The 113,104-nt window shown below is 42.0% G+C and carries 99 protein-coding genes; 83 read left to right on the forward strand and 16 right to left on the reverse strand.

Translation table 11 applies throughout. The annotated features are described in order from the left end of the window. Nucleotides 1-57: 57 nt before the first annotated feature. Complete coding sequence (locus tag ACFVSH_RS01265; RefSeq protein ID WP_387704413.1) at nt 58-2,121, reverse strand: transglycosylase domain-containing protein; 2,064 nt, start codon at nt 2,119-2,121, stop codon at nt 58-60. Between the two features lie 207 nt (nt 2,122-2,328). Here ACFVSH_RS01265 and speE point away from each other — a divergent pair, with 207 nt between their 5' ends. From speE to argS, 4 genes are all read left to right on the forward strand, one after another. Then, nucleotides 2,329-3,156 (forward strand): spermidine synthase, encoded by an 828-nt coding sequence (speE, locus tag ACFVSH_RS01270; protein WP_192207283.1) that lies wholly within the window; start codon nt 2,329-2,331, stop codon nt 3,154-3,156. Nucleotides 3,157-3,170: 14 nt separating this feature from the next. Then, a complete protein-coding gene (speB, locus tag ACFVSH_RS01275) occupies nt 3,171-4,049 on the forward strand; it encodes an agmatinase (protein ID WP_192207282.1) in 879 nt (292 codons plus the stop codon). A 273-nt stretch (nt 4,050-4,322) separates the two neighbouring features. Further along, nucleotides 4,323-4,763 carry a YwiB family protein gene (locus tag ACFVSH_RS01280; protein WP_387704415.1) on the forward strand — a complete coding sequence of 147 codons (441 nt, stop codon included), beginning with the start codon at nt 4,323-4,325 and terminating at the stop codon, nt 4,761-4,763. A gap of 3 nt (nt 4,764-4,766) precedes the next feature. Further along, nucleotides 4,767-6,437 carry an arginine--tRNA ligase gene (gene argS / locus ACFVSH_RS01285; protein ID WP_387704417.1) on the forward strand — a complete coding sequence of 557 codons (1,671 nt, stop codon included), beginning with the start codon at nt 4,767-4,769 and terminating at the stop codon, nt 6,435-6,437. A 51-nt stretch (nt 6,438-6,488) separates the two neighbouring features. Here argS and uvsE read toward each other — a convergent pair whose 3' ends face one another. After that, on the reverse strand, nt 6,489-7,442 hold the full coding sequence (gene uvsE, locus ACFVSH_RS01290) for a UV DNA damage repair endonuclease UvsE (protein ID WP_387704419.1): 954 nt from the start codon (nt 7,440-7,442) through the stop codon (nt 6,489-6,491). Nucleotides 7,443-7,470: 28 nt separating this feature from the next. Further along, nucleotides 7,471-8,673 (reverse strand): cardiolipin synthase, encoded by a 1,203-nt coding sequence (cls, locus tag ACFVSH_RS01295; RefSeq protein ID WP_387601406.1) that lies wholly within the window; start codon nt 8,671-8,673, stop codon nt 7,471-7,473. Nucleotides 8,674-8,966: 293 nt separating this feature from the next. On the opposite strand from cls, the gene ACFVSH_RS01300 reads away from it, so the two are divergent. The 10 genes from ACFVSH_RS01300 to ACFVSH_RS01345 all read left to right on the forward strand — a co-directional run bounded on the left by ACFVSH_RS01300 (nt 8,967) and on the right by ACFVSH_RS01345 (nt 22,877). Continuing rightward, the gene (locus ACFVSH_RS01300; protein WP_387704481.1) at nt 8,967-11,096 is read left to right on the forward strand and encodes a (Fe-S)-binding protein; all 2,130 of its coding nucleotides are present in this window, start codon (nt 8,967-8,969) and stop codon (nt 11,094-11,096) included. 202 nt (nt 11,097-11,298) lie between these two features. Continuing rightward, nucleotides 11,299-12,489 (forward strand): acetyl-CoA C-acetyltransferase, encoded by a 1,191-nt coding sequence (locus ACFVSH_RS01305; RefSeq protein ID WP_387601404.1) that lies wholly within the window; start codon nt 11,299-11,301, stop codon nt 12,487-12,489. 31 nt (nt 12,490-12,520) lie between these two features. Beyond that, on the forward strand, nt 12,521-13,372 hold the full coding sequence (locus ACFVSH_RS01310; protein ID WP_260285881.1) for a 3-hydroxybutyryl-CoA dehydrogenase: 852 nt from the start codon (nt 12,521-12,523) through the stop codon (nt 13,370-13,372). Between the two features lie 35 nt (nt 13,373-13,407). Continuing rightward, nucleotides 13,408-14,544, forward strand: a complete 1,137-nt coding sequence (locus ACFVSH_RS01315; RefSeq protein WP_260285882.1) for an acyl-CoA dehydrogenase — start codon at nt 13,408-13,410, stop codon at nt 14,542-14,544. 26 nt (nt 14,545-14,570) lie between these two features. Next, nucleotides 14,571-15,710 carry an acyl-CoA dehydrogenase gene (locus ACFVSH_RS01320; protein ID WP_387601401.1) on the forward strand — a complete coding sequence of 380 codons (1,140 nt, stop codon included), beginning with the start codon at nt 14,571-14,573 and terminating at the stop codon, nt 15,708-15,710. A gap of 111 nt (nt 15,711-15,821) precedes the next feature. Then, complete coding sequence (locus ACFVSH_RS01325) at nt 15,822-16,454, forward strand: TetR/AcrR family transcriptional regulator (protein WP_387601399.1); 633 nt, start codon at nt 15,822-15,824, stop codon at nt 16,452-16,454. A 30-nt stretch (nt 16,455-16,484) separates the two neighbouring features. Next, nucleotides 16,485-19,751 (forward strand): fused isobutyryl-CoA mutase/GTPase IcmF, encoded by a 3,267-nt coding sequence (gene icmF, locus ACFVSH_RS01330; RefSeq protein WP_387704421.1) that lies wholly within the window; start codon nt 16,485-16,487, stop codon nt 19,749-19,751. A 137-nt stretch (nt 19,752-19,888) separates the two neighbouring features. Then, entirely contained in the window at nt 19,889-20,050 is a 162-nt protein-coding gene (locus ACFVSH_RS01335; RefSeq protein ID WP_387601393.1) for a hypothetical protein, read from the forward strand. 213 nt (nt 20,051-20,263) lie between these two features. Next, complete coding sequence (gene rpoE, locus ACFVSH_RS01340) at nt 20,264-20,857, forward strand: DNA-directed RNA polymerase subunit delta (protein WP_387704423.1); 594 nt, start codon at nt 20,264-20,266, stop codon at nt 20,855-20,857. 412 nt (nt 20,858-21,269) lie between these two features. Further along, nucleotides 21,270-22,877, forward strand: a complete 1,608-nt coding sequence (locus tag ACFVSH_RS01345) for a CTP synthase (protein ID WP_387704425.1) — start codon at nt 21,270-21,272, stop codon at nt 22,875-22,877. 52 nt (nt 22,878-22,929) lie between these two features. Here ACFVSH_RS01345 and ACFVSH_RS01350 read toward each other — a convergent pair whose 3' ends face one another. Then, a complete protein-coding gene (locus ACFVSH_RS01350; RefSeq protein WP_387704427.1) occupies nt 22,930-23,460 on the reverse strand; it encodes a DUF2529 domain-containing protein in 531 nt (176 codons plus the stop codon). 315 nt (nt 23,461-23,775) lie between these two features. Here ACFVSH_RS01350 and ACFVSH_RS01355 point away from each other — a divergent pair, with 315 nt between their 5' ends. The 45 genes from ACFVSH_RS01355 (at nt 23,776) to spoIID (ending at nt 66,442) form a co-directional block, all read left to right on the forward strand. Continuing rightward, on the forward strand, nt 23,776-24,147 hold the full coding sequence (locus ACFVSH_RS01355) for a response regulator (protein WP_034315860.1): 372 nt from the start codon (nt 23,776-23,778) through the stop codon (nt 24,145-24,147). Between the two features lie 248 nt (nt 24,148-24,395). Beyond that, nucleotides 24,396-25,253, forward strand: coding sequence for a class II fructose-bisphosphate aldolase (locus tag ACFVSH_RS01360; protein WP_260286901.1), 858 nt, complete (start codon nt 24,396-24,398; stop codon nt 25,251-25,253). Between the two features lie 189 nt (nt 25,254-25,442). Beyond that, nucleotides 25,443-26,093, forward strand: a complete 651-nt coding sequence (gene fsa, locus ACFVSH_RS01365) for a fructose-6-phosphate aldolase (protein WP_034315855.1) — start codon at nt 25,443-25,445, stop codon at nt 26,091-26,093. Nucleotides 26,094-26,301: 208 nt separating this feature from the next. Further along, a complete protein-coding gene (locus ACFVSH_RS01370; protein ID WP_387601383.1) occupies nt 26,302-27,585 on the forward strand; it encodes a UDP-N-acetylglucosamine 1-carboxyvinyltransferase in 1,284 nt (427 codons plus the stop codon). Between the two features lie 99 nt (nt 27,586-27,684). After that, nucleotides 27,685-28,647, forward strand: a complete 963-nt coding sequence (gene glpX, locus ACFVSH_RS01375) for a class II fructose-bisphosphatase (RefSeq protein WP_192207266.1) — start codon at nt 27,685-27,687, stop codon at nt 28,645-28,647. 319 nt (nt 28,648-28,966) lie between these two features. Beyond that, on the forward strand, nt 28,967-30,256 hold the full coding sequence (gene rho / locus ACFVSH_RS01380; protein WP_228467574.1) for a transcription termination factor Rho: 1,290 nt from the start codon (nt 28,967-28,969) through the stop codon (nt 30,254-30,256). A gap of 149 nt (nt 30,257-30,405) precedes the next feature. Then, nucleotides 30,406-30,606: a 50S ribosomal protein L31 gene (gene rpmE, locus ACFVSH_RS01385; protein WP_034315847.1), complete on the forward strand. Its 201-nt coding sequence runs from the start codon at nt 30,406-30,408 to the stop codon at nt 30,604-30,606. A 138-nt stretch (nt 30,607-30,744) separates the two neighbouring features. Then, nucleotides 30,745-31,350, forward strand: a complete 606-nt coding sequence (locus ACFVSH_RS01390) for a thymidine kinase (protein WP_034315845.1) — start codon at nt 30,745-30,747, stop codon at nt 31,348-31,350. 202 nt (nt 31,351-31,552) lie between these two features. Then, nucleotides 31,553-32,008: a hypothetical protein gene (locus tag ACFVSH_RS01395; RefSeq protein ID WP_387704429.1), complete on the forward strand. Its 456-nt coding sequence runs from the start codon at nt 31,553-31,555 to the stop codon at nt 32,006-32,008. Between the two features lie 159 nt (nt 32,009-32,167). After that, on the forward strand, nt 32,168-33,238 hold the full coding sequence (gene prfA / locus ACFVSH_RS01400) for a peptide chain release factor 1 (protein ID WP_387704431.1): 1,071 nt from the start codon (nt 32,168-32,170) through the stop codon (nt 33,236-33,238). Continuing rightward, nucleotides 33,231-34,100, forward strand: coding sequence for a peptide chain release factor N(5)-glutamine methyltransferase (gene prmC, locus ACFVSH_RS01405; protein WP_387704433.1), 870 nt, complete (start codon nt 33,231-33,233; stop codon nt 34,098-34,100). Before prfA ends, prmC begins: the two co-directional genes overlap by 8 nt. 150 nt (nt 34,101-34,250) lie before the next feature. Then, entirely contained in the window at nt 34,251-35,183 is a 933-nt protein-coding gene (spoIIR, locus tag ACFVSH_RS01410; RefSeq protein ID WP_387704435.1) for a stage II sporulation protein R, read from the forward strand. Between the two features lie 289 nt (nt 35,184-35,472). Continuing rightward, nucleotides 35,473-36,522, forward strand: a complete 1,050-nt coding sequence (locus tag ACFVSH_RS01415; RefSeq protein WP_387601367.1) for an L-threonylcarbamoyladenylate synthase — start codon at nt 35,473-35,475, stop codon at nt 36,520-36,522. Between the two features lie 74 nt (nt 36,523-36,596). Further along, nucleotides 36,597-37,163 (forward strand): manganese efflux pump MntP, encoded by a 567-nt coding sequence (locus ACFVSH_RS01420; protein ID WP_387601364.1) that lies wholly within the window; start codon nt 36,597-36,599, stop codon nt 37,161-37,163. Between the two features lie 144 nt (nt 37,164-37,307). Continuing rightward, entirely contained in the window at nt 37,308-37,751 is a 444-nt protein-coding gene (locus ACFVSH_RS01425; RefSeq protein WP_387601361.1) for a low molecular weight protein arginine phosphatase, read from the forward strand. 144 nt (nt 37,752-37,895) lie between these two features. After that, nucleotides 37,896-38,342 (forward strand): ribose 5-phosphate isomerase B, encoded by a 447-nt coding sequence (gene rpiB / locus ACFVSH_RS01430; RefSeq protein ID WP_387601358.1) that lies wholly within the window; start codon nt 37,896-37,898, stop codon nt 38,340-38,342. 70 nt (nt 38,343-38,412) lie between these two features. After that, nucleotides 38,413-39,006, forward strand: a complete 594-nt coding sequence (locus tag ACFVSH_RS01435; protein ID WP_387601355.1) for a TIGR01440 family protein — start codon at nt 38,413-38,415, stop codon at nt 39,004-39,006. A gap of 360 nt (nt 39,007-39,366) precedes the next feature. Then, a complete protein-coding gene (locus ACFVSH_RS01440; RefSeq protein WP_387601352.1) occupies nt 39,367-40,608 on the forward strand; it encodes a serine hydroxymethyltransferase in 1,242 nt (413 codons plus the stop codon). Nucleotides 40,609-40,842: 234 nt separating this feature from the next. Beyond that, complete coding sequence (upp, locus tag ACFVSH_RS01445) at nt 40,843-41,472, forward strand: uracil phosphoribosyltransferase (RefSeq protein ID WP_034315825.1); 630 nt, start codon at nt 40,843-40,845, stop codon at nt 41,470-41,472. Between the two features lie 23 nt (nt 41,473-41,495). Next, nucleotides 41,496-42,638, forward strand: a complete 1,143-nt coding sequence (wecB, locus tag ACFVSH_RS01450; protein WP_387704437.1) for a non-hydrolyzing UDP-N-acetylglucosamine 2-epimerase — start codon at nt 41,496-41,498, stop codon at nt 42,636-42,638. An 83-nt stretch (nt 42,639-42,721) separates the two neighbouring features. After that, the gene (locus ACFVSH_RS01455) at nt 42,722-44,950 is read left to right on the forward strand and encodes a S8 family serine peptidase (protein ID WP_387704439.1); all 2,229 of its coding nucleotides are present in this window, start codon (nt 42,722-42,724) and stop codon (nt 44,948-44,950) included. A gap of 285 nt (nt 44,951-45,235) precedes the next feature. Beyond that, the gene (locus tag ACFVSH_RS01460) at nt 45,236-45,604 is read left to right on the forward strand and encodes an ATP synthase subunit I (protein ID WP_192207254.1); all 369 of its coding nucleotides are present in this window, start codon (nt 45,236-45,238) and stop codon (nt 45,602-45,604) included. A gap of 22 nt (nt 45,605-45,626) precedes the next feature. After that, a complete protein-coding gene (gene atpB / locus ACFVSH_RS01465) occupies nt 45,627-46,343 on the forward strand; it encodes a F0F1 ATP synthase subunit A (protein ID WP_387601342.1) in 717 nt (238 codons plus the stop codon). Between the two features lie 72 nt (nt 46,344-46,415). Continuing rightward, nucleotides 46,416-46,640 carry a F0F1 ATP synthase subunit C gene (gene atpE / locus ACFVSH_RS01470; RefSeq protein WP_034315818.1) on the forward strand — a complete coding sequence of 75 codons (225 nt, stop codon included), beginning with the start codon at nt 46,416-46,418 and terminating at the stop codon, nt 46,638-46,640. 149 nt (nt 46,641-46,789) lie between these two features. Then, nucleotides 46,790-47,308 (forward strand): F0F1 ATP synthase subunit B, encoded by a 519-nt coding sequence (atpF, locus tag ACFVSH_RS01475; RefSeq protein ID WP_260286886.1) that lies wholly within the window; start codon nt 46,790-46,792, stop codon nt 47,306-47,308. Then, a complete protein-coding gene (locus ACFVSH_RS01480; RefSeq protein ID WP_192207251.1) occupies nt 47,305-47,841 on the forward strand; it encodes a F0F1 ATP synthase subunit delta in 537 nt (178 codons plus the stop codon). The genes atpF and ACFVSH_RS01480 overlap by 4 nt, the downstream gene beginning before the upstream one ends. 24 nt (nt 47,842-47,865) lie before the next feature. Beyond that, nucleotides 47,866-49,374, forward strand: a complete 1,509-nt coding sequence (gene atpA / locus ACFVSH_RS01485; protein ID WP_034315812.1) for a F0F1 ATP synthase subunit alpha — start codon at nt 47,866-47,868, stop codon at nt 49,372-49,374. Nucleotides 49,375-49,411: 37 nt separating this feature from the next. Further along, on the forward strand, nt 49,412-50,272 hold the full coding sequence (locus ACFVSH_RS01490; protein WP_192207250.1) for a F0F1 ATP synthase subunit gamma: 861 nt from the start codon (nt 49,412-49,414) through the stop codon (nt 50,270-50,272). A gap of 88 nt (nt 50,273-50,360) precedes the next feature. Beyond that, nucleotides 50,361-51,758 (forward strand): F0F1 ATP synthase subunit beta, encoded by a 1,398-nt coding sequence (gene atpD, locus ACFVSH_RS01495; RefSeq protein WP_192207249.1) that lies wholly within the window; start codon nt 50,361-50,363, stop codon nt 51,756-51,758. 25 nt (nt 51,759-51,783) lie between these two features. Continuing rightward, nucleotides 51,784-52,185, forward strand: a complete 402-nt coding sequence (locus ACFVSH_RS01500; RefSeq protein WP_034315803.1) for a F0F1 ATP synthase subunit epsilon — start codon at nt 51,784-51,786, stop codon at nt 52,183-52,185. A 341-nt stretch (nt 52,186-52,526) separates the two neighbouring features. Continuing rightward, on the forward strand, nt 52,527-52,901 hold the full coding sequence (locus tag ACFVSH_RS01505; RefSeq protein ID WP_076368347.1) for an NADH-quinone oxidoreductase subunit A: 375 nt from the start codon (nt 52,527-52,529) through the stop codon (nt 52,899-52,901). Between the two features lie 26 nt (nt 52,902-52,927). Then, nucleotides 52,928-53,404: a NuoB/complex I 20 kDa subunit family protein gene (locus tag ACFVSH_RS01510; protein WP_179086075.1), complete on the forward strand. Its 477-nt coding sequence runs from the start codon at nt 52,928-52,930 to the stop codon at nt 53,402-53,404. Beyond that, nucleotides 53,405-54,220 (forward strand): NADH-quinone oxidoreductase subunit C, encoded by an 816-nt coding sequence (locus ACFVSH_RS01515; RefSeq protein WP_387704441.1) that lies wholly within the window; start codon nt 53,405-53,407, stop codon nt 54,218-54,220. A gap of 5 nt (nt 54,221-54,225) precedes the next feature. Further along, a complete protein-coding gene (locus ACFVSH_RS01520; protein WP_192207247.1) occupies nt 54,226-55,323 on the forward strand; it encodes an NADH-quinone oxidoreductase subunit D in 1,098 nt (365 codons plus the stop codon). Continuing rightward, nucleotides 55,324-56,331 (forward strand): NADH-quinone oxidoreductase subunit NuoH, encoded by a 1,008-nt coding sequence (nuoH, locus tag ACFVSH_RS01525; RefSeq protein ID WP_387601328.1) that lies wholly within the window; start codon nt 55,324-55,326, stop codon nt 56,329-56,331. 33 nt (nt 56,332-56,364) lie between these two features. Then, nucleotides 56,365-56,784 (forward strand): NADH-quinone oxidoreductase subunit NuoI, encoded by a 420-nt coding sequence (nuoI, locus tag ACFVSH_RS01530; RefSeq protein ID WP_048685828.1) that lies wholly within the window; start codon nt 56,365-56,367, stop codon nt 56,782-56,784. Continuing rightward, complete coding sequence (locus tag ACFVSH_RS01535) at nt 56,781-57,299, forward strand: NADH-quinone oxidoreductase subunit J (protein WP_387601326.1); 519 nt, start codon at nt 56,781-56,783, stop codon at nt 57,297-57,299. Before nuoI ends, ACFVSH_RS01535 begins: the two co-directional genes overlap by 4 nt. Beyond that, on the forward strand, nt 57,296-57,610 hold the full coding sequence (nuoK, locus tag ACFVSH_RS01540) for an NADH-quinone oxidoreductase subunit NuoK (RefSeq protein ID WP_098371643.1): 315 nt from the start codon (nt 57,296-57,298) through the stop codon (nt 57,608-57,610). The genes ACFVSH_RS01535 and nuoK overlap by 4 nt, the downstream gene beginning before the upstream one ends. Nucleotides 57,611-57,644: 34 nt before the next feature. Then, nucleotides 57,645-59,516 (forward strand): NADH-quinone oxidoreductase subunit L, encoded by a 1,872-nt coding sequence (gene nuoL, locus ACFVSH_RS01545; RefSeq protein ID WP_387704443.1) that lies wholly within the window; start codon nt 57,645-57,647, stop codon nt 59,514-59,516. Further along, a complete protein-coding gene (locus ACFVSH_RS01550) occupies nt 59,513-61,036 on the forward strand; it encodes an NADH-quinone oxidoreductase subunit M (protein WP_387704445.1) in 1,524 nt (507 codons plus the stop codon). The genes nuoL and ACFVSH_RS01550 overlap by 4 nt, the downstream gene beginning before the upstream one ends. Nucleotides 61,037-61,039: 3 nt before the next feature. After that, nucleotides 61,040-62,566 (forward strand): NADH-quinone oxidoreductase subunit NuoN, encoded by a 1,527-nt coding sequence (gene nuoN / locus ACFVSH_RS01555; RefSeq protein ID WP_387601317.1) that lies wholly within the window; start codon nt 61,040-61,042, stop codon nt 62,564-62,566. A 149-nt stretch (nt 62,567-62,715) separates the two neighbouring features. Then, nucleotides 62,716-62,958 carry a DUF1146 family protein gene (locus tag ACFVSH_RS01560; protein WP_192207241.1) on the forward strand — a complete coding sequence of 81 codons (243 nt, stop codon included), beginning with the start codon at nt 62,716-62,718 and terminating at the stop codon, nt 62,956-62,958. 158 nt (nt 62,959-63,116) lie between these two features. Continuing rightward, entirely contained in the window at nt 63,117-63,866 is a 750-nt protein-coding gene (locus ACFVSH_RS01565; RefSeq protein ID WP_387601313.1) for a YwmB family TATA-box binding protein, read from the forward strand. A gap of 32 nt (nt 63,867-63,898) precedes the next feature. Further along, a complete protein-coding gene (murA, locus tag ACFVSH_RS01570; protein ID WP_260286858.1) occupies nt 63,899-65,200 on the forward strand; it encodes a UDP-N-acetylglucosamine 1-carboxyvinyltransferase in 1,302 nt (433 codons plus the stop codon). 204 nt (nt 65,201-65,404) lie between these two features. Further along, on the forward strand, nt 65,405-66,442 hold the full coding sequence (gene spoIID / locus ACFVSH_RS01575) for a stage II sporulation protein D (RefSeq protein WP_387704447.1): 1,038 nt from the start codon (nt 65,405-65,407) through the stop codon (nt 66,440-66,442). 20 nt (nt 66,443-66,462) lie between these two features. Here spoIID and ACFVSH_RS01580 read toward each other — a convergent pair whose 3' ends face one another. Next, a complete protein-coding gene (locus ACFVSH_RS01580; RefSeq protein ID WP_387601307.1) occupies nt 66,463-66,888 on the reverse strand; it encodes a VanZ family protein in 426 nt (141 codons plus the stop codon). Between the two features lie 152 nt (nt 66,889-67,040). On the opposite strand from ACFVSH_RS01580, the gene spoIIQ reads away from it, so the two are divergent. The 8 genes from spoIIQ (at nt 67,041) to ACFVSH_RS01620 (ending at nt 73,781) form a co-directional block, all read left to right on the forward strand. Next, nucleotides 67,041-67,979 (forward strand): stage II sporulation protein SpoIIQ, encoded by a 939-nt coding sequence (gene spoIIQ, locus ACFVSH_RS01585; RefSeq protein WP_387704449.1) that lies wholly within the window; start codon nt 67,041-67,043, stop codon nt 67,977-67,979. Between the two features lie 432 nt (nt 67,980-68,411). Next, nucleotides 68,412-68,684 carry a sporulation transcriptional regulator SpoIIID gene (gene spoIIID, locus ACFVSH_RS01590; protein ID WP_034315767.1) on the forward strand — a complete coding sequence of 91 codons (273 nt, stop codon included), beginning with the start codon at nt 68,412-68,414 and terminating at the stop codon, nt 68,682-68,684. 303 nt (nt 68,685-68,987) lie between these two features. Next, entirely contained in the window at nt 68,988-69,989 is a 1,002-nt protein-coding gene (gene mreB / locus ACFVSH_RS01595) for a rod shape-determining protein (protein WP_260286845.1), read from the forward strand. 278 nt (nt 69,990-70,267) lie between these two features. Next, nucleotides 70,268-71,107 carry a flagellar hook-basal body protein gene (locus ACFVSH_RS01600; RefSeq protein WP_387704451.1) on the forward strand — a complete coding sequence of 280 codons (840 nt, stop codon included), beginning with the start codon at nt 70,268-70,270 and terminating at the stop codon, nt 71,105-71,107. 53 nt (nt 71,108-71,160) lie between these two features. After that, the gene (locus tag ACFVSH_RS01605) at nt 71,161-72,003 is read left to right on the forward strand and encodes a flagellar hook-basal body protein (protein WP_387704453.1); all 843 of its coding nucleotides are present in this window, start codon (nt 71,161-71,163) and stop codon (nt 72,001-72,003) included. A 168-nt stretch (nt 72,004-72,171) separates the two neighbouring features. Next, nucleotides 72,172-72,426, forward strand: coding sequence for a DNA-directed RNA polymerase subunit beta (locus ACFVSH_RS01610; RefSeq protein ID WP_137016469.1), 255 nt, complete (start codon nt 72,172-72,174; stop codon nt 72,424-72,426). Nucleotides 72,427-72,553: 127 nt separating this feature from the next. Beyond that, nucleotides 72,554-72,982 carry a 3-hydroxyacyl-ACP dehydratase FabZ gene (gene fabZ, locus ACFVSH_RS01615; protein ID WP_034315755.1) on the forward strand — a complete coding sequence of 143 codons (429 nt, stop codon included), beginning with the start codon at nt 72,554-72,556 and terminating at the stop codon, nt 72,980-72,982. 517 nt (nt 72,983-73,499) lie between these two features. Continuing rightward, nucleotides 73,500-73,781 carry a hypothetical protein gene (locus tag ACFVSH_RS01620; RefSeq protein ID WP_387704454.1) on the forward strand — a complete coding sequence of 94 codons (282 nt, stop codon included), beginning with the start codon at nt 73,500-73,502 and terminating at the stop codon, nt 73,779-73,781. Between the two features lie 116 nt (nt 73,782-73,897). Here ACFVSH_RS01620 and ACFVSH_RS01625 read toward each other — a convergent pair whose 3' ends face one another. Beyond that, nucleotides 73,898-74,332: a YwpF family protein gene (locus ACFVSH_RS01625; RefSeq protein WP_192207234.1), complete on the reverse strand. Its 435-nt coding sequence runs from the start codon at nt 74,330-74,332 to the stop codon at nt 73,898-73,900. Nucleotides 74,333-74,692: 360 nt separating this feature from the next. Here ACFVSH_RS01625 and ssb point away from each other — a divergent pair, with 360 nt between their 5' ends. The 8 genes from ssb (at nt 74,693) to ACFVSH_RS01665 (ending at nt 85,821) form a co-directional block, all read left to right on the forward strand. Further along, nucleotides 74,693-75,055 (forward strand): single-stranded DNA-binding protein, encoded by a 363-nt coding sequence (gene ssb / locus ACFVSH_RS01630; protein ID WP_387601292.1) that lies wholly within the window; start codon nt 74,693-74,695, stop codon nt 75,053-75,055. A gap of 531 nt (nt 75,056-75,586) precedes the next feature. Continuing rightward, the gene (locus ACFVSH_RS01635; RefSeq protein ID WP_387601289.1) at nt 75,587-76,591 is read left to right on the forward strand and encodes an ABC transporter ATP-binding protein; all 1,005 of its coding nucleotides are present in this window, start codon (nt 75,587-75,589) and stop codon (nt 76,589-76,591) included. Next, nucleotides 76,572-77,540, forward strand: coding sequence for an ABC transporter ATP-binding protein (locus tag ACFVSH_RS01640; protein WP_387601287.1), 969 nt, complete (start codon nt 76,572-76,574; stop codon nt 77,538-77,540). Before ACFVSH_RS01635 ends, ACFVSH_RS01640 begins: the two co-directional genes overlap by 20 nt. A 42-nt stretch (nt 77,541-77,582) precedes the next feature. Next, nucleotides 77,583-79,199 carry an ABC transporter substrate-binding protein gene (locus ACFVSH_RS01645; RefSeq protein WP_387704455.1) on the forward strand — a complete coding sequence of 539 codons (1,617 nt, stop codon included), beginning with the start codon at nt 77,583-77,585 and terminating at the stop codon, nt 79,197-79,199. Nucleotides 79,200-79,313: 114 nt separating this feature from the next. After that, a complete protein-coding gene (locus tag ACFVSH_RS01650; RefSeq protein WP_387601282.1) occupies nt 79,314-80,318 on the forward strand; it encodes an ABC transporter permease in 1,005 nt (334 codons plus the stop codon). A 12-nt stretch (nt 80,319-80,330) separates the two neighbouring features. Further along, nucleotides 80,331-81,233, forward strand: coding sequence for an ABC transporter permease (locus ACFVSH_RS01655; protein WP_387704457.1), 903 nt, complete (start codon nt 80,331-80,333; stop codon nt 81,231-81,233). Nucleotides 81,234-81,440: 207 nt separating this feature from the next. After that, on the forward strand, nt 81,441-85,178 hold the full coding sequence (locus ACFVSH_RS01660) for a S8 family serine peptidase (RefSeq protein WP_387704459.1): 3,738 nt from the start codon (nt 81,441-81,443) through the stop codon (nt 85,176-85,178). A gap of 226 nt (nt 85,179-85,404) precedes the next feature. Continuing rightward, nucleotides 85,405-85,821, forward strand: a complete 417-nt coding sequence (locus ACFVSH_RS01665; RefSeq protein ID WP_387704461.1) for a hypothetical protein — start codon at nt 85,405-85,407, stop codon at nt 85,819-85,821. Nucleotides 85,822-85,929: 108 nt separating this feature from the next. Here the strand turns inward: ACFVSH_RS01665 and ACFVSH_RS01670 are convergent, their stop codons facing one another. Continuing rightward, nucleotides 85,930-87,375, reverse strand: coding sequence for an aminotransferase-like domain-containing protein (locus tag ACFVSH_RS01670; RefSeq protein WP_387704463.1), 1,446 nt, complete (start codon nt 87,373-87,375; stop codon nt 85,930-85,932). A gap of 124 nt (nt 87,376-87,499) precedes the next feature. Here ACFVSH_RS01670 and ACFVSH_RS01675 point away from each other — a divergent pair, with 124 nt between their 5' ends. Further along, nucleotides 87,500-88,108 (forward strand): LysE/ArgO family amino acid transporter, encoded by a 609-nt coding sequence (locus tag ACFVSH_RS01675; RefSeq protein ID WP_387601267.1) that lies wholly within the window; start codon nt 87,500-87,502, stop codon nt 88,106-88,108. 150 nt (nt 88,109-88,258) lie between these two features. Here the strand turns inward: ACFVSH_RS01675 and ACFVSH_RS01680 are convergent, their stop codons facing one another. The 3 genes from ACFVSH_RS01680 to ACFVSH_RS01690 all read right to left on the reverse strand — a co-directional run bounded on the left by ACFVSH_RS01680 (nt 88,259) and on the right by ACFVSH_RS01690 (nt 94,415). Further along, a complete protein-coding gene (locus tag ACFVSH_RS01680; protein WP_387704465.1) occupies nt 88,259-91,231 on the reverse strand; it encodes a DEAD/DEAH box helicase in 2,973 nt (990 codons plus the stop codon). Beyond that, nucleotides 91,224-92,849, reverse strand: a complete 1,626-nt coding sequence (locus ACFVSH_RS01685) for a hypothetical protein (protein WP_387704466.1) — start codon at nt 92,847-92,849, stop codon at nt 91,224-91,226. The genes ACFVSH_RS01680 and ACFVSH_RS01685 overlap by 8 nt, the downstream gene beginning before the upstream one ends. A 672-nt stretch (nt 92,850-93,521) precedes the next feature. Next, nucleotides 93,522-94,415: a helix-turn-helix domain-containing protein gene (locus tag ACFVSH_RS01690; protein ID WP_387601259.1), complete on the reverse strand. Its 894-nt coding sequence runs from the start codon at nt 94,413-94,415 to the stop codon at nt 93,522-93,524. A 545-nt stretch (nt 94,416-94,960) separates the two neighbouring features. Here ACFVSH_RS01690 and ACFVSH_RS01695 point away from each other — a divergent pair. After that, the gene (locus tag ACFVSH_RS01695) at nt 94,961-95,278 is read left to right on the forward strand and encodes a hypothetical protein (protein WP_387601256.1); all 318 of its coding nucleotides are present in this window, start codon (nt 94,961-94,963) and stop codon (nt 95,276-95,278) included. Nucleotides 95,279-95,306: 28 nt separating this feature from the next. Here the strand turns inward: ACFVSH_RS01695 and ACFVSH_RS01700 are convergent, their stop codons facing one another. After that, entirely contained in the window at nt 95,307-95,450 is a 144-nt protein-coding gene (locus ACFVSH_RS01700) for a hypothetical protein (protein ID WP_260286816.1), read from the reverse strand. Between the two features lie 466 nt (nt 95,451-95,916). On the opposite strand from ACFVSH_RS01700, the gene ACFVSH_RS01705 reads away from it, so the two are divergent. The 3 genes from ACFVSH_RS01705 (at nt 95,917) to ACFVSH_RS01715 (ending at nt 101,841) form a co-directional block, all read left to right on the forward strand. Then, nucleotides 95,917-97,353, forward strand: coding sequence for a hypothetical protein (locus ACFVSH_RS01705; RefSeq protein WP_387704468.1), 1,437 nt, complete (start codon nt 95,917-95,919; stop codon nt 97,351-97,353). Between the two features lie 155 nt (nt 97,354-97,508). Beyond that, entirely contained in the window at nt 97,509-99,515 is a 2,007-nt protein-coding gene (locus ACFVSH_RS01710) for a penicillin-binding transpeptidase domain-containing protein (RefSeq protein WP_387704470.1), read from the forward strand. A gap of 256 nt (nt 99,516-99,771) precedes the next feature. Next, nucleotides 99,772-101,841: a SpoIID/LytB domain-containing protein gene (locus ACFVSH_RS01715; protein ID WP_387601246.1), complete on the forward strand. Its 2,070-nt coding sequence runs from the start codon at nt 99,772-99,774 to the stop codon at nt 101,839-101,841. Nucleotides 101,842-102,133: 292 nt separating this feature from the next. On the opposite strand, the gene ACFVSH_RS01720 is transcribed toward ACFVSH_RS01715, so the two are convergent. After that, nucleotides 102,134-103,567: an alkaline phosphatase gene (locus ACFVSH_RS01720; protein WP_387704472.1), complete on the reverse strand. Its 1,434-nt coding sequence runs from the start codon at nt 103,565-103,567 to the stop codon at nt 102,134-102,136. A 261-nt stretch (nt 103,568-103,828) separates the two neighbouring features. Here ACFVSH_RS01720 and secA point away from each other — a divergent pair, with 261 nt between their 5' ends. From secA to ACFVSH_RS01735, 3 genes are all read left to right on the forward strand, one after another. Continuing rightward, entirely contained in the window at nt 103,829-106,213 is a 2,385-nt protein-coding gene (gene secA / locus ACFVSH_RS01725) for a preprotein translocase subunit SecA (protein ID WP_387704473.1), read from the forward strand. Then, nucleotides 106,210-106,671 carry an SLAP domain-containing protein gene (locus ACFVSH_RS01730; protein WP_387601238.1) on the forward strand — a complete coding sequence of 154 codons (462 nt, stop codon included), beginning with the start codon at nt 106,210-106,212 and terminating at the stop codon, nt 106,669-106,671. The genes secA and ACFVSH_RS01730 overlap by 4 nt, the downstream gene beginning before the upstream one ends. A gap of 244 nt (nt 106,672-106,915) precedes the next feature. Continuing rightward, nucleotides 106,916-108,703, forward strand: coding sequence for an LTA synthase family protein (locus ACFVSH_RS01735; RefSeq protein WP_387704475.1), 1,788 nt, complete (start codon nt 106,916-106,918; stop codon nt 108,701-108,703). A 20-nt stretch (nt 108,704-108,723) separates the two neighbouring features. Here the strand turns inward: ACFVSH_RS01735 and ACFVSH_RS01740 are convergent, their stop codons facing one another. From ACFVSH_RS01740 to tagD, 4 genes are all read right to left on the reverse strand, one after another. Then, nucleotides 108,724-109,650, reverse strand: coding sequence for an LCP family glycopolymer transferase (locus ACFVSH_RS01740; RefSeq protein ID WP_260286801.1), 927 nt, complete (start codon nt 109,648-109,650; stop codon nt 108,724-108,726). A 289-nt stretch (nt 109,651-109,939) separates the two neighbouring features. After that, nucleotides 109,940-110,974 carry a C40 family peptidase gene (locus ACFVSH_RS01745; protein WP_387704477.1) on the reverse strand — a complete coding sequence of 345 codons (1,035 nt, stop codon included), beginning with the start codon at nt 110,972-110,974 and terminating at the stop codon, nt 109,940-109,942. 276 nt (nt 110,975-111,250) lie between these two features. Then, nucleotides 111,251-112,414 carry a CDP-glycerol glycerophosphotransferase family protein gene (locus tag ACFVSH_RS01750; protein ID WP_387704479.1) on the reverse strand — a complete coding sequence of 388 codons (1,164 nt, stop codon included), beginning with the start codon at nt 112,412-112,414 and terminating at the stop codon, nt 111,251-111,253. Next, nucleotides 112,407-112,805: a glycerol-3-phosphate cytidylyltransferase gene (tagD, locus tag ACFVSH_RS01755; RefSeq protein ID WP_057278149.1), complete on the reverse strand. Its 399-nt coding sequence runs from the start codon at nt 112,803-112,805 to the stop codon at nt 112,407-112,409. The genes ACFVSH_RS01750 and tagD overlap by 8 nt, the downstream gene beginning before the upstream one ends. Nucleotides 112,806-113,104 lie beyond the last annotated feature (299 nt).

Consider the following 113,104-nt stretch of genomic DNA (forward strand, 5'->3'; position numbering starts at 1 on the left):
CTGTGGAACTAGGACAGAAAAACCCCCGAAGCCTCTGCCGGCTTCGGGGGTTTTTCGTTATCCCCAAGGTTTTAAGACTTTTTTGTACCACGGGGCCCTTTTTTGTTCTTCTTCTTTTGGGGCATGTTTCGGACCCTTAAAGTGCTCGGCACAGTATTCGACAGGTTCGGTTCCTTTAACATAATAAGTCAATCTTGAAACAGGACAATCCTTTGTGGCCAATTTTCCGCTAACGGGATTCACCTTCACCCCGATTACGTTTTTGGTTTCTTTAAACGATTTTGCCGGTTTCCCTTGCAGGCCCTTCTCCATATAGGAAGCCCAGATTTTCTTTGCATAGCCCTTTTCTGCAGGGATTTCGATCTTTTTGCCTTGATCATATCCAGTCCATACTCCTGCAACAAGCCCCGGTGTGTAACCGATCATCCAGCTATCCGTCGGGGTGGACCCTGATTTGCCGGCATATGGGCGGGTTAACTGGGAATTGATGGTGCTGCCGGTCACCTTTGTATAGCCATTTAAGGTTTCATCGAAAACACCCGTAAGCATCTGGGTCATGACAAATGCCTTGTCCTCATCCAAAATCTGTTCCGGTTTCTCATTTTCATCAAAAATCACTTCACCTTTTTGATTTTCAACTTTTTTGATAAACACGGGCTTAACCTTCTTGCCGCCGTTGGCCAGAATGCTATACGCGTTCACCATTTCAATCGCCCTTACACCTGACGTACCGAGTGCCAGGGAAGGAACCGCATCCATCTTTGCCGTGATTCCGAAACGTTGCGCCGTATCGACCAATGTCTGTTCCCCAAGGAACAAGTGCGTTTTTACGGCGAAGATATTATCGGAAAGAGCAATGGCTTGGGCCATCGTGATTTCGCCTTCCGCATATTGATGGTTGTAATTATGCGGTGTGTATGATGAGTGACCATCATCGAAAGAAAATGTAGTTGTCTCGCTCTTTAAGGTGGTGGATGGTGTGAACCCGTTCTCCAGCGCTGAATAATATAGCAATGGCTTCATGGTTGAACCAGGCTGGCGAACGGCCTGTGTAGCTCGATTGAATGGCGACTCGGCATAATCTTTACCGCCGACGAGCGCACGGACCTCCCCGGAATCAGGATCCATTGCCACGATCGAGGCTTGAATGCCTGAAGACTTGGGTATGGTATTGGAAAGAACATCTTCGGCTGCATCCTGTTGGGTTTCGTCCAGTGTGGTGTAGACCCTAAGCCCGCCGAGCTCGATCGTCCGGTCATCCAAATGAAGCTGGGACTTTAAAGCTTGTTTGACGGCATCTTGGAAATAGGGAGCGGTCTTATTGGTGACCGTTCCGTGCTCGCCCTTTAATGTAAGGGATGTCCGCAATGCTTCCGCAATATTTTTTCCTGAAATGTAGTTTTGGTTTTTCATGGCTTGCAGGACAACTTTCTGCCTGGATTTCGCTTTTTCAAAGTTATCCAATGGTGAATAGTTTGACGGCCCTTTTGGTATTCCGGCCAGCATGCTCGCTTCAGGAAGAGTCAAATCCTTGGCATCCTTGCCAAAGTAATATTGACTTGCAGCTTGGGCTCCATATGCGCCGTGGCCATAGTAAATCGTATTTAAATAGCCTTCTAGAATTTCCTTTTTGGAGTAGTTCATTTCTAAACGAATCGTATAAAAAGCCTCATTAAACTTACGCGACCACGTTTTGTCATGCCCAAGAAACAGGTTCCTGGCATACTGCTGGGTTATGGTGCTTGCACCCTGGACTTTGGACATTGCCTTAATATCAGCAAGGATGGCACCGCCGATCCGCTTTATATCAAATCCATTATGAGTGTAAAACTGGCGATCCTCAACGGCGACAGTCGCTTGGATGAGCTGTGGTGAAATCGACTCCATTCCGGCCCAATAACGTTTTTGGCCATTATCTGTTTCACCGATCACATTTCCATTATCACTATAATAGAGAGTGGACTGCGGTACGACCAAAGGGGGAGGACCTAATATTTTTGCATAAATCAGTAAAGAGAGAAGCAATACAAAGAGTATCGTGAGCCCGATTGTGGCAAGGATGATGAAGGCCCGTACATATTTAGTTGTCCTTTTAAATCGTTCGCTTGGAATCAATTCCATTGCTTTCACCTCTCTTATCAGGTAAGAATCTAGTATCTATTACTATTATGGAAAAAAAAGAAAATTTTAAACATAAGAACTGCATTTATGAAATTTATCTTGCAATTCTGCTAGATTCGTCTATAATTTTTCTAGCTAATGACTATACCGATTTTGGGGAACCTATAAGGTAACTGACAATATGAAATGGAAAAGGAGCGTTAATAAATGAGCATTTGGTTTACTGAAAAACAAACAGAGAATTTTGGTATTACGATGAAAGTGAATCGTACTTTACATACGGAGCAAACTGAGTTTCAAAAGCTTGATATGATTGAAACGGAAGAGTGGGGCAATATGCTATTGCTGGATGACATGGTAATGACTTCACAGCGCGATGAATTCGTTTACCATGAAATGGTAGCCCATGTTCCTTTATTTACCCATCCTAATCCAGAAAACGTTTTGGTTGTAGGCGGAGGAGACGGAGGAGTTATCCGTGAAATCCTAAAACACCCAAGCGTAAAAAAAGCTACATTGGTTGATATCGATGGGAAAGTTATCGAATACTCAAAGAAATTCCTGCCTGAAATTGCAGGCATGCTTGAAGATCCGCGTGTAGACGTACAAGTTGGGGATGGTTTCATGCACATCGCCAAAAGTGAAAATGAATATGACGTGATCATGGTTGACTCGACTGAACCTGTCGGACCTGCTGTCAATTTATTCACAAAAGGTTTTTATGCCGGGATTTCCAAAGCTTTGAAAGAAGACGGGATTTTTGTGGCACAATCCGACAACCCTTGGTTTAAAGCGGACTTAATTCGCGATGTACAACGTGATGTGAAAGAAATATTCCCAATCACCAGCCTGTATTTAGCGAATATCCCGACATATCCAAGCGGCCTTTGGGCATTCACGATCGGGTCGAAAAAATATAATCCATTAGAAGTGACTGAAGATCGTTTCCATGAAATGGAAACTAAATATTATACAAAAGAACTTCATAAAGCAGCATTCGTTCTGCCTAAATTCGTTCAAGATTTAGTGAAATAAGGGAGGCATGGACCATGAAATTCGATGAAGCTTATTCAGGCAATGTATTCATTAAAAGCCACCCTGTTTTTGAAGAATCAGAAGCTGTACTATACGGCATGCCGATGGACTGGACGGTAAGTTTCCGTCCGGGTTCTCGATTCGGCCCTACCCGGATTCGTGAAGTTTCAATTGGTTTGGAAGAATACAGTCCTTATTTAGATCGTGAATTAGAGGAAGTTAAATTCTTTGATGCCGGGGATATTCCATTACCATTCGGCAATCCGCAGCGCAGTATCGATATGATTGAAAAATTTGTCGACAGCGTGTTGGATGCAGGTAAGTTCCCAATGGGCATGGGAGGGGAACATCTTGTCACATGGCCAGTCATTAAAGCCATGTTCAAAAAGTATCCCGATATGGCCATCATCCATATGGATGCCCATACAGATTTACGTGAGGATTATGAAGGGGAGCCGCTTTCCCATGCGTCCATCATCCGTAAATCCGCAGAACTTATCGGCCCGAAAAATGTATACTCTTTCGGCATTCGTTCCGGTTTGAAGGAAGAATTCCAATGGGCAAAAGAAAATGGCATGCACATCTCTAAATTTGAAGTTCTTGAACCTCTGAAAGAAGTACTGCCGCAGTTAGCTGGTCGTCCTGTATATGTGACGATCGACATCGATGTTCTTGATCCTGCGCACGCGCCAGGGACAGGCACCGTTGATTGTGGAGGCATCACTTCCAAAGAGCTTTTGGCTTCGATTCATGAGATAGCACGGTCCGAGATTAATGTAGTCGGCTGCGATTTAGTAGAAGTGGCACCGATTTATGATCCATCCGAGCAAACTGCGAACACGGCGAGCAAGCTGATTCGCGAAATGATTCTAGGTTGGGTTCAAAAAGGTTAAGGATGGAAGGCTTGGCTGTTCCCGTTTTTTGCGGGAATGGTCTTTTTTTATCCATTCAGGAAAAGAATTTTATACCTGAAGGACCCTTTTTGAATAATTTCGCCCCAATGAGTCATTATTGCGTTAAAATCAAATGAATGGCAACAACATGATTTCGACAGTTTATCCCCACATTTTTGGATTTACACTTTATTTTCCGCTCCAAGTTGAAACTTCCTTGAAGAATATTTATACTTATAAAGTTAAGAACGACATGATGAAGGAAGTGTAGCTTTGACTCTTCATGATATAGATAAGCATGCTATTAAAGTGACTTTACAGACAAAAATCATGCACGGCTCAGAAACGGAAACGTATGAGCTGGTGACATTTGGTACAAAAATGTATAAAGGTGCAGATTTATATTTGCAATATAAAGAGGAAAATGAAGCCGGTCAAACACAAACGACCATCAAGCACAAACCGGATGAAACGATCCTGCTTAGAAATGGCGACATTAAAATGAGGCAGCTTTTCCGCCTGCAGGAAGCGACAAATGGACATTATGAAAGTATATATGGCAGGTTAGGATTACGGACGACCGCGAAGAAGATACATCATCAATGGGATGAACAGACCAAACAAGGGAAACTTGTCCTTAAATATACGTTACATATGCAGGGAAGCGAACCCGGTCAATATGAGATGACGATTTCCTACAAGGAGGAAGCATAGCGCATGAATATAGTAAAAGAGGTACAGGAAAAACTGAAAGAAGAGATTAAAGCGGCAGTCATTAAAGCTGGGTTGGCAACGGAAGAGCAGATTCCAAATGTTGTATTGGAACTGCCAAGAGATAAGACACACGGAGATTATTCCACGAATATGGCCATGCAATTAACGAAGATTGCAAAGAAAGCGCCAAAGATGATAGCAGAGGCAATCATCGAAAACTTTGACAACTCAAAAGCATCCATCGAAAAAATCGAGATTGCAGGACCTGGTTTCATCAACTTCTACATGAATAATTCCTATTTGACAGAATTGGTTCCTGTCATTTTGAAAGTGGATGAAGCATATGGGGAAAGTGACTTTGGTAAAAGCGAAAAAATCCAAGTGGAGTTCGTTTCCGCGAACCCGACCGGTGATCTTCACCTTGGTCATGCCCGTGGTGCAGCAGTAGGTGATACATTATGTAATGTCCTCTCTAAAGCAGGTTATGATGTTTCACGTGAATACTATATCAACGACGCAGGAAACCAAATTAATAATTTGGCCATTTCCATAGAAGCCCGCTATTTCCAGGCACTTGGCCTCGAAAAGGATATGCCGGAGGGCGGCTATCATGGCGAAGATATCATTGGCATCGGTAAAACGCTTGCCAGTGAATTTGGGGATAAATATGTAAATGCAGATGAAAAGGAACGTTTTGAATTTTTCCGTGAGTACGGCTTGAAATATGAAATGGAAAAACTGAAAACGGACTTGGCTAATTTCCGTGTCGGATTCGATGTATGGTACTCCGAAACATCTCTATATCAAGACGGTAAAATTGATGAGGCACTCAAAGTGTTGAGGGACAGGGGCCATGTCTACGAGGAAGATGGGGCTACATGGTTCCGCTCTACTGAACTAGGCGATGATAAAGACCGGGTGCTAATTAAGCAGGATGGGTCTTACACATATCTGACACCGGATATTGCCTATCACCGTAATAAATTGGAGCGCGGCTTTGAAACGCTGATCAATATCTGGGGTGCAGACCACCACGGCTATATACCGCGTATGAAAGCGGCGATCGAAGCATTGGGGTACAAACGCGAGCAGCTTGAAGTGGAAATCATCCAGCTTGTTCACCTGTACAAGGATGGCGAGAAAATGAAGATGAGTAAGCGTACCGGTAAAGCAGTTACGATGCGTGACCTTATTGACGAAGTGGGTCTCGATGCAACCCGTTATTTCTTTGCGATGAGAAGTGCCGATACTCATATGGATTTCGATTTGGATCTTGCGGTTTCACAGTCCAATGAAAACCCGGTTTATTATGCACAGTATGCCCATGCCCGAATTTCCAGCATTTTACGCCAAGGTGTGGAACAAGGGATCAGCTATGAGGGCGTCACTGATTTCTCTGCCCTAGCTACTGAAAAAGAAGTGGAGCTTTTGAAGAAATTAGGAGAATTCCCTCAGGCAATTGCTGAAGCAGCCGAAAAACGGATGCCTCACCGCATGACGAATTATATATTCGACCTGGCTTCTACATTCCACAGTTTCTACAATGCTGATAAGGTTTTGGATGTTGAAGAGATGGAAAGAAGTAAGGCGCGTTTAGGACTGGTCAAATCCGTCCAAATTACCTTAAAGAATGCATTAGCCATCATCGGGGTTTCGGCACCGGAAAAAATGTAATGGAAAAAGCGGCTGTTTCTAACGAAACAAGCCGCTTTTTTTTTAGGTTAATTAGCACTCGACGGCACCACCGCTCACCCTTTTTACACCACGAACCTTAGCTATATCTTCAATCAGCTGCAACATTGCCCGATCCTTCATCTTGGCCTCAATCATGAAATCGACGTCCTGTCCAAGATCCTTAAGCACTTTAAAAAGGGGCATGATGAAGTCCAAATCGATATAATCTGCATGCGAGCGAAATTCACCTGCCGATTTTGGGGATGAAATATGAATCTTTGGTACCGCTCCTGCTTGTCTCCAAGTGGCGAATACCTCGGTGAGCAGTTCGTTAAGCGGCTCATCTGAAAGATTTGCGAGATGATGGTGATAATCGAATACAAGTGGGATGCCTTCCCCCTTACATACGCTCAGGGTTTCAGATGCTGTATAGGTTTTATCATCATTCTCAAAAGTCATTCTTTCCTTGACGTGCATAGGCAGCGATTTAAGGTTGTCATGGACCCTTACAAGGGCGGACTCTTTATCACCATAGGCCCCGCCGACATGGATATTGATGAAAGAGGTGTCCGCAATGCCCATTGCATCAAGCATTTTATAATGGAACTCCATATCTTTTATGGCATTTTGTGTAATCTCGGGCTTTGGGCTGGTAAACAGCGTAAACTGATTGGGATGAAAGCTGATCCTCATCTTCTGTGCAGTGGCCCAATCACCAAGCTGTTTCCACTCTTTTTTTAAAGGTGTAACGAAATCCCATTCTATTTCGGGATGTGTGGCTAAAGGAACAATGGAACTGGACATCCGGTATATTTCTATTTGGTGAGCCGTGTTATATTGAAGGACCCTTAAGGTATTTTCAATGTTCTGCCTTGTCACATCCAGGAGTTTTTCCATTCCTTTTTCGGCGCCAAGTGAACTATATCGCTTGTAAGTAAGTGTCTTAGCCGGAGAAGCTTCCCATAAACAGGTGGCATTGGATACGAATCCAAATCTTATTTTCATTATATTTTTCTCCTTGAGGAACGGGATGTCAAAGAAAAGGAGAAAGGATGGTAGCCAGCGATTCTTTTGCTGAACGGACTATATTCATGTTGGAAATCGCGTCCCCGTTTAGCGGCTTGGATTCGGCTAGGTCCACCGCCAACTCCTTTTCTACATCTTCTATGAATGTCCGGTCAAATACGATGCAATTGATTTCACTATTTAAAAAACAACTGCGTTTATCAAAATTAGCCGTACCGATATCACACATTATATCATCAATCAGAATCACTTTAGAATGGTAGAACCCTCTTTGAAATTGCATGATTTCAGCGCCTTCTTTTATTAGTACCCGGAAATAGGGGAAAGAAGCTTCCTTGACAAGGGCATGGTCTGAAATTTCAGGTACGATGATCGTAACGGAAACATTGCGTGCAAGTGCTTCCCTTAATTCTTGAAATAAAGTTTCACTGGGAATGAAATATGGAGTCCCGATAATGATTTTTTTAGTGGCTTGCCGAATTATGTGTGTAAGTGACTGTTCAAGATCACTGCCATTCGTGACGACAAACTGCTGTGCCTGCGTTCCGGGAGTCAATGTCGGGAAATAGGCAGGCGTTCCTCTGTAATCTTCGTTTGTATCATAGAACCAATCCGAGAGGAAGACTTCCTGAAGGTCCTTTACACCTTCCCCGGTCATTTTTAAATGGTAATCTCTCCACGGGTTCAGCTTCTCCCCTTGGTTTATATACTCCTTACCGATATTAAAGCCGCCAAGATAGCCGATTTTTCCATCTAGCACCGTGATCTTACGGTGATTTCTTTTTTGTATTGTATAGAAAAGGAAGGGGAGTTTCGGTTTAAAGCTGAAAGAAAAATGAACACCGCTTTTAGTTAGCTCCTGTATGATTTGGCGGGACATCTTTTTACTTCCTACCCAATCGGCTAAAAGCCGCACTTCCACGCCCTCTTCCGCTTTTGATTGCAGTAACTTCAAAAAGTCCTTGCTGAATTTATCATTTTTTACAATATAAAAAAGAATATGGATGGAATCCTTAGCTTGCTCTACTTCCTTCATGTAATCATCAAACAGGAGTTTCCCTGATGTGAATACAGTCATGTCGCTGTTCCGAGGCGGGTATTTTATGTTGGTTGCGTGCTTCAAATAACGCTTATGCCCTATCTTGAGATCAACCCAGCACCAAGAGAAGATCAATAAAAATATAGAGGCAATCGTAGTGATTATCTTCAAAAAAATCCCCCCTAAATGATTATATTTAGTTTGGCTCTAATTCCCTGTTAGTAACCATTAAAAAGTGGGGAGAGGGTTCTCATTTTTTTTAGAATGAAGAAGGGTAATACGAGAAACTGTCGAATTATAATTTTAAGATGCAGAAAAATTAAATGGTTTTAGAAAGAAAAAAGTTGACTGAATGCTCATTCATTATATAATGGAGTTAATCAAATTTCAGAAAAATGCCAAATTTCCCAAAAAGGTACCTGGCATTTTGCAATTTACTAAAGAGGGGGAAAGTCTGCATGGAAATGAATGGTTTACTGTGGATCAACTTAGTTGCATTCCTGTTTGTAACCGCTTACGCCGCCAGTTTGTTTGTCTACTTGATAAAGACCCGTATAGCTTATATAAAACTTGGCAAAAAAGTGGAATTCGATAACCGTGTGAAAGATCGTCTTGTTAAAATAGGGGTTTATGTATTTGGACAGAAGAAGCTCTTTAAAGATAAAAAGAGCGGGATCATTCATGCCATGTTATTTTATGGTTTCATTTTAGTGCAATTTGGTGCACTTGACTTTTTCGTTAAAGGCTTAAGGCCGGGGTGGCATTTACCGTTTGGCCCAGTTTATCCAGCCTTTACTTTCTTTCAGGAAATTGTGACGCTCACCGTTCTTGTTGCAATCCTGTGGGCGGGATACCGCCGTTATGTCGAAAAGCTCGTTCGCTTGAAAAGGGATTTCAAAGCCGGTTTGGTTGTCATCTTCATCACCGGTATCATGATCACCGTATTATTGGGGAATGGAATGGGAATGATCTGGCATGGTCACGATGCAACTTGGTCAGAGCCAGTCGCATCAAGCATCGCTTTCTTATTCGGCTGGATGGGGTCAACAGCGGCAACAGTCGTTTTTTATGTAGCTTGGTGGCTGCATTTACTGATCATATTATCTTTCCTTGTTTATATCCCGCAATCTAAGCATGCTCACTTGATTGCCGGTCCGATAAATGTATTCCTGAACCGACTGGACAATCCAGGGAAATTGAAACCGGTTGATTTGGAAGAAGAGGTTTTCGACAAGGAAGGCAATCAATATTACGGTGCCAAATATATTGAAGATTTGACGCAGTACCAAATGGTGGACCTCTATGCATGTGTGGAGTGCGGGCGCTGTACGAATATGTGCCCGGCTACAGGCACCGGTAAAATGCTGTCACCGATGGATATCATAATCAAGATGCGTGACCATTTAACAAATACAGGCGCTGCCGTTACAACGAAGCAGCCATGGGTGCCATCTTTTGTTTTTGGGAATACGAAGGGAAATAAGATAGCTTTGGCTGGTGCAGCACAGGGGACGCAGGAATCTGCTGCAGCAGCCGAGGCTTACAGTCCGAGCCTGATTGGCGAAGTCATAACGGAAGAAGAGCTTTGGGCTTGTACCACATGCCGGAATTGTGAAGATCAATGCCCGGTAATGAATGAACATGTCGACAAAATCATCGATATGCGCCGTTACCTAGTGTTGACAGAGGGCAGACTTGATCCTGATGCGCAACGTGCCATGACGAATATTGAGCGTCAAGGAAACCCGTGGGGACTGAACCGTAAAGAGAGGGAAGATTGGCGAAGCCTTCGGGAAGATGTCAGCATTCCTACCGTGAAGGAATTAAAAAAGGCAGACGAAGAATTCGAGTATTTATTCTGGGTAGGTTCAATGGGATCGTACGATAACCGTAGCCAGAAGATTGCCCTTTCCTTTGCTAAACTATTGAATGAAGCGGGCGTCAAATTTGCAATTCTCGGAAATAAGGAGAAAAACTCAGGGGATACTCCGCGTCGATTGGGTAATGAGTTTGTCTTTCAGGAGCTTGCAATGAAAAATATAGAAGAATTCCAGAAGAATGAAATTAAGAAAATCGTGACGATCGATCCGCATGCATACAATATCTTTAAGAATGAGTATCCGGATTTTGGCTTGGAAGCGGAAGTGTACCATCATACTGAACTGTTGGCCACACTTGTCAGTGAAGGCAGGTTGGTGCCTCAGTATCCCGTGAATGAGACGATTACTTTTCATGATTCCTGTTACTTGGGAAGGTACAATGAAGTTTACAGCCCGCCTCGTGAAATCTTGCAATCCATCGATGGTGTGAAACTTATTGAGATGGAGCGTAATCGCGAGAAGGGAATGTGCTGTGGAGCTGGAGGCGGTTTGATGTGGATGGAAGAGGAAACAGGAAACCGCATTAATGTGGCCCGTACCGAACAAGCGCTGGCCGTCAGTCCAACAGTGATCAGTTCAGGGTGTCCTTATTGCCTGACCATGCTATCTGATGGGACGAAAGCAAAAGAAGTTGAGGAAAATGTTAAAACGTATGATGTAGCTGAACTACTGGAAAAAGCGGTCATTGGTGAAAATAAATCGATTGCCTCTTAATTTTAAATGGAATTGCCTGCTTCTTCTAAATGGGTTGGATCAAATGGAAGCAGGCAATATTTTCAAATTTTTATAAACTAAATATTTTCATTTTTGAGAAAAATGTGTAATATTATATATTATAAAGCGCTTACAACACTATTTTTTTTTACTCCAAATTGAGCGAGCGTTCAATCAATGTTACTTATAGGGGGAAATAATGATGGCGAAAACAGTGATTATTAGCGGTGTGAGAACACCTTTTGGTAAATTTGGCGGTGGTCTTAGCAGTTTGACGGCATCACAACTTGGTGGAATAGCAATCAAAGAGGCACTTGTTCGGGCAGGGATCGAAGGCAGCCTGGTAGACGAGGTCATCATGGGGAATGTGCTTCAAGCAGGCCAAGGCCAAATACCGTCCCGTCAGGCAGCCCGACATGCTGGATTGCCTTGGGAAGTGAAAACGGAAACCATTAATAAAGTATGCGCATCAGGACTTCGCAGCGTCACATTGGCTGATCAGATCATTCGCTTAGGAGAAGAAGAAATCATTGTTGCCGGCGGAATGGAATCGATGAGCAATGCGCCTTATATCCTTCCGAAAGCAAGGTGGGGACTAAGGATGGGTGATGGGGAACTGAGGGATACGATGATTTCGGATGGACTAAGCTGCAGCTTTACGGGCGTCCATATGGGGACTTACGGAAACAGTACTGCCGAGGATCTTGAAATCACCCGTGAGGAACAAGATAGCTGGGCTTACGAGAGCCATCAAAAAGCGATAAAGGCAATCGATGGCGGTATTCTCGCAGAAGAAATCATTTCCGTACAGGTGCCGGTACGAAAAGGCGAACCAATTACCATTGAACATGATGAAGCTCCAAGAAAAGATACAACTGCCGGGAAGTTAGCTAAATTAGGTCCAGCCTTCAATAATGAGGGAACCATTACGGCAGGTAATGCACCAGGTGTCAATGATGGGGCAGGTGCACTTGTATTGATGAGTGAGGAACGTGCGGAAAAAGAAGGGAAAATACCTTTTGCCTATATTTTAGGTCATGCTGAAGTGGCAGTGGAAGCAAAGGACTTCCCTAAAACGCCAGGTTTGGTCATAAATGAACTCCTGAAGAAGACAGATAAATCGATAGAGGAAATTGATTTGTTTGAAGTGAACGAAGCATTTGCAGCGGTTGCACTGGCCAGTGGGAAAATTGCCAACATCGAGCCGGGAAAAGTGAATGTTAACGGAGGGGCTGTAGCATTAGGTCACCCAATCGGGGCCAGTGGTGCCCGCATCATCATTACGCTGATGCATGAACTGAAACGCCGCGGAGGGGGATTGGGCATCGCAGCGATCTGCAGTGGCGGCGGTCAAGGAGATGCCATCTTAATTGAAGTGCCTAAGCAAGGATAATAGTTTCATAGATAAATGAGGGGGGATTTTCATGGGCATTCAAAAAGTGATGGTCATTGGTGCAGGACAGATGGGATCTGGCATTGCCCAGGTCTGTGCAATGAGCGGTTACGAAGTTCTTTTACACGATTTAAAAGTTGAATATGTGGAAAAGGGGTTAGGGACAATTACCAAGAACCTTTCCCGTCAGGTTGAAAAAGGGAAAATGGAATCCGGGGAGAAAGATGCAATCCTTTCCCGGTTGACTTCATCGACGAATTTGAAAAATGCGGCTGCGGTAGATTTAGTGATTGAAGCTGCGGTGGAAAACATGGAAATAAAAACAAAAATATTCGCCGAGCTGGATGAAATCACACCGCAACACGTCATTCTTGCATCCAATACTTCTTCGCTTCCGATAACCGAGATAGCCGCTGCCACGAAAAGGCCGGAAAAGGTAATTGGCATGCATTTTATGAACCCCGTTCCAGTCATGAAGCTGGTTGAGGTCATTCGAGGCCTTGCTACATCGGATGAAGTTTATAAAGAAGTTGAAAAGATGGCTGAATCCTTGAACAAGGTACCGGTGGAAGTCAATGATTTTCCAGGTTTTGTAGCTAATCGGATTTTAATGCCGATGATCAATGAGGCCATCTATACACTATATGAGGGCGTAGCTACCAAAGAGGCGATCGACGACGTAATGAAAATGGGAATGAACCATCCGATGGGCCCGCTTACTCTAGCTGACTTCATTGGGCTGGACACATGCTTGTATATAATGGAAACCCTTCACCAAGGGCTGGGAGACGATAAATACCGACCGTGTCCGCTGTTAAGGAAATATGTAAAAGCTGGATGGCTAGGCAAGAAATCAGGACGGGGCTTTTACGAATATAACTAATCATGGAAAGATGTGCAGCTATGGAGGGATGAAGGATGGATTTCAAGTTTACAGAAGAACAGGAAATGATGCGGAAAATGGTAAGCGCTTTTGCGGAGAATGAGATCACTCCTCATATCGAGGCAATGGAAACAGGCGTGTTTCCAAAAGCGATTCTGCAAAAAATGGGTGAGCTTGGTTTGATGGGAATTCCGATTTCAGAAGAATACGGTGGCGCGGGTATGGACTTCATGTCTTATATCATTGCCATCAATGAGATTTCCAAAGTAAGTCCCACTCTAGGTGTCATACTGTCCGTTCATACTTCTGTTGGAACAAATCCAATCGTTTATTTTGGAACGGAAGAGCAGAAGCGAAAGTATGTGCCCAAGTTAGCTGCTGGTGAATATTTAGGCGCCTTTTGCTTGACTGAGCAAAGCTCAGGTTCCGATGCTGCGAGTTTGAAATCGAAGGCAGTGGCAGTCAAGGAAGGCGGAGAATATCGAATAAATGGGTCCAAGGTTTTTATCACCAATGGCGGGGAAGCGGATGTGTTTATTGTTTTTGCTTCAACCGACCCTCAGAAGGGAAGCAAGGGAATCTCTGCTTTTGTCGTGGAAAAAGGAACGCCAGGCTTAATCATCGGCAAAGATGAACGTAAAATGGGCCTTCATGGCTCGAGCACCGTGCAGGTAACGTTCGAGGATATGAAAATCCCTACAGCCAATCTCCTTGGCAAAGAAGGTGAGGGCTTTAAGATCGCAATGGCCAACCTGGATGCCGGAAGGATCGGGATTGCGGCTCAAGCGCTGGGAATTGCTGAGGGTGCCATGGAACATGCTGTTAAATATGCAAAAGACAGGGTGCAATTCGGCAAACCCATTGCACAACAACAAGGAGTTGGTTTCAAACTGGCCGAAATGGCAACGGGCATAGAAGCTTCGAGGCTACTGGTCTATCGGGCGGCTTATTTACGCTCGCAGGGATTGAAGTGCGGTAAAGAGGCGGCAATGGCTAAGCTATTCGCTTCGAGAACGGCTGTCGATGTGGCGATAGAAGCAGTCCAAGTGTTCGGAGGCTATGGATATACAACCGAATATCCGGTCGAACGCTATTTCAGGGATGCAAAGGTAACTGAAATCTATGAGGGTACCAGCGAAATACAGAGAATGGTCATCAGTAAGAATCTATAATCACGAAAAATTTGGAGGGCATATTCATGCAATTTAAACTAACGGAAGAACATGAAATGATCAGGAAAATGGTGCGCGACTTTGCCCAGAATGAAGTGGCTCCGACCGCTGCCGAGAGGGATGAAGAAGAACGATTTGACCGTGAAATCTTCGATAAAATGGCTGAGCTTGGATTGACTGGGATTCCATGGCCTGAGGAATACGGCGGAATCGGCAGTGATTACTTAGCATATTGCATAGCGATTGAGGAACTTTCCCGCGTTTGCGCATCCACTGGGGTGACTTTATCAGCCCATACTTCGCTCGCAGGATGGCCAATATATAAATTTGGGTCTGAAGACCAAAAACAAAAATACCTTCGCCCGATGGCACAGGGTGAAAAAATCGGTGCATACGGACTGACTGAACCTAGCTCAGGCTCAGACGCAGGCGGTATGAGGACGACTGCAAAGCTTGTAGGTGATGAATATGTCATCAGCGGTTCAAAAATCTTCATTACGAACGGCGGGATCGCGGATACTTATGTCGTCTTTGCATTGACGGACCCTGAATCGAAACAAAAAGGAACGAGTGCTTTTATCATTGAAAAGGACTTCCCAGGCTTCAGTGTTGGTAAAAAAGAGAAGAAGCTTGGGATCCGTTCATCACCGACCACGGAAATCATCTTTGATGAGTGTCGAGTGCCTAAAGAAAATCTCCTTGGAAAAGAAGGAGAAGGCTTTAAAATTGCGATGATGACGCTTGATGGCGGCCGTAATGGAATTGCAGCCCAGGCCGTAGGCATAGCCCAAGGTGCATTGGATGCCGCGGTTGATTATGCAAAAGAGCGCGTCCAATTCGGCAAGCCAATTTCTGCACAGCAAGGAATCGGCTTTAAATTGGCGGATATGGCAACGGGTGTTGAGGCTTCAAGGCTATTAACCTATCAGGCAGCGTGGTTGGAATCAGTGGGCCTTCCTTATGGAAAAGAGTCGGCGATGTCCAAACTTTTTGCTGGTGATACAGCAATGAAAGTGACGACGGAGGCCGTGCAGGTTTTCGGGGGTTATGGATATACAAAGGAATATCCAGTGGAGCGGTATATGCGCGATGCGAAAATAACCCAGATTTACGAGGGTACACAGGAAATTCAAAAGCTGGTCATCTCACGTATGGTTACTAAATAAGGTTGAAACAGAGGTTTTCCGATGAGGCACTGCCTTTACCGGAATTCCCTTTTCAATTTCTTCAGAATGTCTTTGAAAATTGAATAACGGGCTTTCAAAAGGAGTTTGGAAATGGAAAAAAGAGAGGTTCTTGCATCTGTAAAGGATGAGCGGCTGGTTGAAAAAAGGCGTACACAAATGATTAAAGGAGCGGTTACCCTTTTTAAGGAAAAGGGATTTCACCGTACGACTACCAGGGAAATTGCCAAAGCTGCAGGCTTTAGTATTGGAACATTATACGAGTATATCCGAACCAAGGAAGATATATTATATCTTGTTTGTGACTTTATCTATGATGAAGTCCAGGAAAAGCTTCAGAAAGAAATAGAACAGAGTGATGGGACACTTGAAAGTTTGAAGCTGACGATCGCCTATTTTTATAAAGTGATGGATGATATGCAGGACGAAGTGCTGGTCATGTATCAGGAAGTGAAGGCCCTGACGAAAGATGCTTTACCATATGTTCTGAACAAAGAAATTCGGATGGTTGGCATGTTCGAAAAAGTGATAACGAAATGTGTCGAGAATGGGGAGCTTTCGTTAACGGAAAAACAAATAAGCCTTGTTTCACATAACATTTTCGTTCAGGGACAGATGTGGAGTTTTAGAAGATGGGCTTTGCATAAACAGTATACGCTTCAAGAGTATGTTGAACTGCAGACGCAATTATTGATTCAAAATGTATCGGGTTTCAAAAAGCACTGATATAAATAAGTTTCAATAAGGAGGAGCTATATGAGTACAGTTGAGGTGTATAAACCGAAGAACCATATTAGATTCGTCACAGCTTCGAGTTTATTTGATGGGCATGACGCATCCATCAATATAATGAGGAGAATCCTTCAGTCCAGCGGGGCGGAAGTTATTCACCTAGGTCATAATCGTTCGGTAGAAGAGATCGTGAATGCGGCCATCCAGGAAGATGTTCAAGGCATAGCCATGTCATCTTACCAAGGCGGACATGTGGAATATTTTAAATATATGTATGACCTGCTGAAGGAAAAGGGAGCCGAGCACATTCGGATTTTTGCCGGGGGCGGCGGGGTCATCATCCCAAGGGAAATTAAAGAACTGCATGATTATGGGATCGCCCGTATTTTTTCGCCTGATGAAGGACGGGAATATGGGCTTCAAGGAATGATAAACGTATTGATGGAGGAATGTGATTTCTCGACAGTCAAACCATCTTTACAAGAACGTTTTGATGAATTGATTGCTGGGGGAACAAATGCCATTGCCCAATTTATTACCTTTGCCGAAAATAGACTCGATGTTTTACAGGAATCAGCGGCAGCGGTGGAGAGTCTTTTTGAGCAGATCAAGACTTCCGAAAAGAAGGTTCCCGTTCTAGGGATTACAGGGACTGGCGGCGCTGGAAAAAGTTCATTGACGGATGAATTGATACGAAGGTTCATTAACGAAATTCCAGACGAGAGGGTCGCCATCCTATCTGTGGACCCGACCAAACAGAAAACGGGCGGTGCCCTGCTGGGTGACAGGATCAGAATGAACTCAATCTTTTCAGAGCGTGTTTATATGCGGAGCCTAGCCACGCGCCATTCAAAAAGTGAGTTGTCTTTGGCGATAAAAGATGCCATTTCAGTCGTGAAGGCAGCCGGCTTCGATTTAATCATCGTCGAAACGAGCGGAATTGGTCAGGGAGATGCAGAAATTGCCGAAATATGCGATGTATCCATGTATGTAATGACGAGTGAATTCGGTGCACCTTCTCAACTTGAAAAAATCGATATGATTGATTATGCAGACTTGATAGTCATTAACAAATACGAACGCAAAGGCTCCGAGGATGCAAAAAACCAAGTTCAAAAGCAATACCAAAGGAGCCGTACACTTTTTGATCAAGATCCATCGGAAATGCCAGTATACGGTACGATCGCTTCCCAATTCAATGACCCGGGCACCAATGCATTATTCGCTGCACTGATTGAAAAGCTTAATGAAAAATCAGGGACGGTTTGGAGTACGTCCTTTTCGAAAGAAGCGGATGTTTACAAGCAAAATGTCATCATTCCCACTGACCGGCGGTATTATTTACGTGAAATCAGTGATACGGTCAGATCGTATCATAAGCGTGCGGCTGACCAGGTACGTATTGCCCGGAGGCTTTTCCAGCTTGAAGGGGCAATTGATGCAATTAAGGAAAATGATAACAATGACGAGATGGTGTCTTCTTTAGAAAAACTGAAAAAGGAAACCGCTTTGAATTTATCACCTGAATCTAAAAAAATCCTTTCTGGATGGATGGATTTAAAAGAAAAGTATGCAGGAGAGCAGTTTGTAACGAAAGTCAGGGATAAAGAAATCGTAACAAAGCTAAAAACCAAAAGTTTATCAGGTTTAATGATTCCGAGAGTATCACTGCCTAAATACGTGGATTATGGAGAGATCTTAGGATGGGTATTCCGTGAAAACGTTCCGGGCTTCTTTCCTTACACAGCGGGAGTCTTTCCATTCAAGCGTGAAGGGGAAGACCCGAAGCGGCAATTTGCCGGTGAAGGATCGCCCGACCGAACCAACAGGCGTTTTCATTATTTGTCAAAGGATGATACCGCTAAACGGCTTAGTACGGCTTTCGATTCTGTAACTTTATATGGCGAGGACCCTGATCACCGGCCTGATATCTATGGAAAGGTAGGGGAAAGCGGAGTCAGCATCTGTACGTTGGATGACATGAAAAAGCTGTATGCAGACTTTGACCTTTGCCACCCCTCAACATCTGTTTCCATGACCATCAATGGACCGGCACCAATCATTTTGGCCATGTATATGAATACTGCAGTCGATCAGCAGATTCAACGGAAAGAAGAAGAGTTAGGCCGTCCCCTTACTGAAGCCGAAGCTGAAGAAGTGCAGGCTTATACCCTTCAAACGGTACGCGGAACTGTTCAAGCGGATATTCTGAAAGAGGACCAAGGCCAGAATACATGCATCTTCTCTACGGAATTTGCTTTAAGGCTAATGGGGGACATTCAAGCATATTTCATCGATCGGAAAGTCAGGAACTACTACTCTGTATCCATTTCCGGTTATCACATTGCAGAAGCGGGTGCCAATCCCATTTCACAGCTGGCTTTTACATTAGCGAATGGCTTTACTTACATCGAATATTATTTAAGCCGCGGAATGAATATTGATGACTTTGCCCCGAATTTGTCGTTCTTCTTCTCAAATGGGCTCGACCCGGAATATACAGTTATCGGGAGGGTGGCAAGAAGGATTTGGGCAACAGTCATGAGGGATAAATATGGTGCGAATGACCGTAGCCAGAAGCTCAAATACCATATACAGACTTCTGGGCGCTCCCTTCATGCGCAGGAAATTGATTTTAATGATATCAGGACGACGCTTCAGGCTTTAATGGCACTGCAGGATAACTGTAACTCCCTGCATACTAATGCGTACGATGAAGCCATCACGACGCCTACCGAAGAATCCGTGCGCCGGGCAATGGCCATACAAATGATCATTACAAAGGAGCATGGTCTCTCAAAAAATGAAAACCCGATGCAAGGTGCCTTCATCGTAGAGGAATTGACGGATCTGGTTGAAGAGGCCGTCCTGCAAGAGTTCGATAGCATCAACGATCGGGGCGGTGTCCTGGGTGCAATGGAGACGCAGTATCAGCGCGGGAAAATCCAGGATGAATCGATGCATTACGAAATGAAAAAGCATACGGGAGAATTGCCGATCATTGGTGTCAATACGTATTTGAATCCAAATCCTCCTTCCGAAGAAGCGGTGAACAGCATGGAAATTGCCCGTGCAACAAAGGATGAAAAAGAAGGGCAAATCATGAATCTCCGGGCATTCCAGGAAAGAAATAAGGAGTTCACGGATGAGGCGCTGACTAAACTTAAATTGGCAGCCATGAATGGGGAAAATATCTTTGCCGAACTCATGAACTGCGTGAGAGTGGCCAGTCTGGGGCAGATAACGAGGGCGCTTTATGATGTAGGCGGTCAATATCGAAGGAATATGTAAAACCAAGAAGGGGCCCAAACGTTTAGGGGCCTCTTTTTTAAATAATTCCCCTCTTTTTTAACAAAATGAAGAATTTACCTTATAATTATTTGGAAAAGGGGCAAAAATGAAGAATCAGCCCTATTGGAGTTGAGGAAATGAACCTGAAAATGATTGGATTAATCTTAGGTTACATTCTTGCCATCATTTTTTTATTTGAACTGTATGAGCATCAACTGGGCGCCATTTCTTTTTTTATCCTGACGGTTGTCTTTTTTACCGCAGCCTATCGTCAGAAATCCAAAAAGAAAAAGGAATGATATTTACCTTTTTGGTTTTCTTTGAATGATAGACAATTAGGTAAATGTGTGAAAGTATCATATAGAACTAGCATAAACCCAATTAGATTGTTTATAATGGAGTATATGTCTAGCAGGAATTGTCGTTATTTTATCGAAATACTGTTTTAGATTATTTTTTTATGTGAAAAAACACGGAATTCAGTGTTTGAATAGAGAAGGGAAGTGCGGAATTTGAGTTTAAAACAATACTCAAAAGAGCAATTGTTGGAAATGTCCTTAATAGAGATGGCATATGATTTGTTAGTGGAAAGAAATGAACCGATTCCATTTAAAGACTTAATAAGTGAATTAGCTTCGCTGCACCATTTATCTAAAGCGGAAGTGGAAAAGAAAATTGCACAATTCTATACGGATTTAAATGTGGATGGCCGTTTCACTTCACTTGGAGACAACCGCTGGGGATTGAAAACATGGTACCCGGTTGACCAGATCGAAGAAGAAGTCGTACATGTTGTAAAACCTAAAAAGAAAAAGAAAGCCAAAAAGGCAGCTGTTGTTATCGACGATTTCGATGAACTGGAAGACGAAGACCTTGACTTTGAAGAAGATATCGATGATCTGGACGAAGATGAAGATGACGACGATGATGATATTCTAGGTTCTCCAGTCATCGACGAAGTGCTTTTGGATGATGACGTGGATGATGACGACGATCTGGAAGAAGAAATAATCGAAGATGATGCATTTGTCCTGGAAGATGATGAAGATGAAGATGAAGATGAAGATGAAGACGCAGATGACTTGGATGAAGAGGATGAGAAATAAATAATCGCCCTTGACTTTTTGAGGCGAAATTTGTAGAATCATTTTTGGGCTCCTTAAAAAAGGACACAATGATTAAATTATATCGCTCCCTTACTTTTATTGTAAGCGGAGCGTTTTTGTTTTTAATGATGGAATGAATAAATGACATCATTTTTTTATTTTTAAAAATGATTTCTCGTAGAATTGTAAAAACTATAGAGAACATTATTATGTTTACGTCATTTAAGGAAATTTATTCTTGTTCATGTATCCTGCATGACTCTCACTAAAGACCTTTAAGTGATTAATGGTTTGTACTGGTTTACGGTTTTTTAGCTTTTAACCGCCCATGTGGCGGAAGATTCGATTCAGGTTCCGATTCAATGATGTGAAGAACAGAATTGGAAGAAAACATTCTATAGGAGGATATAAGATGACAAAATATATTTTTGTGACAGGTGGAGTAGTTTCTTCCTTGGGAAAAGGGATAACGGCCGCTTCTTTAGGTAGATTATTAAAAAATAGGGGATTGAATGTTACGATCCAGAAGTTTGACCCTTATATTAACTTGGATCCTGGTACGATGAGTCCATATCAACATGGTGAAGTGTTTGTAACGGATGATGGTGCTGAAACGGATTTGGATTTGGGACACTATGAGCGTTTCATTGATATCAACCTTGGTAAACACAGTAATGTGACTACAGGAAGGATTTATTCAACCGTCCTGAGGAAAGAACGCCGTGGCGATTATCTAGGTGGAACGGTTCAAGTCATTCCCCATATCACGAATGAAATTAAAGAACGCGTTTTCCGTTCTGGCAATGAAACGAATGCTGATATAGTCATCACTGAAATTGGCGGTACTGTAGGGGATATCGAGTCTCTTCCATTCCTTGAAGCGATTCGCCAAATCAAGAGTGATATCGGCATCAATAATGTTATGTATATCCATTGTACACTGGTTCCTTACATCAAAGCAGCTGGTGAAATGAAAACAAAACCGACACAGCATAGTGTAAAAGAATTACGCAGTCTTGGCATTCAGCCAAATATCATCGTTGCACGTACAGAAAGCCCGATTTCACAAGATATGAAGGATAAAATCGCTTTATTCTGCGATATCGATAAAAAATCCGTTATCGAATGTCTAGATGCGGATACACTTTACTCCATCCCTCTTGCGCTCCAAGCACAAAATATGGACCAAATCGTTTGTGACCACTTGCAATTGGACTGTGGCGAAGCAAATATGGAAGATTGGAAGGAACTAGTCAAAAAGGTGACTTCTTTATCGAAGAAAACGAAAATCGCCTTAGTCGGAAAATATGTTGAATTACAAGATGCTTATCTTTCTGTAGTGGAAGCACTTAAGCATGCTGGTTACGCATTTGATGCAGATGTTGAAATCGATTGGGTGAATTCCGAAGACGTAACGAAAGAAAATGTTGCTGAACTTCTTCAAGATGCAGATGGAATCCTTGTCCCTGGCGGATTTGGAGATCGTGGAATTGAAGGGAAAATTGCAGCGACCGAATTTGCCCGCACGACAAAAAAACCATTCTTCGGAATATGCTTAGGCATGCAGTTGGCGTCCATCGAGTATGCACGCAACGTCCTGGGATTGCCAGAAGCGCATTCAGCTGAAATTAAGGAAGATACTCCAGATCCAATCATCGATCTTCTTCCTGAGCAGAAGGATGTAGAAGATTTGGGCGGAACACTGCGTCTTGGTCTGTATCCATGTAAGCTTATCGAAGGAACTAAAGCATACGAAGCGTACAACGACGAGGTCGTTTATGAACGCCACCGTCACCGTTATGAATTCAATAACCACTACCGTCAAGCTATGGAAGAGGCAGGATTCGTGTTCTCCGGTACAAGTCCAGATGGTCGTCTAGTTGAAATCATTGAACTAAAAGATCATCCTTGGTTTGTGGCTTCTCAATTCCATCCGGAATTCACGTCACGTCCTAACCGTCCGCAGCCGCTATTCCGTGACTTTGTCGGTATGTCATTAAAGTACGGCAAAAATCTTTAATAAATAAAAAAACAGCCCATGTGGCTGTTTTTTTGTGTTTAGGATGAAGATATCATTCTTCATCTTCATATTCTCTTATGATTTCTTCAAGAGTGAATTTAATCCCATAATAAGCGAAAAGAGCGGCAATGAGGGTAGGGTACCCATATCGGCTTCCAGTTTCATCGGGAATCAATCCCCGTTGGATGCGTAGATCAATATGAACGTCAGCCAACTCCAAAAGAGAATCTTCTTCAGAAGGAACGGATGTAGAAACTGCAACAAATGGTATATCTTTTTCCTTGAGTTGTTTTGCCAGCATCAATGCTTCAGAATCGTCCGAATGGCGGCTGAATATAAGAAAGCGATCTTCCCTGGAAATGGTTTCCCCTAATTCATATCTTTTTGCCTTGGGAAAGGGTTCTGCCCCATTTAAGGCCTCGGCAGTGACGCCCTGCATTTCACCAAAACCATGAATGAACACAGAACCGTCCCCAACCGCAGCCTGAGCGAGCAAGCGTCCGGCATCCTCCATTTCAAATGCCTCATTTTCAATCATTTTTTTAAATAAACCGCTTATCTGTGTCGAGAAAATTTTTAACATGATCAGGGACTCCTTTAAAAAATAATATACTTATTATAATGGACTTTCCTATGCATTGACAGGTTTCAGGGTTATTGACCCGGAAGGGGTGAATTTACTAAATCGGTCGAAAAAACAAAAAAATTGAAATTCCTTTTAGCCATAAAGCAGGAGTTTTGTTACAATTATCGAATATGAACATAGAAATCATGATGGAATATATGCGTTGGACCTCAAGTGATTTAACGCAATCTATGTAACTACCCTTTTTCGGGTATTATGGCCGAATAGGCAAATATATTTTATTGATGAATCGGGAAGGGGAGAGGTGATAAAATGCCAGGGAAAATATTGATTGTTGATGATCAATTCGGGATTCGTATTTTATTGAACGAGGTTTTACATAAAGAAGGGTATGAAACATTTCAAGCGGCTAATGGCATTCAAGCCTTGGAAGTTCTAAATAATCATTCACCTGATCTGGTATTGCTGGATATGAAGATTCCGGGAATGGATGGCATTGAGATCTTGAAAAGGATGAAAGTCGTCGATCCGGACATCCGGGTTATCATCATGACGGCATATGGTGAACTTGATATGATTCAGGAAGCAAAGGATTTAGGGGCAATGACACACTTTGCAAAGCCGTTTGATATTGATGATATTAGAAAGGCCGTTCGAGAATACTTACCGATTCAATCAAGTTAACGGTCTTGAAAATTTTATATTATTGACGGGGAAATTGCCGCGGCTATCTTTTTTTAGATGGGCCGTGTTTTTTTGGAATAAAATTTGAGGCATGGAATAGTGCTAATTGTTGCTGTTTTTTTGATGTATTGATATCCTAAAAGAGGAGAGATATTCTGATTTATAAGCGTATGCTACTTTGGTTTTAGGGAATATCTAGAAAGAATTAACTTTAAAAATCATAACATCCACTACTAGGAGGAAATCAAATGCCTTTAGTTTCTATGAAAGATATGCTTAATAAAGCTCTTGATGAAAAATATGCAGTAGGTCAATTCAATATCAATAATCTTGAATGGACTCAAGCTATTTTAGCCGCTGCAGAACAAGAAAAATCTCCAGTCATCCTTGGTGTTTCCGAAGGTGCTGCCCGTCACATGGGTGGTTTTAAAACGACTGTCATGATGGTTCAAGGATTGTTGGAAGACATGAAAATCACTGTTCCTGTGGCGATTCACCTTGACCATGGATCAAGTTTTGATAAATGTAAGGAAGCTATCGAAGCCGGATTCACTTCAGTAATGATCGATGCTTCACATCATCCGATCGATGAAAATATCGAAACAACCAAGAAGGTTGTCGAATTCGCTCACGCACGGAATGTTTCGGTTGAAGCGGAAGTGGGCACGGTTGGCGGTCAAGAAGATGATGTAATCGCTGATGGAGTCGTATATGCAGACCCTCAAGAATGTGAACAGTTAGTTAAAGAAACGAATGTCGACTGTTTTGCTCCAGCTTTGGGATCCGTTCACGGACCATACAAAGGTGAACCTAACCTAGGCTATAAAGAAATGGAAGAAGTACGTGATTTAACGAAGAAACCTCTTGTTCTTCATGGCGGTACAGGCATACCTACGAAAGATATCCAAAAAGCCATTTCACTTGGAACATCAAAAATCAATGTGAATACGGAAAATCAAATTGTGTTCACAAAAGCGGTTCGTGAAATTTTGAATAACGATTCTGAAGTGTACGATCCACGTAAATACATGGTACCTGGCCGTGAAGCCATTAAAGAAACTGTCATCGGCAAAATACGTGAATTCGGTTCAAACGGCAAAGCATAATTTATAAACGTAACATAAGGGTTCCATCCCCTTACATGTAAGATGATAAAGGCAATATTCCCATTGGGGGGGCTCCCCCCTAATGGTTTCTTTTAGATGCAGGGCTGAATCCGGGCTCCATTTTTAGAACAATTAGAATTCAGAGGCATATAGGGAAATAAAAAATCGATTACATACGGAGGATATTTTATGAAATTCTTTATAGATACAGCAAACATGGAAGAAATCAAACAAGCGCACGAACTTGGCGTTTTAGCAGGCGTTACGACTAACCCGTCCCTTGTTGCAAGAGAAAAGGGAGTTTCTTTCCATGACCGGCTAAAAGAAATCACAAGCCTTGTTAAGGAATCCGTTTCTGCTGAAGTCATTGCGCTTGATTTTGAAGGAATGATGGCTGAAGCCAAGGAACTCGTTGCCATTGCACCTAATATCACGATTAAAGTGCCAATGACCCCAGATGGCTTGAAGGCTGTTTCAGCACTTACAAAACAAGGTGTCAAAACGAATGTCACGCTTATTTTCAGTGCCAACCAAGCTTTATTGGCAGCTAGGGCAGGAGCAACTTATGTATCGCCATTTTTAGGACGCTTGGACGACATTGGCCAAAATGGACTTGATTTAATTTCGGATATTGCCGACATATTTGCAATCCATGATATCAATGCTGAGATCATTGCAGCTTCCATCCGCCATCCAATGCATATTACAGAAGCGGCTCTTAAAGGGGCACATATTGCAACGATCCCTTATAAAGTTTTAATGCAATTATTCCACCACCCATTAACGGATAAAGGGATTGAAGCCTTCTTGAACGATTGGAATTCACGTACTGAAGCATAATGCCTTGCCGCTAAGTCGCTATAGATTGCACCTTTTTAATAAAATTAACATAAATTAGAAATTTTTATCTTTTTTTTACATGAATTTTCTACTTTTGTGTAAACTAAAGAACTAGATAGTAAATGTTGTCGGATTATGCAATTTTCCTGTGGTAAAATATTACTTTTGAAAGTAGCTTCTAAGTGCTTAGCGTGGAAGGGAGTTTATTATGGAAAAACTTAAAATTGCCGGTGGCTATCCTTTAAAGGGAAGCATTCGTGTCAGCGGAGCAAAAAATAGTGCGGTTGCCCTTATTCCGGCAACAATTTTAGCGGACTCTCCCGTAACGATTGAAGGCCTGCCTGATATCTCGGATGTACAGATGCTGAAAGCGTTAATGGAGGAAATTGGCGGTGAGGTATCCTTTGATGAAGGAGAAATGACAGTCAATCCAAGCAGGATGATTTCAATGCCTCTCCCCAATGGAAGGGTCAAGAAGTTACGTGCCTCTTATTATTTGATGGGGGCAATGCTTGGTAAATTCAAAAAGGCAGTGATTGGCTTGCCTGGAGGCTGCCATTTAGGACCCCGTCCGATAGATCAGCATATTAAGGGGTTCGAAGCACTAGGCGCTCAAGTGACGAATGAACAAGGAGCCATTTACCTTAGGGCGGACGAGCTCCGGGGAGCACGCATATATTTGGATGTCGTTAGTGTAGGGGCAACGATCAACATCATGCTTGCCGCCGTTTTGGCCAAAGGCCGCACAGTGATTGAAAATGCCGCGAAAGAACCGGAAATCATTGATGTTGCCACACTGTTGACCAATATGGGAGCGAAAATAAAGGGTGCAGGAACGGATATCATTCGTATTGATGGTGTGGAAAGTTTGCATGGGTGCAAGCATACGATCATACCGGATCGGATTGAGGCCGGTACTTTCATGATTTTAGCCGCTGCTGTTGGTGAAGGGATTCTGATTGATAATGTCATCCCCCAGCATTTGGAGTCATTGACTGCCAAATTAAGGGAAATGGGGATTAATATTGAAGCGGGTGATGACCAGATATTTGTCTCACCGGGAGAAAAATATAAAGCCGTTGATATCAAGACATTGGTTTACCCTGGATTCCCAACAGATCTTCAGCAACCTTTCACTTCCCTCTTAACAAAAGCAAGCGGTTCTAGCATGGTGACCGATACGATATACGGTGCACGGTTTAAGCATATTGATGAACTGCGACGCATGAATGCGAAGATCAAAGTCGAGGGCAGAGCAGGCATCGTCGATGGTCCTGTCCAACTTCATGGGGCAAAAGTGAAGGCAAGCGATTTACGTGCCGGAGCAGCTCTCGTAATCGCTGGTTTAATGGCTGAGGGGATTACGGAAGTGACTGGGCTTGAACATATAGATCGCGGATATAGCCATCTTGTTGAAAAACTTTCAGGTTTGGGAGCGACGATTTGGCGTGAAGAAATGACGAAAGAAGAAGTGGAGCAGCTTAAAAGCTGATCCCTTTTCTTGTTACCTCATTGTGTTACTATATATGATATAATGTGTTATACTAATATATAAATAAATCATGCTAGTGTACATGAGGGGGAACCGGAAATGGAAAGAAGTTTATCGATGGAGCTTGTCCGCGTAACAGAGGCGGCGGCACTGAATTCAGCTCGTTGGATGGGAAGAGGAAAGAAAGACGAAGCAGATGATGCAGCAACAACTGCAATGCGGGATGTTTTCAATACTATTCCCATGCAAGGAACGGTTGTAATCGGTGAAGGGGAAATGGATGAAGCGCCAATGCTTTATATTGGTGAAAAACTTGGTACTGGTCTTGGGCCGCTAGTGGATGTTGCTGTTGATCCTTTGGAAGGAACGAACATCGTTGCATCTGGCGGCTGGAATGCATTGGCTGTATTGGCGATAGCCGATAAGGGGAACTTGCTTCATGCCCCGGATATGTATATGGATAAAATAGCTGTCGGACCCGAGGCTGTTGGCCAGATTGATATCAATGCTTCCGTATTGGACAACCTGAAAGCGGTAGCCAAGGCAAAGAATAAAGATATCGAAGACGTGGTTGCAACAGTATTGAACCGTGATCGTCATTCGAAGATCATTCATGAACTTCGTGAGGCGGGGGCACGTATCAAGTTGATCAACGATGGAGATGTAGCGGGAGCCATAAATACGGCCTTCGATCTTACCGGTGTTGATATCTTATTCGGTTCTGGCGGGGCTCCAGAGGGAGTTATTGCAGCCGTTGCCTTGAAATGCCTTGGAGGGGAAATTCAGGGTAAGCTTGTTCCTCATAGCGATGAAGAAGTGGAACGCTGTGGAAAAATGGGCCTTGATTTAGGAAAAGTCCTCAGAATGGAAGACCTTGTTCGCGGAGATGACGCAATTTTTGCTGCAACAGGTGTGACTGATGGAGAACTTCTACGCGGTGTACAATTTAAAGGACATTACGGTGAAACACAATCCGTGGTCATGCGTGCTAAATCCGGTACCGTTCGATTCATTGATGGGCGTCACAGTCTTAAGATTAAACCGAATGGCTTGATTGACTGATAGCGTGTTTTAGAAAAATCACTTTTAAAAAGCGAGCGGTTTCAGCGCTCGCTTTCTCTTTAAAAAAATTTAAGTTGAATAATTAAAATAAAAAAAGTAAAATAAAGCTTGGTCTACTATTAATAAATTGAAAATCTGCCCTTTCACTCCAAACTTCAAGAAGCCTTCAAATAATTTTCTTCTTTACATGTAAAAATGTATCATCCTTTCTAAGAAAACTCTGGTCGGGTACATGGATTGCGGTTTTTCTTCCATCTAACAAACCATTTCTTTTTCAGTATGGGTGAAAACGTTTAATTAATAAAAGTGTGGTGTCATAATGAATTTAACTATTTCTAATTTAGAAAACATGAAACTAAAGGATCTATATGAGCACGCGCGTGAATATAAAGTTTCCTATTACAGCAAACTTTCAAAAAAGGAACTTATATTCGCTATCCTGAAAGCGCAAGCTGAGCAGGATGGTCTCCTATTCATGGAGGGCGTTTTAGAGATCATACCTTCAGAGGGCTTCGGTTTCCTGCGTCCAATTAATTATTCTCCAAGCTCGGAGGATATTTATATTTCTGCTTCACAGATCCGCAGGTTCGATTTGCGAAATGGAGATAAAGTGTCCGGTAAGGTAAGGCCTCCAAAAGAAAACGAGCGCTATTATGGATTGCTGCATGTCGAAGCAGTCAATGGCGATAATCCGGAATCGGCTAAAGAGCGTGTCCACTTCCCGGGTTTAACGCCGCTGTATCCAAACAGGCAAATTAAACTGGAAACGACACCGAAGAACTTATCGACCAGGATCATGGATGTGCTGGCACCGGTCGGTTTTGGGCAGCGTGGTCTGATTGTCGCACCTCCAAAAGCCGGTAAAACGATGCTTATCAAGGAAATTGCCAATGCGATAACCACAAACCATCCCGAATCGGAATTGATTGTGCTGTTGATCGATGAACGCCCGGAAGAAGTGACGGACATTGAACGTTCCGTCGCAGGAGACGTGGTAAGTTCAACTTTCGATGAAGTGCCGGAAAACCATATCAAGGTGGCTGAGCTGGTATTGGAACGAGCCATGCGCCTTGTGGAGCATAAACGGGATGTCATCATATTAATGGACAGCATCACCCGGCTTGCCCGTGCATACAACCTTGTCATTCCGCCGAGCGGCCGTACACTATCAGGGGGTATTGACCCTGCTGCATTCCACCGTCCAAAACGCTTTTTCGGTGCGGCGAGGAATATCGAGGAAGGCGGCAGCCTTACGATCCTTGCTACAGCATTGGTAGATACGGGTTCAAGAATGGACGATGTCATTTATGAAGAATTTAAAGGTACGGGCAATATGGAGCTGCATTTAGATCGTGCACTTGCCGAAAGACGCATCTTCCCGGCAATCGATATTCGTCGCTCGGGCACTCGTAAAGAAGAATTGTTAATTCCGAAGGATCGCCTGGATAAACTATGGGCCATTAGGAAAACGATGTCAGATTCACCTGATTTCTCGGAGAAATTCCTTCGCCGTCTAAAACAGACAAAGGGTAATGAAGAATTTTTCAGTAAGCTGGATGAAGAGATGACAGAAATGAAAAAGGGGCCAGCGAGCGTAAAACGTTCTTAAACCCTGTAAGAAACAAACAGTTGCACAACTAGTCTTAAGTTGTTATAATGAGTTCATGTGTTTTTACAATAAATGTGAGGGTGCTATTCCCTCAACTTGAAGTATATAACTCTGTTTCGAATGATTCAGGGCATAAGGAGCTGAAAAGAATGAAAACTGGAATTCATCCAAATTATAAGCTTTCAAAAGTAATTTGCTCTTGCGGAAACACTTTTGAAACTGGTTCAGTTAAAGAAGAGATCAAAGTTGAGACTTGTTCAGAATGCCACCCATTCTATACTGGTCGTCAAAAATTCGCTGAAGCTGGCGGACGTGTTGATCGTTTCAACAAAAAATACGGTATTAAATAAGCCGGACTTTTTAAAAAACAGGCAAGTATTTTTCTTGCCTGTTTTTTCTTTTCCATAAACAAGTAAGAATTTATATAAAGCCGGGTCGACTTCAATTATGGTCAAGGGATCGACAGGTGGAAGGGAGTAGCTGTTTCCATGTATGTAATGAAACAAACAGGCTGGATCGAGCTTATTTGCGGAAGCATGTTTTCAGGTAAATCTGAGGAATTGATTAAACGAGTCAGCCGTGCTCAATTTGCTAAAGAGCAAATAGCTGTATTTAAACCAGCTATTGATAATCGCTATGCGGAAGAGGCTGTCGTATCACATAATGGCTCGTCTGTGATGGCAAAACCGATTGCCCATTCAACGGATATTTTTAAGTATTTGGACAAGCCCCTGGATATCATTGCAATAGATGAAGTGCAATTTTTTGATCATGAAATCATCGGGGTTGCCCAGCATCTTGCGGACAGCGGTTATCGAGTGATCATGGCTGGACTCGATCAAGATTTCAGAGGTGAGCCATTCGGTCCTATGCCTGTTCTATTATCGCTTGCAGAATCGGTGACCAAGCTGCAGGCTGTGTGTGAAGTGTGCGGATCGCCTGCGAGCAGGACACAGCGATTGATAGATGGGGAGCCGGCCTCCTATGATGAGCCGATCATCCTTGTGGGTGCATCGGAATCATACGAGCCCCGCTGCCGCCATCATCACGAAGTTCCGGGTAAGCAGGCTGTTGGGATTAAAGAACATATTTGAATGATGGTGCCCTATGATCCACTGAGATCGTAGGGTGCCTTTTTTATGAAGAAATGGTTGGGAAGAATTATAAGGGGCGGAAAAACTGCTGGAGGTTGCATGACCAATACATGGAAGGGAAATAAAAGATAAATATTGCCCCATTTTGGGCAGGCTAACGGGGAAATGTTCTTCTTAACCAGTCAAAATGGAGGGAAAAAATATGAAATCGAAACTGCTTATTATGACGGCCTTTCTGCTTGCTGTACTAACGGCATGCGGCCAGAATGACAATGCAATAAATAATGATTCGGAATATGGGGATCAATCCCGTGATGGCAGGGATTTTGTTGGCAAGGGTTTAAATCAGGTATCCAATAAGGATTGGGACAATGAAACGGAACGGCCATCAGATCAGGTCCTCAACACCCCTCATCATACATCCAATAATTCTCCATCCATGGGGCAGCAAATTGATAAAATCCGCGAAGTCATCGAATCGGAAACTAATTATGAGGCGGGCTCCGTTTGGTTTAATGGAAATACCATACATGTTACAGTCCATGAAAAAGGCAAAATCAAGACGGAAAAAGAAAGAAATGAGGAATTGCAGCGAATACAAGGCATGATAAACAGGGTTGTGCCACAATATAATTTAGATGTCAAATTAGAGAAATAACGACATTTTTGAATCCTCTTTGACGTTGATTATTCACCTATACTATAATTAACCTAGAAGTGAACTGAGCTGGGGCACTAAGTACGTATTTATAGTTAGAAAAGATGGATTACTTCCAATTCGTTTCAGATGTTTTGGAAAATTTATGAGGTGAATAATTTGTTTGATCGTTTACAAGCAGTAGAAGATAGATATGAAAGATTGAATGAACTATTGAGTGACCCGGAGATCATTAATGACTCTAAGAAGCTAAGGGAATATTCTAAGGAGCAATCCAGCATTCAAGAGACCGCATCGACTTATAAGGAATATAAAGCGGTTCGTGAGCAACTCCAGGAAGCGAAAGCTATGATGGAGGAGAAACTTGATGCGGAAATGCGTGAAATGGTAAAAGAAGAGATCAATGAACTTGATGAGACCATACAAGGCCTTGAGGGTAAACTGAAAATATTGCTTATTCCGAAGGACCCTAACGATGATAAAAACGTGATCATGGAGATACGCGGAGCGGCAGGCGGAGATGAGGCAGCCTTATTTGCGGGTAGTCTATACCGAATGTATAGCCGTTTTGCCGAGGTGCAAGGTTGGCGGACCGAAGTCATTGAAGCCAGTCCTACAGGGCTTGGCGGCTACAAGGAAATCATATTCATGATTAATGGCAATGGTGCTTATTCAAAATTGAAGTTCGAAAATGGAGCGCATCGCGTTCAGCGGGTACCTGAAACTGAATCAGGCGGACGGATTCATACATCTACAGCCACGGTTGCCGTTTTACCTGAAGCTGAGGAAGTGGAAGTTGAAATCCATGATAAGGATATTCGTGTCGATACCTTTGCATCAAGTGGTCCTGGAGGGCAAAGTGTCAATACGACAATGTCGGCGGTGCGCTTGACTCATATTCCGACTAATACGGTTGTATCCTGTCAAGATGAAAAATCACAAATCAAGAACAAAGAAAAAGCAATGAAGGTTTTGCGTGCCAGGGTGTACGATAAAATCCATCGCGAAGTACAGGCGGAATATGATCAAAATAGGAAGCTTGCCGTTGGAACGGGCGATCGATCCGAAAGGATTCGCACTTATAACTTCCCGCAAAACCGAGTTACCGACCACCGTATTGGTTTAACGATTCAAAAACTGGATCAAATCATGGAAGGTAAACTGGATGAAGTCGTTGATGCATTAATCATGGAAGACCAATCTTCAAGGCTGGAAAATGCAGATGAGTAACTCTGCCGTGAAAGTGTTCGGAGCCCTTAAATGGGCTTCTTCTTTTTTAAAGGAAAATGATCGTGATGCCAATGCTGGGGAAATCCTGTTACAGCACTTTTTAAAACAAACTCGCTCCCAAATGCTGGCCAACCTTCATGATGAGCTTAGTGAAGCGGTTTTTGGGCAATTTAAGGCCGCTATTGAGCTGCATGCTGAGGGAACGCCCATCCAATATATTATCGGCCATGAAGAATTTTATGGACGGACCTTCTTTGTGAATGAAGAAGTGCTCATTCCGAGACCTGAAACAGAAGAATTGATTTATTATGCTTTACGTAAAATCCCAGCCATTTTTATGGAGGGACAGAAGCTTTGTTTAGCTGATATTGGGACCGGCAGCGGCGCAATCGCCATAACGATGAAACTTGAAAAATCAAACTTATTGGTGACGGCCACGGACATAGCGGAACCATCGCTTGAGGTGGCGCGGAAAAATGCCGAATTGCTTGGTGCCGAAGTGGAGTTCATGCAAGGTGATTTGCTTTTGCCTTTCATAAACAAAAAACAGAAGGTGGACGTCCTTTTATCGAATCCGCCATATATACCAGATGATGATCATGAATCCATGTCAGTAGTCGTGACAGGTCATGAACCGCATCGTGCATTATTTGCCGGTATCGATGGGCTGGATTTTTACCGCCGCTTTATGGAGCAGTTACCTCTGATCATGAAGGTGCCTGGGCTGATCGGTTTTGAAGTGGGCACTGGACAGGGTGAGGCGGTTGCCGATTTATTGAAGCGAGCCTTTCCTGCTGCAGAAGTATCCATTACAAATGACATTAATGAAAAAGATCGAATGGTCTTCGCTGTATTAAAGTGATCCGTCTTCCTATGTGAGACGGATTTTTTTATGGAAACCACCCTTATTATCCTTTGGAATCTATATTTCCAGCTATCAATTTTTTTATTTTTTACTAGTTTAAGATAGCTGGAAAATGGTGAGACTAATTCATGTGAGGGGGCGAAGGCGATGAAAACTAAACATTTAGCCATTATTTATCTATTAATCTTAACTATAGGAACAATCGTAAGTATATATATGCCTAAAGCGGAGATGGTCGGTGCAGAAGATACGAAGGTGATCCCGGATGAGGCGATTCGTCTGAGGATACTTGCTAATAGTGATGCAGAAAAGGATCAAGCGGTTAAACGGCTGATTAGGGATGAGGTAAATGAAGATATCACAAAGTGGGTCGAGGAACTTACTTCTTTGGATGAAGCGAGGGATGTGATCACCTCGCATCTGCCGGATATCCAAGCGACGGCTGAGGCAGTTATAAAGGAACAGGGTATGGAGCAGTCAGTTAAAGTGGATTTTGGACAAGCGGAATTTCCGACAAAACTCTACGGGCAGTATTTATATCCGGCAGGGGATTATGAAGCGGTGATTATCACGCTTGGGGAAGGGGAAGGCGCAAATTGGTGGTGTGTTCTATTTCCCCCATTATGTTTCCTGGATTTTTCAAATGGGACGGCTGTAAGCCAAAGTCCGATTGTCGAGGATGAGGGTGAAGGATCGTTGAATTCGGAAGGGAAGGCGCATGCTGCAACAAATGAAGAGGGTGAGCCCGTTGCAGCGGAAGAAGTTGAAGAAGAAGTGCTGGTTGAAAAGGAAAAAGGGCCCGAGGAAGTGGTTGAAGAAAAGGTAGTCGAGGGGAGCGTAAAAGAAGTATCGGAAGGAACGCTAAAAGAAAACGATACGGAGCCGGGAGTAAAGGAAGAAGTGACAGAAGTAAAAGACAAGGAACAAGTGACGAAAAAAGCCATTGATGGGAATGTTGAAGAAAACCAGGTTGAACTTGCGGCATCCGATAAACAAGGTCAACAATTATATGAAGGGGAAAGGGAGCCTGAGGTGGAAGTGAAGTCCCTGTTTGCAGAAATCTTCAATGATCTATTTTAAAAAGGGGGCAGCTGCCCTCTTTTTTTAAAATCAGATAATTTCGTAAACATATCCACAGGGTTATTAACAAAAAATCAAAAAAGTCTGTCATTAATCATTAATATCCACAAACTTATCCACGGATTCGATGTGGTTATCCCCAATTTGTGGATAACACTTGAATTATGTGAATACTTCTTTTATACTTTCAAAGTATCTTAAAGTGAATTTATTACAATAATTTGAGAATATCGTTCATATAAAAGCAATTATATAAAATAAGAAACGTTAAAAGGCGATGGTGTTCAAGATGAAAACGAAAATTTGGTCAGTGGATAAAAATGTGGATAATTTACAAAGTTATCCCCAGATTACAAAATCAGCTGAATTATTAAGGGCAAATCAAGTGGTGGCTTTTCCTACAGAGACCGTTTATGGACTGGGGGCGAATGCCAAAAATGACGAGGCGGTCAAAAAAGTGTTTGAAGCGAAGGGGCGTCCGAGTGATAATCCTTTGATCGTTCACATAGCCTCCGATGACCAGTTGTCAGGTATTGTAGAAGAGATTCCGGAACAGGCCAAGAAGCTGATGGCGGAATTTTGGCCTGGTCCTTTGACTTTGATCATGAAAAGAAAACCGGGCCAGTTATCAAACCTTGTGACAGCTGGATTGGACACGGTGGCTGTCAGGATGCCAGATCATCAGGTTGCCCTAGGCCTTATTCGTGCAAGTGATTTGCCCATTGCGGCACCAAGTGCAAATACTTCCGGGAAACCAAGCCCCACTTCAGCGAAACATGTTGAAGATGACTTGATGGGCCGGATTGCAGGCATAGTCGATGGCGGGACTACGGGTGTGGGCTTAGAATCCACAGTACTTGACTGCACTGTGGAAGTACCTGTTATTTTAAGGCCAGGCGGGGTGACCCTGGAACAGCTGGAAGCGGTAATAGGGGAAGTCAGGCAAGATGTCGCATTGAAGAATCAGGAAACGGCGCCAAAAGCCCCGGGCATGAAGTATACCCACTATGCTCCGAAGGCCCCTCTATATTTAGTCAAGGGTAATCAAGCTTTCCTTCAGAAGCTTGTGGATGCAAAAAGAACTGACGGGTTAAAGGTGGGCATCATAACGGCTTACGAACATCAACAGGATTATAAGGCGGATTATGTGGTTGTCCCAGGTTCATTAGCGGATTTACATACTGTTGCAACAGGCTTATATGATGCTTTAAGACAGTTTGACGAGCTGGAGGTCGATGTCATTTTTAGTGAAATGTTTCCTGACCATGGAATAGGAGCGGCGGTCATGAACCGGCTTGAGAAGGCTGCAGGTCATCAAATCATCAAGGAATATGTGTAATAAGAACTGATTTATTCTTCTATTTCTTTTCGGACATGCATAACATGTAGTAGGCACGTCCGAGGGGGATTTGAATGAATACATTTGCTGGAGAAATCATCACCTTATTGCTAATGGCATTCGCGCTGGGAATGGATGCCTTTTCAGTTGGCCTTGGAATGGGAATGTTTAAGCTAAGGTTGAGGCAAATATTGTTTATAGGGCTGATAGTTGGCATTTTTCATATTTGGATGCCCTTGCTTGGAATGGGGGCAGGCCGTTTCATTTCAGAAAAATTCGGGACCTTTGCTACATACGCCGGCGGTCTGTTGCTGATCATTCTTGGTATACAGATGTTTATCCCTGGTAAAAAGGATGGAGCCGGTGCCAGGGAAAATAAGATGCTGGCTCCTGTCGGGAAAGGTCTATTCATTTTTGCTTTAGGGGTAAGCCTGGATAGCTTCTCGGTAGGATTGACACTGGGAATTTACGGTGCAAAAACGATTTTAACCGTTCTTTGTTTTGGGTTTGCCGCCACCCTATTAACGTGGGCAGGCCTTTTACTGGGTAGAAAAATGCAGGGCTTGCTTGGCGTGTATAGTGAGATTCTTGGCGGAAGCATCCTGTGTGCGTTTGGATTGAAATTATTGTTCGCTTTTTGATCCGCTTGAATTCATATCGTTCCTTCCTCAACTGTTCCAAATACTGGAGCGGTTTTTTATTTTACTTCGGACATAATGAGAGTGATTTTTTTGACTATAATAAACGGGCGATAGCTTATAATGAATAAAAAAGGAGGCGTTAAAATGATCCGAGTATTATTTGTATGTACAGGTAACACGTGCAGAAGCCCGATGGCAGAAGCGATATTGAAACATAAGAATATTGCGGGTGTTGAAGTGAAGTCCGCAGGCGTGTATGCTTCATCAGGCCAGGATGCTTCGCTGCATGCTAAAAATGTATTGGTTGAAAATGACATAGTGCATAATCATCATTCAACGCCCTTATCCGAGAAGGAAATGGAATGGGCGACTCATATTTTCACCATGACGGAAGGGCATAAATCTGTCATTACCCATGCATACCCCCAAATGATCGATAAGACTTTTACTTTAAAAGAATTCGTTATTGAGGATAAATATGATAGAGATATAATAGATCCGTTTGGCGGTTCTGAAGGCATTTACCGGGAAACGTTCAGGGAGCTGCAGGAATTAATAGAAGAATTGGTCAAAAGGCTTAAAGAATGAAAGGGTACATAATGTGGGCATTTTACTGCAGGAAGCCCGAGTTGGTTTCCTGCTTCTTTGCGGGGAAAAAGGATGGACATCCTTTATCTTTTCATAATTTTGTGACACAATAAAATTAAATGAAAAAGCTAGAGGAGGATTATGATGAAAGTTGCGATTGCTTCGGATCATGGTGGTATACATATCCGTGAAGAAATAAAGACTTTATTGAATGAGTTACAGATTCCATTTGAGGATTTTGGCTGTGAATGCAGTACGTCGGTGGATTATCCTGATTATGCCTTGCCGGTTGCTGAAAAAGTGGCGCGGGGTGAGTTCGATCGGGGCATTTTAATCTGTGGAACAGGAATTGGAATGAGCATTGCTGCCAATAAAGTCAAAGGAATACGATGTGCATTGGTTCATGATGTCTATAGTGCGAAATTGACCCGTCAGCATAATGATACCAATATGTTAGCGATGGGCGAACGTGTCATTGGTCCTGGTCTTGCCAAGGAAATTGCCCAAACATGGCTGACTTCGGAATTTGAAGGCGGGCGTCATCAAAACAGGATTGGTAAGATTGCGGAGTATGAAGGTAAACATAGCTGATTTCCATGATTTTTTGGAGAGAACCCTTTTCTACCGATAGCAAGTTTTCTTATTGAAAGGATGCGTTTTCATGACAATTGATGCTACATTTTTAAATGAGCTTGAGATATGGGAAAACCAGTTTCGGGAACTTTTACATGAGTTTCAAGAACAGACAGCTTTAAAAGAGAAACAGCTACTGGTGATCGGCTGCAGTACAAGTGAAGTGATCGGGAAAAGGATCGGTACTGAAGGTACGCTCGATGTTGCAGGGATGATTTTTTCCGTAGTTAGGGATTTTCAAGGAAAAACGGGTGTTCAGGTTGCCTATCAATGTTGTGAACATCTAAACAGGGCCTTGGTTTTACAAAGGGAAACCGCGGTTCGATATGATTATGAAGAAGTTTCGGTTGTACCTGTAAGAACAGCTGGGGGATCGATGGCGACGTATGCCTATCAGCAATGGAAAGATGCTGTCGTTGTCGAGCATATTAAAGCGGATGCGGGGATTGACATTGGGGACACCTTCATTGGCATGCATCTGAAGCATGTGGCGGTTCCGATTCGCTCTGCCATTAAGGAAATAGGGCATGCACATGTGACCATGGCAAAAACACGTCCGAAACTGATTGGCGGGGAGCGGGCCGTTTATCAGGACTTTTCTGATAACAAGAGTTGTACTTAATGGGTAAGGGGGACAGCATTTCTCGGATGGGGGATGCTGTTTTTTAATTGAAATCGTAAAGCCCAAGATAAGGTTTACAAAAAATCATTACTTTATAATGCTAATAGAATAGTGATTTTGCTTATGAAATATAGGGTGAAAGAGCTTATTAGCATAATTTTGATGTTAAATACGAACGTTAATAAAAGAAAAAACATTTAACGTTCGATAAAATTAGACTATCGCTTCTAAATTAGACATGTTAAAATGGAGTAGAATTTTCTAATAACTATTGGTAAGGCTTTTTCATGCTTTTTTGAAGGCATGTTGCACATAAATACTAAAAAGCGAATCACGCACAATTTGAGGAGGAATTACGGAATGAATCGTTTAGCAAAGCAAGATGAGCAAGTGTTTAACGCAATTCAACTGGAATTAGGGCGTCAAAGAAGTAAAATTGAGCTTATTGCTTCTGAAAACTTCGTGAGTGAAGCTGTCATGGAAGCACAAGGATCGGTCTTGACTAATAAGTATGCAGAAGGATACCCTGGAAAACGTTACTATGGCGGATGTGAGTATGTAGACATCGTTGAAGATCTAGCACGTGAGCGTGCGAAAGAAATTTTCGGAGGGGAGTATGTGAACGTACAGCCCCACTCTGGAGCTCAAGCCAATATGGCCGTTTACTTTACTGTTCTTCAAACTGGAGACACAGTGCTTGGGATGAACCTTTCGCATGGAGGTCACTTAACACATGGAAGTCCAGTTAACTTCAGTGGCGTTAACTATAATTTTGTTGAATATGGTGTAGACGAAAAAGATCACCGTATCGATTACAATGATGTATTGGAAAAAGCGCGTAAGCACAAACCGAAATTGATCGTAGCGGGTGCAAGTGCATATCCGCGTGAAATTGATTTCAAGCGATTCCGTGAAATTGCAGATGAAGTCGGGGCTTATTTAATGGTCGATATGGCGCATATTGCAGGTTTGGTTGCGGCTGGATTACATCAAAGCCCGATTCCTTATGCTGACTTTGTAACGACAACCACTCATAAAACACTTCGCGGACCACGCGGAGGGATGATCATCTGTAAAGAAGAATTCGGTAAGAAAATCGATAAATCCATCTTCCCTGGAATTCAAGGCGGCCCGTTGATGCATGTAATATCCGCTAAGGCTGTTGCATTCGGCGAAGCGCTTCAAGATGAATTTAAAGTATATGCGCAAAAAATCATCGATAATGCTAAACGTTTGGGCGAAGGTTTGAAGAAAGAAGGGTTCACCCTTGTTTCTGATGGAACGGACAATCACTTGATTCTTCTTGATGTGCGCTCTACTGGATTAACGGGAAAAATCGCAGAACACGTTTTGGATGAAATCGGTATTACCGTGAACAAAAATGCGATTCCTTATGACCCGGAAAAACCATTCGTTACCAGCGGTATACGCATTGGGACTGCGGCGGTGACATCACGTGGCTTCGGATTGGAAGACATGGATGAAATAGCTGCAATCATCGGACTTGTTTTGAAAAATAATGAAGACACAGCTAAACTTGAAGAAGCAAAACAGCGTGTTGAATCATTAGCGAACAAATTTGAATTATACCCTTCATTGTAATATCGTAGCTGCTCCCTTTTAAAGGGAGCGGTTTTTTTGTATCTTATGTAAGGCTGGTGTTAGAAGAATCCGAATAGTGAAAATAGGTCTGACATCTAAACCTTTATTGAAGATTGAAACTTTTTTCTGTAAAATAGGTTGAAGTGAATTTTAAAAGACACGAAAATTTTTCTATTCGATTAGGGAAATCATAAAAAAGCGCAAAACTAAGCAATGGAATTGGAGAGATGCTAAATGGGAAAAGTTTATGTTTTCGATCACCCGTTAATTCAACACAAATTAGCCTATATACGTGATATAAATACAGGAACAAAAGAATTCCGTGAACTAGTGGATGAAGTTGCATCATTGATGGCATTTGAAATCACGAGGGATATGCCACTTGAAGAGGTGGAAATCCAAACGCCTGTAAGCACAGCGAAAGTGAAAATGCTTTCTGGTAAAAAAGTGGGTATCGTCCCGATTTTACGTGCAGGCATAGGGATGGTGGACGGGATCATTAAGCTGATTCCTGCTGCAAAGGTTGGACATGTTGGACTTTACCGTGATCCTGAAACATTGAAACCGGTGGAGTATTATGCGAAAATGCCAAGCGATTTGGCAGAAAGGGAATGCATTGTCGTTGACCCGATGTTAGCCACTGGCGGATCAGCCATCGAAGCGATCCATTCCATTAAAAAGCGCGGTGCAGTCAATATTAAATTCATGTGTTTGATTGCAGCTCCAGAGGGTGTAGAGGCATTGAAAGAAGCCCATCCTGATGTTGATATTTATATTGCGGGTCTTGACGAAAAACTGAATGAACACGGGTATATCGTTCCAGGTCTTGGAGACGCGGGAGATCGTTTATTCGGCACAAAATAATGAAAGAAACTGAGGTGTCACGAATGAATAAACCGATAAAAGTCATGACCATTTTCGGAACGAGACCAGAAGCTGTCAAAATGGCTCCCTTAGTACTCGAATTTCAAAAACACCCAGAATATTTCAAGCCGGTCGTTGCTGTTACGGCACAGCATCGGCAAATGTTAGATCAAGTACTCGAACTATTTTCCATACAGCCGGACTATGACTTGGACATAATGAAGGAAAGGCAAACGCTTGCTGACATTACAACAAGAGCATTAAATGGTCTTGATTCAGTAATGAAGGAAGCTAAACCTGATATTGTTCTTGTACACGGTGATACAACCACGACGTTTGTCGCAAGTCTGGCAGCTTTTTATAATCAAATTGTCATTGGGCATGTTGAAGCGGGGCTGCGCACATGGAATAAGTATTCCCCCTATCCGGAAGAGATGAATCGGCAGCTTACTGGCACTATGGCAGATTTGCATTTTGCGCCGACATCGAAAGCGGAGGAGAATCTGCTTAACGAAAACAAGAAGGATAATATCTTCGTGACGGGGAATACGGCAACAGATGCTTTAAAAACTACTGTACGTTCCACGTATTCGCACCCGGTTTTAAATGGACTTGGAGAAGACAGGCTCATTTTGCTTACCGCCCATCGCAGGGAAAACCTTGGTGAACCCATGAGGAATATCTTTAGGGCCGTAAAGAGAATCATTGCTGAGCATGATGACGTTCAAGTGGTATATCCTGTCCATTTAAATCCGCTTGTTCAGGAATTGGCAAACGAAATTCTCGGGGACGATCCGCGGGTACATTTGATTGAACCGCTGGATGTATTGGATTTCCATAACTTCGCTTCAAGAGCCTATCTGATTTTGACTGATTCTGGAGGAATCCAGGAAGAGGCACCGTCACTAGGTGTACCTGTCCTAGTTTTAAGGGATACGACCGAACGTCCTGAGGGGATTGCTGCCGGAACCTTAAGATTGGCGGGTACTGATGAAAAAAACATATATAACTTGGCACATGAATTGCTCACAGATCAAGAGATGCACGAAAAAATGTCCAAAGCCTCCAATCCTTATGGGGATGGAAATGCTTCGGTCCGCATCGCTGAAGCCATCCGTTACTATTTTAAGCAAGCAGACATGCCGCCAGCTAGATTTGACTCATAAAAAAGGAAAAGCCATGCGCTTTTCCTTTTTTTATTTGCATACTCCAAGGTTGTTGAGAAAAGATAACTGCTAAGGGGATGATTATGTTGGGAAAGAAAACGTTTATAGTGTTTGTTTTCCTTTTTATATTTATTTATCAAAATGAAAAGGGATTGGCATCCGTCATTCTGCCGCCTTTACCAAAACTATCTGAATCTAAGGAAGTAACGGTTGTTGTCACGATGGATAAGGTGTTTCAACGAAAAAAAATCGAAAAACTACTTGAAAAATATCCTTCCCTTCAATTAAGGAATGTTTATTCAGTTGCCCTGAATGGATTTTCCGTTCAGGGGAAAATGAATGAGATAGAACAACTTAAAAAGGAGGATGAAATTCAGGCTGTAACGGAAGTATCCGTTTATCAAGCGGTGTTGGATAAAAGTGTCCCATACATAGGAGGGGGAAGGGCAAGGGGGATCTTTGATAAGGAGAATCACCGGATTACCGGGAAAGGGGTAAAAGTAGGAATCATAGATACTGGCATCGATTATACACATCCAGATTTGCAACGTGCTTATAAAGGCGGGAAGGATCTGGTAGATGGTGATGAAAATCCGATGGAAACCAAAAATCAAGGCGACCTGGATACATTACATGGGACTCATGTGGCAGGCATCATTGCAGCCAATGGAAAAATGAAAGGCGTCGCACCAGAAGCGGAGATATATGCATATCGAGCTTTGGGACCAGGTGGTGCAGGAGATACAGACCAAGTCTTGATGGCTATTGAGTCAGCCATGAAGGATAAGGTGGATGTATTGAACCTCTCTCTTGGCAATAACGTCAATGGTCCTGATTTACCTATTTCCCTTGCGTTGAATAAGGCTGTGGAAAGCGGAATCGTTGCCGTGACATCCAACGGGAATTCCGGTCCGGCTGTATGGACCGTAGGCTCACCCGGAACAGCGGAAAAAGCGATTTCCGTTGGGGCATCGACTCCTCCCTTAAGGGTTCCGTATATGATTTACGGGCTTGGGTCGAAAAAGCATCAATCGCATTTAACCGTGTTTCAAGGCTCTAAAAAATGGAACCTGACGTTTTCCGAGGATGTCATATTTGGGGGTCTGGGCAATGAAGAGGAATTGAAACATGTTCGGGATAAGATTGTGTTGATGGAACGTGGCACACTTACCTTCCAGCAGAAAGTATCCAATGCAGAAAAGGCAGGTGCAAAGGGGGTAATTGTTTATAATAATACGAGCGGGACCTTTACTGGAAGCTTGGAAAAAGAAATGAGCATCCCGGCTGCTTCCATTAATAGAAGAGATGGATTACAGCTAAAGCAAATCATGGAGCAAGGGCAGAGCAAAACCGTTCAATTTGTTTATAAGAACGAGCAGGATAAGCTCGCAGATTTTAGCTCCAGGGGCCCGGTAACCGTATCATGGGGAATAAAGCCTGACGTATTGGCACCGGGAGTGGAAATTGAAAGTACCATCCCTAAAGGATATATGTCCTTGGATGGAACAAGTATGTCCGCACCGCATGTTGCAGGAGCATGCGCCTTAATCCTGCAAAAACACCCCGAATGGAATCCTGAGCAAGTGAAATCTGCATTGATGAGCACTTCCAAACCATTGAGGAAATCTACGAATCAATTGTATCACACATACGAACAGGGGGCAGGGCGCATCCAGGTCGACGAAGCATTAAAAGCGGACACGCTCTTGAGTCCAAGCTCATTATCCTTTGGGATGTATACGAAAAAAGAAGGAATTGAAGAACATCATGAAACGATAGTCATAGAAAATACCGGAACGGAAATGAGGAAGTACTCCTTCACGGTGCCATTGAAAGAGACGGGACTTACTTGGGAATTGCCAAAATCCCTTACTTTGAATCCGAAGGAGAAAAAACGGATAAAAGTGGGGCTTCAGGTCAACCCAGCCAGGCTTAAAAAAGGAGTATTTGATGGATACCTCATAATAATGGAAGGAACCAAAAGAATATCCCTTCCTTATTTATATGTAAAAGAAGAGCCTGATTACCCAAGGATAATGGGATTCGATTTTGGCCAAGGGGACCAGAAAGGCACATATCGATACGAAATGTACCTTCCGCGCGGGGCTGAAGAATTCGGTATTGCCCTTTATGAGGAAGATAGCTTGAAATTCGCTGGATATTTAGATTGGTCCAAATCGGCACCTTCCGGTTTGATCAAAAAAGATGTATTGAAAAAGAACTTGCCGCCTAAAGGTGTGTATAAAGCGATAATTTTTGCGAGAAAGGGTGGAAGGGAAGATCGGATAGAAAAGACGTTACTTATTGAGTGAATCGAGGTTAATAAGTAAAATGAAATGGATGTCAATAGTATAAAAAAGATAATTTGTGAACAATTCGTTAATAATTACAAACCTGTGACAAATTTCACTAACCACTCATTGACAATGATTCTAGCCTATTGTATGCTAACTAAGGATGTAAAATGAGAGGGGTTTCATACGTTAATAACGTGTCAGATAGAAGATGGTTTTTGACCTTCTATTTGGACTTGTTACGGGCAAATTCCCTAGCTAAACACAGATACTACAATATTTCTAGGGAGATTACATGACAAAATGCTAGAATTGGAAAAAATGTTCAATAGGCAGCTAAAATACATGTTGTATTTAATGGGTATTTATATACTCGGGGTGGGCTTCACTTCACATGATTCTGTCTTCCAAGGATTATTGCTTGGAACTGCCTTCAGCCTATTTATATTCTGGTCAATGGTCAAAAAGAACAAAAAGTTCGCCCAAGAGGTTGCCGAAGGTAAGAAAACGCGCTCCCTTGGTAGTTTAACTAGAATGTCTGTAGCGGGTTTAGCTGCAATTATTGCATTGAGATATCCTGACGAGTTTCAAGTGGTCTGCGTGGTATTGGGATTAATGACAGTTTACTTTGTCATTATGATAGATTATTTTATGCAAAACATACGTAGGTAGTAAAGAAGAGAGGTGAATACTGTTGAATCATGAAGCTCCTATGTGGGAATTTATGGATACTGGAATACATTTCAACTTGGCTAATGTTCTTATGATGACTATCGCAAGTCTCATTGTCTTCATTATTGCTGTAGCAGCAACTAGAAAACTTGCGATGAAGCCAACAGGAATCCAAAACTTTATCGAATGGGTTATGGATTTTGTGAAAAACATCATCAACAGCAATATGGATTGGCGTACGGGTGGTCAGTTCCTTATGTTGGGAATGACATTAATTTTGTACATTTTTGTTTCAAATATGTTAGGATTACCGTTCTCAATTGTAATAGGACATGAACTTTGGTGGAAATCACCTACATCTGATCCAGCAATAACTTTAACCTTGGCAGTTATGGTAATGGGTTTAACTCATTATTATGGTATCAAGATGAGAGGCATGAAAAATTATGCCAAGACTTATGTCCAACCAATGGGTTTCTTGTTTCCGATAAAGATTATTGAGGAGTTCGCTAATACGTTAACTCTAGGATTGCGGCTTTACGGGAATATTTATGCGGGTGAGTTACTATTAACTTTACTTGCTGGACTAGGAACAAGTGGTGTTGTGGGTGCAGCCAGTGCTGCAATACCAATGTTAGCTTGGGAAGGATTTAGTATCTTTGTCGGCACCATTCAAGCTTTTATCTTTACTATGTTAACGATGGTTTATCTTTCCCATAAAGTAAGTGACGACCATTAATTATAAATATTGTTCATTCTGAACATTATATTGATGAAAAAATAAAACAACATTTCAAGGAGGAAATTTATCATGACAGGTTCTTTAGGTCTTATAGCTGCTGCTATCGCAGTTGGATTAGGTGCACTAGGTGCGGGTATTGGTAATGGTCTTATCGTAGGGCGTACAATCGAAGGGATGGCTCGTCAGCCAGAAGCTCGTGGTATGCTTCAAACTACAATGTTCGTTGGTATTGCGTTAGTTGAGGCACTTCCAATCATCGCTGTAGTTATCGCGTTTATTGTAATGGGCAAATAAGATAACTTGAAAAAGTTCAATAATGGCGAAGATGATCCAAGGAGAACCTTCGCCATTGCTCTGTGTTAAAGTGACATTTATGACAGTGATACTGTCAATCGAAAATACAGAACTTCAATAGTGAATCTCATGAAGGGAGTGAACCGAGCGTGTTAACAAGCAATTATGTTCTTGGTCAAGCAGTCCACTTTAATGGTGGGGATATCATATACCAGCTTGTAATCTTTATTATTTTGTTAGCGTTGCTTAAGAAGTTTGCATGGGGTCCGCTAATGGGCATCATGAAAGAACGTGAAGAGCATGTTGCGAATGAAATTGAAGCAGCTGAAGTTAGTAGAAAAGAAGCACTGAAATATTTAGAAGAACAGCGTGAAATCGTAAAACAATCTCGCACTGAAGCGGGACAACTTATAGAGAATGCCAAGCAGCAAGGCGAAGCACAACGCGAAGATATCATTAAACAAGCGCGTGCAGAGGCTGAGCGTGTTAAAGAATCAGCAAAACGTGAAATCGTTCAAGAGAGAGAAAAAGCAGTTGCCGCATTACGCGAGCAAGTAGCTTCATTATCTGTTATGATCGCCTCTAAGGTAATTGAGAAAGAACTTTCATCAGCTGATCAAGAAAAACTAATCAATGAATATATTCAAGAGGCAGGAGAAGGTAAATGAGCGATATAACTGTAGCAGGACGTTATGCTGTAGCTCTTTTCCAAATTGCGAAAGAGCAAAATCTCATTAACCAACTTGAAGAAGAGCTTCGCATAGTGAATGAAGTTTTCACAAATGATAAAGAGCTATTGAACTTCTTGGCTCATCCTAAAATGACTAGCGATGCAAAAAATACATTGCTTGCAAATGCATTTGCAAGTCTTTCGTCTTCCGTTCAAAATACTGTAATGTTAATGGTGGAGCGTCATCGTACAGGTGAAGTGACTGCTATGGCACAAGAGTTCATTGAACTTGCGAATGAAGAAAATTCAGTAGCGGATGCGACTGTTTATACAGTTAATCCTTTAACTGAAGCTGAAGCGGAAGCTGTGTCTTCAGCTTTTGCTGCAAAAATCGGCAAACGTAATTTGCGTATCACTAATGTTACGGATAGCAATATTCTTGGCGGCATCAAACTTCAAATCGGTAACCGTATTTATGACGGGACGATAAGCGGGAAGCTTGATCGCCTTAGCAAACAACTATTAGGTTAATATTCACAGATAGGGGTGAAATTCATGAGCATCAAAGCTGAAGAAATCAGTGCGCTGATTAAAAAGCAGATTGAAAACTATCAGTCGGAAATTAAAGTAAGCGATGTAGGTACAGTAATCACTGTTGGTGATGGTATCGCTCGCGTTCATGGTTTAGATAATGCAATGGCTGGGGAGCTCTTAGAATTTTCTAATGGTTCAATGGGATTGGCACAAAACCTTGAGCAAAATAACGTAGGTGTTGTTATTCTTGGACCATTCAGAGACATTCAAGAAGGCAGTGAAGTACGCCGTACTGGCCGTATCATGGAAGTGCCAGTTGGAGAAGAATTAATCGGACGTGTCGTGAATCCGCTAGGACAGCCATTAGATGGTCTTGGTCCAATCGCTACAACAAAAACTCGTCCAATCGAAAGCCCTGCAACAGGTGTTATGGACCGTAAATCTGTTCATGAACCATTACAAACAGGGATTAAAGCGATCGATGCTCTAGTGCCAATCGGACGCGGACAACGTGAGTTAATCATTGGTGACCGCCAAACTGGTAAAACATCAGTTGCGATCGATACAATCCTTAACCAAGCTGACCAAGACATGATCTGTATTTATGTTGCTATTGGTCAAAAAGAATCAACAGTTCGTGGAACAGTTGAGACACTACGTAAAAATGGTGCACTAGATTACACAATTGTTGTATCTGCATCAGCTTCTCAACCAGCACCACTTTTATATCTAGCTCCATATGCTGGTGTGACTATGGGTGAAGAGTTCATGTTCGCTGGCAAGCACGTTTTAGTGGTATATGATGATCTTTCTAAACAAGCATCAGCATACCGTGAACTTTCCTTGCTTCTTCGCCGTCCTCCAGGTCGTGAAGCATTCCCTGGGGATGTATTCTACTTGCACTCCCGCTTACTTGAGCGTGCAGCTAAATTGAATGACACTTTAGGTGCCGGTTCAATTACTGCGCTTCCATTTGTTGAAACACAAGCAGGCGATATCTCTGCTTACATTCCAACAAACGTTATTTCCATCACAGACGGACAAATCTTCTTACAATCCGATTTGTTCTTCTCAGGTGTACGCCCTGCGATTAACGCTGGTCTTTCCGTATCCCGTGTTGGTGGATCTGCACAAATAAAAGCGATGAAAAAAGTTGCGGGTACATTACGTCTGGACTTAGCTTCTTATCGTGAATTGGAAGCATTCTCTCAATTCGGTTCTGATCTTGATGCTGCTACTCAAGCAAAACTTAACCGTGGTGCTCGTACAGTTGAAGTTCTTAAGCAAGATCTAAATAAACCAATTAAAGTTGAAAAACAAGTCATGATTTTCTATGCATTGACTAAAGGTCATCTAGATGATATTCCAGTATCGGACATCCTTCGTTTTGAAGAAGAATACTATGTGTTCCTAGATCGTTCTCATCCGGAATTATTAGATCACATTCGCACAACTAAAGGTCTTCCTGAAGACGCTGCTATCGTTGCTGCAATTAACGAGTTCAAAAAGAACTTCGTTATTTCTGAATAATAAGGTCTAACTAATTTATAAAGGGTGGTGAGAATGAATGGCCTCTTTACGCGATATTAAGTCTCGGATTACTTCAACGAAAAAGACGAGTCAAATTACAAAAGCGATGCAGATGGTATCTGCTTCTAAAATGAACCGTGCTGAAGCTAATGCTAAGGCATATGTTCCATATATGGAAAAAATTCAAGAAGTAGTATCAAGTATTGCGAACGGAAGTACGGGTGCATCTCATCCAATGCTTGTCTCACGTCCAGTGAAGAAAACCGGTTACCTGGTAATCACATCGGACCGCGGATTGGCAGGAGCATACAACAGTAGCATCCTTCGCCACGTTCATAAAACTATTCTTGAACGCCATAAATCCAATGATGAGTTCGTCATTATCGCAATCGGAAGGGTTGGCCGTGATTTCTTTGTCAGCCGTAATATGCACGTAGAGCTTGAAGTAACTGGGGTTCCTGATCAGCCGTCTTTCGCTGACATTAGCTCCCTTGCTAAATCAACAGTGAATTTGTATCTAAATGAACTGTGTGATGAGCTTTATATGTACTATAACCATTATGTCAGCCCAATCCAACAGGATGTAACGGAAACGCAAGTCCTTCCTTTAGCTGACTTTAATACTTCCAATGCAGCATTGACTTCTTATGAATTTGAACCGAATGCAGAAGAAATTCTTGAGGTATTACTACCTCAGTACGCAGAAAGTTTAATTTATGGTGCTTTATTAGATGGTAAAGCAAGTGAGCACTCTGCACGTATGACTGCAATGAAAAATGCAACCGATAATGCGAAAGAATTGATCGACTCGCTTTCATTGCAATATAACCGTGCACGTCAGGCCGCAATTACTCAAGAAATCACGGAAATTGTCGGCGGTGCAGCTGCTTTAGAATAAAATCATAAAAGGGGACGGTCGGCCCGGACGAAGCTTGGCCGTTCCATAATCTCGATAGTCGTTATAAGCAACGTTAGGAGGGAAAACGATGAATATAGGACGCGTTACTCAAGTTATGGGTCCGGTTGTTGACGTGAAATTCGAAGACGGACAACTTCCTAAGATCTATAACGCGTTAAGAATCGAAAATACAGCGTCTGGTACAGGACTAACTCTTGAAGTAGCCCTTCAACTAGGTGATAATACAGTTCGTACTGTAGCAATGTCTTCCACTGATGGTTTAACTCGTGGTGCAGAGACAGTTGATACAGGAGCTCCAATTTCCGTTCCTGTAGGTGAAGTGACTCTAGGCCGCGTTTTCAACGTATTAGGGGAAAACATTGACCTATTTGAACCACTTACAGCAGAGGTGCGTCGTGATCCAATTCACAGACAAGCACCAACTTTTGAGGACTTATCAACAACAGTTGAAATTCTTGAAACTGGTATTAAAGTAGTAGATTTACTTGCTCCTTACATCAAAGGTGGTAAAATCGGTCTCTTTGGTGGTGCTGGTGTAGGTAAAACTGTACTTATCCAAGAACTTATTAATAACATCGCACAAGAGCACGGCGGTATCTCTGTATTCGCTGGTGTAGGCGAGCGTACTCGTGAAGGAAATGACCTTTTCTACGAGATGACTGATTCTGGTGTTATTAAGAAAACAGCGATGGTATTCGGACAAATGAACGAGCCACCAGGTGCACGTATGCGTGTAGCTCTAAGTGGTTTGACAATGGCTGAATATTTCCGTGACGAACAAGGACAAGACGTTCTTTTCTTCATCGATAACATCTTCCGTTTCACTCAAGCAGGTTCAGAGGTTTCTGCCCTTCTAGGCCGTATGCCTTCAGCGGTAGGTTACCAACCAACGCTTGCTACAGAAATGGGTCAATTACAAGAACGTATCACTTCAACTAATAAAGGTTCTGTTACATCTATTCAAGCGATCTATGTACCTGCCGATGACTATACGGATCCGGCTCCAGCTACAACTTTCGCTCACTTGGATGCAACAACTAACCTTGAGCGTAAGCTTTCTGAAATGGGTATCTATCCTGCAGTTGATCCATTGGCATCTTCTTCTCGTGCTCTTAGCCCAGAAGTCGTTGGAGCTGAGCACTATGAAGTGGCCCGTCAAGTTCAATCAACTTTACAGAAATATAAAGAACTTCAAGATATTATTGCGATCTTGGGTATGGACGAGTTAAGCGAAGACGAAAAAGTAATCGTTGCACGTGCTCGTAGAATTCAAAACTTCTTGTCACAAAATTTCCACGTGGCTGAACAATTTACTGGTCAAAAAGGATCTTATGTACCAGTTAAAGAAACAGTCCAAGGATTCAAAGATATCCTAGCTGGAAAATATGACGAACTTCCTGAAGATGCTTTCCGTCTAGTTGGCCGCATCGAAGAAGTTGTTGCTAAAGCAAAAGAAATGGCTTAATTAAAGGGACCTAGGAGGGAATGAAATGAAGACCATTAAAGTCAATGTTGTTACTCCCGATGGCCCAGTATATGATGCAGAAGTTGAAATGGTAAGCACTAAAGCTAAAAGCGGTGAGCTGGGAATCATGGCTGGGCACGTTCCAACTGTAGCCCCGCTTACCATTGGTGCTGTCCGTCTTAAGAATGGAAGCAACACAGACTATGTAGCTGTAAATGGTGGCTTCTTGGAAGTTCGCCCTGATGTGGTAACCATTTTGGCTCAATCTGCTGAAAGAGCTGAAACTATCGATCTTGCACGTGCTCAAGCAGCAAAAGCCCGTGCTGAACAAAGATTGCAGAACAATGATGGATCAAATGATGCCAAAAGAGCTGATTTAGCGCTTAAACGTGCCATCAACCGAATCCAAATTGCAGAAATGCGATAACTTTAATTTATGAAAACACCTGATCAAACCATTCGTGGTAAGATCAGGTGTTTTTTTATTTAGAAGGTTTTTGAGGATTATTGGCATTGAATATAGGAATTAGGAAAAAAAGGTCGAATTATAGAGTAAAGTATTTTCCATTTTAAACCTTAACTCGTCGACATGATTTTATCCTAATGTTATAATGTATACGCTTACATTTATTACTTCATACCCCCTCCTTTCACGTTGCTTCTAAAAGAGTGTTACCCTGCATAATATTTAAAACGCTATCCAAAAAGAAGACAAGCAAATTTGTATTGTACCCATTTAACATTTTTTATCCATAAAGGGAGATGAGCATGGGACAGCTGCATATTTACCAAAATAATTATTTAATTGTATTTGTTTTCCTTTGTCTAGGCATTTTATTACCTGTGATCGCTTTATTTCTTGGTAGACTGCTAAGGCCTTATAAGCCGACAGATATGAAATATACGACGTATGAAAGTGGGATCGAGCCTTTTCAGGATTCAAGGGTTCAATTCAATGTCAGGTATTATCTATTCGGATTGATGTTCGTCATATTTGATGTAGAAACGGTTTTTCTTTACCCATGGGCGGTTGCCTATGATGAACTCGGACTGTTTGCATTGATTGAAATGCTTTTTTTTGTCCTGATCCTAATGCTTGGGCTAATTTACGCTTGGAAAAAGAAGGTGTTAAAGTGGAATTGAAGCTGGATGAACTTACCCCCAAAGAAATGGAAGAAATACGCCATAGCATTTTTTTATCCACACTTGAGCAAATAAAAGGCTGGGCTAGAAGTAACTCACTCTGGCCAATGACTTTCGGTTTGGCATGTTGTGCAATTGAAATGATGGGTGTCGGTTCCTCCCATTATGATTTGGACCGATTTGGTTCATTTTTTCGGACATCACCCAGACAATCGGATGTCATGATTGTTTCAGGAACGGTAACGAAAAAAATGGCTCCAATAATAAGTAGATTATACGAACAAATGCCAGAGCCGAAATGGGTTATTGCAATGGGCTCCTGTGCAACTGCTGGTGGGCCTTATGTTCACTCTTACTCAGTGGTCAAGGGGGTAGATCAAATTGTACCTGTCGATGTATATATACCGGGTTGTCCCCCAAATCCAGCTGCACTTATTTATGGGATCAATAAATTAAAAGAAAAAATCCGTTACGAGGCGAAAACCGGAAAGCGGGTGATATAGATGAGTGAAAAGGAGGACTTGGCGAAGCAAAAGGCGGCGGCAGCGGCCAAGGCGAAGGCTGAAGCAATGGCCCGAAAAAAGGCGAAAGAAGAAGCGGCGGAAAAGCCGGAAGGCGAAACGGATATAGCGAAGCAAAAAGCGGCGGCCGCGGCCAAGGCGAAGGCAGCGGCAATGGCCCGGAAAAAGGCTAAAGAAGAAGCGGAGGAAAAGCCGGAAGGCGAAATGGATATAGCGAAGCAAAAGGCGGCAGCCGCGGCCAAAGCAAAAGCGGCGGCGGCTGCGAAGAACAGGACTGCTGTAAAGGAAAGCGAGGAAATTAACACCCCTAGCGAACTTTCCCTAAATCAGTCGAAACTCGATCAAATTGTTTCTGCTATTGAGAGCCATGTAGGACAAGACGCATTGTTAGAGCACTATATTAATAGGTTATCAAAAGATGTACCCACTTTAGTGGCCAGTCCGGATACATATTTCTCAATAGCAAAATTTCTGCGCTACGATGAACAGCTTAACTTTTCGTATTTATCTGAACTTCATGGTACGGACTTTGAAACCCATATGGAAATCTATGTACATTTACATTCATTCAAAATGAACCAATCAGTTGCCTTGAAGGTGAAACTTGATAGGGATTCCCCTGTTATTCCATCATTGGTCCCATTATGGACAGGGGCAAATTGGCCAGAATGTGAGGCGTATGATTTATTAGGTATTAACTTTAATGAACACCCTGATTTAAAGCGGATTTTGCTTGGTGAAGAATGGAAGGGGTATCCCCTTAGAAAAGATTACCAGCCTTATGATGTGGAGGTGTAAGCCCAATGTTAAGGACGGAAGAAATGCTTCTCAATGTCGGGCCGCAGCATCCGAGTACACATGGTGTTTTTCGGCTTGTCATCAAGATTGACGGTGAAATTATAAAAGAGGCAACACCTGTCATTGGGTATTTGCATCGCGGTACGGAAAAACTAGCGGAAAATCTGCAATATACACAAATAATCCCATATACCGATCGGCTCGATTATCTAGCGGCAATGACAAATAATTATGTGCTTTGCCATGCTGTTGAGACAATGATGGGGGTGGAAATCCCCGAAAGGGCAGAATATTTGCGGGTTATCGCAATGGAGTTGGGCAGAGTGGCAAGCCACCTTGTCTGGTGGGGTACATACTTGCTGGATATAGGTGCGACGAGCCCTTTCCTTTACGCATTTAGAGAACGTGAAATGATCGTTAATTTATTGACTGAATTGTCAGGGGCACGCCTTACATTCAATTATATGCGTGTCGGAGGTGTGAAATGGGATGCTCCTGAAGACTGGATTGCGAAGGTTGCCGAGTTTGTCCCTTATATGAGGGAGCAGCTTGCCGGTTACCATGAGCTTGTGACAGGGAATGAAATCTTTGTTAATCGGGTTAAAGGGGTGGGCATCTATACGAAGGAGGAAGCCCTGCAGTATTCGCTTAGCGGTGCCAACTTAAGGTGCACAGGTGTGAAATGGGATTTACGAAAAAATGAGCCATATTCCATTTACGACAGGTTCACATTCGATGTTCCTACAAGGGAAGAGGGTGATGCGTTTTCACGCTATCACTGTAGAATGGAGGAAATCGAACAATCACTGAAAATCATCGAGCAGGCTGTTGAGCAATTTCCAGAAGGGCCAATCCTTGCTAAGGTCCCTAAAATAATAAAGGTTCCGAAGGGGGAAGCATTTGTCCGAATTGAATCGCCAAGAGGGGAAATAGGCTGTTATATCGCGAGTGAAGGGAAAAAGGAGCCATACCGTTTGAAATTTCGCAGACCTTCATTTTATAATCTGCAAATTCTACCGAAATTATTGGAAGGGGAAAATATGGCGAACTTGATAACGATATTAGGTGCAATCGATATCGTTTTAGGGGAGGTTGATGGATAAATGATCAAGGATCTTCTCCACTCCGCTCCAAGCCTGCTGAATTTTGGCATTTTTTTTGGTCTGGCAGTCCTGCTCCTGTTCGTCGTATTAGGGTTTGTAACCTATGGAATCCTTTCAGAGCGAAAAATCATGGGATTCATGCAAATGCGTGTCGGCCCAAACCAAATTGGGGGGAAATGGGGTCTCTTGCAGACGGTTGCTGACGTTTTAAAACTCCTGATCAAGGAGGATACGATACCAAAAAAAGCTGATAAGCCGTTATATATTTTAGCTCCGGTAATTGCTTTTGCACCTGCTTTCATGGTCCTTGCCACCTTGCCGTTCACCAATGCCTTTCAATTTGCGGATATAGGTGTCGGACTGCTTTATTATATTGCGGTTTCCGGTATATCGACCATCGGCATCGTCACTGCGGGTTGGGCATCCAATAATAAATATTCTTTGATTGGCGGAATGAGGGCAGCCGCGCAAATGATATCTTATGAGATCCCCTTGGTGATGTCGCTAGTGGGAATCGTCCTCCTAACAGGCAGTTTAAACTTGAATGATATAGTTGCAGCCCAGGAAAAGGTTTGGTTCATTTTTCTTCAGCCGATTGCGTTTATCGTGTTTTTCATTGCAGCGGTTGCCGAGTTGAACAGGGTTCCTTTTGACCTTCCGGAAGCGGAATCAGAACTTGTTGCAGGCTATCATGTTGAATACTCTGGATTTCGATGGGCCTTCTTCATGTTATCCGAATATGTGTATATGTTTGCAATGGCAACTCTAACCACTGTATTATTTTTGGGAGGATGGAATTCTATTCCGTTTTTGGATTTTATTCCGGATGCCATCTGGTTCGGTCTGAAGTTCAGTGCCGTATTCTATGTATTGGTCTGGATTCGTGTAACCTTTCCTCGTATAAGGGCCGACCAATTGATGGAATTCGGATGGAAGGTGCTGCTTCCGGTAGCATTAGCAAATATATTTTTGACGGCACTAATAAAAGAATTGATTAACCTTTTTTAGAAACATAAGCTGGTCGGAAAGCGAGGGATTTATATGCTTGGTTTAGCAAAAGGTTTAACCTATACATTAAAGAACTTGACGAGGAAAAAAGTGACCTATGACTACCCGAATGAGCCGCTTCCGCTCCCTGACCGATTCCGAGGAATCCAAAAATTCTATCCTGAAAAGTGTATTGTATGCAATCAATGCGTGACGATTTGTCCAACTGATTGTATTCAATTAACCGGTAAGAAACATCCGGACCCATCGAAAAAAGGGAAAATCATCGATACGTATGACATCAATTTCGAGATTTGCATTTTATGTGATTTATGTACGGAGGTCTGCCCTACAGAAGCGATAGTGATGACGAACCAATTCGAGCTGGCCGAGTATAGCCGTGATCATCTATTTAAAAATCTGGAATGGCTGGATGAAAATGATGAAAATATCCGGAAGGTGAATAAAGTATGAGTTTGTCGGGTGAATTAATTGCCTTTATTGGTTTGGCACTCGTCGCGATATTAGGCGGGGTGCTGCTGATTACGTTAACAAAAGTGGTGCACATGGTAATTGCACTTGTTTTTACTTTCTTGGGCATTGCAGGCCTTTATATGTTGCTTTCCGCCGAGTTTGTCGCCATTGTCCAAATCCTTATTTATTCAGGGGCAATCACGATCGTGATGCTATTCGGGATTATGCTGACAAAGCACCAGGAAAATGATGCACCCGCTAAAGGGGGCTGGGGGAAATTCTCCGTGCTCGCAGCGGTTGCTGGATTCGCCGTGGCGGTTTATCTGGGGATTTATAATCTGGATATACCTGTACAGCCAACGGCCTTGCATGAGGAAAATACAAAGCAAATAGGAATCGAAATTTTTTCAAAATATGTGATTCCATTTGAAGTGATGTCGGTACTCCTGCTTGTTGCTTTAGTCGGTGCCATCGTATTGGCTAAAAAAGATGATGAGGAGGGAGAGCGATCATGACGGGAGTTCCCTTGTCGGCTTACCTTGTATTGGCACTCGTTTTATTTTGTATAGGGCTGTATGGGGCCTTGACGAAAAGAAATGCGGTCATTGTTTTGATTTCAATCGAGCTGATGCTGAACGCCGCGAATATCAATTTAGTTGCCTTCAGTAAATTCGGGGTAACGCCATCCATTACGGGTCAAGTTTTTTCCTTATTCACGATTACGATAGCAGCGGCCGAGGCTGCTGTAGGGCTGGCTATACTAATGTCCCTTTATCGCAATCGGAAGACGGTCAATGTCGATGAAATGGAAATAATGAAGAATTGAAGGTTTATATAAATGAAGAAGGGGATTTGATACGATGATGGAGCACGCATGGCTCATACCGATCTTTCCACTCGTCACGTTTCTGGTTCTGCTTCTATCAGGCGGGCGGTTGCGGGAACGAGGGGCTATTATAGGAATAATATGTACATTGGCTTCGTTTGTTTTATCGTTGCTTGTCCTGTTAGAACGATTTAAAGAACCTACGTATAATATATCGATAGACTGGCTTTCCTTCGGAGGGACGCAACTTACAGCCGGATTCGAGATCAATCAGCTTAATGCCTTGATGCTTGTGATCGTTTCCCTTGTCAGCCTGCTTGTCCAGATATATTCGCAGGGGTATATGAAGGGTGAAGTGCGATTCTCCATTTTTTATGCTTATCTGGGCTTCTTCACCTTTGCCATGCTTGGTCTAGTCATGGCACCTAATTTATTACAGCTTTATATCTTCTGGGAATTGGTCGGGGTGGGTTCTTTCCTGCTCATCGGATTTTACTTTTATAAACTGGAAGCTAAGGCTGCAGCGAAGAAGGCATTCATCATGACCAGGATTGGGGATGTAGGGCTCTTAATCGGCATCATTCTTCTATTCTGGGAAACAGGCAGCTTTGAATATGGAGAGATCTTTCAAGCTGTTCAAGCGGGCATGATATCAAGTGGAAAACTGACATTAATCGCTATTTTGATTTTTATCGGAGCGGTTGGGAAGTCTGGACAATTTCCACTTCACACATGGCTTCCGGATGCAATGGAAGGCCCGACTCCGGTTTCCGCATTGATACACGCAGCAACGATGGTTGCTGCAGGGGTTTACCTGGTAGCGGCCATGTTTCCGTTATTCATGGCTAGTTCTGCTGCGATACAGGTCGTCGCAATAACAGGTGGAATTACAGCCATATTTGCCGCAAGCATTGCCATAGTGCAAAAGGATGTTAAGCGTGTATTGGCCTACTCGACAATCTCCCAGCTTGGTTTTATGATGCTTGCTTTGGGTACTTCGGGATATGTGGCCGGGGTGTTTCATTTAATGACCCATGCCTTTTTTAAAGCATTGCTGTTTTTGGCTGCAGGCAGTGTTATTCACGCCATACATACACAGGATATGGAAAAGATGGGCGGCTTATGGGGTAAGTTGAATTGGACTGGGCCGCTGTTCTTGACTGGCACTTTGGCGATATCCGGGTTTCCATTGCTCTCGGGTTTTTTCAGTAAAGATGAAATTCTGATGGCCGCCTGGGAGAATGGTAGTTATATATTGTTTGGTCTAGCGGTGGTTACCTCCTTTTTAACTGCGTTTTATATGTTCCGGCTGTTTTTCATGATATTTGCAGGCGATTCGCGCAGTCAAGTCAAACAGGTCAAGGAGTCACCTTCCATCATGTTAATTCCGATGCTCGCATTGGCCTTTCTTGCTATAATCGGTGGGTATATCCAAACACCATGGTTTGGAACCTTCCTTGGGGAGTGGCTTGTGGAGGGAAATGAATCTCTTCTAGGCGCCAGCCATAGTGAGGGGCCTGTTTGGGTCATGTTGATGGCCGTGATTGTATCGCTGGCCGGGATATGCCTTGCTTATATGATATATGCTAAAAAGACATTACCTCGGGAGTGGCTTGTCAAAGAAAACTCCGGGGTCTATAGGGTTTTGGAAAATAAGTATTATATTGATGAGATTTACCATTTTACTGCAGGTTATGCAATCAAAGGCTTTAGTTTATTCCTATCTTATATTGAAAGGTTCATTGTCGGTGGCCTGGTTTCCACTGTAACAAGTTCAATAGAAGGGTTGGGGAAAATTGGGTCTAAACTGCAAACGGGACAGGTACAGCAATATGGCATGATAGCCTTTCTGGGTCTTGCGGTACTGTTGGTGATTTATGCAGTGACTGGGGGGTATCTAAGATGAATGTCTATTTGCTCTCGCTATTAGTGTTTTCACCGCTGCTGGGCATAGTGATGGTTGCCCTCATGCCGAAAAATGAGGAAAGAACGATTAAACAATTTGGCTTTTTCGGAACACTGCCTCCCCTTTTCCTATCGTTCTTTCTATGCAGCCAATATTATTCGGGTGTGGCCCTATCCGAATTTGACATTAAATTGAATTGGATCAGGTTTGGGAACTTGGAGATGTATGATCCCAAACTCTTCACGGTTGACTTTGAGTTGGGGCTGGATGGCTTAAGCCTCATCTTCATATTACTGACAACAATCATTTCATCTCTGGCCGCAATCGCGTCCATTTATATAAAAAAAGATTGGAAAGGGTATTATTTGTTATTTTTGATCCTGGAGATCGGAATGCTCGGTGTCTTCACGGCAGAAAATTTGATCCTTTTTTTCATCTTTTTTGAAATGACATTGATTCCAGCTTTCTTTTTAATTGGTAGATGGGGCTTTCTGGAGAGGGAAAAAGCTTCTTATAGTTTTCTGATTTATAATGGCATTGGTTCGGCCGTTTTATTGGTGGCCATTTTGATTTTGTTTGCCAGGACAGGTACGACTAACATTGCGGCATTGACACAGATGATGACAATGGGCGGTGTTTCGCTTTTTGCACCCATATCCGGTTCGATGAAATATGGTTTATGTCTCGCCTTTCTCGTTGCATTTGCGATAAAGCTGCCCGTCTTTCCCTTTCACAGCTGGATGGTGCGGGTCCATGCAGAAGCTCCTCCATCCATAGTCATGATACATGCGGGTGTCCTATTGAAAATAGGGGCATACGGAATCATCCGGTTCGGAATGGGGATATTTCCGGAACAATATAAAAGCTTGGCCTTTACCATTGTCCTGTTTGGGGTCATCAGTTTTTTGTATGGTGCATTTCTAGCGTTGGTACAAACGGATTTCAAGCTCGTTTTAGCCTACTCGTCCATCTCACATATGGGTATCGTCATGATGGGGCTGGGAGCCTTGAATGAAGCGGGCATTCAGGGAGCCACTTTTCAAGTCATCTCACACGGGCTAATTGCCGCTTTGTTGTTTTTCCTGGTGGGAGTGTTGTATGAGCGGACGGGAACGACGATGCTTCCTAAGCTTGGGGGCTTGGCCAAGTCGATGCCGATTTTTTCAGGGTTCATGTTAGCCAGTGGGCTGGCTTCACTCGGTTTGCCTGGCATGTCCGGCTTCATCAGCGAATTCATGGTATTTCTTGGTTTATTCAAAAGTCAGCCGTTGCTTGCGGCAATAGGGGTGATCGGTCTGGTATTAACCGCTGTTTATGTACTGAGGGCGGTCATGCTGATGACTTTCGGGAAAAATGATAGCTTGATAGAAACAGAGAAACGGGACCTTAGGGGCTGGGAGTTTTTGCCTGCATTGGTTCTTCTCGGTTTGATAATAACTGTTGGGGTATACCCAAATTTGTTAGGCCGGCCTCTTCAAGGAACGATTGAAGCCATGATGCTAGCTCTAGGGGGGCGATGAAGGATGGATTGGAACACGATGCTTTCTTATGATTGGGGAGCGATGATGCCGGAATTCATCATCCTAGGAACGGCCATGTTTCTTTCGATATTGGATTTATTTTGGCCGAAGCACTTTAATCGGAGAAAACTGGCATGGCTTGCGTTAACCGGAATCATTTTGGCCTGTTTGTCACTGATTAGCCTGCTATCCTTTGAGACAGTCAGTATCTTATCCGATACGTTTCGTTTAGATTCATTTGCAAAAGCTTTTAAGTTGCTGCTTTTATTCGGAGCGGCCCTAATCATCCTTCTGGCTGAAGGATATGAACCGCAAGAGGGGCTGCGGGAGCACCGGGGGGAATTTTATTATCTGTTCCTGACCGCTTTGCTTGGAGCGATGGTCATGTCCTCAAGCGGTGATTTGATAACACTGTTCGTTGGACTGGAACTTCTTTCACTCTCATCTTATATATTGGTCGGAATACGGAAGCATGATCGGAAGTCCAATGAAGCGTCCATGAAGTATGTGATAAACGGAGGCATTTCCACAGCGATAACTTTATTCGGAATGAGCTATTTATATGGAGTGACCGGTTCCGTCAATCTAGGTGAAATGAGCCGGACGATGGCTGCAATGACGGACGGCCAGCTGCAATACATTATGGGACTCGCTTTCTTCATGGTATTTGTCGGTGTATCCTTCAAGATAGCTGCCGCCCCATTTCATATGTGGGCGCCGGATGTCTATGAGGGGGCACCGACACCGGTCACAGCCTTTTTGAGTGTAATTTCGAAAATGGCGGGTTTCATCATCATCCTGCGCATTTTTCTCTCGTTGTACCTAACAGCTTCCGGTGATATGTTCGGAGCGCTCGACTTTTTGGAAAAAAATAATATCTATATAGCTTCATTGGCGGGACTGACGATCATCATTGGAAATGTGGTTGCGTTAAGGCAGCAAAATTTAAAACGATTGTTCGCCTATTCAAGCATCGCCCATGCGGGTTACCTGCTTGTAGCGGTGGCAACATTGGGCGGGGGATATTTCCTGCTGGATACAGTCTGGTTTTATCTAATGGCTTATATATTGATGAATATAGGTGTATTTGCAGTCATTCAGCTGCTCTCCAGTCAAAGTGGGTCAGAAGATATTAGCATTCTTGCAGGATTGGGGAGGAAATCACCGTATCTTGCCATGGCATTCACCGTATTTATCCTGGCACTTGCTGGAATTCCCGGGACGACAGGTTTCATTGGCAAACTCAATATTTTTCTAGGAACATTCATAACGGAGCCTGGACATTTTGTCCTTGCTGGAATCATGATTGCTGGAACCATTGTTTCCTATGTGTATTATTTCGGATTATTGGTGCAGGTCTTTTTCCGACCCATTCATTCGGAGAAGATTATTAACATCCGTCCGGGTCTTTACGCCGTGTTGATCATTTGCGTGATAGGCACCATTCTTTTCGGGGTGGCACCAAATATTGCCTTTGAGTTTATTCATGATCAATTTGGTGAATTTACAGACTTTATTTCGAGTAAATGATATAATGCCTGTATCAGAGGCTTGTTCCATTGGATCAAGCCTCTATTTACAGTTTTAAAAAGATATTTTGCAATTCTTCCTTTTAAATTCCAAATATGCAGGGGTTTTGTGTTAGAATATAATTTGGGTGTCTTTTAGGAGGTATGTACATGTTTTCAGCCATGGGACAGCAGGCTTTAACAGGAATTATTGCACACTTGTTTTTCATCGCAGTTACCTGGTGGGCTTTACAGGCATTACATTTTGATAAAATGCTAAGATCCAATTCGGTCATCAAGGCCAGGGTTTTATATATTTTATTAACGGTTGCCATCGGTTCAGCTGTAAGTAATTTCTTCCTCGACTACCTGGGATTTGCAAACCAACTCCCTTATATGTTTAGTAATGACTGATAAGCTGTAAGAGTTTTCTTATAGCAAAATATGATTCTACTCTTGTATTCGCTTTTGCTTCCTGCCAGTTTAAGGGGAAGTTGTCACCAATTGTCGGAAAACTTGAAGTATGATCTCTCTCCTTGTGGAAAGAATGTGTAAAAGGGGAGGGATTTAACATGTTTAATTTAAACAAAAAAATGTTAACATACATAGTATTTCTCGGTTTGACGGTGATTTTAATTGGGAATAGTACGATTGTGGCAGAAAGTAAACCAGATATAGTTAAAATGGTGGGACTGTTACAAAAAGATGAAGATTTGGACATAAGGGATTGGTCTGTACTCACTAGAGAAATAAATAAAGAGATTACAACTAAACAAGAGTTTGAAAGCGAAGTTACAGCTTTAAAACGAAAATACCCTCAATTTCAATGGCACCGGAAAGATGATGCTTCCGGCTGGAAGGCTGAGGCGTTAACTTACAATGTCGATTCAGGTCTGACCGAGTCTATCAAAATAATGACAACGGAAGAGAAATTTGATAAAGTTACCTATGTCATTTACGAAGTGGAGGGGAAAGAGTGGAAAGAAGCCAATGCGGCATTTTTTACTGCTACGTTCCAAAACAGGGTGAATGACCTATTTATAGGAACTCCTTCAATTTTTTCTTGTATTAAAGGGTCTATCAATGATAATATGGATTCGGTTTTAAACTCTAAAACTGAAGACCTGTTAGATATGTTCCAAGCAAGGGAAATTGAGAGTGTGCATGAAACAAACTTTACATCTATATCTGCACATTCAACATTGTTTAAACAACAATTGACAAAAGAAAAATTAAATTTGCAGTTTGGGCTACGGACAGAAGGAATGGGTGACCAAACGAACTTTGTAGTTGGCACACCAATCATAACGTTTGAATATTAATATAGAGAAAATGGACGCGGAGGGGAATACTTTTGGAAAAAATCATCGTCCGCGGCGGAAAAAGGCTTAGCGGGACAGTTAAAGTAGAAGGTGCTAAAAACGCCGTTTTGCCAGTTATCGCTGCAACATTATTAGCAAGTGATGGGAAAAGTATCATTAAAGATGTTCCTACGCTCTCCGATGTATATACAATCAATGAAGTATTGCGCAACTTAAATGCAGATGTTGCCTTTCATGACAATCAAGTAACTGTAGATGCATCAAGAGAGTTATTAGAAGAAGCACCATTTGAATATGTACGTAAAATGAGAGCTTCCGTTTTAGTGATGGGCTCATTACTAGCAAGGAATGGCCGGGCCCGCGTTGCTCTTCCTGGTGGCTGTGCCATCGGATCACGTCCTATCGACCAGCATTTAAAGGGTTTTGAAGCGATGGGAGCAAAAGTGAAGGTCGGCAATGGTTTCATTGATGCCGAGGTAGAAGGCAGACTTAAGGGTGCAAGAGTGTATCTTGACTTCCCGAGTGTGGGTGCCACTGAAAACATCATGATGGCAGCAACACTTGCTGAGGGTATAACTATTCTTGAAAATGTGGCCAAAGAGCCTGAAATTGTAGATCTTGCGAATCTCCTTAATAAAATGGGTGCCAAAGTCAGAGGTGCCGGTACAGGTACGATGAGAATCGAGGGTGTCGATAAATTATATGGCACTGAACATACGATTATACCTGACCGTATCGAAGCTGGTACATTCATGACTGCGGCCGCTCTTACTGGCGGCAATGTTCTAGTTCAAGGAGCTGTACCTGAACACCTTACTTCCCTTATTGCTAAAATGGAGGAAATGGGCGTTAAAATTCTTGAAGAAGAAGATGGATTACGCGTTATCGGTCCAAAAACCTTAAAGGCCATTGATATTAAAACAATGCCGCATCCTGGTTTCCCGACAGATATGCAATCGCAAATGATGGCATTATTACTGCGTGCTGAAGGAACAAGTATGATTACGGAGACCGTTTTCGAAAACCGTTTCATGCATGTTGAGGAATTCCGTCGCATGAATGCCAATATTAAAATAGAAGGCCGTTCCGTAATCGTTAATGGACCAACTAACATTCAAGGAGCTGAAGTAGCTGCAACAGATTTACGTGCCGCAGCAGCTCTCATCCTGACTGGATTGGTTGCAGATGGCATTACACGTGTTACAGAACTGAAGCATCTTGACAGAGGGTACGTGAATTTCCATGGTAAATTGGCATCCCTAGGTGCAGATGTGGAACGTATTAACGAAGATGTACCTGCTGAAGCAAAAAAAATTGCAGATTTAAACGCATAAATAGCTTATAGAACCATTCACGTTCGAGTCATTGAACCGTGAATGGTTTTTTTTGTCTTGATCCGGATTCATCGGCTACAGTTAAATGGATGTCGTTTTTCTATTCATAAAAGCTTGTCCCCCGACATACATTTGTTATGTAAAGATACCTGCTGGATACGATTAAACACGGCAGAGAAAACAAGTGTAGGGAGGCTCAGGAATTTGAAAGCAATCAAACCGATGATCGTACTATTCATAGCAGTAGCGTTCGTAATTATCATGATTCCGGCAGTGCTTGTGCTTCCATTTTCAAATGATAAGACAAGCGGGCAGTTGACCGAACAATTAGAAAAGAAAGTAAAGAATGAGGGTAAAGAGGTAGCTGCAAATGAAATGAGTTCCGTAGAAGTTGCCGTTTACCGAACATCTGCAAAAAAGATTGAAAAACTGCCGATTGAATCGTACTTGACTGGTGTGGTTGCGGCTGAAATGCCTGCGGATTTTGAAGAAGAAGCGCTGAAGGCTCAAGCATTGACAGCGAGAACTTACATTGTCAATCAGCTTATAAGCGAAAGTCGGCTGGGCTTGCCGGATGGTGCCGATGTAAGCGATACGGTCATGCACCAAGTTTATAAGAATAATGATGAGCTGAAAAAACAGTGGGGCTCTGATTATAAATCGAAGATGCAAAAAATTAACAAGGCTATAAAAGAAACTTCGGGTCAAATTTTAACCTATGAAGGAAAACCGATTACTGCCACTTTTTTTTCGACCAGTAATGGCTACACGGAAAATTCCGAGGACTATTGGCAAGCTGATTATCCTTATTTAAAAAGTGTATCCAGTCCTTGGGATAAAGAAGAATCACCAAAATTTTATAATAAAGTTGTAGTGAATGCTGCCGATTTTGAAAAAAAACTGGGTGTAAGTCTTTCTTCGGGAACATCAATAGGGACTGTCATTGAAAGAACATCAGGTAATCGTGTAGGTGTAGTGGAAATCGCAGGAAAGAAAATGACAGGAAAACAGATTCGTGAGAAGCTCGGGCTGACATCATCCGATTTTGACTGGGAGCGTCAAGGCAACCAGATTGTCATCACGACAAAAGGATCCGGGCACGGAGTTGGAATGAGCCAATACGGTGCCAATGGCATGGCCAGGGAAGGTAAAACCTATGAAGACATCGTGAAATATTATTATAAAGGCGTCAAAGTTCAGTCTTCAAATAAGTGGCTGAATACGATGACAGCAAAAAAATGAGAGATGGGAATCCCCATCTCTCATTTTTTTGCACTAATTTTTTCTATAACGGTCAAAAAGCCCCGTTCACGCTTGAAATAATGATATTGGACATGAAAATAGACTGCAGCTACTCCTATGATATCTTTAATGACATCTATTAAGGTAGAGGAGCGGTATGGGACGAAGGATTGGTGGTATTCATCAATAACTCCGTAAAGGCAAGCCACAAGTGCCGCCAACAGGCTTAAACCAGGTTTCAGATTTTGGTTTGCAGCAAGGGCGGAAACTAATAATATATACAAAATGGCAAATTCGACCAGATGAAGTGCCTCTTTGATAAATCGGTCAATTGAGGATGAGGGAAGATCAAGAATCATATCATCGGGGTTGCTCGACATTATCCAAATGGCAATCATATATAGGAAAGGCAATAACGTTAACACAAATTTAAAAGCTTTTTTCATGATTTAAACATCCTTCAACTGTAAGATACCAAACATTTTACCATTCTACGAATAAAATCGGTTTCATTTCCACAAAATAAATCTAAAATATTTTTTTCCTGAATGTATATAATCTTAACAAAATGTTCAGAATGATTGCTGAGGTGATTAATATGAGAGAGGAAGAAAAGAAACCAACTTCCACAATCCGACGTATACTAAAACAACGTTGGGCATTATCAGCAATCTATATCGCAAGTGCAGCCATAATCTTAGCCGCGGCCTTCTTATTACAAAATAGTTTTAACGATTCAGCTAAAGATGGCAAAGAGGAATCAGCTGAAACAGGAAAAAACTATGGTGAGCCTTCTGTAGAGGTTAATAGTAATCTTGAGACAATCAAGATGCCTGTAGCCGATGCGAACAAAACGGTTATCAAGAAACAGTTTTATGATGTGAATGCGGATGAAAAAGCACAAGAAGAAGCATTGGTTTTCTACAACAATAGATATGAGCAAAACAAAGGTATAGACATTGCAATGGAAGATGGAAAGACTTTCGATGTAAAGGCTTCCTTAAGTGGAAATGTAACGAAAATTCAAGACGATGCGCTACTTGGAAATTTAGTTGAAGTAGAACATGAAGATGGCGTTGTTACCCGTTATCAATCTGTTAAAGACATTAAGGTTGCAGTCGGTGACAAAGTGAAACAAGGACAAGCAATTGCTACAGCTGGAAAAAGCCAAATCAATGAAGAGGCTGGCGTACATGTACACTTCGAAATCAGAAAAGATAACATTGCGTTAAACCCACTTGATTTTGTTGATAAACAAGCTTCTGCGATTCAATCGGCAACTGAAGCCGAAGGCAGTGAACTTGAAGATTCAGCTAATAAAGAAGAAAAACCTGCAGTCGAAGGTTCTGAAGCTGATAAAGAGGAAAAACCTGCAGTTGAAGAATCTGAAACTGGCACGGAGCAAGCTCCTGCAGTTGACGAAACTGACGAGAGCACTGATTTAGAGAGTGGCACTGATGAGGAAGGCTCTGTCCCTGGTGAAGATACAACTGAAGAAAGCGATTCCTTAAAAGATTCGTTGAATCAATCTAATTAAGATCAAGATTTTTAATAAAATCAAAACAAAAACCTAGAGCGTTACGAATGACAACAACTGAAAATTTGGTAAAAGGAAGCCGTTCACTTTGAACGGCTTCCTTTTTTTTCGAGGAAATATTGGCCAATATGCTGAAACCTTTGAATTTCTGACAAATTTCTCGGGAAATAATTTACGCTTAATGAAAATAAACAGATGAAAATCAGAAATAAATCCAAACCTCCTGTCCCATTAGGCATATATTCTTAACCAAGCTAATAAGATGTTATAAACCATGCAAAGAGAGTGTTTGAGGTGAGGAATCGTTTATTACAAATTATCTAATAGGTGAATAATTCTATCTTTCATTGTTTATAGGGCAGCGGTATTCGATTCGAAAAATACGAATCTCATTTCACACTTCTCACATCCAATTTGGGGAGGTCGAGTGGTGTGCACGATTACATCAAAGAAAGAACTATCAAGATAGGAAAGTATATCGTGGAAACTAGAAAAACAGTCCGCGTCATTGCAAAAGAGTTCGGAGTCTCTAAAAGCACGGTTCATAAAGACTTGACTGAGAGGCTGCCAGAAATTAATCCTGATTTGGCTAACGAAGTGAAGGATATATTGGATTATCATAAATCCATTCGCCACCTTAGAGGTGGAGAAGCGACAAAATTAAAATATAAACGTTCTGAAAGAGAAGAAGAAATCGTTAAATGATACTTGAATCATTCCGGCAATTGGAAGTGAATCGGGCAATCTGGGATAAGGGGGCATGAAAGTGAATGTCCATTTTTTTTCTTAACCTTGATTGCAGTTCCGTGCCGGGATTTTTTTTATGGGGAAATGCGAAATTTAGTACATAAGGCATCATTTTTTTTACATATTGGCAAAAAAGGGAATAATAGTATTTATTAGTGTTTATTTATAATTCATACTTACTTGTGTCAATGCAATATGGTAAAATAAACAATTAGGACAGAAGTAGGTTATATGTGAGGATATTCAAGGAGGATTTAAGAAATGTTTGCTAGAGATATTGGGATAGATCTTGGAACAGCCAATGTTCTTATACATGTCAAAGGTAAAGGAATTGTGTTAAATGAGCCTTCGGTAGTTGCGATTGATAAGAATACGAACCGTGTTCTTGCCGTCGGGGAAGAAGCTCGTAAAATGGTAGGCCGTACTCCAGGAAACATCATCGCAATCCGTCCTTTAAAAGACGGTGTCATTGCGGATTTTGATGTAACAGAATCAATGCTTAAGCATTTTATCAATACATTGAATGTGAAAGGCTTCCTTTCAAAGCCTAGAATTTTAATCTGTTGCCCGACCAACATAACAAGTGTCGAACAAAAAGCGATTAAAGAAGCGGCTGAAAAAAGCGGCGGAAAAAAAATATTCCTTGAAGAAGAACCAAAAGTGGCTGCAATCGGTGCCGGTATGGATATTTTTCAACCAAGCGGCAATATGGTCGTAGACATTGGCGGGGGTACAACGGATATTGCCGTTCTTTCAATGGGGGATATCGTTACATCTTCTTCAATTAAAATGGCCGGTGACAAATTCGATAATGAAATTTTAAATTATATCAAGCGGAAGTACAAGCTCCTTATTGGTGAGCGTACAGCGGAAAACATTAAAATCCAGGTTGCAACCGTATTCCCTGGATCCCGTAATGAAGTCATCGATATCCGTGGGCGCGATATGGTATCGGGATTGCCTAGAACCATTTCGGTCAACTCGGAAGAAATTGAGGAAGCTCTTCGCGAGCAGGTTTCCATCATTGTACAAGCTGCAAAAAGTGTGCTTGAGCGGACACCGCCAGAACTTTCTGCAGATATCATCGACCGCGGCGTCATTTTAACAGGCGGGGGAGCATTGCTTCACGGGATTGATTTACTTCTTGCTGAAGAACTTAAGGTCCCAGTACTCGTTGCCGAGCAGCCAATGGATTGTGTAGCAATCGGAACCGGTATCATGCTTGATAATATGGATAAATTGCCACGTCACAAATTCAACTAAAAAGCGGATGGAAAGCCGCACCATAAGATAGGGGTCTAAGGTTCAGACAAACGTGAGGCATAGTGAAAGTGCGTGCAGTTCTAGTACAGATGAGCAATAGGCCCTCTTCTTTTAGTCGAGAGTTTAACACCATTCCTTTAAATCTGACCTAGCCTACGATATAGGTAAATTCTTCTGCCTAATGCTGTCCCTTTCCTTAAGATACTGATGTTCATGACCGATAAGATAGATATGAGAAATTGAACGGGATAAGTTATGTAAATTGAGGAGTGAAGAAGATGTTAAGAGGTTTTTATACGGCTGCTTCCGGGATGCTTACACAGCAAAGGCGCACAGAATTGCTCACAAACAATATGTCCAACGCGAATACTACAGGATATAAAGCGGATCAAATGAGTATAAGGTCTTTTCCTGAAATGCTCATAAGCAACATAGGTGGTAAAACGGTTCCTACGGAGAGCAAATTGAGCATGTCTAACTTATCCCAGGTTGGAGGGCTCAGTACGGGTGTTTATGTACAGGAGGCAAATCCTTTATTTGTCCAGGGCACATTGGAGGAAACCCAGCTTAATACGGATATTTCCTTGGTCGATGAAAACCTTCCGATCAATGTTGAAACGGGTCGGCAGGGATCGGTTTTTTTTACTGTCCAGGATGATGATGGTGCTATCCGTTATACGCGTAACGGCAGCTTCACCCTGGATGGGCAAGGTTATCTGACTACGCCTGCCGGTCATTATGTATTGAACGAAAATAATGAAAAGATCCAGCTTGATAGCGATCAATTCACAGTAGCGGAAAACGGTGTTATTTTAGAAGGAAATGCTCAAACCGCACGTATGGGCATCGGTTATTCGGATGATCCGTCATTACAGCTCATGAAGGATGGGGAAGGCCTATACAAGGCTGCGAATGATGGGGATTTACCTAGTGCATATGCGGCTGCAGATGTCGGTTTTTCTACTAAGCAAGGCTTTCTTGAAGGCTCCAATGTTGACCAATCGAGAACGATGACAGAAATGATGTCTGCATACCGCTCTTTTGAAGCGAGTCAGAAGGTTCTTCAAGCCTATGATAAAAGTTTGGATAAAGCGGTCAATGAAGTTGGCAGGCTTTAATTGAACAGTAGGAAAAATGACTTTGGAAATTTGAACATGTAAGGGGAAAAACCATGAATCGTACGATGATGACTGCGACGAATACGCTAAACCAACTTCAAAGTAAAATCGACCAAATAGGTAATAATATCGCGAATGCGGACACGACTGCCTACAAAAAGACCCAAACGAGTTTCAATGACTTATTGACACAGAGCTTCAATAATCAACCGAGTGAGACCAAGGAAAAAGGAAGATTGACCACACCTGGCATCCGGCAAGGAACAGGGGCTATGATAAGCCAATCTCAATTGGTGCTTTCACAGGGAGCCTTAAAGACGACGGACCGCAACCTTGATGCTGCATTCACCCGCGATGACCAATTCTTCATAGTAAGCGTTCAAGATGATAATGGGGTCAATACAAGGCTTACAAGGGATGGGGCCTTTTATTTATCTCCTAATGCTAACGACCAAATGATGCTCGTTACCTCTGCTGGACATAAAGTCCTTGATGAAAATGGTGAACCGATCCTCATTGACGGAAACATTAAGGACATTAAGATTTCGGAAAATGGCTTATTGATAGTGGATACGGAAGAATATGGCGAAAAGAGATTTGGACTCGGAATCGTCTCGGTCAAGAAACCGCAATTTCTTGACCAGCTAGGCGGAAATTTACTTGGCCTGCCCAAAAACTTCAATGCCTTGGGTGTTAACAAAGACGAGATCATGACTGCATTAACAGGGGATTCCCGTAACAGGGCAGCAGTCCGTCAAGGGTCTCTGGAGTCATCAAATGTCGATCTTTCCAAAGAAATGACGGATCTAATCAATGTTCAACGGTCCTACCAATTTCAATCCCGGGCTGTAACGATGGCTGATCAAATGAGCGGATTGGTCAATGGAATCCGTTAAGGTTTCTGGTAAATAAAATGTCTCCCTGCGGAATTAGAGCAAATCGGTTATAATGGATTCATAACAAAAGGAATCATTCGTGCCGATCATTTTGCATAGCTGCTGAATTTCTGGTGTAAAGGGAAAATCAGTCGGCGAGTTTTCTTAAAAGGAGCTTTCACATTCTATATGGAACAAAATCGTGTAATGAGACAACAAATTGAAGAAGAGATAAAGGAAGTTGAGGCGAAACCGAATCGTAGGATCAAGGTCCGTCTTTTGCCGATTTGGCTTCGTTTACTCATTGTTATTGGATTGATTTTCATTGCTGTATTATCCGGGGCACTATTAGGATATAGTGTGATTGGTGGAGGACATGCAATGGATGTTTTCCAAAAATCCACATGGACCCATATTATTGATATAGTGAACAAGGGTGCGTAGTTCCATGTTTTTTTTAGTAGTTGCTGTCGTTATCGGAATTTATATTGCATGGCAACTACGTCTCTGTCTACATGACAGGGGCGAGTTTATGTAATGTTAGAAATATTTAAGTCATAGGAGGAAGATTATGCTTGATATCACACAAATAAAGGAAATTATCCCGCATCGTTACCCATTCTTATTAGTCGACCGGATCATAGAAATAGATGAAGGGAAAAGAGCGGTTGGATTGAAGAATGTCTCAGCAAATGAAGAGTTCTTTAATGGCCATTTCCCCGATTATCCAGTTATGCCTGGAGTTTTGATTGTAGAGGCATTAGCGCAAGTCGGTGCTGTAGCCGTTTTGAAACAAGAAGAATACAAAGGGCGGCTTGCCTTTTTCGCTGGGATTGATAATTGCCGCTTTAAGAAGCAAGTTAAACCAGGTGATCAGCTGCGTCTGGAAGTGGAAATAGTGCGTATGAGAGGGTCAATGGGTAAAGGGAAAGCAGTGGCAACGGTAGATGGAGAAACAGCGTGTGAAGCCGATATCATGTTTGCTTTTGGTGACAAATAAGATTCATTTTCCGCGAAAGGGAAATGGAATGTTGAAACTAAATTTCTCGGAAAAGGGTTTAAGGAACCGTGAAGCGGTGTATATAAAAAGCACTGCATTGCCTTTTTAAAGCAAGAGCGGTTTTTGAACTTTTTATTCTCCCTTTGAGTGCCGGACATTTTATATGTCCGGCATTTTTTATTTGAGTAAGCAAAGCGGATTTTTCTTTTTTAATTTAGGCTCTTTTCGTAAAGATTGTTGTTTTTAAAAACTTAACGATTTAAGGTTGATTGTAGCGTAAGTGCGAGACTCCTGCGGGAGCAGCGGGACAGATGAGACCCCACAGGCGTTTACGCCGAGGAGGCTCACCGCCCGCCCCGCGGAAAGCGAGCATCTGGAGGGGAAATCAACCACACCGCTTTACTTGGTAAATAGCAACAAAGTATGCGAAAACAGCCTTAATTTAAAATAGGGCGCAAGTTATTTTCACATTCGGGCAAAATAGCTAATGATAAAGAAAGAAGGGAGGTTGCCAAAAATGATGAAGAAAATTTTTGCACTACTTGGGGGATCTTTATTATCAATTATGTTCCTTGCTGGATGCGGAACGAATGATAATGACAACAATCCCGCACCAGAAAATGATAACAACATCATGGATGATGATAACAATGGTGTAAATGATAACAACGATAATATGAATGATAACAATAATGATGGAGTACTTGATAACAACGATAATAACGTCAATGATAACGTCGATAATGATGCGGATGACTTGATTAAAGACGATAATAAAGATGACGACAAAAATAGGTAATTAGCACAGAATGAGAAAGACTGGCTTAGGTAAGAAGAGGATTGGTATCCTTATTCGTCTAAGTCAGTCTTTTTTATGTGCATTCGATTATGGATGGGAATTAAGGGAAGGGTTTTTTACTTATTAGTTGCCAATTTAGGCTTTGAGCGGATTTTTTGCTTGAACTCTTTTAGTAATTCGTCGCCGGATAGGCCTTTTTGGACCAAATCTTCAAGAAGGAGTTCTGCATATTTGCTCCGTGTCTTTTGGATGTGGCCAACGAATAGAAGGCTATAATGGTTGCCCACTTTTCTTATTGTTCGTAAAACAGTGTGGAACAAAGCCGGTTCATTGTCCTTTTTGGTAATGACTGCCTGGATATACACCTCTCCGTCTATATTGGGAAGTGAGGGCTGAAGCTTATTGAAATGATTTTCTTCTACAAAGGCTTCCAGTAACCATGTTCTGGCGTCGTTTTCTTTATTTATAATCAGTCCATCTGTTAAAGCGATATCGATCAAGTTTAAATTTTCAGTAACAATTTGCAACGAGATCAATTTAAATGATTTCATCTAATTCCTCCGTTTCTTGCAAGAAAGAGCGGTATTACCTCTCTTCAACGTAAATTTTTGAAATGGTACATATCGATTTAATCCTTTTAAAGGTAATTATATCATACTAAAAAAAAGTTCCTTAATGAAATGAAAACCCAACATTTGTCTAAATTATGAAGGATAGAATAAAAATTTGCAAAATATTTAATTTTGTTAACTATTCGTTTTTCGCCTGGTTTCAATCAATAAAAAACGATTTTGCATCATCCAAACGGTTTTTCATGAAGAAAAATGGTGTAATAAGACCATTTCGTCGATTTTTTAATAGATGGAAGAAAGAGTATGATTAATGCATATTAAAGAGAAAGGAGTGAAAAGATGATTAACCAAGTTACCCTCGTCGGCAGGCTTACGAAGGATCCTGAATTAAGATACACACCCGAGGGCAAGGCTGTTTCCAATATCACGTTAGCAGTCAACCGGAACTTCCGTAATACTGTCGGTAACTATGAGGCGGACTTCGTACAGTGTATCATATGGAAAAAGTCGGCTGAAAATACTGCTCAATATTGTAAAAAGGGTGCAACGATCGGCATAACTGGCAGAATACAAACAAGGAGATACGAAAATCAGGAGGGCAAATATGTATATGTAACTGAAGTGGTTGCCGAGAGGGTTCAATTCATTGGATCTAAACAAAATGATATTAAGCCCAAAGATTTTGAACATATTGGTTTATAGTGTTACGTGAAGGGTGGAATGATGGCTTGCCCCAGCACGGAAGCAAGATTGTTTTCAAGAAAGTGTATGGGTGAGTTAAATTTGACATGTGATGAAGACCTATTTGAAAACTTCTAATAATGAATAGTAGGACAGAGCAATTTGATGCTTACTACATTGGAAATAATAAAAGTATTTATAGGACCATAATGAAAAATACATGCACAGATTCTCAGGGAAATATAGTGAAACGTGACAGTAGTATATAGATTATCTTTCATCCATTCATTCCCCAAAAGCTAATATAGCTTCTTCCCCGCTGGAAACCTCGATTTACCCTCAATAAAATCGAGTTATATGATTTCCCCATTGTTAATGACTGCAAATAAGCAGTCATTTTTTTTGTGCCAAAATGTGTGTAAATGGGGAAAATAAAAAAATAATTCTGTTAAATTAGAATTTTTAGAAAATATATTGTAATATTTTAATTTTGATGCAATAATAAACCCAATAATATAATTGGAAAAAAAGTTATATATAGGAAGTGATTTGATGGACGAACCAATTATTAAGGTGAATGGGCTGCGAACCAGTTTTCGTACGGACGATGGGGTGATTCCTGTCGTGAATTCAATCGATTTCCATGTCAATCCTGGTGAGGTTTTAGGGATTGTAGGAGAATCGGGATGCGGAAAAAGCGTAACTTCTCTGTCCATCATGGGTCTGGTTCCTTCGCCTGCTGGTAAGGTGGAGGGGGAAATCCTCTTTAAAGGAGAGAACATCGCGAATGCCTCTGAAGCGAAAATGAGAAAAATTCGCGGGAATGATATAGCGATGATATTCCAGGAACCGATGACTAGCTTGAATCCTGTGTTCACTATTGGCGAGCAGTTGGTCGAGACGCTTCGGATACATAAAAAATGGAACAAGAAACAGGCCCGGCATAGAGCGGTGGAAATGCTGAAGCTGGTTGGGCTTGGCCGTGCCGAGGAATTGCTCAAAGAATATCCGCATCAGCTTTCAGGTGGAATGAGACAAAGGGTCATGATAGCAATGGCCATGATTTGCGAACCTAAACTCCTCATAGCCGATGAACCGACAACGGCTTTGGATGTGACGATCCAGGCACAAATCCTGGAGTTAATGAAGAATTTAAATAAAGAAACAGACACGGCAATCATGATGATTACCCATGATCTTGGAGTAGTGGCGCAAATGTGTGAACGTGTCATTGTCATGTATGCCGGCAAGGTGATAGAGGAAGGAAATGTGCAAACGATTTTCCAAAACCCCAAGCATCCTTATACTGTCGGTTTACTTCAGTCGATTCCCGATATGCGAATAAAGAAAGATCGCCTTTATTCAATACCGGGTAATGTGCCAAAACCTGGGACAAGCAGCCTCGGGTGCCAGTTTGCCCCCCGGTGCTCCCATGCAATGGAGCAATGTATAAATGGGACCCCGTCTCTATTGAAATTCGATGAGGGTCAGCATGTTCGCTGCTGGCTGTATGAAGATGGGAAAGGAGCTGCCTTGCATGAATCAAACATTGGTTAAGGTAGAAAACCTAAAGAAGCATTTTCCAATCAAAGGAGGGGTTCTCGGAAAGACCATCGGAGAGGTCAAGGCAGTTGATGGTTTGTCTTTTTCCATTTATAAAGGGGAAACCTTAGGACTTGTTGGTGAAAGCGGTTGCGGAAAGTCTACTACGGGAAGATTATTGCTTCGATTGCTTGAGCCGAGTGAGGGTAATGTTTATTTCGAAGGAAAGGACCTGACAGCTTTATCTTCCAGTGAAATGAGAAAGATGCGCCGTGAAATGCAGATGGTCTTCCAGGACCCATTCGCTTCCCTCAATCCCAGGCATACCATTGGGAAAATATTGGAAGAACCACTCATCGTTCACGGGGTTAAAGATAAAAAGGCGCGAAAGGCCCGTGTGCAGGAACTTCTTAAGGTTGTTGGTTTAAGCAGTTACCATGCTAAAAGGTATCCGCATCAATTCAGTGGGGGCCAGCGGCAGCGTATTGGCATAGCGAGGGCACTTGCAGTCAACCCCAAACTGATCATTGCCGATGAGCCGGTGTCTGCACTGGATGTGTCTATCCAGGCACAGGTCTTGAATCTGTTGCAGGATTTGCAGGAAGATTTTGATTTGACCTACTTGTTCATTGCCCATGATCTTGGAGTGGTGAGGCATATCTCCGACCGTGTCGGTGTCATGTATCTTGGACATATAGTTGAATTGACGGAAAGTGAAGGACTTTATGAAGATCCGCTTCATCCATATACGCAGGCTTTATTATCAGCCGTGCCCATCCCGGATGTGGGATACAAGGGGGATAGGGTAATCCTGCAGGGAGATGTTCCAAGCCCATCAAAACCGCCCGGCGGCTGTCCATTCCATACAAGATGTCCGAAGGCGATGGCAGTATGCAGTACGGAAAAGCCAATCCTGAACGAACATAAATCTGGTCACTACGTTGCTTGTCATTTATACAATTGACACGACGTATACATAAATTCGCAAATAATAAGGGGGAAGAATATGAAGAAAACATTGGCATTATTGCTGGTTGGTATCCTGGCTCTTTCGCTAGCGCTTGCGGGATGCTCCTCGTCTACATCAAAAGAGAAAGATGATGGTAAAGGGGGATCGAGTGAAGCGAGGGGCGGCGTATTGATATACGGTAAAGGCGGAGACGCTGTCGGTCTTGACCCGGCCATCGTAACAGATGGGGAATCATTCATCGTCACACAGCAGATTTTTGAAACGCTTGTGAAATATGGGGAAGATGATACGGAAATCAATCCGGGTCTTGCAGAATCATGGGAAGTGTCCGATGACGCAAAAACATACACATTCAAATTGAAAACCGGAATCAAGTTCCATGATGGTACTGATTTCAATGCAGATGCTGTCGTAAAAAACTTTCAACGTTGGGCACAAAGTAAGGATGAGGGTAAATTTGCGTACTATGCCTCCATGTTCGGAGGATTTGAAGGTGATGAAGGCCATGTCATCAAAGAAGTAAAAGCGGTCGATGCCAGCACGGTGGAATTCACTTTGAACCGTCCGCAGGCGCCGTTCCTGAAAAACCTTGCTATGCCTACATTTGCAATAGCCAGTCCGGCTGGAATTGAAAAAGAGGGTGATGACTTCACTAAAAATCCATCTGGTACAGGTCCTTTCAAATTCAAATCATGGAAACCTGGCGATACGATTGAAGTGGTGAAAAACGATGACTACTGGCAAGAAGGACTGCCGAAACTTGATGGAATCACGTTTAAGGTCATTAAAGATAACTCTGCGCGATTAAATGCTGCAATCAAGGGTGAAATCGACCTGATGGACGGGTTGAACCCAAGTGATATCAGTAAGGTTACAGGAGATGAAAACCTGCAAATATTCGAACGAGCATCCATGAACGTCGGGTACTTTGCTTTCAATGTTGAGAAAGCGCCATTCGACAAGAAAGAAGTGCGTCAAGCGATCTCGCATTTGATCAATAAAAAGGAAATCATTGATAATTTTTATGAAGGCACAGCAGAGCCTGCCAAGAATCCTATGCCGCCATCCGTTTCTGGCTACAATGACAAAGTCGAAGACTATGATTATGATGTAGAAAAAGCGAAAGAACTGCTGAAAAAGGCTGGACTTGAAGACGGATTTAAAATGGACCTATGGGCAATGCCGGTACCGCGCCCATATATGCCAGATGGTCAAAAAGTGGCTGAAGCCATTCAAGCAAACCTAAAACAAGTCGGCATCGAAGCGAATATCGTTTCGTACGAATGGGCTGCATATTTAGAGAAAGTGCAGGCTGGTGAAGCCCAATCCTTCATGATGGGCTGGACAGGAGATAATGGAGATGCGGATAACTTCCTTTATACATTATTGGATAAAGATAATATCGGCTCCAACAACTATGCCCGTTACGCAAACGATGAGGTCCATAAACTGCTGATCGAAGCTCAGTCCACGGCAGATGAAGCCAAGCGCAATGTGCTGTATGGAAAAGCACAGGAAATCATCCATGAAGATGCTCCATGGGTTCCGCTTGTACACTCTTTACCGCAGTTAGCCGGATCTAAGACGGTCAAAGGGTTTGTTCCACATCCAACTGGTTCACAATCCCTTGTTAATGTATCACTAGAAAATTAACCGTACGAACCGGGTAGTATGGAGTCTTGCATGCTTCCCGGTTTTGTTATGGAATGTATTTCAAAATGATCAAGGGCGCTTCGAAGGACCCTTATTAAAAGGCGGGTGATTGTTTTGTTTTCCTATACCGTACGACGTTTAGGATCTCTCATTCCAGTGTTACTTGGAATGGCATTTATTGTATTCATGATGATTCGGGCGATTCCTGGAAATCCAGCACAGGTGATTTTAGGGCAGCAAGCAACGGAAGAGGCAGTCGCTGCAATGACAAAGGAACTTGGTCTGGATAAACCTTGGTTCATCCAGTTTTGGGATTATTTATCAGGCTTGTTAAAGGGAGACCTGGGTGTTTCGTTAAAAACGAATAGTCCGGTTTCCGAGGAAATTGGGCCATACCTAATGGCCACGATAGAACTGGCCTTGATCGCCATGATCATCGCCGTGGTCATAGGCGTGAATGCAGGGATAATATCAGCTTGGTTTCAAAACTCATGGTTTGATTATATCGCCATGGTTATTGCGTTGATTGGTTTGTCCATGCCTATTTTCTGGCTGGGATTAATGGAGCAATACATCGTTTCAATTCAATGGGATTTACTTCCCACGACAGGGCGGGATAATATCAGGGATCCCGTTGAGGCCATGACCGGCCTGTATTTGATAGATACACTCATAGCTGGCAGGGTTGATCAGTTTTTCGAGGTGATCAAACATCTCATATTGCCGGGGATTGCGCTTGCGACCATACCGATGGCCATTATTGCAAGGATGACACGTTCGTCCATGCTGGAAGTTATGAGATCGGATTTCATCCGTACGGCTCGTGCCAAAGGAATGAGAATGTTTTGGGTTGTTTACAAGCACTCCCTTAAGAATGCCCTGATTCCAGTGGTGACGGTGATCGGCCTCCAGACAGGATTACTTTTAGGCGGCGCCATATTAACGGAAAATATTTTTGGATGGCCAGGTATCGGTACATATATTTATGATGCAATACTATCTCGGGATTATCCGGTGATACAGTCCGGAATTCTCGTCATCGCCTTTTTGTTTGTCATGATTAATCTAGTTGTGGACTTGTTGTATGCAGCGATCGATCCTAGGATTAAGTATAAATAGGGAGGGAAACTCATGCCTGAAATAGCAACGAATACTTCACCAATCCTTCCTCCAAAAGAGGCAGAGGAAAAGGTCATCTCTCCCTGGAAGGAAGGATGGAGGAGTTTTAGGAAAAATAAGGTAGCCCTTGTGGGGCTGGGGATTGTTGCATTTTTTATCTTAATCGCCCTCTTCGCGCCCCTTATTGCACCTTATTCATTTGAGGGGCAAAAGCTAAGTGATAAACATTTGGCCCCGTCTGCGGAGCATTGGTTCGGAACGGATGAATTTGGACGTGATATTTTGAGCAGGGTCATTTATGGATCGCGCATATCAATAGGGGTCGGCTTCTTATCTGTTGCCGGATCTGTCGTGGTTGGGTCTTTTTTAGGAATCATTGCCGGTTACTACGGCAGGTGGATAGATACGATCATATCGAGGGTCTTTGACATCATTCTGGCCTTTCCAAGTATCTTGCTTGCCATTGCTGTCGTAGCCGTTTTGGGGCCTTCCCTTCGCAACGCACTTATTGCCATTGCCATCGTCAATGTCCCGATATTCGGCCGGCTTTTACGTTCACGGGTCTTAACGGTGAAAGAAGAGGAATATGTGACGGCTGCGAAGGCAATTGGAATGGGGGATGGTCGGATTCTCCTTCACCACATCCTTCCGAATAGTCTTGCACCGATCATCGTTCAAGGTACCTTGGCGATTGCAACTGCCATAATTGAGTGTGCAGCACTGGGCTTTCTAGGTCTCGGAGCTCAGCCGCCAGCACCAGAGTGGGGAAAAATGCTTGCTGATTCCAGGGCGTTCATCATTCAGGCACCATGGACGGTTCTTTTCCCTGGCCTTGCGATCATGCTTACGGTACTCGGCTTTAACCTGATGGGGGATGGGCTGCGCGATGCATTGGATCCAAGAATGAAAAACTAGCAATAAAAGGGTGATGTTAGTTTAACATCACCATCTTTTTGTCGTTTATCTTGTAAATCTATTAAAATATGAAAAATAATAACATAATCCTAGATCGAAATAGGAAAATAGTGACTATTACCCCTTAAAATCACCCCAAAAGTTGTGATACTTTTATACTCAGTAAGAATATTCCAAAAATTGATTATTTTAGAGGAGGAAAGTTCATTGATTAAACGCAGCTTGTCCATTCTAGCAATCTTTCTATTAGTATTTACTGCAAGCGTTTCCGCAGCCAAGCTACCAGATTCCCCGACAGGCTCGGGCGGTGCAGGTAAGAAGAATCAGGAAAGTATTATAAAGCTGAAGAAAAATGATTTGGCGAAGAAGTACAAAAGCAATGAGAAGGTCAGGGTCATCGTAGAGATGAAGGAAGCCCCGGCAATAGAAATAGCTTCGAAAGAAGGGAAACTTTTTAAACAGTTATCTAAAAGTAAGAAACAACAATTAAAGTCCGAAAAGCTAGCTAATCAGAAGAAATTGAAAAAAAAGGTGAAAGAGAAAAAAATAGCTTTCAAGGAACTTGAAAGTTTTACGACAGTCGTAAATGGGTTCAGTGGTGAACTTCAGTATGGTGAAATCAAAAAGGTGGAAGCCATGCCTGAAGTTGCTGAAGTACATATTGCGAATGAATATGAACGTCCTGTAGAAAAACCCGAGATGCTATATAGTAAAGAACTTGTCCAAGCCCAGGAAGCTTGGCGGGAATATGGATATAAAGGGGAAGGGATGGTCGTCGGGATTATCGATACTGGAATCGACCCATCTCACCGTGATATGGTCCTGAACGACGAGACTAAGGCTGAGCTGACTGAAAGTGAAATAAGCGGGATAAAGGAATCTAGCCATCTATTAGGAAATTATTATACGGCGAAGGTACCTTATGGATACAATTACATGGATGAAAATGAAGAAATCCTTGACCTTGGTGAAGGGGCTTCCATGCATGGAATGCATGTAGCAGGTACGGCTGGTGCCAATGGAGATGAAGAGAATGGCGGCATTAAAGGGGTTGCTCCTGAAGCCCAGCTCCTTGCTTTAAAGGTCTTCGGGAATGATCCCGACATGCAGACAACATGGGGCGATATATACATTAAGGCGATTGATGATGCCATTATCCTTGGGGCGGATGTGCTGAATATGAGCCTTGGCTCCACTGCAGGTTTTGTATCAGCAGAAGATCCGGAGCAGCAGGCGGTATCCAGGGCTGTTGATAATGGGATCCTCATGTCGATTTCAGCAGGAAACTCGGCACACTTTGGAAATGGTTTTGCAAACCCATCAGCCTCGAACCCGGATATTGGCGTTTCAGGTTCACCTGGGCTTGCTTACGATTCTGTACAAGTGGCATCGGTAGAGAATAACTATATGGATTTGGATGCAGCGACTTATGATGTAAACGGACAAGCAGGTAAAGCTCCGTTCATGTCGGCTTCAAGCGTACACCCCAATGCTTTGAAGGATAAAACACATGACTTGGTGGCTGCAGGTCTTGGGACGCCGGGGGAGCTTTCCAAAGTGGATGTTAAAGGCAAGTTCGCCCTCATCGAGCGCGGTACGCTTTCTTTTATAGAAAAGGCGCAAAATGCCCAGGCAGCAGGAGCGACAGGAGTCATCATTTACAACAATGCTGACGGATATATTTCCATGGCTACAGATCCAAGCATCACCATTCCTCAGCTGTTCATGTTGAAATCTGATGGTGCAAAGCTGAAATCGGCCTTAACGGATGGCGAAAAGGTGAAGATTACCTTTAATGGTGATAAAACTAAAGCTGTAAATCCAGAAGCAGGGAAAATGAGCTCATTCAGTTCATGGGGAGTCGCTCCGAACTTGGATTTCAAACCGGAAATCACTGCTCCGGGCGGACAGATTTATTCGACTCTGAACAACGATGAATATGGAATGATGAGCGGTACTTCAATGGCGGCACCACATGTTTCCGGAGGCTCGGCACTGGTTCTTGAAAGAGTGGATAAAGAATTTAAATTAGAAGGATCTGCACGGGCTAATTTAGCTAAAAATCTGATGATGAATACTTCAAAACCTTTAACGGATCAGGGTGTCGTCAATAAGGCCTTTGACTGGGAAAACCCTTACTCGCCTCGCAGGCAGGGAGCCGGGGTCATGCAGCTGCAATCCGCATTGTCCACACCTGCTGTCGTGACCGAGGCATTCACGAAAGAAGCGAAGGTTGCAATGAAGGAGATCGGCAATAAGTTCGCCTTTACTTTAAAGGTTGAAAACTTCAGCAACAAAGCGGTCAAGTATGATGTAAAAGGAAACATCCAAACGGACTATTCAATCCAGGGACAGCTGGGTTATTCCGCTAATGAGCTGGAAGCACAGGAAATTAAGAACGCTACGATTAAAATCAATAATAAAAATACAAATAAGATTACCGTTCCTGCAAAAAAATCGGTTACATTCGAAGTGAAAGTGGACATATCCAATGCAAAGGTACTTGGAGATGACCTTCAGACTCTTGTAGACATTGACAAGATCTTTCCAAACGGATATTTTGTTGAAGGGTTCATCTCATTGAAGGATCCAGCCGATACGAATCCGGAACTGAATGTACCGTATGTAGGGTTTAAAGGAGAGTGGGACAAAGCCCCGATCCTGGATGGCACTAAATATGATAAAGAGTCTTTCTATGGAATGGCAGGGGGAGTATCGACTGCAGGTGAAGATTTCACTTATCTCGGCTATGACCCTGCGGGAAAAACATTCAATGGCAAAAATATTGCAATTTCCCCAAATGGTGATGGGGCACAGGATGACTTCGTGCCGGTCCTATCATTCTTAAGGAATGCGAAAAAGGTAGAATACAATATATTGAATGGTGAAAACAAGTCAGTCCGGAAACTTCGCACAGAGAATAATGTACGTAAGGACTATTATGATGGCGGAAGGGGAACTGCATACACCCTGGATCCAGCCCGTAAATGGGACGGTAAAATCAATAATGCACTCGCTAAGGATGGGGTCTATTATTTTGAAATCAAAGCGATGATAGATTACGAGGGTGCTAAATGGCAGACGTTTAAAATGCCCATCAAAATCGATACGGTAAAGCCGACAGTCAAAATTTCGAAAAAAGGCAATGTATTGACCATCCAAGGTAAGGATAATTTGAATGGTTCAGGGCTTGCTTATTACGATGTGCAAGTCGATGGAGCATCGATCATGAAAGAACCGCTCCCGGCGAATGCGAAACAGTTCACCCTGCCAGATGTAAAAGGGGAAAAGGTTCAGGTTGTGGCAATTGACTATGCAGGTAATGAAAAAACGGCTGAAACCGAATTAGCAAGCGATTCGGCTCCAATCGATAATCATGCACCAGCTGTAAAGATCAAGAGTCCTGAAGCCTTGAGTGTGAACAATAAAACAAAAATCAAAATAACTGGAGAAATTGAAGAAGCATCGGAAATAACGGAATTTAAAATCGACAATAAAACGGTACCTGTAACGTATAACAAGTCGAATAATAAATATCAATTCTCATATGAAAAGAAATTTGTAGATGGTGTCCAAAGCTTCACGGTTAAAGCAACCGATAAATGGGATAACACAGTTTCCTTTAAACGGACGATTATGGTCGATGCAACAAAGCCAGGTTTAAAAGTTAAAGGTGTACCGGAAACTGTGGGAGCCAAAGGAAAGAATCCAAAAGTGGACGTGACGGTAGAGGATAATTTCGATGAAATCCGCCTTTACCTGAACGGAAGCGAAGTATTCTATCATGAATTCAAGGAACCATACAAAATGCGTGCCTATAAGAAGAAGATAGAGGATTTGGAGTTGCCGCTTAAAACAGGCAACAACAAGTTTGAATTCAAGGTGACCGATCTTGCCGGAAATGAATCGAAGAAATCCTTTAATATCAATAAAGCCAAAAAATAATGAGAAACAGCCCTCTTATCCAGGAGGGCTGTTTTTGCGTAATCAGATTTCCCGAGTATGGATTTGATGAATGAATTTCTTTAGAAAGGATTATGAAGTAGTTTACTGCGTTTTCACCGTGCAAATATGGAAATCTATTAGTGAGGAAGTAATTTCATTTTCTGGCAGGTATATGGAATAGGATGAAAGAATTAGGTATAAAGAACCTACTAAAAGGAGGGTATCTATGAATTATAAGAAGAAATCCAGCAATAAAGTTAGTAGTCTCGGAATTAAAGTGAAATTCGAAAGGAAAGGAACCGACAGATCATATCTTACAAAACCGAGTTTTTTTGATGCACTTCAGCACGTCCATTCTCCCTTTGAAAAGAATCCCCGCTCAGATTCACCTTATCAGGAATTTCCTCTATGTCAGGAAGTAACCCTTTCTTTTTTTGAAAGAGGTGCTAAAACATCTATTAAATATGACCCCCACCAAGAAAAAATCATCATTGAGGAAAGTTCAGAGACATATCAGCCGAATAAGGGTGAGGCGCTTACTGCAATCCTCGATCATATCATGATCAATCATGGCTATCACCATTCTTTTTTCATCATCCAGCAAAAAGGGCGGAACGTAAAAGTGAAAGCTGCCAATCCGTAATATCATCTTCTGGAACTGCAGGACATTAATATGTTACTTTACCCAATAAGAATGGAGCTGCCGCGAACAGCTCCTCGACATGATAAGCGTCTCCTATCCTTCAAAATGTCAAACCATCCGCCGAATGATCTTTGAAAGGGCTTGGATGCCATAAGCTAATTGATCCTTCGAAGCGTATGAATAGGAAAGCCGTATATGTGTATGGTTATTTGGTTCGTATATGTATCCCGGATTAAGAAGTATGTTCTCCTTTATCGCTTGCTTGAAAAGGTTTGGATTCACGATGGGTTTACATAATTTTAACCATATATAAAATCCGCCTTGAGGTATTTGCCATTCAGCCAGTCCCTTAAAATATTGATCGAGAAGGGTCAATGTAAAATCTCTGCGATCTATCAGCTCATGCCTAAGCCACTCTAAATGCCTTGAATATTGACCATTTGCTAACCATTCTGCCACAAGGTGTTGGGAAAGGGCACTGGAACCGTAATCCATTTGCATTTTAATGTCCGCTAAACGTTCAATTACAGTTATCGGGCCAGCAATCCATCCGATACGCAATCCGGGGCTCAATGTTTTGGACATACTGCCAATGTGCAATACAAGGCCATCTGCATCAAGGGATTTTAAAGGCGGCGGCGGTTCCTTTTCAAACCACAAATCACTATATACGTCATCTTCAATAATCGGAATCTGTTCTTTTTTGCACAGTGATAGGAGGTTTAGTCTTTCTTCTTTTGTCCATGTAGTATTTGTTGGATTGTTAAACGTTGGAACAGTATAAAATAGTGACGCTTTCTTCCTTCCGTTGATGCGCTTTATTTGTGTCGGAATACTTTCCCTGCCTTGTATTGATAAACCTACTAATTGCATGCCCGCAGATTGAAAAGGGTGAATGGAATTTAAATAGGAAGGGGATTCATGTAAGATCAACGATCCCCTTTGAAGTAAACCAACTGAAATCAACTGGAGTGCCTGGAGCCCGCCAGAAACGACCATGAGGGAGCTGGGACTTGCGTTGATCCCTTTTGTTTTTAAATAAGCACTTATACATTGGCGAAGTCTCTTATCACCCTTTGGTTCGGAATAACCTAATGTGCGGGCATCAAAAGAAGTGGATCGCAACGTCTTTTCGATTTGTTTTGTAGGCAATAGAGCTGGAGATAGTTCGCCGGTGCCCAATCTGATGATGGCGGTATCCGTTTCATACTGATTAATGTCCTGAATCGTTTTTAAATTGGGTTCATGAAGGCCATTCCGGACATAGTTTTTCCAGTCGGGCTGTTTGCTGGAGACGAGCACATTCCATGTATTATTTGAAACGAATGTGCCGGATCCAATCTTAGTTTCCAATAATCCGTCTGCAATCAACTCATCTATGGCAGTGATGAGGGTACTTCGGTTTACACCAAATGAGTCGGCCAATGAGCGTTGTGATGGAAGCTTAGTACCAACCGGCCATTCGCCTCGTGTAATTTGTTGTTTGACCCAATCTGCAATTTGTTGGTGAAGTGATCGGTCGGAAGCCCGGTTTGGTCTCCATTCGATGAACATGCGAAAACCACTCCTTTCATGTTCTATAGTCATTATAAATTGGTTGGTTTGAAAACCAACCAATTGGATGGTTAATTCCTTTGTTGTTTTCATTATACTGAATATGAGGGGAGGGGGTATTCGTATGGGGCCATTTTTTCATGGATTATTATTGGCATTAGGGCTGATACTTCCGTTGGGAGTGCAAAATGTATTCATTTTTAATCAAGGTGCAATCCAACCTACAATAAAAAAAGCATTGCCAGCAACGATCACAGCTGCAATTTGTGATACAGTGCTCATTCTGTTAGCTATTTTAGGTGTTTCGTTGGTTGTGATGCAATATGATTGGCTGCGCCTTACATTAATCATAATCGGAGTTATATTTTTATTGTATATGGGTTTTCAGATTTGGTTTGCCAAACCGAATTCACAGGCAGGTGCCAAATCCATGCAGATGTCGGCCAAAAAGCAAATTGTGTTTACTTTATCAGTCTCGTTACTGAATCCGCATGCAATCTTGGACACGATAGGTGTAATCGGTTCAAGCTCCCTTGTTTATTCTGGGAAAGATAAAATGATATTCACCATAACGTGCATCTTTGTGTCATGGTGCTGGTTCCATGGATTATGTCTTGCGGGGCGATTGCTGAAAAAGGTTGATACATCCGGGAAATTCCTTGGAATATTAAATAAAATTTCTGCAATCATCATTTGGATCACAGCTCTCTTTATGGTGAAATCGCTTTTTTGAATCAGATAAACGTATTCGAACCAGGGCTTAAAAGTTACAGGACGCTTATGTATTAAAAAAGGGGAATGCATATCATATATGCATTCTCCCTTTTTTTGTCTTGATAAGCTGACAGCCTGCCCTCATTCATCTTCATATCGTGAGAGCGGGTTATTGAAGAGCAACCAAGTCCTTGATTTCCTCTGTGGAAAGTTCGGTGATCCAGTTATCACTGCTGATGATCTCGTCGTTCAGGGCTTGCTTTTTATCAAGCATCTGGTCGATTTTTTCTTCCAGGGTCCCTGTGCAGATTAGCTTATGAACGTGAACGAAACGCTGTTGCCCTATTCGGTAAGCACGGTCGGTGGCTTGATTCTCAACAGCCGGGTTCCACCAGCGATCATAGTGAATCACGTGGTTCGCTTCTGTAAGATTAAGTCCAGTGCCGCCTGCTTTCAACGAGAGTATGAAGATGGGGAATTCCCCATCTTGGAATCGGGTGATCATTTCATCACGCTGCTTCTTGTTCGCACTCCCGTTCAGGAATGGCACTTCAAAGCCATATCGTTTTTCCAGCAATTCTTTAATCATATTGCCCATCCCGATATATTGTGTGAAAATGAGACAGCTTTCATCCTGTTCGCGGACAGCATCGATAATCTCGGTCAGTTTCTCGAGTTTGCCTGATCGGTTAGGTGCCTTCATGATATTTTCCTTCTCCGTCTCTTTTAAGTAAAGAGCTGGGTGATTGCAAAGCTGCTTGAGCTTATTCAGCATCTGGAGGATGATGCCTTTTCTTTCAAAGGCAGACAGTTGTTCGATATCAGTGAATGTATCTTTTATCAGTTGTTCATACAACGATGCTTGCTCGGTGGTAAGCGGAACGAATTCCTTTTGTTCTTGCTTATCTGGAAGATTAAGGGCGACTTCTTTATCGCGTTTTGTACGGCGAAGCAAGAAGGGCTGAATCAAACGCTGCAATTCCTTGATTTTATCCTTCTGTTCATCACGCTCAATGGTCGCCACATATTTTTCCTGAAACTGACCTAGCGTTCCGAGATAACCTTTGTTGATGAAGTCGAAAATCGCCCACAGCTCACTTAAACGGTTTTCCATCGGCGTACCCGATAAGGCGATATGATGCCTGCCGTTTAGCTTGCGGACCGCCTTGGATTGCTTTGTTTGGGAATTCTTGATGTTTTGCGCTTCATCAAGGATAACGCTGCTCCAATGGATGGTGGTCAGTTCAGCCTCATCTTGGTGGGTCAGTCCATATGATGTTAAGACAATATCATGATCGGCTGACAGTTTAGTAAATGCTTCACCTTTAGCACGATTCGATCCGTAATGAAGGTGAACTTTAAGTGATGGTGCGAATTTCTCCAATTCCTTTTGCCAGTTGCCCAGGACCGATGTCGGGCAGACGATGAGCGCCGATTGTACAGAGACGGATTCGGGGGCAGTGGCAATGATCTCAGCCTCATCACTGCTCTCGGTGCTGCTATCCTCTTCGACAATGATCGGTTCACTTTTTTGTTTATCCCTGGGGGCAGTGGGGAGCTCTTTACCGGCTCCTTCCTTGCCTTTCACATGAAGTAGGTAGGCGATCATCTGGACGGTTTTTCCAAGTCCCATATCGTCGGCTAGACAGGCACCAAAACCATGCTCCCTTAAAAAAAGGAGCCAGCTCATGCCCAGTTTTTGATAGGGGCGTAAATCGCCTTGAAGTGCATTAGGGACGGGCAGGATGGAAATGTTCTTGGTTTCCCGGAGTCTTCCAACCATTTTACGGAGCTCCTGGTTCAATTCAAATTGAATCCTGAGCATCTCGTCGTTTTCAGAATCGTCATCGCCATCTTCATTTATGCCATTCAACAGTTCCTGTTGCAGCAAGTCAGTCAATTGGATGCCTTTTTCATTAGCTGTTTCCATCAGCTCCTGAATTTGTTTAATGAAAGCTGGATCAAGCTTGACCCATTGGCCGCGGATGAAGACAAGCCGCCTTTTTTCATTGACGAGCTCCTCGAACTCCGCCTCGGTGAGCTCTTTGCCATTTAATGAGAACCGCCAATCAAAGTCCATTAAAGCTTTTAACCCGACATAAGACGGGCCGCGATTCGATTGGCTCTTCACTTTCGCCTTGACCTTCAATGAGGACTCCTTCAAGGCAAGCCACCACGATGGAAGGAGAATTTCGACGCCAAGAAACAGGAGCTTTTCGCTTGCATCGGTCAAGAATTCCCATGCATCTGTTTCCGAAATTTCCCTTTTCAGACGGCCATTCTCCCCAAGCCATGGCACGACGAGCTGCCAGCGTTTCGTAGCATGCACCACTTCACTTGCATACTTATTCCAGCCGCGCGGCAGTTTTTTTCCTGTATATGTTTCAATGATATTCTCATCCCTCTTTGAACGAAGGGTAACATCGAGTATCCAAGGCCCATTGCCATCAGGAGGCTCAGTTAAGCGGAGACCTATAGTGAATGGCTTGGGATCAGGAACGGTACCGAGCCATTCCTGCCAGCTGTCTTTGTCAAAAAAGGCCTGCAATTCTTCGGGAGAAAGTCGTGTATCCTTTAATGCCCCGACGGCTTCGCTCCATTTATGCTGCATGGGTGAATAGTTTTTTAAATACATATTAGCGGCACCGTTATACCACTTTTCGATAAAAGTACGGTTGGTTTCCAGTTCAGGTGAAGGGAGATCCAAAGATATTTCTTCTTCCCAAAAGGAAGGGACGAATTCCTCTTCCACTTCTTCCGGCAGCTTCCAGCCGATGGAGTCCAACTGAAGATTAGTGAAATCCGGTACGGGGATTCCGGCTTCAATGGATTCATGTAGAACGGGCGCTGCTGAAAGGCAGAGGGAGGATAACTCGGACCACTCCCAATCTATGAAGGAGTTAAAGCTTTCCCTAGCAAAAAAGTTGAGAAGTCCCCAAGCGTCAAGAATGAATACTTGATTTCCATCCACTATATCCGTAGTCATTTTGGTACCATAAAAGCTTGAGTCATCCCAGTTGAATAACAGCCTGCGTATATAATTCGTAGTGAGGAAGGTATTCTCTTCATTGACGACACCAAGGGCGTAGGTTCCGTTTTCGAGAGCCGCTATTTTGATTTTTAATTTCCCTGGATTAAACATCGATAAGCTTACCCCTTTTTAGTTCTTCTTGGAAAGCGCGAAGCCGTTTGGTTGAATCTGCTACATAAAGTATATAACGATCGAATACGTCTTCCTTTTTGCTCTTTTTATAGATGGTGCGCATCCTTTTCAAATAACGGACAGCTTGCTTATAAGCAGGCCGGTTTTTTAAAGAAACCTTTTCCTGGACCGCATGATAATAAAGGGGCAGGATTAGTTCCGGTTCTTTTGAAACCACTTCTTTGATGGATTCACTGCTGATTAAGTCAATGCTGATTTCCGAGTAAATATGCATCTCCACCCATTTTTTATATTGTCCTTGTTCAAAAAGGAAATTTGCATAGTTCCAATAGCTGTGCGGAAGGGTGGCCCTGTAAAATTTCTCAAGCAAATCAGTCCGTTTTAATTTATAACAGCAACTATTAATTAAAGTCGTGAACGTTCGGACGAAATCCACCCGTTTGTAATAATCGGATAAACCGGCAAGGAATTCCTGGACATTATGATTGATGAATTCAATGAAAGGGATGGCACGTGACCGGTTGTCAGATTCAGCCAGGAGATTCAGCCAATAAAAAATGTATGGACAGGCTTCCTTCTTCAATTCATGAAGAAGCTCAATCGCTTGTTTATCATGGTTCTCCAAAAGGGATAGGTGAATGGCTGCGAGGGAATAGGACGTCCTCTCTGTAGTGCCCATATACTTGTCGGGAAGTTCCTTATTGATTCGTTCCAGTTCCTCTTTACGCCATGAGGAGTTGGAGAACAAGTAGCTCCATATCTCCCGGTAGAGGTCAATCTTTTCGTATTCCAGGCCTTCTCCACCATCCAGTAGTTTAGCTACATCTTCCTTGATGCTGAAAACGAAGGGATCAAAGGCGAAGGGCCTCGCTTGCCTGCTAAGCGGCTGTACCGATTCATGCAGCTCTTCTGCCAGGTCGACGGCAAGTGCATAAAAGACCCTGATCGTTTGCGTCTCACTTTTATGCAGCTGAATCACTCTCAGTGTCTGCTGCATCGTGCAAAATTGCGTAACGAAATGATAAAGCAACTTCCATTCCCTTTCCATTGGAGCTTTTGAGCTAAGGCGTTTAAAGTAAGTTTGTATATGATTTTCAATCATATAAGTAGCCTCGCCTATATGAGGCTTGATATGTTCCGCAAAGGAATCATGGACGAATTGCTTCCATGATGGGTAGCTTTTATCTAAGGTGATGGAATTCCCCGCCGCCTGTTTAAGTAATTCACTTGCCCGTTTAACCTGCTGCAGTGCTTGTGCAGTTGAGGTGTTTTTTGGCGCTTTCCATTCACTCAGCCATTCGGAAACACTAGCGTGTTCAGAATATGCAGAAAAGAAAACGGCCATTTGATGCCGGCATATGAACCTTGAATCACATGTACAGCTTCCATCCTGAGGGAAGAGCAGATTCAGCCTGGCCTTAAAGCGTGTCCCATCCTGTACCTCAGCCGCAATCGTGTCCGCCGCTTCTTCTTTAATATCAACGAGCCCCTGACGGTATAAATGGAGCCCTTGATTCACCACATCCGAATCTTCCGGATCCCCGGCCTCCAAAAATTCCGCCAGCCGCTCCCCAACTAACAACAACTCCCGCTCCATACTCTCCTCCTTCAGGGACAAGCCCCGTTTAACAAAATTTATATTTTTTGTATGATCATGAACCATCAGTTCTTTAACATATCGTAATCCTGCCCCTGGTTATTCTTGGGCCTTGCATATATTACATCCCGAGATTGATTGGCGGGCTTTTTCCATGGCCGTTCTCTTTACGTTCTAATCCAGTTAATCGAACAAGGCATCACTGCTTCTAGCCGTATATTCATAAAAACCCTGTAAAAGTCAATATCGTCAAAAATCCCCTTGAATATAAGCGGTTCGGATATAAACAGGAATAACTGGCATTAACGTTAACCATGCCTGAAATCCTTCATCCTCATCACGCTTCACAAAACTAATTGATGAGGGGCGGGAACCTTTTTTAAAGGTGCGTTTTTTGAAGCATCTCTTTATTATACTTCATTTTGGCTTGGAATTTAAAATGTAGAATGGAGGTTTTGAAAATGATGCGTGTGAAATTATACAAATTCCTGATGAATGGCTCAGTTTGCTGCAAATGGGTTTCTCTATAAAAGTTAATACAAAGTTGACTGGAGAGGGAGCCTGGAGGCAACGTTCAAATTGTACATTCCTAAAAAAAATGTAGACAAACTCAACTTTCATCGAGTTTGCCAGTCTGGAGCCATTCCCGAGGGAATGGCCAAAAATATAGAATTAGTTTATTTTCATTTCGTTCTTCCAACTATCCAACTTTTTGTTGATGAATGTAACAAAGGTATGATTTTTTTGTAAATCGAATAGAAACGCTGACTTTTCCAAGTACTCTTTTGCCTCTTCAAAGTTACCTATAAGTTCAAAATTGTAACCCAAATGGTAGTGTAAATCAGCTAATGCATATAATTGATCATGTTCAAGGCACCACTTTATGGCATCTTGGCAGCAGGCAATGGACTCTTCGTATCGGACCAGGCGTGTTAACACTCTGCCAAAATTATAGGATAGGCGTGTCTTTAGCGTTTTATCCGTCAAAAAGGGTAGGGCTTTCAAGTGATCCAAAGCTTTCCTTAACAAGGCGAATGCATTTTCGTACTGTTCTTCGGCAACATACATTACACCAAGGCTGCTTAAGATTTCAAGCTCCCGTTCAGAATATATTTTGTCGGTCGTATGAGTAATGGCGATGGCCTGTTTAATGAATTCGATGGCTTTATCTAAATCTTTATTTTTTTCATATTCGTATATTCCCTTGTGCCAAAGAATCAATTGATGATTCCTTTTATTCTGAAGAAAGAGGGGACTGTTTTCCTCAGCCTTTACAATCTGCTGCATTTCCTCGTAATTACGGGTTCTCCTGGCTATTTTTAATTGATAAATCACTTCTTCGACGTAATCCAGCCTAGGGGTCATTCCAATATCGAAAAAATAGTTTACATCAACGCCTAAACGTTGGGAAATTAAGTAGAGGGTGGATGCATATGGATAGACATCGCCTTTTTCAATCTTGCTTATCTGTGCTTGTGTACAAATACCGGATGCCAACTCTTCCTGGGAAAGCCCGATTTGTTTACGTAGCTCTTTGATCTTTTGTCCAACTGCAAAAAAATCCATTTTGATTCTCCTTAAAATATGCCTAGAGTTATATTTTGTCATGAAAAATCGGTGAAAGCGGTATGTACAGGTCCTGAACGGTTTAAATAGAATCTTTAGTCGAAATATATGGTTTTTAGAAGTGTGGTTAAATATAACTATAGAATTAATTTCTATTTTAACCAATATTTTTTTAAAAGAAAAGGAGGAATGACCTATGAAAAAAAGTACTAAAGCATTAGTCGTATCTTTTCTTATCATCGCTGCTTTTGTTATTGTCCCAAGCGAATTACCAGGCCTTTACGCAGAACTTCCAGGTTTATATAAATAAGTAATGGAGCATCCCTATCAATCATTCAAGCATCTTCATTAGAAGATGTTTTTTTTATCATTATTAAATGATTATTCTTTTGCGCATATTCCTGTAGTTATAATTATCTATGAATGGAGGGTGTAAGATTCATTTGGTAGGTGCGGAAGAAACGTGAGCGTAGTTTGTAACGCCTATTTCCCTTTAATGATTTTGTTATAGTGTAAATAACAAAACGGAGAGAGGTGTAAGGTTAATGATGGATATTAATATGAAGATTCAGCCCTCTTTTTACGATGATGAATGTGCCATTGTGTTTTCTTTTTATTTTGATAAGGCCACCAGGAATATTGGTGAAGCAGTGGTGTACACATGCAAAAAATCAGATCAAAAAGAATACAACCAAGATCATATAGATACAGATATACAAGAAAAAATCGCTTATATTAAAGAGTTTTCCATTGCAGATGAATATCAGGCAACCTCGATGAAGAAAATCAAACATTTTTTGAATGTAATCGGCATCAAGAAATGTATAAAGCACAACCTTAAGGGAAATGAAATCGCATTTTAAACGATAAAAACTCATGACATACAACCCGTCATGAGTTTTTACCATTTAAATGAGAGTTTTGAGTATTCATCTTCTTTTTGATGAAATCGCTCATTTGCTTCCGTTCACTTGGTTTAGCGTTATTTGTTCTTTCAAAAAATTTAAAGTGTTGTTTATTGCTATCGGATTTCATGATGATGTCTCTCCTTTGCTTTTTTTGTTTACCCGTTTCTCATTAGTTAAAACATGATTTTCATTATAAAGGGAAAAAATAATGAACAAAAAATTTACATAATTATTCCTATAGTTATATTTTCTTCTGCGAATCACTGTATATAAGGATTAATAAGGTAATAATAAGTGGTATTGCCTAAATATGGAGGAATTTCGCGTTTTCTCATACGTTAAATAAATGCTAAAATAATCCGAATATCGGATTTTTCATTAGAAACATCAGTTTCTAGTACCCTAAAGTGAAGAGGGTTGAAGAACTCTTTTCGATGGCCCCCGAGGACTTGCTTGGGGGATTTTTTTATTTGGGCAATTTGTCCACTTTATTTCTATAATATGTTTCGTTTTGTTTGTCTATACATGGGTAATTATAAGAAATAAGATGAATTAAACCTTTTTTCAGCAGTTTAATCGGAGGAATATATTATATGTATGTGAAAATGAAAAATGATCCCACTAAGCGAACTTTCCAGCAGTACATTTTTCCATTTGCGCTTGAAGGAAAGATGATTGAAAAGTTTGTGGAAAAGTTGTTTAAGGACAATTTCGTTTTTTTGAATTTGAAAGATATGGAACAAGAAAATCAATTTTACGGTGGCCATAATGTTTCTCACCGTAAATTGGAAAAGTATTTCATGCCTTACATCGAGCCGATTTTATTTCCAAGCAATGCAAAACAGAAGGAAGGCTTGCGGCGTTTTACGAAAAAGCTGGATATTGATTGTACCTTCGAATCACCCTATCTAAATACCCCATTTATTATCAACTCTATAGATATTTTCATATGCCCATTTCATATTGGCATGATGAATCTTCGCATTACTTTGCCTGAGGGGCTTTCTTATGATGATGTGCTCTATTTTGGCGATACATTCCGAATCCTCGAACCGATCGCTGATGATGAAGAAAAAACGAAAGTAAGCTGTCGGGAAAATCAGTATGAACAGGTGAAGGATTTCATTTTCAATGAACTATTGCCGCCAATTGAGGAATATATGGATGAAGAACAAAGTAACCCTACATATTTTGGCAGTTTACCCTTCTTCATCGATGAAAGAATGTACGTGATCAGTTATACTGCATTCCCTGAGAATCGTGATATTACTAAAAATGATTTATTCCGCATCAGTGAGCTGAACGGGTATGACAATGATGGTGAGCCATATATAGGCGCATTAAACCCCGATTATATAGACAAGTATTATCAAGAAAGGGTATATGACAGGTGGGGCAAGGAAACCTATTATATAACTAGCATGTATCATTTTGCGTGTGTCACGAAAGCTAAAGGTAAACTGGAGCAGGAACTGGCAAGCGAAATGTATGGCCAGCATTTTTATACAGTGTTGCTTTTCTTCTATTATAAAATCGTACTGCTTAAATTGTCCCATGAACATTCCAAGATAGATGTGGAAAAAGATCAGTCGAATACGGAACAGCTGATTTTCATGATCACTCAGTTTTCTGCAAAGTACTTATTCACTGAAGTTAATAGTACGTCAATCGGTAAAGAGCTATTCAAAAAAACGGATGATGCCTTCAGGATTGCCGCTCTCTACAAGGAAGTGAAGGAAACACTTTCTTATCTTTATCAAAATCAGGATAAACTGTCTGGGAAAAGCAGTAATTATCTCTTGCAAATACTAACGATCTATACGGTTGTTTCCGGGATATTCGGAATGAATCTATATATTGAAGATTGGAAAGGGAAATTACCGTGGAAAGCCTATATGGATTACACCCTATACGAATGGGTAGCTGTCATTGTTACGACAAGCGGTCTGGTCATCTCGGCCATCTTGGGCTTTTTCTTTTTGAAAAAATGGCTGCAAGAGAAAAAAAGCCGAAAAAAAAGAATGCTTTAATATAAAAGTCCTGTACACCATGTACAGGACTTTTGTTTTAGAAAAAACATGGTCGACTAGAAAAATTAAGAAATTCGGAATGCAAAATCCCCCAATCCCCTAATATTTTGCTAAACTATAGGTATATCATTCTAACTATTCATTAGGAGGAAATCATGAAGAAACTAGCTTTAGTTTCCAGCTTATTGTTGATGAGCGTATTGTTCCTGGCCGGCTGCTCGAATGAGCCAAGTCCGGAAGATCGCTTTGCGGCATATACGAAGCTTTGGAATAAACAGGATTTTGCGAAGATGTACGAGTATCTGTCGCCTGAGACAAAGAAAGAAATCAGTGAGGATGAATTTGCGAAGCGTTATGAAAAAATCTATACGGGCATAGAAGCCGACCAATTAAAGGTGGACTATAAACAGCCTAAAGAAGAGAAAAAGCATAAAGATGGAGAAAAGGTAAGCCTTTCATATACCGTTGACATGTCCACTATGGCTGGTGCTGTCAGCTCTGACCATAAAGCGACACTTGTCAAGGAAGGGGAAGGCGAGGAAGAAAATTGGTACATCAAGTGGGATGAAAGCTATATATTCCCTCAATTGGAAGCCGGAGAGAAGGTATCGGTTGAATCGTATCCAGCCATTCGCGGCGAAATTGTCGATAGAAATGAACGCGGCCTTGCCATGAATGGAACGGTAGCAGAAGTGGGGATAGTGCCAGAGAAAATGGCCAACGAATCCGAAACGGTTAAAAAGGTCGCTGGAATCCTCAAAATGTCAACCGACGAAGTGAATCAGAAATTAAAACAATCATGGGTAAAGCCAAGCTATTTCGTGCCCATCAAGAAGATGTCAAATGATAATACGGCAACCTTGGAAAAGCTATTGAACATTGCAGGTGTATCTGTCAATAATACGGAAGAGCGTATATATCCGTATAAAGAGGCTACTGCCCATCTAATTGGATATGTCGGTGAGGCATCTGCGGAAGATCTGGAGAAATTCAAAGGAAAAGGTTATACCGCAAGTGACGTTATTGGCAAGCGAGGTCTTGAGGAAGTGTTGGAAGCGCGGCTTAAAGGTGAACCTGGAGGTAAAATCTTTATTAAAACCGAAGATGGCGAAGAAAAAGTGATTGCTGAAAAGCCTGCTGAAGAGGGAGAAACAATTACCTTGACCATCGACGCCGAGCTTCAAAAAGATATCTTCGAGCAATATAAGAACGAAACTGGATCGGCATCGGCAATTGATCCGAAGACAGGCGAAACGCTTGCACTTGTTTCAAGTCCGTCATTCGATCCTAATAAATATATTTTCGGGATAACAAAGGCGGAACAAAAGGCGCTTGAAGAAGACCCGGACAAACCACTTTTGAACCGCTTCAGTTCGACGTTTGCACCCGGTTCAACCATTAAGGCCATCACTGCGGCAATCGCTCTGAAAAATGGTGTGGATCCGAAAGATTCGATCAATATCCAAGGGAAAACGTGGGCCCAATCAACATGGAAAGATCATTCCATTACAAGGGTGGCGGACCCCGGTGTTCCAATCGATATGGAAAAAGCATTAATTTATTCAGATAATATTTACTTTGCCCAAAAAGCTTTGGGGCTTGGAAAGGAAAAATTCACAAATGGACTCAAGGCATTCGGATTTGATGAGTCTTTGAACTTCGATTATCCGATAAAAGCATCGAGCATCGGTAAGATCGACAGTGAGGGGCGCTTGGCGGATGCCGGATATGGTCAAGCGCAAGTCCAAATGAGCACGCTACATCTCGCCATGACCTATTCAGCCTTCTTGAATGAAGGAAACATCCTGACACCTTCGTTAATAACAGGAGATAAAACAGAAAAGAAAATATGGAAAGAACATGCGATATCAGCAGACCAAGCAAATCAGGTCACCAAGATGCTGACACAAGTGGTGGAACATCCTAAAGGAAGCGGACATGGAATAGATGATCTTGGCATCAAAATCGCTGCCAAAACGGGAACTGCCGAAATCAAGGCATCCAAAAATGCCGACGGAACAGAAAATGGCTGGTTTGTTGCCATGGACACAGAAGACCCGGAACTTCTCATGGCATGGATGATGGAAGATGTAAAAGGACGAGGCGGCAGCCATGTCGTTATCGATCATATGAAACCGGTGTTGAAAAAGTATTTGAAGTAAAGAAGCGGGTGAAAATGCAGCAAGCATTTACCACTAAAAAGCAGGACATGGTTTCTTCCATGTCCTGCTTTTATTTTTTCACACGTTGAGGATTCCATTTTGTTAAGACAATAAAACTGGATTTGAAGGATAATGAGTCGGACATACAGAATGTAAAAAGAGTACCGCAAGCGGGATCCGATTTCTGCAGCAGTGACATCTTCCAGGCCATTACCCATGCTAAAGATAAATAGAATAGGGATGAGGATGAAAAGCAATGAGAAGTTTAAGGTATTTGTTTATCGCTTTCTTTATCATTTTTTTTACATTTCCTTCTCATGAAGAAACGGCAGCGGAAGAGAATACAACGATGGAAGTGAAACTGAAGAATTATTTGGGGAATAGAACCAGTGTCAAAATAACGGCAACCGGGGACTACCGTACTTCAGGGGGGGAGATATTCATTAGAGCGGGTGAAAATCTGACTTTGAAAGTGGAGTCGGCTAAACTTGCCGTATACAAAGGTTTTAAGAAAACGGGGTCTTATGCTTCCTTTAAGGTAATTCCAGTTAAACCTGATGCTTCATTGTCCATAAACGGCCGTCCGTATTTTGGCTCATTTTCATTTACAGCGGAGGACGGTTACATCCGGCCAATCAATCATGTTTATATGGAAGATTATCTAAAGGGTGTTGTCCCGCTGGAGATGCCCGCACTATGGCATGCCGAAGCCTTAAAAGCACAGGCGATTGCCGCCCGGACTTATGCACTTCGCCATCAATCCACAATAATTGATGATACGGTTTCTTACCAAGTATATGGGGGGGCTGCCGGTCACTATCGAACTAATTCAGCCATTGAACAGACAAAGGGCATGGTAATCAAACATGATGGCGAAATAATCGAAGCGTTCTTTTCCTCAAGCAATGGAGGAATGACCGAATTGAATTCAAATGTTTGGTCAAGTGGCAACCCCCTTGCATATTTATCTATAAAAGAAGATCTCTATGATTCGAAAACCAATTGGGAGATAATGCTGGACAAACAGCAAATCGACCTTTCAAAAATGGATTTATCTAAACCGGAAGAATGGTGGGCAAGTGTAAAGGAAAAAGATGAAACGGTTGTGCCGAAACTGAAGGTTTGGCTGAAGAATAATGGATATGCGAATAAAGATATTAAAATAACGGATATTCCCTTGTTAACATTTACAGATGAAAAAACGGGAGGCCGTGTAACGAAAGGCTCCATCCAACTGAATTTCTATGTAAGGGATCTCGTTGATGACAGGGGGAAACTTTTGCAGCAAACGGTTAAGCTTACTAATGTCGCGGCTTCCAAAATCAGGGGCATGGTGGGGCAAGAGGTGATGAAAAGCTATTTGGTTGACCATTCATCTACCGATCCTTCAATAATTTCCATTAAAGGATTAGGATATGGGCATGGTGTAGGACTAAGTCAGTTTGGAGCGAAAAACAGAGCGGAGGGAGGCCAATCATATCAAGAGATTTTGGGGTTTTATTATCCTGACACAACTATAGAAAAGGAATATGGACCAGGTGCTGGATCTAAAACGGAACTTGTCGTAAAGTCGGAACCGAATTCAGTAAACATGAAAGCGGAGACGGATCGTTTAAATGATGAGGTTGGAATCACATACTCCCTAAAAGAAGATGCTGTGGTAACACTCACGATTAAAAATAGTAAAGGGAAAGCCTTAGCTACCCCAGTCCGTGACCAAACAATGAAAAAGGGTACCCATTCAGCAATCTGGAATACAAAAGCGGTAAGTAACGGTACATATGAAGCAGAAATATCAGCAATGGACCGAAGCGGGATTGAAGGTTCGGACATGATGGCGATTAAGATCAGTAAAGATACGTCGGCACCGAAAATAACCGATGTCAATACATCGGGTGATTATAGTACCGAGAAAGCGAACATAACCTATACCATTAATGAAAACGCAAATGTAACAGTGGCAATTAAGAACAGTAAAGGAAAGGTTGTTGGCATCCTTTCTGAAAGGCAGTTCAATAAAGGCAGGCAATCGGCAACCTGGGATTTCAAAAATATGTCCAACGGGATGTTTACGGTGACAATCTCCGCTAAGGATAAGAGTGAAAACAAGAAATCCATTTCAACGAAAGTCTCCATTAGGAAGACCACGGGAATAGTGACAGCAAGCGAATTATATATGAAAGAAAATAAAAATGCATCCTCTGAAACGGTCGGGAATCTATACAGGGACCAAGCCGTAACGATCCTGTCTCAACAAGATGAATGGTATAAAGTGAAAAAGGGAAGCCAAATTGGGTATGTATTAAAAAAACATGTAAAAAAATGAATGAGGAGGACGTCAATTTATGGCGTCTTTTTGTATAAAGATATTTAGATTCTTCATCAAACTCACGAGTAAAGCGCAAACTCACGAGTAAACGCCCCAAACTCACGAGTAAACGTCACAAACTCACGAGTAAATGGGCCAAACTCACGAGTAAACACACCAAACTCACGAGTAAACGCCCCAAACTCACGAGTATACTCACTAAAGCTTTGAGTTAACGGACTTCAATAGAAATGCGTACCGAAAAAAATCGAATGTATGAGATAGAATTTTAAGAGGCGAATGAATGTCTTCATTCCTCTTTTGTTTTATGCTGACCGGGAGTGAACGGAACATCGGCGGCTTTTGTGATGATTTTCGAAATATCCGTATTTTCTAGGACTCCATCGAAGGCTTCACTTCCTGGACCAGAGGCGAAAACGGGAATCATATTGGCTGTGTGCCCTCCTGTGGAACTGGCTGCCCGTATGCTTCGATCAGCTACACCCGCCTTATGGTGCCTGGCGATGGTGCTTCCGATTTCCCAATCGATTTGATGTTGTCGATAGACAAGCGTTCTATTCTTTTTTACGTTATCGATGAATTGGTCGACTTCCTGATCCGTAAGGGATATATGTGCATACTTCTTGAATGTGGAGACGACACTTTCTGGATTGATTTCATTATTTTTATCGAATGTAAGCTGTTTGGACATATATTCAGATGAAACCTTGATTTTTTTCAATGCGGTGATATCCATTGTTTCAGAAGCGGAGGTCCCCATTGTTTCGTGGTCTGCAAGTACAACAATCAATGTATCATTTCGATTTTTTGCCCAATTTACTACCTCTTTCACGGTTTGGTCAAATTCGATCGTTTCTTTCCATATTCCGGTGATATCGGCTGCATGCTCCATATGGTCAATACGCGCACCTTCTGCCATCAAGAAAAATCCTTTATCACCCCTTGATAAAATATCCAGCGCTTTGGCTGTCATTTCGGGCAGGGATGGCTCTTGAGAATGTAATACTTCTTTATCCAGTTTAAAATTCATATAGGTAGGGTGAAATAACCCTAAAAGTTTTTCCGGTTTATTAATGGAATTCAGTTCTTCTTTCGTCGTCGTAAACCCATATCCAGCTTGTTTAAATTTAGCGATTAAATCCTCGCCATTCTGCTTATCCGCCTTGAAATAGCTGGCACCTCCGCCGAGAATGACGTCGATTCGGTTATCAAATAGCTGCCTCGCGATATTTGCGCCACCTGTCCAGCGGTTAGGAACACTTGCACCAAAGGCAGCGGGTGTGGCATCGACTACCATATTGGTTGAGATGATCCCCACTTTTTTCCCATCGTTCTGAAACGCATCCAATATACTATCCACCTCGGAACCATTGGCATCGACACCGATTGATTCATTGTTGGTTTTTATACCAGTGGCAATCGCGGACCCTCCGGCAGCTGAGTCAGTGACGAAATTATTGGCGGAATACGTGCGCATCAGGGCAACATGCTCCAGTTGTTCCAAATGTAGAACACCTGTCTTTCCATATTCCAATTGCCGGGCAATCTCTATGGCCCCTACCCCCATGCCGTCGCCAATCAGCAATATGACATTCTTGGGGGTGTTTTTTGTCTCTGCTTGAATAGGGGAGCTCATGTAAATAAAGCAAAATATAAGAACGAATAATCCAAAGTGACGCGGCTGTGCAAGTTTATGAATGAATTTTCTGCTTGTCTTATTCATCTGTAATCCTCCAGTGGTTGAAAGTCTTCCTATTATTTGTTTAAATCGATAAAAAATCCCCTCCTTGATTTTCAGGATGGAGTTAATCTTTTTAGCGCCTTTTATGGAAGGGCATCCAGCCGCTTTTTACGTAATTTATCTTTCAAAAAAAGAAAGGATTTCTATATAATTACAATATGAAGGTGATAATTAACAAACAGTAAATATTTAACTGATATAATTTCACTAAAGTTCAATTGAATTAATAGGAGAGAAAACCCTATGCTATCCAGTATGAAAAAGTTCTTCAAAGAAGGTTCTAAAGACTTAAAGAGAATTTATAAGTTGGTAGAAGATGTGAATCGGCTAGAGGGTAAATATGAAAGTTATTCAGATCTGGAATTAAGCGGAATGAAGGATAGATTTAAAAGCGTATTGGATGCTGGTGACAATATATTGGATATACAAACAGATGCTTTTGCGGTCGTGAGGGAGGCTTCTAAACGAGTATTCAATCTTAGGCACCATGATGTTCAGCTTGCAGGCGGTTTTGTCCTGAGTGAAAGGGGCATCGCACAAATGAATACGGGCGAGGGGAAGACGCTTGTCTCCACTTTGCCTAGCTATTTACATGCACTGTACGGTAATGGTGTCCATATCATTACGGCCAATGAATATTTGGCCAGACGTGATATGGAGTTAATGGGACAAATTCATGAATTTCTAGGGTTGACGGTTGGTTTGAACATTTCCCAAATGGGGCCTTCCGCAAAACGTGAAGCGTATGCTGCAGATATCACGTATGGAACGGCAACAGAGTTCGGTTTTGATTATTTGCGTGATAATATGGTTTACCGAAGAGAAGAAAAGGTTCAGAGAGGACACCGATTTGCCATCGTCGATGAGATTGACAGCATCTTGATTGATGAAGCGAGGACACCATTAATCATTGCGGGCAGGGCAAGCGACGGAACAGAGCTTTACCAAATCACGGCACAAATCATGAAGACATTTATAGAAAATGATGATTACGAGATTTTCAGCGAGTCAAGGTCTGCCTATTTTACGGATCAAGGGTCTGCCAAGATTGAAGAGGCCTTTGGTATCGACAATCTGTATGGAATGGAACATCAAGAGTTATTACATAATGTTACACAGGCGCTAAAAGCCCATGCAATCATGAAATTGGATGCGGACTACATTGTCATCGATGGAAGAGTTGCAATCATCGATAAATTCACAGGCAGGGTGATGGAAGGGAGAAGCTTCAGTGATGGGCTTCATCAAGCGATTGAGGCAAAAGAGGGATTGGAGATTTCCGAAGAGAATGAAACACAGGCCATGATTACCGTCCAAAATTATTTTCGATTATATCATTCAATGTCTGGGATGACAGGCAGTGCCATGCCATCAAAGTCTGAATTCCAGGAAATATATCAGCTCCCCGTCATTGAAATTCCAACTAATGACCCCATCATTCGAGTTGATGAGGTTGATTTGATTTATAAAGATGAAACTAGTAAAATCAACAAAATCGTCTCGGAAGTAAAACGGATACATGATGGAGGCAGACCTATTCTGATCGGGACGACCTCCATTGAGCAATCTGAAAAAATTTCAGTTCAACTAAAGAAGGGCAATATCAAACATCAAATCCTTAATGCGAAGACGGAAGCGGATGAAGCGGAAATCATCGCGAATGCCGGGCAAAAAAATCAAGTGATGCTGGCTACGAACATGGCTGGGAGAGGAACTGATATATTACTTGCGAATGATGTCAAGGAATTGGGCGGCCTTCATATTATCGGTACGGAGCGGCACGAAAGCCGCCGGATCGATATGCAGCTAAGAGGACGTTCCGGCCGGCAGGGTGATCCTGGTTCAACACAATTCATCATTTCTTTGGAAGATGATTTGTTTGATTACTATGATGAAGAAGAAATCGGGCGTTATATCAAGAAAATCAAAACGGATGAAAATGGATTGGTGCTAAGCCCTGCACCTGATAAATTCGTTAAAATGGTTCAGGAAACAGTAGAGCAGATGCATCAATCAAGCCGTTACCATCTATTGAAGTTAGAACATTCATTAAATGAGCAGAGTAAAATCATCTATGCAATGAGAGATCGGATACTTGATATGGACCCTGGAAGGATGCCGGCCCTTTTACTTGAATATATCGAAAAATATATTACTCGGCTCACAGTGAAATATTATCCTGAACATATGGTTGAACCTGATCCCCATGCCTATATTGAAGAGCTTTCCCATGTTTTCCTGTCGTTAGGTTGGCAGGCAAGTGATTTTCAGGATCCAGAAGGTCAAATTGAAGGAAAAGCGTTGGATGCTTTAGGGGAATTGGAATCGAGGCTGAGGCTGATGATCTTTCAAAATGATGCAGAATGGGGAAACCAGTTGCGTGCTTTCATGCTGCAGCATATTGATACAAATTGGATGAACCATTTAGATGAAATGAACAGTCTGAAGGAAGGCATTGGTTTAAGCGGATATGGTCAGCAGGCCCCATATACACTGTTTGAAAAAGCGGCTCTCAGTCAATTCAACCTTCTATTAAGTAAAATTGAGTCGGAGATAAGCATCCGTTTTATGGAATATATGAAAAGCAATCGGGAAGATGCAGCTGCTTTGGAGGGTGAGGAACGATGAGTTTATTTGGAAAAAGGGATAATGCAGCTTCAGATGTACATGAGTTATTAAATCAGGATGACACCATTCATACTGCCCTGATGTTTCATAAAGGGTGGGAAATTTCTAAGCAAGAGGAATATGTATATAAATTCCACCATAAAAGGCTGCCTGCATTAAAACCGAACCAAATTTCAATTTCGGGCATCAAGCTGACCAGGGCGGAAGATGATGTAATCATAGTGGCTTTTCTACGAAATTCAATAGAGAAAGCTGTCAGGTTTGATATCGTGGATTTACTGTTAGTTGATGGAGATGGAAAATTCCTCGCAAAAAAGACATTCGATCTTACAGAGCTTGGTGAGGTTCCAGCACTCTCAAGCATGCCATGGCGTTTCTTATTCGAGGAAGAAGATATGTTGGCGGAATCGATCCCTGATGAAGGTTGGAAGATTGCTTTTGAATGGAAGGGAAAGTAGGAAAAAAACAGCATGAGTCTAGCGGCAATCTGCAGCTTTTTTGCCGGAATGCCAAAGCAAAGCCCTCATCCTTTTAGTGATGAAGGCTTTTTGTTTATTAGGGAAGTCATTAGTGCCAAATATTTATGCTGTTTTCTGTGTGCAATTTCTCATAAATGGCAACGCTAAGTAATATTTATAAGTAATCTTCCGCAATCAGGCATTACTAAGGCTTGGAAATAATGAAGAGGAAAGTGGCAGGAGCATGAAGAATAACCTGAATCAACGATTGAAGGAGAGGCTATTTGAGATATTGTCATTTTCAATCGTGACCATACTTTTCACTTATACAAATGATAGGATGGGTAACGATCTTACTATTGGAATCATTACGATAATCATCGGTGTTGCCGGTTTTATTGTTTATTTGAAGGAATGGATAACGAACCGAATCGTAAAGGGCATCATTTTTTCAGTTTTCCTTCTTTCGATCATGGTCTTTTTCCTTGGGGACATCTGGTTTTATCGTTATTATTCGACACCTTTAACTTCCTATATGTGGATGCAAAAAAGCAATCTGAATGGGCTAGGTGAAAGTATATTCAGTATGATGGAACTGAAGGATGCAATCTTTCTTCTGGTAGGCATCCCAATTGCTGAATCATTTGTAAAGAAAAAATACCCCCTCAAGCATATGGCACTAGTGCCGGCCGTAATATTCCTGATGATAGCAGGATTAAAGCCGGTTAAGAATATCTTTTTCGACAAAGTGGATATAACCCGGCGTTATGAGGCGAATACCTTCTTGCGAAACTGGGGGCCTATCGGTCATCACGCATTGGATACATATGCCTATTTTATTGACTCGGGAAGGCATGGAATGTCCTCGGAAGAAAAGAAGGCCGTTTCTGATTACTTCAACAAAAAGAAAAGAAAGGAAAATGTCCATTCCGGATCCTTGGAGGGGAATAATCTGATTATCATCCAGGTGGAATCTTTACAGTCGTTTCCGCTATTTCAAAGCAGTGCCGGGCAGGAGGTCACGCCATTCATGAATGAACTGGCGAAAGGGGGATTGTACTTCCCGAATGTATATCCACAGACGGTATTTGGAAATTCATCTGACGGAGAACTTATCGTGAATACCGGTCTATTTCCTTTAAAGCAAGGTGCGACCTTTTTTCGATTCCCTTATAATGATTTTCCAGGTCTTGCTAAGGAATTAAAGAAGTCGGATTATCAAAGTTTTGCTTTCCACGGAGATGAAGAAGACTTTTGGAATAGGCAGCATGCATATCCCTCGTTAGGGTTTGATGACTATCTTTCCATAGAGGATATGCAGCAGGATGAGATGATTTCGATGGGCTTGGGAGACCGCAGTTTTTTCAATCAAAGCTATGATTTCTTAAAAGATAAACGAAATCCCTATTACGCCTTTTTCGTTACTTTGACCAGCCATGTACCTTTTTCACTGCCGAAAGAACAGATAACATTGAAGCCTGAAGCAGGAAAAGAGAACAGTTACCTGACCAAATATTTTGAAGCGATTCATTATACAGATTCAGCCATCGGGGATTTCATAAAGAAGTTGAAGGATGACGGGAAAATGAAAGACAGCGTGATTGTCATATACGGAGATCATGATGGCCTATTTTTAAAAGATAAACACGAGGTTGAAGCGTATTACGGCAGTAAAATTAGCGATGAAGAGTGGATTGAAAAATATATGCCCATTCCCGTGATCATTTATCAGGAGGGTATGGAAGGAAGAACGATTGATAAGGTAGCGGGCCAAATCGATATTCTACCAACTTTATATGATCTGTTCAATATTAAGAGTTCTTCATACTTTGGAGAGAGCATGCTGAATGGCGATGAGGGCGATGCTTTGATATTGAAAGGGGATTATGGTTCTCAAATGAAAATAAATGGGGAGGGCAAGGTCGATGGTTTTTCACCTGAAGACCAAAAGGAGATCGAACTGAGTGATCAAGTGATACGTTCAGATTACTTTAAACCAATTGGGAAAAAGGTAAAAAAAGAGGATGACTGATAAAAGCCATCCTCCATCCATTATAATCCGAGATGTGCTTTCACACGATTTTGGGCTTCTAGCTTTGTTTCTTCTGGAACGATATTGTACCAAATGCCGTTTACCCTTTGATTGTCACCTTCAAGTGTATATTGTTCAATATTTTTGAGGGATGATTTGTAGTTATTTTGGATACTTAACATGTCATTGAAGCTTAAATTAGTTTCCACGTTTTTACCCAGAGCTTCGAATATATCGTCATAATTGGTAAGAGTTGAAAGGCTTGCCCCTTTTTTCATGACAGCTTGGATAACCTGGCGTTGCCGCATTTGCCGTCCATAATCCCCGCGGGGATCTTCTTTACGGATTCGGGAATAAATCAAGGCCTCTTTACCATTTAAGTCGATTGTGCCTTTGTTGAAGGTATATCCTTTATAGGCAAGGTCCATATCATTATCGACTGTGACACCACCAACAGCATTCACAATATCCTGAAAGCCTTCCATATTCATTTTGACGTAATAATCAATCGGAATATCCAAATAGGCTTCCACTGTATTTATCGACATGGCAATTCCACCATATGCATAGGCATGGTTCATTTTATCGGTTGTACCTTTACCGATGATCTCCGTACGGGTATCTCTCGGTAAACTCAATAACTCAATCGATTCCTTTTTAGGATTAACCGTCATGACAATCATCGTATCTGATCGACCTGAGTCATTCTTTCTTTCATCCACACCAAGAATTAGTAATGAAAATGGATCTTTGCTTTTGAACTTGATGTCCTCTACTCGCTTATCCGTTTTATGTGCTGTACCCTGCATGGTGCTGATCGCACCGGCCAATGATTGATAAACGGAAGCGCCATAAACACCTGCGCCAATGAAAAGGATAAGAAGGGTGAAGCCGATTATTTTAAACGTTTTGCGTTTCTTTTTCTTTTTTTTATGTTCGGATCTCATCTAATATTCCTCCCTTAACCATCCCACAAAATGGAAGGTGTGAAAAAGTACCTAGTCGGTATTTTTAACTATACCTTTTTTTTGTCAAAAATAGAATAGTTTCTTTTTGTACTTAGAGTGCATATTTACCTTTTTTCATCCAAAAAAACGAAGGATTCTAGAGAAACCGAATTCCTTCGTTGGCAAATCATTCGAATGTTTTGTAAATTGTATAACCTGGAGATAGAGAAACTATGATACTTTTGCATGAAATTGCCAGACTTTAAGAGGAAAGTCTGGCAAGAAAATCTTATAAACTTCTATAACCGATGAATTTACTTTTGAAATAAGAGTTTGAAGTACTACTGATTGTTACTCCCTTACTTGATGAGGCATGAATGAATTCCCCGCCGCCCAAGTAGATTCCCATATGGTTTACCACTGATTTATTGGAACCAGTTGCAAAGAAGATAAGATCGCCGGTTTTCGGTGAAGTAACTTTTTTACTCATATCATAATATGTGGAAGATGAAAGCCTCGGAACATCATACCCAGCCTTCTTGAACGTATAGTAAATAAATCCGCTGCAATCGAAACCTGATGGGGAGGCACCCGCCCACGAATAAGGTGTACCAATTAATTTCTTTGCTTCGGAAACGAGCTGGGCCACTTTGTTCCCCGAACTTGGGGCTTCCACTTTTCCAACATCGTTATTATCTGCAGTGCTTGCCGATTTACTTAATTTTAGTTTTTGACCCACTCTGATTAAATCGGACTTTAACGAGTTGATTGATTTAAGCTGGGCTACAGACAAGTTGGTTTCCTTGGAAATCTTAGAAAGGGTGTCACCTTTTACCACTATGTATATAGACGAATCGGCTGGGGTCTGTGTCACATTGGATGGTTTGGAGCTGCCTGGTAAATCAATGGTAGTGGTGGTAGTTGATTTAGATACGATAAGTTTGGCGCCTGCATAAATTCTATCGGATTTTAAGTTATTCATTTTCATCAATTCAGCAAGTGTAAGGTCATGCTTGTTTGCTATCCTTGTTAAGGTATCACCTGAAACAATGGTATATGTGGTTTTATTTGTTTTTTTCACGGAAACAGAAGAAGCATTTGATGTTGTTGTGGAGTTGGGTGTAATTAATTTCTGATTGATTCTCAAAAAGTCTGATTTTAAGTTATTAAGCTGTTTTAAGTCTTTTACCGTCGTATTATGCTTCTGGGCGATTTTACTTAAATTATCACCGCTTTTAACTGTATATGTACCGGCAAGGGCAGGAGAAACAAAAGTCGAAGATAAAATGGCTAATGTCGAAAATGCGACAACACTTTTTTTCACGGTTTTCCACCTCTAATATGTCTTTTTCCCTATTCTAACAAATTATTTGGGGATAAACATATTACATTTTTATTACATGGGGAAAATAGTATTATTTTACTGGTTTATATTGGTGGGGTTTGAGTATTGTAATCTACAATATTTTCTATATTATGAGTCTTTTTTCACATTGTGGATTTTTATGTTTTCGTTTGTCATTTGCTGTAAAACTACACCTGTTTTTAGGGTATGCATGAAAAAAATGAAAACCCACTTCGTTTTACGAAGTGGGTGGTTTTATTTAAAAAGGAAATCAACTAAATCCCTGCTTGAATTTCCCGTGGAGTATTCATTCCATTTTTGGTTAAAGGAAGCGATCTTCATTAATGAATGATCGGCGGTACGGATTTCCCTTAAGAGCTCTTCTGTGGTAGATACCACGGGTCCAGGCATGGAAGAAGAGTAGTCCTCCCAGAATCCCCGTTCCTGCACATACTTTTCTAAGTCATATGCAAAGAATATCATGGGTCTTCCCAAAAAAGAGAATTCAAATGGTATCGATGAGTAATCGGTAATTAAAAGATCCGTACTGATCAGCAGTTGATTAACGTGAAATTCACTAATTACAGGGTAAATGAATCCCGGAAATTTATCTTGTAAATCATGCTCTGCTTTTACAGATGGATGCAGTTTCAGTAATAACGCATAATCTTCGTCCTGAAGTTCCTTGAAGAGCAATTCCAAATCAAGTGCAATCTCTCCGTCGTTCAAGCTGTCATTACGAAATGTAGGGGCATATAATATGATTTTCTTATGTTCAAGTTCTGGATACTTGGCCAGCAAAGCATTACGGGCAGTTCTTTTTGATTCATCATTAAAGAAGAAATCGGTCCGAGGTATTCCAGTCCTTAGGATATGGGATGCTGGCAGTTGAAAACTTTCCTGATAAATCCCTGCCATTATTTCTGAACCTGCCGTAACATAATCAAATTTTTTATATACCTCTAAAAATCTTCTCCTTGCACCGGCTGAACGGTTTTGAATGGAAGGGTCCTTTGCCCCGAATTGCTTAACGGCACCTGCCGCATGCCATACTTGAACACAGGTCACTTGCCTTTTGAATGCAATGGCTGAAAGAAAGCCAAAATAATTATCGATGATGATCCATTTTGATGTAGCCAGATGATAAATCGACTGGATCATGGCAATGATATTTTTTGATTCAAACGGAAGGACGATGGTTTCCCCATCGTCCCTAACTTGTATAGAACTGCTTGATTTCATTAAAAAAACTTTTTGAACGGAAATGTCCTGCTTGTCCATTTCATCTGCGATATATTGGCAATTGTCCCCGAATGATGTGACAAAGGTCGTTTTGTCATGTAAAGGGAAAAGTTTAAAGATAGAGAATAAAACTTTGAAACAAAAAAGATAAATCCCTATCGCGAATTCTTTAGCCATTAGTTACTTGTAAAAGGTCATCTTTAATTTGGGAAGTCGAAATGCCGATTGTCCTTGGAAGGTAGACCACTTCACAAACTTCGGATAATTCATCGAATTGGCCTTTCCAGTCATCACCCATTACAAAAATATCTACACCTTCACGAACGATGTCTTCCCGCTTTTGTTCCCAATTGTCTTCCGGTATAACTTCATCCACATAACGGATTGATTCAAGGATCATTTTTCTATTTTCAAAGCTATGATAAGCTTTTTTATCTTTTAAAGCATTGAATTCATCCGTCGAAATGGCAACAATCAGATAATCTCCTAAATCTTTAGCGCGTTTTAATAGATTGATATGGCCCCAATGAAGCAAATCAAAGGTTCCGTAAGTGATTACTTTCTTCATTTTTATTCCTCCTTTAAGACTCTTAAACTGTTATTCAATCAAAATCATATATATTTGGTCTATTAGAATATGAAATGGAACAATGAAACAGGCAGCTAGCATTTCAATTCTGCTTGTTTTATTCCTATATTTTTTAGGTAATGGCATTCTCTAACTAATTATAACTTAATAGCTTTACAAATAAACCACAATTTTTTTACAAATAAACCACAATTTTTTACATTGATGATTATTGTAAATATTAATTTTTAAGCTAAAATAAAATGTTGACTAATTTGTCTTACTCTGTAGGGCATAAT

The sequence above is a fragment of the Peribacillus sp. NPDC058002 genome (genome assembly GCF_042886655.1).
Lineage (GTDB): Bacteria > Bacillota > Bacilli > Bacillales > DSM-1321 > Peribacillus > Peribacillus aracenensis.

What these genes read in the sequence shown, in the direction of transcription:
- ACFVSH_RS01740 (WP_260286801.1), bottom strand. Translation starts at nt 109,650, where the DNA reads ATGAGATCCGAACATAAAAAAAAGAAAAAGAAACGCAAAACGTTTAAA.
- speE (WP_192207283.1), top strand. Translation starts at nt 2,329, where the DNA reads ATGAGCATTTGGTTTACTGAAAAACAAACAGAGAATTTTGGTATTACG.
- rpiB (WP_387601358.1), top strand. Translation starts at nt 37,896, where the DNA reads ATGAAAGTTGCGATTGCTTCGGATCATGGTGGTATACATATCCGTGAA.
- argS (WP_387704417.1), top strand. Translation starts at nt 4,767, where the DNA reads ATGAATATAGTAAAAGAGGTACAGGAAAAACTGAAAGAAGAGATTAAA.
- ACFVSH_RS01700 (WP_260286816.1), bottom strand. Translation starts at nt 95,450, where the DNA reads ATGAAATCCGATAGCAATAAACAACACTTTAAATTTTTTGAAAGAACA.
- ACFVSH_RS01665 (WP_387704461.1), top strand. Translation starts at nt 85,405, where the DNA reads ATGAATTATAAGAAGAAATCCAGCAATAAAGTTAGTAGTCTCGGAATT.
- ACFVSH_RS01730 (WP_387601238.1), top strand. Translation starts at nt 106,210, where the DNA reads ATGAGTTTATTTGGAAAAAGGGATAATGCAGCTTCAGATGTACATGAG.
- ACFVSH_RS01690 (WP_387601259.1), bottom strand. Translation starts at nt 94,415, where the DNA reads ATGGATTTTTTTGCAGTTGGACAAAAGATCAAAGAGCTACGTAAACAA.
- ACFVSH_RS01440 (WP_387601352.1), top strand. Translation starts at nt 39,367, where the DNA reads ATGAATCGTTTAGCAAAGCAAGATGAGCAAGTGTTTAACGCAATTCAA.
- ACFVSH_RS01670 (WP_387704463.1), bottom strand. Translation starts at nt 87,375, where the DNA reads ATGTTCATCGAATGGAGACCAAACCGGGCTTCCGACCGATCACTTCAC.
- ACFVSH_RS01560 (WP_192207241.1), top strand. Translation starts at nt 62,716, where the DNA reads ATGTTTTCAGCCATGGGACAGCAGGCTTTAACAGGAATTATTGCACAC.
- icmF (WP_387704421.1), top strand. Translation starts at nt 16,485, where the DNA reads ATGAGTACAGTTGAGGTGTATAAACCGAAGAACCATATTAGATTCGTC.
- ACFVSH_RS01490 (WP_192207250.1), top strand. Translation starts at nt 49,412, where the DNA reads ATGGCCTCTTTACGCGATATTAAGTCTCGGATTACTTCAACGAAAAAG.
- ACFVSH_RS01610 (WP_137016469.1), top strand. Translation starts at nt 72,172, where the DNA reads ATGGAACAAAATCGTGTAATGAGACAACAAATTGAAGAAGAGATAAAG.
- ACFVSH_RS01420 (WP_387601364.1), top strand. Translation starts at nt 36,597, where the DNA reads ATGAATACATTTGCTGGAGAAATCATCACCTTATTGCTAATGGCATTC.
- ACFVSH_RS01515 (WP_387704441.1), top strand. Translation starts at nt 53,405, where the DNA reads ATGAGTGAAAAGGAGGACTTGGCGAAGCAAAAGGCGGCGGCAGCGGCC.
- ACFVSH_RS01265 (WP_387704413.1), bottom strand. Translation starts at nt 2,121, where the DNA reads ATGGAATTGATTCCAAGCGAACGATTTAAAAGGACAACTAAATATGTA.
- nuoK (WP_098371643.1), top strand. Translation starts at nt 57,296, where the DNA reads ATGACGGGAGTTCCCTTGTCGGCTTACCTTGTATTGGCACTCGTTTTA.
- ACFVSH_RS01620 (WP_387704454.1), top strand. Translation starts at nt 73,500, where the DNA reads ATGATGAAGAAAATTTTTGCACTACTTGGGGGATCTTTATTATCAATT.
- ACFVSH_RS01625 (WP_192207234.1), bottom strand. Translation starts at nt 74,332, where the DNA reads ATGAAATCATTTAAATTGATCTCGTTGCAAATTGTTACTGAAAATTTA.
- ACFVSH_RS01310 (WP_260285881.1), top strand. Translation starts at nt 12,521, where the DNA reads ATGGGCATTCAAAAAGTGATGGTCATTGGTGCAGGACAGATGGGATCT.
- ACFVSH_RS01395 (WP_387704429.1), top strand. Translation starts at nt 31,553, where the DNA reads ATGAAATCGAAACTGCTTATTATGACGGCCTTTCTGCTTGCTGTACTA.
- ACFVSH_RS01500 (WP_034315803.1), top strand. Translation starts at nt 51,784, where the DNA reads ATGAAGACCATTAAAGTCAATGTTGTTACTCCCGATGGCCCAGTATAT.
- ACFVSH_RS01645 (WP_387704455.1), top strand. Translation starts at nt 77,583, where the DNA reads ATGAAGAAAACATTGGCATTATTGCTGGTTGGTATCCTGGCTCTTTCG.
- ACFVSH_RS01480 (WP_192207251.1), top strand. Translation starts at nt 47,305, where the DNA reads ATGAGCGATATAACTGTAGCAGGACGTTATGCTGTAGCTCTTTTCCAA.
- ACFVSH_RS01520 (WP_192207247.1), top strand. Translation starts at nt 54,226, where the DNA reads ATGTTAAGGACGGAAGAAATGCTTCTCAATGTCGGGCCGCAGCATCCG.
- ACFVSH_RS01315 (WP_260285882.1), top strand. Translation starts at nt 13,408, where the DNA reads ATGGATTTCAAGTTTACAGAAGAACAGGAAATGATGCGGAAAATGGTA.
- wecB (WP_387704437.1), top strand. Translation starts at nt 41,496, where the DNA reads ATGAATAAACCGATAAAAGTCATGACCATTTTCGGAACGAGACCAGAA.
- mreB (WP_260286845.1), top strand. Translation starts at nt 68,988, where the DNA reads ATGTTTGCTAGAGATATTGGGATAGATCTTGGAACAGCCAATGTTCTT.
- ACFVSH_RS01535 (WP_387601326.1), top strand. Translation starts at nt 56,781, where the DNA reads ATGAGTTTGTCGGGTGAATTAATTGCCTTTATTGGTTTGGCACTCGTC.
- fabZ (WP_034315755.1), top strand. Translation starts at nt 72,554, where the DNA reads ATGCTTGATATCACACAAATAAAGGAAATTATCCCGCATCGTTACCCA.
- ACFVSH_RS01435 (WP_387601355.1), top strand. Translation starts at nt 38,413, where the DNA reads ATGACAATTGATGCTACATTTTTAAATGAGCTTGAGATATGGGAAAAC.
- ACFVSH_RS01735 (WP_387704475.1), top strand. Translation starts at nt 106,916, where the DNA reads ATGAAGAATAACCTGAATCAACGATTGAAGGAGAGGCTATTTGAGATA.
- ACFVSH_RS01715 (WP_387601246.1), top strand. Translation starts at nt 99,772, where the DNA reads ATGAGAAGTTTAAGGTATTTGTTTATCGCTTTCTTTATCATTTTTTTT.
- ACFVSH_RS01325 (WP_387601399.1), top strand. Translation starts at nt 15,822, where the DNA reads ATGGAAAAAAGAGAGGTTCTTGCATCTGTAAAGGATGAGCGGCTGGTT.
- ACFVSH_RS01695 (WP_387601256.1), top strand. Translation starts at nt 94,961, where the DNA reads ATGATGGATATTAATATGAAGATTCAGCCCTCTTTTTACGATGATGAA.
- prmC (WP_387704433.1), top strand. Translation starts at nt 33,231, where the DNA reads ATGAGTAACTCTGCCGTGAAAGTGTTCGGAGCCCTTAAATGGGCTTCT.
- fsa (WP_034315855.1), top strand. Translation starts at nt 25,443, where the DNA reads ATGAAATTCTTTATAGATACAGCAAACATGGAAGAAATCAAACAAGCG.
- secA (WP_387704473.1), top strand. Translation starts at nt 103,829, where the DNA reads ATGCTATCCAGTATGAAAAAGTTCTTCAAAGAAGGTTCTAAAGACTTA.
- glpX (WP_192207266.1), top strand. Translation starts at nt 27,685, where the DNA reads ATGGAAAGAAGTTTATCGATGGAGCTTGTCCGCGTAACAGAGGCGGCG.
- nuoI (WP_048685828.1), top strand. Translation starts at nt 56,365, where the DNA reads ATGCTTGGTTTAGCAAAAGGTTTAACCTATACATTAAAGAACTTGACG.
- uvsE (WP_387704419.1), bottom strand. Translation starts at nt 7,442, where the DNA reads ATGAAAATAAGATTTGGATTCGTATCCAATGCCACCTGTTTATGGGAA.
- atpE (WP_034315818.1), top strand. Translation starts at nt 46,416, where the DNA reads ATGACAGGTTCTTTAGGTCTTATAGCTGCTGCTATCGCAGTTGGATTA.
- spoIIR (WP_387704435.1), top strand. Translation starts at nt 34,251, where the DNA reads ATGAAAACTAAACATTTAGCCATTATTTATCTATTAATCTTAACTATA.
- speB (WP_192207282.1), top strand. Translation starts at nt 3,171, where the DNA reads ATGAAATTCGATGAAGCTTATTCAGGCAATGTATTCATTAAAAGCCAC.
- atpD (WP_192207249.1), top strand. Translation starts at nt 50,361, where the DNA reads ATGAATATAGGACGCGTTACTCAAGTTATGGGTCCGGTTGTTGACGTG.
- tagD (WP_057278149.1), bottom strand. Translation starts at nt 112,805, where the DNA reads ATGAAGAAAGTAATCACTTACGGAACCTTTGATTTGCTTCATTGGGGC.
- ACFVSH_RS01390 (WP_034315845.1), top strand. Translation starts at nt 30,745, where the DNA reads ATGTATGTAATGAAACAAACAGGCTGGATCGAGCTTATTTGCGGAAGC.
- ssb (WP_387601292.1), top strand. Translation starts at nt 74,693, where the DNA reads ATGATTAACCAAGTTACCCTCGTCGGCAGGCTTACGAAGGATCCTGAA.
- ACFVSH_RS01300 (WP_387704481.1), top strand. Translation starts at nt 8,967, where the DNA reads ATGAATGGTTTACTGTGGATCAACTTAGTTGCATTCCTGTTTGTAACC.
- ACFVSH_RS01460 (WP_192207254.1), top strand. Translation starts at nt 45,236, where the DNA reads ATGCTAGAATTGGAAAAAATGTTCAATAGGCAGCTAAAATACATGTTG.
- ACFVSH_RS01605 (WP_387704453.1), top strand. Translation starts at nt 71,161, where the DNA reads ATGAATCGTACGATGATGACTGCGACGAATACGCTAAACCAACTTCAA.
- ACFVSH_RS01510 (WP_179086075.1), top strand. Translation starts at nt 52,928, where the DNA reads ATGGAAGAAATACGCCATAGCATTTTTTTATCCACACTTGAGCAAATA.
- ACFVSH_RS01350 (WP_387704427.1), bottom strand. Translation starts at nt 23,460, where the DNA reads ATGTTAAAAATTTTCTCGACACAGATAAGCGGTTTATTTAAAAAAATG.
- ACFVSH_RS01505 (WP_076368347.1), top strand. Translation starts at nt 52,527, where the DNA reads ATGGGACAGCTGCATATTTACCAAAATAATTATTTAATTGTATTTGTT.
- ACFVSH_RS01640 (WP_387601287.1), top strand. Translation starts at nt 76,572, where the DNA reads ATGAATCAAACATTGGTTAAGGTAGAAAACCTAAAGAAGCATTTTCCA.
- ACFVSH_RS01635 (WP_387601289.1), top strand. Translation starts at nt 75,587, where the DNA reads ATGGACGAACCAATTATTAAGGTGAATGGGCTGCGAACCAGTTTTCGT.
- upp (WP_034315825.1), top strand. Translation starts at nt 40,843, where the DNA reads ATGGGAAAAGTTTATGTTTTCGATCACCCGTTAATTCAACACAAATTA.
- ACFVSH_RS01305 (WP_387601404.1), top strand. Translation starts at nt 11,299, where the DNA reads ATGGCGAAAACAGTGATTATTAGCGGTGTGAGAACACCTTTTGGTAAA.
- nuoN (WP_387601317.1), top strand. Translation starts at nt 61,040, where the DNA reads ATGGATTGGAACACGATGCTTTCTTATGATTGGGGAGCGATGATGCCG.
- ACFVSH_RS01320 (WP_387601401.1), top strand. Translation starts at nt 14,571, where the DNA reads ATGCAATTTAAACTAACGGAAGAACATGAAATGATCAGGAAAATGGTG.
- ACFVSH_RS01360 (WP_260286901.1), top strand. Translation starts at nt 24,396, where the DNA reads ATGCCTTTAGTTTCTATGAAAGATATGCTTAATAAAGCTCTTGATGAA.
- ACFVSH_RS01455 (WP_387704439.1), top strand. Translation starts at nt 42,722, where the DNA reads ATGTTGGGAAAGAAAACGTTTATAGTGTTTGTTTTCCTTTTTATATTT.
- ACFVSH_RS01720 (WP_387704472.1), bottom strand. Translation starts at nt 103,567, where the DNA reads ATGAATAAGACAAGCAGAAAATTCATTCATAAACTTGCACAGCCGCGT.
- ACFVSH_RS01565 (WP_387601313.1), top strand. Translation starts at nt 63,117, where the DNA reads ATGTTTAATTTAAACAAAAAAATGTTAACATACATAGTATTTCTCGGT.
- rpmE (WP_034315847.1), top strand. Translation starts at nt 30,406, where the DNA reads ATGAAAACTGGAATTCATCCAAATTATAAGCTTTCAAAAGTAATTTGC.
- ACFVSH_RS01600 (WP_387704451.1), top strand. Translation starts at nt 70,268, where the DNA reads ATGTTAAGAGGTTTTTATACGGCTGCTTCCGGGATGCTTACACAGCAA.
- ACFVSH_RS01550 (WP_387704445.1), top strand. Translation starts at nt 59,513, where the DNA reads ATGAATGTCTATTTGCTCTCGCTATTAGTGTTTTCACCGCTGCTGGGC.
- rho (WP_228467574.1), top strand. Translation starts at nt 28,967, where the DNA reads ATGAATTTAACTATTTCTAATTTAGAAAACATGAAACTAAAGGATCTA.
- ACFVSH_RS01425 (WP_387601361.1), top strand. Translation starts at nt 37,308, where the DNA reads ATGATCCGAGTATTATTTGTATGTACAGGTAACACGTGCAGAAGCCCG.
- ACFVSH_RS01680 (WP_387704465.1), bottom strand. Translation starts at nt 91,231, where the DNA reads ATGTTTAATCCAGGGAAATTAAAAATCAAAATAGCGGCTCTCGAAAAC.
- ACFVSH_RS01750 (WP_387704479.1), bottom strand. Translation starts at nt 112,414, where the DNA reads ATGGCTAAAGAATTCGCGATAGGGATTTATCTTTTTTGTTTCAAAGTT.
- ACFVSH_RS01345 (WP_387704425.1), top strand. Translation starts at nt 21,270, where the DNA reads ATGACAAAATATATTTTTGTGACAGGTGGAGTAGTTTCTTCCTTGGGA.
- atpA (WP_034315812.1), top strand. Translation starts at nt 47,866, where the DNA reads ATGAGCATCAAAGCTGAAGAAATCAGTGCGCTGATTAAAAAGCAGATT.
- ACFVSH_RS01370 (WP_387601383.1), top strand. Translation starts at nt 26,302, where the DNA reads ATGGAAAAACTTAAAATTGCCGGTGGCTATCCTTTAAAGGGAAGCATT.
- spoIIQ (WP_387704449.1), top strand. Translation starts at nt 67,041, where the DNA reads ATGAGAGAGGAAGAAAAGAAACCAACTTCCACAATCCGACGTATACTA.
- nuoL (WP_387704443.1), top strand. Translation starts at nt 57,645, where the DNA reads ATGATGGAGCACGCATGGCTCATACCGATCTTTCCACTCGTCACGTTT.
- ACFVSH_RS01415 (WP_387601367.1), top strand. Translation starts at nt 35,473, where the DNA reads ATGAAAACGAAAATTTGGTCAGTGGATAAAAATGTGGATAATTTACAA.
- ACFVSH_RS01335 (WP_387601393.1), top strand. Translation starts at nt 19,889, where the DNA reads ATGAACCTGAAAATGATTGGATTAATCTTAGGTTACATTCTTGCCATC.
- ACFVSH_RS01655 (WP_387704457.1), top strand. Translation starts at nt 80,331, where the DNA reads ATGCCTGAAATAGCAACGAATACTTCACCAATCCTTCCTCCAAAAGAG.
- ACFVSH_RS01580 (WP_387601307.1), bottom strand. Translation starts at nt 66,888, where the DNA reads ATGAAAAAAGCTTTTAAATTTGTGTTAACGTTATTGCCTTTCCTATAT.
- ACFVSH_RS01705 (WP_387704468.1), top strand. Translation starts at nt 95,917, where the DNA reads ATGTATGTGAAAATGAAAAATGATCCCACTAAGCGAACTTTCCAGCAG.
- nuoH (WP_387601328.1), top strand. Translation starts at nt 55,324, where the DNA reads ATGATCAAGGATCTTCTCCACTCCGCTCCAAGCCTGCTGAATTTTGGC.
- ACFVSH_RS01710 (WP_387704470.1), top strand. Translation starts at nt 97,509, where the DNA reads ATGAAGAAACTAGCTTTAGTTTCCAGCTTATTGTTGATGAGCGTATTG.
- ACFVSH_RS01675 (WP_387601267.1), top strand. Translation starts at nt 87,500, where the DNA reads ATGGGGCCATTTTTTCATGGATTATTATTGGCATTAGGGCTGATACTT.
- ACFVSH_RS01355 (WP_034315860.1), top strand. Translation starts at nt 23,776, where the DNA reads ATGCCAGGGAAAATATTGATTGTTGATGATCAATTCGGGATTCGTATT.
- ACFVSH_RS01685 (WP_387704466.1), bottom strand. Translation starts at nt 92,849, where the DNA reads ATGGAGCGGGAGTTGTTGTTAGTTGGGGAGCGGCTGGCGGAATTTTTG.